At 41.2% G+C, this 115,343-nt stretch carries 113 protein-coding genes and 4 tRNA genes (1 of these 117 only partly in view); 64 read left to right on the forward strand and 53 right to left on the reverse strand.

Going from position 1 to position 115,343, the window contains the following annotated elements:
• Positions 1 to 30: 30 nt before the first annotated feature.
• The 7 genes from LP316_RS12435 to LP316_RS12465 all read right to left on the reverse strand — a co-directional run bounded on the left by LP316_RS12435 (position 31) and on the right by LP316_RS12465 (position 9,933).
• Positions 31 to 1,035 (reverse strand): M20/M25/M40 family metallo-hydrolase, encoded by a 1,005-nt coding sequence (locus tag LP316_RS12435; RefSeq protein ID WP_193021474.1) that lies wholly within the window; start codon positions 1,033 to 1,035, stop codon positions 31 to 33.
• Positions 1,036 to 1,051: 16 nt separating this feature from the next.
• Positions 1,052 to 2,215, reverse strand: a complete 1,164-nt coding sequence (locus tag LP316_RS12440) for a tetratricopeptide repeat protein (protein ID WP_193021475.1) — start codon at positions 2,213 to 2,215, stop codon at positions 1,052 to 1,054.
• 117 nt (positions 2,216 to 2,332) lie between these two features.
• Positions 2,333 to 3,880, reverse strand: coding sequence for a GGDEF domain-containing protein (locus tag LP316_RS12445; protein ID WP_193021476.1), 1,548 nt, complete (start codon positions 3,878 to 3,880; stop codon positions 2,333 to 2,335).
• Between the two features lie 234 nt (positions 3,881 to 4,114).
• Positions 4,115 to 5,176 carry a DcaP family trimeric outer membrane transporter gene (locus LP316_RS12450; RefSeq protein ID WP_193021477.1) on the reverse strand — a complete coding sequence of 354 codons (1,062 nt, stop codon included), beginning with the start codon at positions 5,174 to 5,176 and terminating at the stop codon, positions 4,115 to 4,117.
• A gap of 173 nt (positions 5,177 to 5,349) precedes the next feature.
• Positions 5,350 to 7,248, reverse strand: coding sequence for an acetate--CoA ligase (gene acs / locus LP316_RS12455; protein ID WP_193021478.1), 1,899 nt, complete (start codon positions 7,246 to 7,248; stop codon positions 5,350 to 5,352).
• A gap of 146 nt (positions 7,249 to 7,394) precedes the next feature.
• Complete coding sequence (locus LP316_RS12460; RefSeq protein WP_193021479.1) at positions 7,395 to 8,084, reverse strand: exonuclease domain-containing protein; 690 nt, start codon at positions 8,082 to 8,084, stop codon at positions 7,395 to 7,397.
• Positions 8,085 to 8,088: 4 nt separating this feature from the next.
• The gene (locus LP316_RS12465; protein ID WP_193021480.1) at positions 8,089 to 9,933 is read right to left on the reverse strand and encodes a putative nucleotidyltransferase substrate binding domain-containing protein; all 1,845 of its coding nucleotides are present in this window, start codon (positions 9,931 to 9,933) and stop codon (positions 8,089 to 8,091) included.
• Positions 9,934 to 10,276: 343 nt separating this feature from the next.
• On the opposite strand from LP316_RS12465, the gene LP316_RS12470 reads away from it, so the two are divergent.
• The 6 genes from LP316_RS12470 to LP316_RS12495 all read left to right on the forward strand — a co-directional run bounded on the left by LP316_RS12470 (position 10,277) and on the right by LP316_RS12495 (position 18,731).
• The gene (locus LP316_RS12470) at positions 10,277 to 10,528 is read left to right on the forward strand and encodes a DUF4212 domain-containing protein (protein WP_193021481.1); all 252 of its coding nucleotides are present in this window, start codon (positions 10,277 to 10,279) and stop codon (positions 10,526 to 10,528) included.
• Entirely contained in the window at positions 10,528 to 12,264 is a 1,737-nt protein-coding gene (locus LP316_RS12475) for a sodium:solute symporter family protein (RefSeq protein ID WP_193021482.1), read from the forward strand. The genes LP316_RS12470 and LP316_RS12475 overlap by 1 nt, the downstream gene beginning before the upstream one ends.
• 78 nt (positions 12,265 to 12,342) lie before the next feature.
• A complete protein-coding gene (locus LP316_RS12480; RefSeq protein ID WP_193021483.1) occupies positions 12,343 to 12,783 on the forward strand; it encodes a hypothetical protein in 441 nt (146 codons plus the stop codon).
• 42 nt (positions 12,784 to 12,825) lie between these two features.
• Positions 12,826 to 16,263, forward strand: a complete 3,438-nt coding sequence (locus LP316_RS12485) for a PAS-domain containing protein (RefSeq protein ID WP_193021484.1) — start codon at positions 12,826 to 12,828, stop codon at positions 16,261 to 16,263.
• Positions 16,264 to 16,457: 194 nt separating this feature from the next.
• Entirely contained in the window at positions 16,458 to 17,393 is a 936-nt protein-coding gene (locus LP316_RS12490) for a DUF3369 domain-containing protein (RefSeq protein WP_193021485.1), read from the forward strand.
• Positions 17,394 to 18,731: an ATP-binding protein gene (locus LP316_RS12495; protein WP_193021486.1), complete on the forward strand. Its 1,338-nt coding sequence runs from the start codon at positions 17,394 to 17,396 to the stop codon at positions 18,729 to 18,731.
• Here the strand turns inward: LP316_RS12495 and LP316_RS12500 are convergent.
• The 3 genes from LP316_RS12500 to rpsB form a co-directional block, all read right to left on the reverse strand.
• Positions 18,713 to 19,366, reverse strand: a complete 654-nt coding sequence (locus tag LP316_RS12500; RefSeq protein WP_193021487.1) for a response regulator transcription factor — start codon at positions 19,364 to 19,366, stop codon at positions 18,713 to 18,715. The genes LP316_RS12495 and LP316_RS12500 overlap by 19 nt on opposite strands.
• A gap of 178 nt (positions 19,367 to 19,544) precedes the next feature.
• Positions 19,545 to 20,381 carry a translation elongation factor Ts gene (gene tsf, locus LP316_RS12505; RefSeq protein ID WP_193021488.1) on the reverse strand — a complete coding sequence of 279 codons (837 nt, stop codon included), beginning with the start codon at positions 20,379 to 20,381 and terminating at the stop codon, positions 19,545 to 19,547.
• Positions 20,382 to 20,462: 81 nt separating this feature from the next.
• The gene (rpsB, locus tag LP316_RS12510; RefSeq protein WP_193021489.1) at positions 20,463 to 21,191 is read right to left on the reverse strand and encodes a 30S ribosomal protein S2; all 729 of its coding nucleotides are present in this window, start codon (positions 21,189 to 21,191) and stop codon (positions 20,463 to 20,465) included.
• A 365-nt stretch (positions 21,192 to 21,556) separates the two neighbouring features.
• On the opposite strand from rpsB, the gene LP316_RS12515 reads away from it, so the two are divergent.
• From LP316_RS12515 to LP316_RS12535, 5 genes are all read left to right on the forward strand, one after another.
• Positions 21,557 to 22,162 (forward strand): hypothetical protein, encoded by a 606-nt coding sequence (locus tag LP316_RS12515; protein ID WP_193021490.1) that lies wholly within the window; start codon positions 21,557 to 21,559, stop codon positions 22,160 to 22,162.
• Positions 22,163 to 22,189: 27 nt separating this feature from the next.
• Positions 22,190 to 22,978 carry a type I methionyl aminopeptidase gene (gene map, locus LP316_RS12520; protein WP_193021491.1) on the forward strand — a complete coding sequence of 263 codons (789 nt, stop codon included), beginning with the start codon at positions 22,190 to 22,192 and terminating at the stop codon, positions 22,976 to 22,978.
• Between the two features lie 101 nt (positions 22,979 to 23,079).
• On the forward strand, positions 23,080 to 25,656 hold the full coding sequence (gene glnD, locus LP316_RS12525) for a [protein-PII] uridylyltransferase (RefSeq protein ID WP_413470678.1): 2,577 nt from the start codon (positions 23,080 to 23,082) through the stop codon (positions 25,654 to 25,656).
• 29 nt (positions 25,657 to 25,685) lie between these two features.
• The gene (gene dapD, locus LP316_RS12530; protein ID WP_193021493.1) at positions 25,686 to 26,516 is read left to right on the forward strand and encodes a 2,3,4,5-tetrahydropyridine-2,6-dicarboxylate N-succinyltransferase; all 831 of its coding nucleotides are present in this window, start codon (positions 25,686 to 25,688) and stop codon (positions 26,514 to 26,516) included.
• A 320-nt stretch (positions 26,517 to 26,836) separates the two neighbouring features.
• Complete coding sequence (locus LP316_RS12535) at positions 26,837 to 27,268, forward strand: hypothetical protein (RefSeq protein ID WP_193021494.1); 432 nt, start codon at positions 26,837 to 26,839, stop codon at positions 27,266 to 27,268.
• Here the strand turns inward: LP316_RS12535 and truC are convergent.
• Positions 27,252 to 28,031: a tRNA pseudouridine(65) synthase TruC gene (gene truC / locus LP316_RS12540; RefSeq protein WP_193021495.1), complete on the reverse strand. Its 780-nt coding sequence runs from the start codon at positions 28,029 to 28,031 to the stop codon at positions 27,252 to 27,254. The genes LP316_RS12535 and truC overlap by 17 nt on opposite strands.
• A 96-nt stretch (positions 28,032 to 28,127) precedes the next feature.
• Between truC and LP316_RS12545 the strand changes: the two genes are divergently transcribed.
• From LP316_RS12545 to LP316_RS12555, 3 genes are read left to right on the forward strand one after another with little or no spacing between them, the layout of a single operon-like run.
• The gene (locus tag LP316_RS12545; RefSeq protein WP_193021496.1) at positions 28,128 to 29,180 is read left to right on the forward strand and encodes a DUF3549 family protein; all 1,053 of its coding nucleotides are present in this window, start codon (positions 28,128 to 28,130) and stop codon (positions 29,178 to 29,180) included.
• Between the two features lie 23 nt (positions 29,181 to 29,203).
• On the forward strand, positions 29,204 to 29,506 hold the full coding sequence (locus LP316_RS12550) for a DUF3301 domain-containing protein (protein ID WP_193021497.1): 303 nt from the start codon (positions 29,204 to 29,206) through the stop codon (positions 29,504 to 29,506).
• A gap of 30 nt (positions 29,507 to 29,536) precedes the next feature.
• Positions 29,537 to 30,661, forward strand: a complete 1,125-nt coding sequence (locus tag LP316_RS12555) for a hypothetical protein (protein WP_193021498.1) — start codon at positions 29,537 to 29,539, stop codon at positions 30,659 to 30,661.
• A gap of 60 nt (positions 30,662 to 30,721) precedes the next feature.
• On the opposite strand, the gene LP316_RS12560 is transcribed toward LP316_RS12555, so the two are convergent.
• Positions 30,722 to 32,110 (reverse strand): choice-of-anchor L family PEP-CTERM protein, encoded by a 1,389-nt coding sequence (locus LP316_RS12560; RefSeq protein WP_193021499.1) that lies wholly within the window; start codon positions 32,108 to 32,110, stop codon positions 30,722 to 30,724.
• Between the two features lie 208 nt (positions 32,111 to 32,318).
• Between LP316_RS12560 and LP316_RS12565 the strand changes: the two genes are divergently transcribed.
• A complete protein-coding gene (locus tag LP316_RS12565; RefSeq protein WP_193021500.1) occupies positions 32,319 to 32,918 on the forward strand; it encodes a peptidoglycan-binding domain-containing protein in 600 nt (199 codons plus the stop codon).
• Positions 32,919 to 33,014: 96 nt separating this feature from the next.
• Here the strand turns inward: LP316_RS12565 and LP316_RS12570 are convergent, their stop codons facing one another.
• Both LP316_RS12570 and LP316_RS12575 read right to left on the reverse strand, forming a co-directional pair.
• Positions 33,015 to 33,749, reverse strand: a complete 735-nt coding sequence (locus LP316_RS12570; RefSeq protein ID WP_193021501.1) for an alpha/beta fold hydrolase — start codon at positions 33,747 to 33,749, stop codon at positions 33,015 to 33,017.
• Between the two features lie 17 nt (positions 33,750 to 33,766).
• On the reverse strand, positions 33,767 to 34,822 hold the full coding sequence (locus tag LP316_RS12575; protein WP_193021502.1) for a CNNM domain-containing protein: 1,056 nt from the start codon (positions 34,820 to 34,822) through the stop codon (positions 33,767 to 33,769).
• 175 nt (positions 34,823 to 34,997) lie between these two features.
• Here LP316_RS12575 and LP316_RS12580 point away from each other — a divergent pair, with 175 nt between their 5' ends.
• The 3 genes from LP316_RS12580 to LP316_RS12590 are packed head-to-tail and all read left to right on the forward strand — an operon-like array spanning position 34,998 to position 36,552.
• Positions 34,998 to 35,411 (forward strand): DUF3429 domain-containing protein, encoded by a 414-nt coding sequence (locus LP316_RS12580; RefSeq protein WP_193021503.1) that lies wholly within the window; start codon positions 34,998 to 35,000, stop codon positions 35,409 to 35,411.
• Between the two features lie 12 nt (positions 35,412 to 35,423).
• The gene (locus LP316_RS12585; protein ID WP_193021504.1) at positions 35,424 to 35,855 is read left to right on the forward strand and encodes a thiol-disulfide oxidoreductase DCC family protein; all 432 of its coding nucleotides are present in this window, start codon (positions 35,424 to 35,426) and stop codon (positions 35,853 to 35,855) included.
• Positions 35,818 to 36,552, forward strand: coding sequence for an SDR family NAD(P)-dependent oxidoreductase (locus LP316_RS12590; RefSeq protein ID WP_193021505.1), 735 nt, complete (start codon positions 35,818 to 35,820; stop codon positions 36,550 to 36,552). The genes LP316_RS12585 and LP316_RS12590 overlap by 38 nt, the downstream gene beginning before the upstream one ends.
• Here LP316_RS12590 and LP316_RS12595 read toward each other — a convergent pair.
• Positions 36,549 to 36,803, reverse strand: a complete 255-nt coding sequence (locus tag LP316_RS12595) for a DUF6482 family protein (protein ID WP_193021506.1) — start codon at positions 36,801 to 36,803, stop codon at positions 36,549 to 36,551. The genes LP316_RS12590 and LP316_RS12595 overlap by 4 nt on opposite strands.
• A 242-nt stretch (positions 36,804 to 37,045) precedes the next feature.
• On the opposite strand from LP316_RS12595, the gene LP316_RS12600 reads away from it, so the two are divergent.
• Complete coding sequence (locus tag LP316_RS12600; RefSeq protein WP_193021507.1) at positions 37,046 to 37,702, forward strand: flavin reductase family protein; 657 nt, start codon at positions 37,046 to 37,048, stop codon at positions 37,700 to 37,702.
• A gap of 15 nt (positions 37,703 to 37,717) precedes the next feature.
• Here the strand turns inward: LP316_RS12600 and LP316_RS12605 are convergent, their stop codons facing one another.
• The 3 genes from LP316_RS12605 to LP316_RS12615 are packed head-to-tail and all read right to left on the reverse strand — an operon-like array spanning position 37,718 to position 38,875.
• Positions 37,718 to 37,933: a TIGR02450 family Trp-rich protein gene (locus LP316_RS12605; protein ID WP_193021508.1), complete on the reverse strand. Its 216-nt coding sequence runs from the start codon at positions 37,931 to 37,933 to the stop codon at positions 37,718 to 37,720.
• Entirely contained in the window at positions 37,930 to 38,598 is a 669-nt protein-coding gene (locus LP316_RS12610; RefSeq protein ID WP_193021509.1) for a CIA30 family protein, read from the reverse strand. The genes LP316_RS12605 and LP316_RS12610 overlap by 4 nt, the downstream gene beginning before the upstream one ends.
• A 13-nt stretch (positions 38,599 to 38,611) precedes the next feature.
• Positions 38,612 to 38,875, reverse strand: a complete 264-nt coding sequence (locus LP316_RS12615; RefSeq protein ID WP_193021510.1) for a DUF3081 family protein — start codon at positions 38,873 to 38,875, stop codon at positions 38,612 to 38,614.
• 138 nt (positions 38,876 to 39,013) lie between these two features.
• Here LP316_RS12615 and LP316_RS12620 point away from each other — a divergent pair, with 138 nt between their 5' ends.
• The gene (locus LP316_RS12620; RefSeq protein ID WP_193021511.1) at positions 39,014 to 39,556 is read left to right on the forward strand and encodes a hypothetical protein; all 543 of its coding nucleotides are present in this window, start codon (positions 39,014 to 39,016) and stop codon (positions 39,554 to 39,556) included.
• Positions 39,557 to 40,005: 449 nt separating this feature from the next.
• On the opposite strand, the gene LP316_RS12625 is transcribed toward LP316_RS12620, so the two are convergent.
• From LP316_RS12625 to LP316_RS12640, 4 genes are all read right to left on the reverse strand, one after another.
• Complete coding sequence (locus LP316_RS12625) at positions 40,006 to 40,404, reverse strand: hypothetical protein (RefSeq protein WP_193021512.1); 399 nt, start codon at positions 40,402 to 40,404, stop codon at positions 40,006 to 40,008.
• 132 nt (positions 40,405 to 40,536) lie between these two features.
• The gene (locus LP316_RS12630) at positions 40,537 to 40,848 is read right to left on the reverse strand and encodes a hypothetical protein (RefSeq protein ID WP_193021513.1); all 312 of its coding nucleotides are present in this window, start codon (positions 40,846 to 40,848) and stop codon (positions 40,537 to 40,539) included.
• Positions 40,849 to 41,281: 433 nt separating this feature from the next.
• Positions 41,282 to 42,310, reverse strand: coding sequence for an AraC family transcriptional regulator (locus LP316_RS12635; RefSeq protein ID WP_193021514.1), 1,029 nt, complete (start codon positions 42,308 to 42,310; stop codon positions 41,282 to 41,284).
• Positions 42,311 to 42,419: 109 nt separating this feature from the next.
• Complete coding sequence (locus tag LP316_RS12640) at positions 42,420 to 44,702, reverse strand: TonB-dependent receptor (protein WP_193021515.1); 2,283 nt, start codon at positions 44,700 to 44,702, stop codon at positions 42,420 to 42,422.
• Positions 44,703 to 45,298: 596 nt separating this feature from the next.
• Here LP316_RS12640 and LP316_RS12645 point away from each other — a divergent pair.
• Both LP316_RS12645 and LP316_RS12650 read left to right on the forward strand, forming a co-directional pair.
• Positions 45,299 to 45,562, forward strand: a complete 264-nt coding sequence (locus LP316_RS12645; RefSeq protein WP_226960741.1) for a hypothetical protein — start codon at positions 45,299 to 45,301, stop codon at positions 45,560 to 45,562.
• A 9-nt stretch (positions 45,563 to 45,571) separates the two neighbouring features.
• On the forward strand, positions 45,572 to 45,841 hold the full coding sequence (locus tag LP316_RS12650) for a plasmid stabilization protein (protein WP_193021516.1): 270 nt from the start codon (positions 45,572 to 45,574) through the stop codon (positions 45,839 to 45,841).
• Positions 45,842 to 45,911: 70 nt separating this feature from the next.
• On the opposite strand, the gene LP316_RS12655 is transcribed toward LP316_RS12650, so the two are convergent.
• From LP316_RS12655 to rsuA, 3 genes are all read right to left on the reverse strand, one after another.
• Entirely contained in the window at positions 45,912 to 46,454 is a 543-nt protein-coding gene (locus LP316_RS12655; RefSeq protein WP_193021517.1) for a YqhA family protein, read from the reverse strand.
• A 130-nt stretch (positions 46,455 to 46,584) separates the two neighbouring features.
• Positions 46,585 to 46,977, reverse strand: a complete 393-nt coding sequence (locus tag LP316_RS12660; RefSeq protein WP_193021518.1) for an MmcQ/YjbR family DNA-binding protein — start codon at positions 46,975 to 46,977, stop codon at positions 46,585 to 46,587.
• A 12-nt stretch (positions 46,978 to 46,989) separates the two neighbouring features.
• A complete protein-coding gene (gene rsuA / locus LP316_RS12665) occupies positions 46,990 to 47,682 on the reverse strand; it encodes a 16S rRNA pseudouridine(516) synthase RsuA (protein ID WP_193021519.1) in 693 nt (230 codons plus the stop codon).
• A gap of 190 nt (positions 47,683 to 47,872) precedes the next feature.
• Between rsuA and LP316_RS12670 the strand changes: the two genes are divergently transcribed.
• Both LP316_RS12670 and LP316_RS12675 read left to right on the forward strand, forming a co-directional pair.
• Positions 47,873 to 48,334, forward strand: coding sequence for a hypothetical protein (locus tag LP316_RS12670; protein WP_193021520.1), 462 nt, complete (start codon positions 47,873 to 47,875; stop codon positions 48,332 to 48,334).
• A gap of 2 nt (positions 48,335 to 48,336) precedes the next feature.
• The gene (locus tag LP316_RS12675; protein WP_193021521.1) at positions 48,337 to 48,558 is read left to right on the forward strand and encodes a helix-turn-helix transcriptional regulator; all 222 of its coding nucleotides are present in this window, start codon (positions 48,337 to 48,339) and stop codon (positions 48,556 to 48,558) included.
• A gap of 20 nt (positions 48,559 to 48,578) precedes the next feature.
• Here the strand turns inward: LP316_RS12675 and LP316_RS12680 are convergent, their stop codons facing one another.
• A complete protein-coding gene (locus LP316_RS12680; protein WP_226960742.1) occupies positions 48,579 to 49,409 on the reverse strand; it encodes an ion transporter in 831 nt (276 codons plus the stop codon).
• A complete protein-coding gene (locus LP316_RS12685; protein WP_193023900.1) occupies positions 49,410 to 50,051 on the reverse strand; it encodes an MBL fold metallo-hydrolase in 642 nt (213 codons plus the stop codon).
• Positions 50,052 to 50,366: 315 nt separating this feature from the next.
• Here LP316_RS12685 and LP316_RS12690 point away from each other — a divergent pair, with 315 nt between their 5' ends.
• The 3 genes from LP316_RS12690 to LP316_RS12700 all read left to right on the forward strand — a co-directional run bounded on the left by LP316_RS12690 (position 50,367) and on the right by LP316_RS12700 (position 52,421).
• A complete protein-coding gene (locus LP316_RS12690) occupies positions 50,367 to 50,711 on the forward strand; it encodes a DUF3718 domain-containing protein (protein WP_193021522.1) in 345 nt (114 codons plus the stop codon).
• A 163-nt stretch (positions 50,712 to 50,874) separates the two neighbouring features.
• Positions 50,875 to 52,206, forward strand: coding sequence for a sodium-dependent transporter (locus LP316_RS12695; RefSeq protein ID WP_193021523.1), 1,332 nt, complete (start codon positions 50,875 to 50,877; stop codon positions 52,204 to 52,206).
• A gap of 53 nt (positions 52,207 to 52,259) precedes the next feature.
• A complete protein-coding gene (locus LP316_RS12700; protein ID WP_193021524.1) occupies positions 52,260 to 52,421 on the forward strand; it encodes a YqaE/Pmp3 family membrane protein in 162 nt (53 codons plus the stop codon).
• Positions 52,422 to 52,531: 110 nt separating this feature from the next.
• On the opposite strand, the gene LP316_RS12705 is transcribed toward LP316_RS12700, so the two are convergent.
• From LP316_RS12705 to LP316_RS12720, 4 genes are all read right to left on the reverse strand, one after another.
• Positions 52,532 to 53,725 carry a GGDEF domain-containing protein gene (locus LP316_RS12705; protein WP_193021525.1) on the reverse strand — a complete coding sequence of 398 codons (1,194 nt, stop codon included), beginning with the start codon at positions 53,723 to 53,725 and terminating at the stop codon, positions 52,532 to 52,534.
• Positions 53,726 to 53,835: 110 nt separating this feature from the next.
• The gene (locus LP316_RS12710) at positions 53,836 to 55,104 is read right to left on the reverse strand and encodes a DNA recombination protein RmuC (RefSeq protein ID WP_193021526.1); all 1,269 of its coding nucleotides are present in this window, start codon (positions 55,102 to 55,104) and stop codon (positions 53,836 to 53,838) included.
• A gap of 110 nt (positions 55,105 to 55,214) precedes the next feature.
• A complete protein-coding gene (locus LP316_RS12715; protein WP_193021527.1) occupies positions 55,215 to 57,056 on the reverse strand; it encodes an SLC13 family permease in 1,842 nt (613 codons plus the stop codon).
• 125 nt (positions 57,057 to 57,181) lie between these two features.
• A complete protein-coding gene (locus LP316_RS12720) occupies positions 57,182 to 58,702 on the reverse strand; it encodes a fumarate hydratase (RefSeq protein WP_193021528.1) in 1,521 nt (506 codons plus the stop codon).
• A gap of 150 nt (positions 58,703 to 58,852) precedes the next feature.
• Here LP316_RS12720 and pabB point away from each other — a divergent pair, with 150 nt between their 5' ends.
• The 3 genes from pabB to LP316_RS12735 all read left to right on the forward strand — a co-directional run bounded on the left by pabB (position 58,853) and on the right by LP316_RS12735 (position 62,416).
• Complete coding sequence (gene pabB, locus LP316_RS12725; RefSeq protein WP_226960743.1) at positions 58,853 to 60,253, forward strand: aminodeoxychorismate synthase component I; 1,401 nt, start codon at positions 58,853 to 58,855, stop codon at positions 60,251 to 60,253.
• Positions 60,254 to 60,274: 21 nt separating this feature from the next.
• Positions 60,275 to 60,862: a CoA pyrophosphatase gene (locus LP316_RS12730; protein WP_193021529.1), complete on the forward strand. Its 588-nt coding sequence runs from the start codon at positions 60,275 to 60,277 to the stop codon at positions 60,860 to 60,862.
• A 177-nt stretch (positions 60,863 to 61,039) separates the two neighbouring features.
• Positions 61,040 to 62,416: an L-serine ammonia-lyase gene (locus LP316_RS12735; RefSeq protein WP_193021530.1), complete on the forward strand. Its 1,377-nt coding sequence runs from the start codon at positions 61,040 to 61,042 to the stop codon at positions 62,414 to 62,416.
• Positions 62,417 to 62,513: 97 nt separating this feature from the next.
• Here LP316_RS12735 and cysB read toward each other — a convergent pair whose 3' ends face one another.
• The gene (gene cysB, locus LP316_RS12740) at positions 62,514 to 63,488 is read right to left on the reverse strand and encodes an HTH-type transcriptional regulator CysB (RefSeq protein WP_193021531.1); all 975 of its coding nucleotides are present in this window, start codon (positions 63,486 to 63,488) and stop codon (positions 62,514 to 62,516) included.
• A 249-nt stretch (positions 63,489 to 63,737) separates the two neighbouring features.
• Here cysB and LP316_RS12745 point away from each other — a divergent pair, with 249 nt between their 5' ends.
• From LP316_RS12745 to LP316_RS12760, 4 genes are all read left to right on the forward strand, one after another.
• Positions 63,738 to 64,508 (forward strand): hypothetical protein, encoded by a 771-nt coding sequence (locus LP316_RS12745; RefSeq protein ID WP_193021532.1) that lies wholly within the window; start codon positions 63,738 to 63,740, stop codon positions 64,506 to 64,508.
• A gap of 90 nt (positions 64,509 to 64,598) precedes the next feature.
• Positions 64,599 to 64,967 carry a ribosome recycling factor family protein gene (locus LP316_RS12750; protein ID WP_193021533.1) on the forward strand — a complete coding sequence of 123 codons (369 nt, stop codon included), beginning with the start codon at positions 64,599 to 64,601 and terminating at the stop codon, positions 64,965 to 64,967.
• A 191-nt stretch (positions 64,968 to 65,158) separates the two neighbouring features.
• Complete coding sequence (locus LP316_RS12755; RefSeq protein ID WP_193021534.1) at positions 65,159 to 65,527, forward strand: hypothetical protein; 369 nt, start codon at positions 65,159 to 65,161, stop codon at positions 65,525 to 65,527.
• A gap of 79 nt (positions 65,528 to 65,606) precedes the next feature.
• Positions 65,607 to 66,074 (forward strand): YchJ family protein, encoded by a 468-nt coding sequence (locus tag LP316_RS12760; protein WP_193021535.1) that lies wholly within the window; start codon positions 65,607 to 65,609, stop codon positions 66,072 to 66,074.
• On the opposite strand, the gene LP316_RS12765 is transcribed toward LP316_RS12760, so the two are convergent.
• The 3 genes from LP316_RS12765 to LP316_RS12775 form a co-directional block, all read right to left on the reverse strand.
• Positions 66,037 to 66,567, reverse strand: a complete 531-nt coding sequence (locus tag LP316_RS12765; RefSeq protein WP_193021536.1) for a VC2046/SO_2500 family protein — start codon at positions 66,565 to 66,567, stop codon at positions 66,037 to 66,039. The genes LP316_RS12760 and LP316_RS12765 overlap by 38 nt on opposite strands.
• A 449-nt stretch (positions 66,568 to 67,016) precedes the next feature.
• Positions 67,017 to 68,300 (reverse strand): ATP-binding protein, encoded by a 1,284-nt coding sequence (locus LP316_RS12770; protein ID WP_193021537.1) that lies wholly within the window; start codon positions 68,298 to 68,300, stop codon positions 67,017 to 67,019.
• Positions 68,301 to 68,371: 71 nt separating this feature from the next.
• Complete coding sequence (locus LP316_RS12775; RefSeq protein ID WP_319021001.1) at positions 68,372 to 69,067, reverse strand: response regulator; 696 nt, start codon at positions 69,065 to 69,067, stop codon at positions 68,372 to 68,374.
• Between the two features lie 315 nt (positions 69,068 to 69,382).
• On the opposite strand from LP316_RS12775, the gene LP316_RS12780 reads away from it, so the two are divergent.
• The 3 genes from LP316_RS12780 to rlmA all read left to right on the forward strand — a co-directional run bounded on the left by LP316_RS12780 (position 69,383) and on the right by rlmA (position 72,610).
• Complete coding sequence (locus LP316_RS12780) at positions 69,383 to 70,612, forward strand: MFS transporter (RefSeq protein ID WP_193021539.1); 1,230 nt, start codon at positions 69,383 to 69,385, stop codon at positions 70,610 to 70,612.
• 344 nt (positions 70,613 to 70,956) lie between these two features.
• Complete coding sequence (gene xthA, locus LP316_RS12785; RefSeq protein ID WP_193021540.1) at positions 70,957 to 71,763, forward strand: exodeoxyribonuclease III; 807 nt, start codon at positions 70,957 to 70,959, stop codon at positions 71,761 to 71,763.
• 40 nt (positions 71,764 to 71,803) lie between these two features.
• Complete coding sequence (rlmA, locus tag LP316_RS12790) at positions 71,804 to 72,610, forward strand: 23S rRNA (guanine(745)-N(1))-methyltransferase (RefSeq protein WP_193021541.1); 807 nt, start codon at positions 71,804 to 71,806, stop codon at positions 72,608 to 72,610.
• A 7-nt stretch (positions 72,611 to 72,617) separates the two neighbouring features.
• On the opposite strand, the gene yfbV is transcribed toward rlmA, so the two are convergent.
• Complete coding sequence (gene yfbV, locus LP316_RS12795) at positions 72,618 to 73,037, reverse strand: terminus macrodomain insulation protein YfbV (protein WP_226960744.1); 420 nt, start codon at positions 73,035 to 73,037, stop codon at positions 72,618 to 72,620.
• Positions 73,038 to 73,175: 138 nt separating this feature from the next.
• Between yfbV and LP316_RS12800 the strand changes: the two genes are divergently transcribed.
• The 7 genes from LP316_RS12800 (at position 73,176) to LP316_RS12830 (ending at position 79,741) form a co-directional block, all read left to right on the forward strand.
• Positions 73,176 to 74,375, forward strand: a complete 1,200-nt coding sequence (locus LP316_RS12800; protein WP_193021543.1) for an acetate kinase — start codon at positions 73,176 to 73,178, stop codon at positions 74,373 to 74,375.
• A gap of 12 nt (positions 74,376 to 74,387) precedes the next feature.
• Positions 74,388 to 76,487 carry a phosphate acetyltransferase gene (gene pta / locus LP316_RS12805; protein ID WP_193021544.1) on the forward strand — a complete coding sequence of 700 codons (2,100 nt, stop codon included), beginning with the start codon at positions 74,388 to 74,390 and terminating at the stop codon, positions 76,485 to 76,487.
• Positions 76,488 to 76,965: 478 nt separating this feature from the next.
• Positions 76,966 to 77,346: an ACT domain-containing protein gene (locus tag LP316_RS12810; protein WP_193021545.1), complete on the forward strand. Its 381-nt coding sequence runs from the start codon at positions 76,966 to 76,968 to the stop codon at positions 77,344 to 77,346.
• Positions 77,347 to 77,354: 8 nt separating this feature from the next.
• Positions 77,355 to 77,702 (forward strand): ArsC family reductase, encoded by a 348-nt coding sequence (locus LP316_RS12815; protein WP_193021546.1) that lies wholly within the window; start codon positions 77,355 to 77,357, stop codon positions 77,700 to 77,702.
• Positions 77,699 to 78,829 carry a succinyl-diaminopimelate desuccinylase gene (gene dapE / locus LP316_RS12820; RefSeq protein WP_193021547.1) on the forward strand — a complete coding sequence of 377 codons (1,131 nt, stop codon included), beginning with the start codon at positions 77,699 to 77,701 and terminating at the stop codon, positions 78,827 to 78,829. The genes LP316_RS12815 and dapE overlap by 4 nt, the downstream gene beginning before the upstream one ends.
• 11 nt (positions 78,830 to 78,840) lie before the next feature.
• Positions 78,841 to 79,563 carry a M15 family metallopeptidase gene (locus LP316_RS12825; protein WP_193023902.1) on the forward strand — a complete coding sequence of 241 codons (723 nt, stop codon included), beginning with the start codon at positions 78,841 to 78,843 and terminating at the stop codon, positions 79,561 to 79,563.
• Complete coding sequence (locus LP316_RS12830) at positions 79,556 to 79,741, forward strand: hypothetical protein (protein ID WP_193021548.1); 186 nt, start codon at positions 79,556 to 79,558, stop codon at positions 79,739 to 79,741. The genes LP316_RS12825 and LP316_RS12830 overlap by 8 nt, the downstream gene beginning before the upstream one ends.
• Before the next feature lie 155 nt (positions 79,742 to 79,896).
• Here LP316_RS12830 and LP316_RS12835 read toward each other — a convergent pair whose 3' ends face one another.
• Together LP316_RS12835 and bamC are read right to left on the reverse strand one after the other, a co-directional pair.
• Positions 79,897 to 80,805: a hypothetical protein gene (locus LP316_RS12835; protein ID WP_193021549.1), complete on the reverse strand. Its 909-nt coding sequence runs from the start codon at positions 80,803 to 80,805 to the stop codon at positions 79,897 to 79,899.
• A 257-nt stretch (positions 80,806 to 81,062) separates the two neighbouring features.
• Positions 81,063 to 82,142, reverse strand: coding sequence for an outer membrane protein assembly factor BamC (gene bamC, locus LP316_RS12840; protein WP_193021550.1), 1,080 nt, complete (start codon positions 82,140 to 82,142; stop codon positions 81,063 to 81,065).
• Between the two features lie 261 nt (positions 82,143 to 82,403).
• Between bamC and LP316_RS12845 the strand changes: the two genes are divergently transcribed.
• Positions 82,404 to 82,922, forward strand: coding sequence for a glycine cleavage system protein R (locus LP316_RS12845; protein WP_193021551.1), 519 nt, complete (start codon positions 82,404 to 82,406; stop codon positions 82,920 to 82,922).
• Between the two features lie 11 nt (positions 82,923 to 82,933).
• Entirely contained in the window at positions 82,934 to 83,407 is a 474-nt protein-coding gene (bcp, locus tag LP316_RS12850) for a thioredoxin-dependent thiol peroxidase (RefSeq protein ID WP_193021552.1), read from the forward strand.
• Positions 83,408 to 83,465: 58 nt separating this feature from the next.
• Here bcp and LP316_RS12855 read toward each other — a convergent pair whose 3' ends face one another.
• Complete coding sequence (locus LP316_RS12855) at positions 83,466 to 84,542, reverse strand: AI-2E family transporter (protein ID WP_193021553.1); 1,077 nt, start codon at positions 84,540 to 84,542, stop codon at positions 83,466 to 83,468.
• A 5-nt stretch (positions 84,543 to 84,547) separates the two neighbouring features.
• Positions 84,548 to 84,769: a sulfurtransferase TusA family protein gene (locus tag LP316_RS12860; RefSeq protein ID WP_193021554.1), complete on the reverse strand. Its 222-nt coding sequence runs from the start codon at positions 84,767 to 84,769 to the stop codon at positions 84,548 to 84,550.
• Between the two features lie 112 nt (positions 84,770 to 84,881).
• Here LP316_RS12860 and LP316_RS12865 point away from each other — a divergent pair, with 112 nt between their 5' ends.
• From LP316_RS12865 to LP316_RS12885, 5 genes are read left to right on the forward strand one after another with little or no spacing between them, the layout of a single operon-like run.
• Positions 84,882 to 85,535 (forward strand): hypothetical protein, encoded by a 654-nt coding sequence (locus LP316_RS12865; protein ID WP_193021555.1) that lies wholly within the window; start codon positions 84,882 to 84,884, stop codon positions 85,533 to 85,535.
• A complete protein-coding gene (locus LP316_RS12870; protein ID WP_226960745.1) occupies positions 85,535 to 86,995 on the forward strand; it encodes a M48 family metalloprotease in 1,461 nt (486 codons plus the stop codon). Before LP316_RS12865 ends, LP316_RS12870 begins: the two co-directional genes overlap by 1 nt.
• An 8-nt stretch (positions 86,996 to 87,003) precedes the next feature.
• Positions 87,004 to 87,345, forward strand: coding sequence for an arsenate reductase (glutaredoxin) (gene arsC / locus LP316_RS12875; protein ID WP_193021556.1), 342 nt, complete (start codon positions 87,004 to 87,006; stop codon positions 87,343 to 87,345).
• 1 nt (position 87,346) lies between these two features.
• Positions 87,347 to 87,754: a DUF2069 domain-containing protein gene (locus LP316_RS12880; protein ID WP_193021557.1), complete on the forward strand. Its 408-nt coding sequence runs from the start codon at positions 87,347 to 87,349 to the stop codon at positions 87,752 to 87,754.
• A gap of 10 nt (positions 87,755 to 87,764) precedes the next feature.
• Positions 87,765 to 89,690: a hypothetical protein gene (locus LP316_RS12885; RefSeq protein WP_193021558.1), complete on the forward strand. Its 1,926-nt coding sequence runs from the start codon at positions 87,765 to 87,767 to the stop codon at positions 89,688 to 89,690.
• A gap of 38 nt (positions 89,691 to 89,728) precedes the next feature.
• On the opposite strand, the gene LP316_RS12890 is transcribed toward LP316_RS12885, so the two are convergent.
• Positions 89,729 to 90,091, reverse strand: coding sequence for a DUF1428 domain-containing protein (locus tag LP316_RS12890; protein ID WP_193021559.1), 363 nt, complete (start codon positions 90,089 to 90,091; stop codon positions 89,729 to 89,731).
• A 171-nt stretch (positions 90,092 to 90,262) separates the two neighbouring features.
• On the opposite strand from LP316_RS12890, the gene LP316_RS12895 reads away from it, so the two are divergent.
• The 3 genes from LP316_RS12895 to arsJ all read left to right on the forward strand — a co-directional run bounded on the left by LP316_RS12895 (position 90,263) and on the right by arsJ (position 93,305).
• Positions 90,263 to 91,018, forward strand: a complete 756-nt coding sequence (locus LP316_RS12895; RefSeq protein ID WP_193021560.1) for a metalloregulator ArsR/SmtB family transcription factor — start codon at positions 90,263 to 90,265, stop codon at positions 91,016 to 91,018.
• Positions 91,019 to 91,081: 63 nt separating this feature from the next.
• On the forward strand, positions 91,082 to 92,089 hold the full coding sequence (locus LP316_RS12900) for an ArsJ-associated glyceraldehyde-3-phosphate dehydrogenase (RefSeq protein WP_193021561.1): 1,008 nt from the start codon (positions 91,082 to 91,084) through the stop codon (positions 92,087 to 92,089).
• 16 nt (positions 92,090 to 92,105) lie between these two features.
• On the forward strand, positions 92,106 to 93,305 hold the full coding sequence (gene arsJ, locus LP316_RS12905) for an organoarsenical effux MFS transporter ArsJ (RefSeq protein ID WP_193021562.1): 1,200 nt from the start codon (positions 92,106 to 92,108) through the stop codon (positions 93,303 to 93,305).
• Between the two features lie 133 nt (positions 93,306 to 93,438).
• Here arsJ and hda read toward each other — a convergent pair whose 3' ends face one another.
• Positions 93,439 to 94,143, reverse strand: a complete 705-nt coding sequence (gene hda / locus LP316_RS12910) for a DnaA inactivator Hda (protein WP_193021563.1) — start codon at positions 94,141 to 94,143, stop codon at positions 93,439 to 93,441.
• Positions 94,143 to 95,258, reverse strand: coding sequence for a DUF2066 domain-containing protein (locus LP316_RS12915; RefSeq protein ID WP_193021564.1), 1,116 nt, complete (start codon positions 95,256 to 95,258; stop codon positions 94,143 to 94,145). Before LP316_RS12915 ends, hda begins: the two co-directional genes overlap by 1 nt.
• Positions 95,259 to 95,391: 133 nt before the next feature.
• Between LP316_RS12915 and purM the strand changes: the two genes are divergently transcribed.
• The 3 genes from purM to LP316_RS12930 are packed head-to-tail and all read left to right on the forward strand — an operon-like array spanning position 95,392 to position 97,838.
• Positions 95,392 to 96,438 (forward strand): phosphoribosylformylglycinamidine cyclo-ligase, encoded by a 1,047-nt coding sequence (gene purM, locus LP316_RS12920; protein ID WP_193021565.1) that lies wholly within the window; start codon positions 95,392 to 95,394, stop codon positions 96,436 to 96,438.
• A gap of 4 nt (positions 96,439 to 96,442) precedes the next feature.
• The gene (gene purN, locus LP316_RS12925) at positions 96,443 to 97,087 is read left to right on the forward strand and encodes a phosphoribosylglycinamide formyltransferase (RefSeq protein ID WP_193021566.1); all 645 of its coding nucleotides are present in this window, start codon (positions 96,443 to 96,445) and stop codon (positions 97,085 to 97,087) included.
• A gap of 31 nt (positions 97,088 to 97,118) precedes the next feature.
• Entirely contained in the window at positions 97,119 to 97,838 is a 720-nt protein-coding gene (locus LP316_RS12930) for a DUF3108 domain-containing protein (protein ID WP_193021567.1), read from the forward strand.
• A gap of 29 nt (positions 97,839 to 97,867) precedes the next feature.
• On the opposite strand, the gene LP316_RS12935 is transcribed toward LP316_RS12930, so the two are convergent.
• A complete protein-coding gene (locus LP316_RS12935) occupies positions 97,868 to 98,671 on the reverse strand; it encodes a class II glutamine amidotransferase (RefSeq protein ID WP_193021568.1) in 804 nt (267 codons plus the stop codon).
• 288 nt (positions 98,672 to 98,959) lie between these two features.
• On the opposite strand from LP316_RS12935, the gene fadE reads away from it, so the two are divergent.
• Together fadE and LP316_RS12945 are read left to right on the forward strand one after the other, a co-directional pair.
• Entirely contained in the window at positions 98,960 to 101,422 is a 2,463-nt protein-coding gene (gene fadE, locus LP316_RS12940; protein WP_193021569.1) for an acyl-CoA dehydrogenase FadE, read from the forward strand.
• Positions 101,423 to 101,676: 254 nt separating this feature from the next.
• Entirely contained in the window at positions 101,677 to 102,567 is an 891-nt protein-coding gene (locus LP316_RS12945; RefSeq protein WP_193021570.1) for an acyltransferase, read from the forward strand.
• 495 nt (positions 102,568 to 103,062) lie between these two features.
• Here the strand turns inward: LP316_RS12945 and LP316_RS12950 are convergent, their stop codons facing one another.
• The 7 genes from LP316_RS12950 to dnaQ all read right to left on the reverse strand — a co-directional run bounded on the left by LP316_RS12950 (position 103,063) and on the right by dnaQ (position 106,941).
• Positions 103,063 to 104,103, reverse strand: a complete 1,041-nt coding sequence (locus tag LP316_RS12950; RefSeq protein ID WP_193020570.1) for an IS110 family transposase — start codon at positions 104,101 to 104,103, stop codon at positions 103,063 to 103,065.
• Positions 104,104 to 104,316: 213 nt separating this feature from the next.
• A tRNA-Asp gene (locus LP316_RS12955) sits at positions 104,317 to 104,393 on the reverse strand.
• 28 nt (positions 104,394 to 104,421) lie between these two features.
• Positions 104,422 to 104,498: transfer RNA gene (locus LP316_RS12960), tRNA-Asp, on the reverse strand.
• A gap of 32 nt (positions 104,499 to 104,530) precedes the next feature.
• Positions 104,531 to 104,607, reverse strand: a tRNA-Asp gene (locus LP316_RS12965).
• A 27-nt stretch (positions 104,608 to 104,634) separates the two neighbouring features.
• Positions 104,635 to 104,711: transfer RNA gene (locus LP316_RS12970), tRNA-Asp, on the reverse strand.
• Between the two features lie 170 nt (positions 104,712 to 104,881).
• Complete coding sequence (locus LP316_RS12975; RefSeq protein ID WP_193021571.1) at positions 104,882 to 106,228, reverse strand: TIGR03503 family protein; 1,347 nt, start codon at positions 106,226 to 106,228, stop codon at positions 104,882 to 104,884.
• On the reverse strand, positions 106,207 to 106,941 hold the full coding sequence (gene dnaQ / locus LP316_RS12980; RefSeq protein ID WP_193021572.1) for a DNA polymerase III subunit epsilon: 735 nt from the start codon (positions 106,939 to 106,941) through the stop codon (positions 106,207 to 106,209). The genes LP316_RS12975 and dnaQ overlap by 22 nt, the downstream gene beginning before the upstream one ends.
• Before the next feature lie 110 nt (positions 106,942 to 107,051).
• On the opposite strand from dnaQ, the gene rnhA reads away from it, so the two are divergent.
• Complete coding sequence (gene rnhA, locus LP316_RS12985) at positions 107,052 to 107,513, forward strand: ribonuclease HI (RefSeq protein WP_193021573.1); 462 nt, start codon at positions 107,052 to 107,054, stop codon at positions 107,511 to 107,513.
• A gap of 105 nt (positions 107,514 to 107,618) precedes the next feature.
• Positions 107,619 to 108,482, forward strand: coding sequence for an MBL fold metallo-hydrolase (locus tag LP316_RS12990; protein ID WP_193021574.1), 864 nt, complete (start codon positions 107,619 to 107,621; stop codon positions 108,480 to 108,482).
• Positions 108,483 to 108,504: 22 nt separating this feature from the next.
• Here the strand turns inward: LP316_RS12990 and LP316_RS12995 are convergent, their stop codons facing one another.
• Positions 108,505 to 109,026 (reverse strand): DUF2919 family protein, encoded by a 522-nt coding sequence (locus LP316_RS12995; protein WP_193021575.1) that lies wholly within the window; start codon positions 109,024 to 109,026, stop codon positions 108,505 to 108,507.
• A gap of 28 nt (positions 109,027 to 109,054) precedes the next feature.
• Complete coding sequence (locus tag LP316_RS13000; protein ID WP_193021576.1) at positions 109,055 to 109,765, reverse strand: DUF599 domain-containing protein; 711 nt, start codon at positions 109,763 to 109,765, stop codon at positions 109,055 to 109,057.
• Between the two features lie 234 nt (positions 109,766 to 109,999).
• On the opposite strand from LP316_RS13000, the gene LP316_RS13005 reads away from it, so the two are divergent.
• The 3 genes from LP316_RS13005 to LP316_RS13015 all read left to right on the forward strand — a co-directional run.
• On the forward strand, positions 110,000 to 112,360 hold the full coding sequence (locus tag LP316_RS13005; protein ID WP_193021577.1) for a carbohydrate binding family 9 domain-containing protein: 2,361 nt from the start codon (positions 110,000 to 110,002) through the stop codon (positions 112,358 to 112,360).
• A 146-nt stretch (positions 112,361 to 112,506) separates the two neighbouring features.
• Positions 112,507 to 114,888 (forward strand): carbohydrate binding family 9 domain-containing protein, encoded by a 2,382-nt coding sequence (locus tag LP316_RS13010; protein WP_193021578.1) that lies wholly within the window; start codon positions 112,507 to 112,509, stop codon positions 114,886 to 114,888.
• A gap of 40 nt (positions 114,889 to 114,928) precedes the next feature.
• A protein-coding gene (locus tag LP316_RS13015; protein WP_193021579.1) for a type II secretion system protein crosses the window boundary here: on the forward strand, positions 114,929 to 115,343 show its 5' portion. Its footprint extends 71 nt past the window's final position; the window shows 415 of its 486 coding nt (coding positions 1-415); the start codon lies at positions 114,929 to 114,931; its stop codon lies beyond the right edge, outside the window.

Here is a 115,343-nt window from a genome sequence, read left to right on the forward strand (position 1 = left end):
CGCTAATTATAACCTGAGAATTAAGCCAATTCACTCGATTTGTTGCTCTAACGTGAGTACTTGATCAAATATTGTCTTAACAGCGGCTAAATAAAAATCATGATTGGTATTATCGAAAGTATCTTGTGGTGTGTGATAGTTTTGATGAGTACCAACACCAAAGTACAAAAATGGTACTTTGTAACGATAAAATACACCGTGATCACTGGCACTTCGCCAATTTGTTTTCTTTTTTTGCCCTTGAATGGTTTGGTAAGCTCTAGGTCCCTTGCGCACCGACAACTGGTGTTGCATAGCAAAGTACGCCAATTGACCTTGCCAATATTTGGGCGCAACTTGTTCAACTTTATATGGTAAGTAATACAGGCGCTTGGTGTATTTTGCACCTGAAATCATATCGAGGTTAACATTAAGTGCGGTCGTTGCCATCACCTGTGGGTTTTGCTCAGCAAAAGCACGGGCACCTATTAGATTCTCTTCTTCGGCATCGGTAAATAGATAAATCAATGTATGTTGAGTGGCAACTTGCTCAAATGCTTTAGCAATATGCAGTACAGCGGTGGTGCCAGATGCGTTATCATCGGCGCCTAAATAGTACTGGCCTGACTTTTTACCTATGTGATCAAAGTGTGCACTTATCACAATAATTTGGCCACTGCTGCCTGGTTTTACACCAATAATATTAGTCCCTTGATAAACAGTTAGGCCCCGCTCGTATTCAAATGGGTGCTGATACTCGCCTTTAAATGGCGCTACGCCAGCAGCTTTAAGTTGTGAAACAATAAACTGCTGAGCTAATTCGTTACCCAGCGTACCATATTTTCGACCCGCAAACTCAGGGCTACTCATTGTTTCAAAGTCGGCTAGCAGCGTTTGTTCGTCAATCAAGTTAACGGATGCACTGATATTATTATCAGCATTGCCGACTAAATAATTCACCGGTTTCACCGGCGTGTAGTGGCTACAAGCCGATAAAATAACGACCACCCAGCTTAGTGCCCAAGCTTTGTGCCATAGGTTTACGCCTAATCCCATTCCCCCTCCGTTGACGCTATAGACGCGCGGTATTTAAAAATTGAATTTTCGCATCATATCTAAGCTCGTCATCGTTATATGTCGCGTAGTTTTTTGCCCGTTCAAGTGAGCGCTTAACCTGATCTAACTCGCCTAGCTCAGCATACGCTTTGGCAATGCCAAAATAAAATTCATGTTGCTTATTGTCGAGTCTAATGGCTTTTTTGTAATGATTCACCGCGGCTAAATACTCGCCGTTATAATAAGCCTCAGTGCCAAGTAAAGCGTGATAATATGGATTTTTAAGTCGTTTACTATGGACTGATTCTCTAATGTGTTGCGCCTGAGTAACATTGCCAGACAGTTCATATAAAATCGCCATATTATCTAATACCGTTAAATTATCAGCGTTAATATCTAAGGCGTTCTGATAAACCTTTAACGCTTGCTCAGGTAGGTTATTTTGCCGATATAGCACGCCTAAATTTCCCCAAGCAGAATCGTAAAACGGATCGATTAATGTTGCAGCTTTTAAATAAGCGTACGCTTTGTTGGTATCACCAATAACCATAGCATCGGCACCTTTGTTGGTGTAAAACATTGCCATGATGGTATTTTTATCAACAAACTCACTGGGAAAAGCTTGTTTTCTCATGGTGGGATCAAAGTCAATTGTGTAAACATTTTTGCCATAAACCGTTTGTGCTAGCGGGCGGTCAGCGTCAAAAATCACTAAATTCACATGACCGGTCAACATATTGTAACTACCATTTCTAACCCAATACTCGGGAACATCGACACGTTGGAAATAAGCTGGTAAATCAGCGGCTTTTGCCAAGGCATATGACAGCACAGTTAACGACATGCAATTGGCATTTTGGCTATAGAAAGTTTCACGAGCAGTAAGATTGGCTGAACTATTGTAATTAATGCCGATTTGGTCACTTTCAAACAAAAAGCTGACAAGTTCACTCACTCGGTCTTTCGACGACGGCTCACGACTTATTTCTCTGACCAATTGCTCCATAGGTTCAGATAGGGCAAAGATTTCTTCTTCGGATTCAATAGCGACATTGTGGTGATAGGGAAAGGCTTTATCGGCATAGACAGGATCAACAAAAACTTGTGTATTTGGCTCAGTAACCTGACAACCAACTAACGAGAACGTTACACATAAAGCAAAGAGATGAATTTTACTCATAACCGACCTCCTGTTACTTCTTTAATAGTAGTTAAAGATCGATAGGTTTGTCGCTCAACAACTTAAAATATACATACTTTATTACATTTTAAGTTTTGGATACTCGCAGGGCTAGGTTCAAGAATGATCGACAGGATCCCCGACCTGAACTTGATTTCGACCATTATTCTTTGCTTTATACAGCAGATCATCGGCACGTTTTAGCGCACTATCCATGTTTTCAGCTGGCAATTTCTCCGTTACGCCAAGTGAAATCGTATAGCCTTTAGACATTATCGTTAAAATATTGTCATCCTGCTCAACCGCTCCGCGCAATCGCTCTGCGAGTATTGATGACTGAGCCGTATCATAACCTGGGCAAATAATTAAAAATTCTTCACCGCCAAAACGGTATACATAGTCAGTTTCTCGTGAGTGCTTGAGCATAAGTTGAGATAGGTGGACAATGACCTTATCGCCAACACCGTGGCCATAGGTGTCATTGATTCGCTTAAATTTATCGATATCGATAGAAATGATGCCAACCTTAAACGTACTATTGCGCTTCTGGATCTTCTCCAATTCGCTACTTTTTTCTTTAAAGTGGTTGCGGTTATAAAGTGTCGTTAACGCATCGTGTTTAAGTAAGCCGGCGACGATAAAGTGATAATAGACGATAAAGCCAGTGGCGATAATAATGACTATAGTAAAGGCGATTTTTTTGTAAAAATAACTAAATTTTTCTTTCGTGGCATCAGCAAGTACAGAAGCATCACTTAAAATGATAAACCGCAATTGCAACTCGTCAAAGTAGAAAGAATTATAGTAGTAATCTTTCTTTGGCTGATCGTTAAACTGAATTAGCTTATGACCATATCGCTCAACAAAGGTCAGGTTAATTTCCTCTTCTGGGCGCTTACCATAAAACTGTTCAATAAAGTCCCCGTCATTGTTAACACCAACATCCGGCTCTGTGTTTAATATAACTGGCTTTATTTTTTTACTCTTAACCTTAAGCGGCACAGCTGTCTTGGTGAAGACAAAATAATGATGATTATCATCAAATTTATTACCTATTTGAACGTTTTCATTGAACTCGATAATAACGTCGTAAGTATGGCCAAACTTATCCCTTAGTCGATTGATTCCGTAATAAATAATGTGTTCTGAAGAGTCACTGAGCAAAAAACTCCACAAGTAGTCACCCGATAATTGACTAAGCCACTCATCGTATCTTGCTTGAGTAAGACTATCTTTTGGCTCACCAAAAATGACACTTTGCTGATCTTTCACAACATACTTGATCGCGATGTCGAAGTTTTGCCCTAAATATAGATTCCTTTCGACGATCCACTCAATGGTTTCATTAAATATATCTTCCTCATTGATAGATTCGTTATTGTTTTGGTGATTGCTTTGGGTTCTGCTTTCTTCGATATCGTCTTCTAAATAATCTTTGATCCGAAAACTAATAACATTAGAAACTTGGCGAACACGATCGACTTGAGAGGCAATAATTAATTCCATTTGATCGGCATAATTTTTCCCGTTTAAAAAATTAATGCGCTCTTGCTTATTAATTTCTGAGCGATAGGTTTTACTAAAATCAAAAACTTGCAACACAAGAATAGACAGCGATATTACCGCCCAGCCAATATATGCATACTTTTTTGTTACCAGTTTCAAGCAAGCCTACTTAAGATTGTGTCACAACCTAATTCAGTTAATAAATTATCAGGTTTACAGTAGTTTATAATTTAATAGATGACAAGGTAAGACAAGGGTTAGAGAACAATTTATTACAGTTTCGAACACGTCAAAAGCAAAAAAAACACCTTATAGAACACATGCTATAAGGTGTCGTAAATGCCTCAACATTAGCCTTACACTAACGAGGCGAGGGTTACCCAAAAAGGTTGGCTAGATATCGTATTTCGCTGAAAATTGTGCGTATACCGAATCTGCGTCGCGATCTTGCATATCATACTGACCAACTTCAAAGCCTAGTGATAATTTAGGTGTAAGCGTTTTAAATACGTTAACACCTACGTGTGAGCGCTCGCGATCAGATTCGTCAGTTTCGATATAGCCATAGAATACTGAACTACGTAAGTCCTCTTGCCAAAAATGGCGATAAGCTACCATGTATGACAAGGTATCTTCTGCTTCACCATTGAACACATCTGGCGCAGCCGTAACACCGACATAACGACCCGTTTGTCCTAAGTGTAACTGGAAGCGAATATCATCTTTACCGAAGGTTTTAACTCGACCAGCAACTGAGCCACCAAATGTTGTTTCATCAGAGCCATCGGCAAAATTTAATTGGCGCACTAAACCAGCAAAAGAAACATTACCCCAATCTCCCTTCATTGTATATTTACCAACAAAATCAGGTAATTTATCATTTGCAGGATCGGCGTCAGGAGATGAATCAATGCCATCTACGCCCCAAGATTCCGGGTTTTCAATAGCGAACTCAAAGCCACCACTGGTATACCGAACCATAGTATTACGAGCAAATGCCTCACCGACTAATGGCCCCGCAAAATCGACAGTTTCTGGTAGCGCACTTGTGTTCATAAAAGTCGTCCAAGTTTGACCAATGGTGAAATCGTTGTACTTGATAAACGCGTGACGCAATCGCGGATGTGAAGAGTTTGAGATAATCTGATTACCTCCACCACCGTGAAAGTCCATTTCGATAAAGCCCGTCACATCACCGTGAACATACTTCATGTTAAAACGTGTTTCGTTGGCAAATAGTTTAAGTTGCGATGCATCCTCATCAAGCACGCGCCCGCCACCTGTCCAAAAGTCTTGGTAGGCAACGTTACCATCTACATAACGCGCATCTACCTTAATGTAGCCGCCAAATGTCAAGGTGTCTTCTTCTGTTAGCTTGATCTCATAAGCCGCATTAGCCGCTTGTGAACAGGCCATTAAACCACTGATAAGTAGCATTTTATTTGTTGTTTTCATTGTATACTCCCAGATTCACTCATTAAGACAGAATCAACCGCTCATTCCATCGACTAACTTATTGTTATTTCTTTTTTATAATTTTTAGTTTCAGCAACCACTCGCTCTTTAGATTTATTATTAAAAGTGGTTACTAAAGCTCAAAACAAAGGCGCATAGTTTGCGCCTTGTGCTTATTCTTCTAATGTACTTAAGTCACCTACATCTTGACCTAACGCTTGTGCTTTAAGGACACGGCGCATGATTTTACCTGAGCGTGTTTTTGGTAACGACTCAACAAATTCAACACTTTCTGGTGTTGCAATCTTGCCCATTTCATTACCAACATGCGCTTTGAGCTCCATCGCCAACTCCGTTGTAGCTTCAACACCAGCATTTAAAATAACGTAGGTGTGAATTGCATTACCTTTTAACTCATGCGGTAAACCAACGGCCGCTGCTTCAGTCACTTTAGGGTGGCTAACAAGTGCACTTTCCACTTCTGAAGTACCTAGGCGATAGCCAGACACTTTCAATACCTCATCCATTCGGCCAATAACCCATATGTAGCCATCGTCGTCTTTCTTTGCACTATCGCCCGCTAGATAAATCCACTTACCTTGCTCATCTTGGCTCCAGTAGAGATCTTTGTAGCGCTCGGGATCTTTAAACACCGTTCGCGCCATACCCGGCCATGGGTTTTTAATGATTAACTTGCCTTCTTCATTCGCTGGTACTTCTTTGCCATCGTCATTTACAATGTCAATTTCATTACCGAAAAACGGCTTGGTTGCTGAGCCAGGTTTTAATGGCGTAATAGGCAGTGGACAAACCATAAAACCCCCGGTTTCTGTTTGCCACCAAGTATCAATAATTGGGCACTTACCTTGGCCGATAACACTGTGGTACCAACGCCATGCTTCAGGGTTTATCGGCTCCCCAACACTACCTAATAAACGCAAGCTAGAAAGATCGTGTTTTTGCGGCCAGCGATCGCCGAAGCGCATTAAGCCTCGGATTGCTGTTGGTGAGGTGTAAAGAATATTAATCCCGTACTTTTCAATGATCTGCCACCAACGGTTTGGATATGGATAGTTTGGCGCGCCTTCATATAACATAATGGTGGCACCATTAATTAACGGTCCATAAACAATGTAACTGTGACCTGTGATCCAACCCGGATCAGCAGCACACCACCAGCGATCTTGTGGTTTGATATCGAACGCCATACGATGAGTCGTTGAAGTATAAACTGAATAACCGCCATGAGTGTGAACCATGCCTTTAGGTTTACCCGTTGTACCTGAGGTGTACAAAATAAATAGCGGATCTTCAGCATCTGTCTGTTCAGTTTCACATTTTGGGCTGGCTATCGGTAGCGCAGTCAAATCATGTAACCAAAAATCACGTGCTGGCTCCATTTCAACGTCTAAATTATTGTTTTTAACACAAATGCACACTTCAATTGACGGTGAACGGTTCATCGCATCGTTGGCAATCGACTTTAAGTCAACTTGTTTGCCGCGGCGCCAGCCGCCATCGGCGGTGATCAGTACACGTGATTGCGCGTCATCAATACGCGAAGCTAAAGCTTCCGTGCTAAAGCCTCCGTAAACCACAGAGTGGATAGCGCCAATTTTGGCACACGCGAGCATTGCAAAAACGAGTTCCGGAATCTGTGGCATGTAAATCGTGACGATGTCACCTTTTTCAACACCCATGCTTTTTAACACATTGGCGAACTGACAAACTTCTCTATTCAAGCCATTGTATGAAAAGTTGCGCACTTGACCGTTTTCACCTTCCCAGATAATCGCCATTTTGTTGCGATTAGCATTAGTTAGGTGGCGATCAATCGCATTGTGAACGATGTTCGTTGAACCGCCTTTGAACCACTGATAAAACGGCGCATTAGACTCGTCTAATACTTTATCCCACTTTTTATACCAGCCAAGTGTTTCCGCTTGCTCAGCCCAAAAAGCTTCTCTATTTTCAACCGAGTAATCGTATAGCTTTTGATATTCAGCAACATTGGCTTGCTCGATGACTTCAGTACTAGGGTGAAAAATATCTTGTTGATTCTCGCCAGTCATGGGTAACCTCAATAACGTGTAGACTTTTAATAGTTAATTGCTATCTAGGGTAGAGGTTGACTGTTTTGTTGGGTATTAGACCTAAGTCTAAATCGGTAAATTTTCGCTATAGACTTTAGTCGTAGAAAAGGTAATTACAAATCGGTCTACCAACTTAAAAATTGTTTTAATGGCTTGTCTTGTAGATCATTTTGGTAAACATAAGCTTGGAATAGTTCAGCTGTCGCTACGGCATCACTCAAGGCGTTATGTGCGTGGTAATTGTGTAATTTATATCGGTCACGCAATGCTGACAGTCTAAGTTGAGACGGGTCGTACGGAATGATTTTTTGATCAAAGCACTTTTTGTGTAACGCCAAGGTGTCAACAAATAAAAAAAGGGGTGCTTGACCATAAAGCTCAAGACAGGCCTGTTGTAAAAATGTCCGCTCTACTTTAGCGTAATGTACGAGCAGTACTTTACCTGAAGCCAATTGAAGTAAGCGATCAATTTCGTGTTTAAGCTGCTCGCCCCTAGCCTGCTCTTGATCGGTAATGTGATGGATACCGACATTTTCTGATGCCAAGGCCTGTTGGCAGTTAATAATTTGATGGTGACTAGTTGCAAGGGTAATTTTCAATTGATTAACCTCACAGTACCCGACACTGAGTAATTTGTCTTGCTTGGCGTCTAGTCCTGTGGTTTCAAAATCAAGGGTTAGCAACGGCACATCTTTGATTGGCGTATTTTTATCCGGCAAAGGTATTGCCAAATAGTTTTTTAAAACTTGATGTTGCGCCTTGTTTAGCTGTTTTTTACGCAGCGCTTGATAGCCAAATAGCTGACGATAAATCATCCGACTAATACACCGATTGCCTGTTGTCTTGCAGGGTTTTTATCACCTTAAAGGCATCTTTGACGTGGGCGCGCTCTAAGCGAGATATTTCTTTGGGTGAAATATCATTATCAACGCTCTCGCCTTCGAGTTGCTGCATTACTTGATGTTGTAATTTTAATTGGTGAAGTAGTTGAAAAGCATCAATTAAATTCGCCGCTGACGATTTAGTTAACACCTTACTGCCCGCACACTGCTCTAATCGCTCAATCGTTGAAACGGCTTCTACACCGTGTGAAAGTGCATAGATTCGAGCTAAATCAACAATGGGCGCGATGCCTTGATGTTTAATGTCGAAGGTCTTCTTATTTTTACCATTTTGTTTTAGAACAAAATCGCGAAACATTCCCAACGGTGGCTTAAGCTGTAGTGCATTTTTGGTTAAATGCGCAATAAACAACGTATTTCGCTGACTTTTTTCTAGCATTTTCGCTCGAACTTCCTCGAGTAAGCTTTCATCACCGTAAACCGTGGTTAAGTCAAAAAAGATACTCGAATGCATTAATGCTTTGGGTTCAGGCGTATCAATCCACTGACTAAAGTATTTATGCCAAACCGTTTGTTTTTGCCGCCAGGTACTGTTCATCGCCATGACATTGCCAGGGCAATAAACAAAGCCACACTGATTTAAGCCATGGCAAACAAACTCCGCGAGCTTGGTAAACCATTGCATATCTCGCTCGGTGGCTTCATCACTTATGATCAATGCGTTGTCTTGATCTGAATGTGCATACTGCTCTTTTCTGGCTTGTGAGCCAGCTGCAAGCCAAGCAAAATTGCATGGTGCTTGGCCTATCTCAAGCATCGCTAACTCAATCATTCGTTGAGTCAGTGATTGGCAAATAGCACTAATACTCTTACTAATATTAAGTGCCGTGGTGCCTATTTTACTCATGCGCAATTGTAATTTAGGGATCAGCGTGGCGATTTCTTCTAGCGCCTCAACGGTTTTGGCTTTGCGAATCATATGGGTAATATTGACCGCATTTTGCCCTTCGTAGTGCATTAAATCAGTAATACTAATCATGCCATCGAGTTGGCCACTCTTGGTAACGGGTAAATGATGAATACGACAAGCGTTCATCAGTAGTAAAGCGTCATAAGCACTTGCTTTACAGTCAATGGTTTTAATTGCCGTCGTCATTATATTCGCTATAGGCGCTTGGATATCGACGCCTTTAGCGATACACCGTGAACGCAAATCTTTATCGGTAATAATGCCTACAGGCTTGCCAACATCTTCGACCACCAAGGATGAAAAGCCTTTTTCGGTCATTTTTATCGCCGCCGCTTGAATAGAAGCACTCGCGGTAATGGTTTCAACACCCGCTTGATAGAATTGCTCTAAGCGCGCATTACTCAATGAGGCATTTATCACATCCTCTTGAGCAAGCTGATTAACTTTGACTTGCAAGCGTTGAGCCGCTGATTGCTGTAAAAAATCGACAACGCTTTGCTGTGTTTCAATAACAGGTAAGATATCGGCAAGGGCAAAGCAATATAAAATACAATCCTCTTCCGCTCGCACTTTGACATCGAGCTTATCGTTGGCAAAAGCAAAAACGGTACATAAATCTTGTTCGCCGTATTTATCAATCAAACTATTATCGTTATCAAAATACGCCAACAAGCCTTTTCGGATAATAAATAAGCTAGGCTTGGTTACACTCTCTGGTGGCAACGGCTCGCCGGCCCGAACATAAAGAATTTCGAGGTGTTTAACTAATTGCTCAACTGAATATTGGTCGAGTAAATCAAAAGGAGGTACTTGGCCAATAAATGTTTCAATCTCTGCTAATTCGCTACTCATGTTTTGCTCATTACCTGATACTTTGCTTATTACTAGTAATACTTGCCGATGCACTTTGGCGCAAGTGTTTGACCAAAAACCTAGACTAAAGTTGAATACCTGAGCCCAAATTATCTTGCTAGTTTAACTAGTGTGTATTTCTTTAATGATTGTTTTTGTTTAAAGATAAAAGTCAATTTTCAAAGGACAACACGCCCTTTAGTAAGCGGTTTAATTGCACTTAGGTGCGAAAAAGCGACTTACAAGGCTATGTGATTGATATACAAATTCAACAAAACAACAGGTGTGAATTAACTTTCATAACGTCATCACATATAACGATAAAAAAGTAAGGAGATAGGTTGTGGAAACTACAAAAGGCTATTGGCAGGAAAACCTGCGACTAATCTTAATCTGCCTCTGCATATGGTTTGTTGTTTCATTTGGTTTCGGGTTATTACTGGTCGAGCCGTTAAATGAAATTAGACTTGGCGGATATAAGTTAGGCTTTTGGTTCGCGCAGCAAGGTTCAATTTATACCTTTGTCGCGTTAATTTTTTGGTATACCAAAAAAATGAATGAGTTAGATAAAAAATACAATGTGGAGGAGTCGTAATGGATGAGTTAAAACTCTACACGTGGATCGCCGTTGGCGGTACCTTCGGATTGTATTTTTTCATCGCTTGGTGGGCTCGTGCGGGGTCAACCAGTGAGTTCTATGCAGCTGGTGGTGGTATTACCCCACTACAAAACGGTATGGCGATTGGCGCCGACTGGATGAGTGCGGCATCGTTTATTTCGATGGCGGGCTTAATTGCTTTCTTAGGTTACGGCGGCTCAGTATTTTTGATGGGTTGGACCGGTGGTTACGTATTACTCGCGCTTTGTTTAGCGCCATACATGCGTAAACACGGTAAGTTCACCGTACCAGAGTTTATTGGCGATCGCTTCTATTCAAGAACAGCGCGTATTGTTGCTGTTGTATGTTTGATCATCGCATCTATTACTTACATCATTGGTCAAATGAAAGGTGTTGGGGTTGCCTTCTCTCGCTTCCTAGAAGTTGAGTACGATATGGGACTATACATTGGTATGGCCGTCGTATTCGTCTACGCAACGCTAGGCGGTATGAAAGGTATTACTTACACCCAAATTGCACAGTATGTAGTATTAATTACTGCTTATACTATTCCTGCGATTTTCATTTCACTTCAGTTAACGGGTAACCCAATTCCACAAATAGGGTTAGGGAGTACCTTAGCCGATGGCAGTGGGGTTTACTTGCTCGATAAACTCGATATGGTGGTGTCAGATCTCGGCTTTAAAGAATATACAACGCAAACGCTAGGTGGTGTTGAAATGTTCGCCTATACCTTGTCACTTATGATTGGTACCGCCGGTTTACCGCACGTTATTATGCGCTTCTTCACTGTGCCTTCAGTAAAAGCTGCTCGTCAGTCTGCTGGTTACGCACTCGTATTTATCGCATTACTTTACACGGTTGCTCCAGCTGTTGGTGCGATGGCACGCTTTAACCTGATGAATACTATTGAGCCGGCAGCAGGTCAAAACCTTGATTATGCTGAGCGCCCACAATGGTTTAAAGACTGGGAAAAAACAGGCTTATTACAGTTTGAAGATAAAAATGGCGATGGCAAAATCCAATACACGGCAAATCCAGAAACCAATGAAATGGTTAAAGTTGACCGCGATATCATGGTGTTAGCTAACCCATCTATCGCTAACTTACCAAACTGGGTAATCGCGCTAGTTGCCGCTGGTGGTTTAGCCGCCGCACTATCGACCGCTGCCGGCTTATTACTTGCCATATCCTCGGCAATATCCCATGACTTAATGAAAGGGGTATTGATGCCAGATATGAGTGAGAAAAACGAGCTGATGGCCAGCCGAGTGGTGATGACACTATCGGTACTATTTGCTGGTTATCTCGGGCTTAATCCGCCAGGGTTTGCCGCCGGTACCGTTGCCCTAGCGTTTGGTCTAGCTGCATCGAGTATCTTCCCAGCATTAATGATGGGTATCTTCTCTAAGAAGATGAACTCAAAAGCAGCGATTGCCGGTATGTGCGCAGGTTTAGGTGTAACAATGCTATACGTATTCCAACACAAAGGCATTATGTTTATCCCTGGTACGTCGTTCTTAGGTGGTATGGAGCCTAACTGGTTCTTCGGTATTTCACCTAATGCATTTGGCTCAGTGGGCGCCGCAGTTAACTTTGCTGTTGCATTCATTGTCTTAAAGGCGACAGGTCCTGCACCTGCAGACATTCAAGCTATGGTTGAGAACTTCCGTTCTCCACACGGTAAGATTGCTGCAGCACACGATCACTAGTTAGTTAATTGAAAGCCTAAAGGTGTATGCTAATACCATCGCCTTTAGGTTTTTTTGTTAATACGGAAAACAATAAAAATGAATAAACATATTAAAATCGCTATTTTTGTCGCACCGTTTCTCCTGCTTGGTGGCTATATCGCAACCGATATGTATTTAGAAAATGATGCCAAAGCCAACAAAGTCTTTAAGTTAGAGCAAGATGGTCATTGTGATGTTTACAACAGAAAATGCATTCTTACCACGGGAGAAATGCAAGTCAGCATCGAGCAGCACGAACAACAAACCGTGGTCAATACCACCTACCCGATTGATGAAGCAATACTATTTGTCGTGAACAATGAGCAAGATGTCGATACCCACAAAATGACCATGCGACAAACACCTTATTACTGGCAAACACAAACGACTTTACCGCAAAAGCTGGCAGTAAAAGGCGACAGCGCTAAATTAAGAATTATCGTAAAATACCAAGGGGATCAATATATTGCCCAATTTTATAGCCAAACCGTTCGCTAACAATTAAAGTAATTAAAGCAAAGTTTTTTCGGAAAAGTTTTTATGTTTGCAAACTGGCAATTGGTGACGCTGTGTTTTGTTTATATCGGTTTATTATTTTATATCGCCTATTGGGGTGATAAACATCGCCATTTAATTTCGGATAAATTCCAACCTATCATCTATGCCTTAACCCTTGGGGTTTACTGTACCTCTTGGAGCTTTCTCGGTACTACCGGACAAGCGTCAAATAACTTTCTGTCCCATTTACCCATTTATTTAGGCCCTATTTTACTATTTGTATTTGCTTGGCCTTTATTGCAGCGCATTATCGATGTCAGTATTAAGCTCAATTTGACCTCGATTGCTGATTTACTCGCGGCTCGATTTGGCAAATCACATAATTTAGCGATTGTTGTGACCATAGTTGCCTTAATTGGTACTTTGCCGTATTTGGCCCTACAGCTAAAAGCTATCGTCTACTCGTTTCAACAACTGCAGGTGCAGCCGTATCACAACGATGGTTGGTTTGGCCTGATTGTCGCCTTTGTATTAGCGATTTTTACCATCATGTTTGGTATTCGTCAGATAGACGTAACCGAGCGTCATCCCGGCGCTATGCTCGCCATTGCTTTTGAATCGCTAGTCAAACTAGCGGCGTTTGCAGTACTTGGCATATTCGCGGTATTTTTTCTTTTTGATTCGCCTATGGACTTGTGGGTGCAAACCCAAGCCAATGAGCGGTTAGATCAGCAATTAACCTTTCCTAACCTGACGAGTTTAATCGCTATGCTAATTATTGTTGCGGCGGCATTTTTATCACTGCCACGCCAATTTCAGGTTATGGTTGTCGAATTAAAGGACAAGCGCCACACCAAGCTTAGCCGAAAGGTATTCCCGCTGTATTTAACGGTTTTTGCCCTATTCGCCATACCGCTGGGCTTAGCAGGAAATTTTTATTTAGGCGACAATATATCAAGTGATGCTTATGTCTTGTTTTTACCTAGTGTAACCAACCAATACTGGCTCACGTTGCTTGCGTTTTTAGGTGCTATTTCAGCAGCGAGCTCAATGGTTATCATATCCGCGATTGCACTTTCTACCATGATTTCAAATGAAATTGTTTTTCCTCATTTATTTCGCAAGCAAGATAACCACGCGCAAGAGTTTGAGAGCTTCCAACAAAAGTTGCTAAATATCAGAAAGTCAATTGTTTTAGTGATCATCATGCTCGGCTATAGCGTGTTTTTACTAACAGCACCTGAAACTTTATCGTCATTAGGCGAAATTGCTTTTGGTGCCTTTGCCCAACTCACCCCTGCTCTACTCGCCGCCTTTTATTGGCGAAGTGCCAATTTAATTGGTGTTTATGCCGGTATTATTGTCGGCTTTATGTTGTGGCTTATTTTGAACTTTATGCCGCAAATGGGCGTTTACCCACAACCATTTAGCGAAGTATTCATGCCAGCAACTACTGACGCCACCCTGATCAGTCTAGGCGCAAATGTATTGCTAATGTGGCTTGTTTCACAAATCAGCCGTCAAAGTGTTCAAGAGCGCGTGCAAGCCGCTATTTTTATCAAGTCACAAGACCAAGAAGAGTTTACCGCTTATAACAAACGAGCCATAAATGTTAACGAGCTAGAGGTTTTGGTTTCACGATTTGTTGGCGAGCAAAAAGCAAAGCAAAGCTTTGCCGCCTTTGCTGAGCAACACGGTGAGCTATCAACCAAGTCACACCAGTATTATCAAGCGCTATTACAACATACCGAGCAAACCCTTGCGAGTGTCATGGGAACGCAGTCAGCACAACTGGTGTTGACCTCAGCGATTGAAGGTCGTGATATCGCCCTTGATGAGCTCGCTCAGTTGGTTGAAGATGCGTCGAGCCAACGCCAACAATTTAGTCAGAACCTGGTTCAAAGTGCTATTGAACATGCTAGTGAAGGGATTTCTATTATCGATAATGAACTTAAACTCGTCGCATGGAATAAAAAGTACTTAACCTTGTTCAATTATCCTGAAGCGTTAATTTATGTCGGCTGTGATATCGCGACATTAATTCGCTATAACGTCGAGCGTGGCTTGTGTGGCCCCGGAGAGGTTGAGGAACATGTCACCAAACGTATTAATCACTTGAAAAAAGGGACACAGCACAGCTCCGAGCGAACATACGCCAATGGGCAGGTGATTCGGATTGAAGGTAACCCTCTTCCCAACGGCGGCTTTGTCATGATGTTTTCTGATATTACTGCCTATCGCGAAGCTGAAAGGGTCTTAAAAGATGCCAATACCGACCTTGAGGTGTTAGTTAACGAACGCACGGTAAAACTTGCCCAAACCAATGATGAACTGGCTAAAGCACGCGAAAAAGCAGAGCAAGCCCATCGCAAGAAGAGTTTGTATTTGAAAGCTTGTAGCCATGATTTGATGCAACCATTAGAGGCCGCACGCTTATTTACCGAAGCGCTTTCACATCAAAGTAATTTAACTGCAGCGCAGTATCGACAAGTAAAAAATATCGATGCATCACTGAGAACTGCCAGTGATTTGATATCGGATTTGGCGGAAATTGCCCGAATAGAAAGTGGTAATATTAAACCTAATTTTCAAGCATTTGCCCTTGTTGACTTATTTGAAGAGCTACAAAAAGAATTCTCTATGTTGGCTCAACAGTACTATGTCGCGATTAAAATAGTCAACACAAGCCTGTGGGTTTACAGTGACAAATTTTTATTGCGCCGTATGGTACAGAATCTATTGGGTAACGCTCTGCGTTATGCTAGCCCAGGTCGAGTATTACTAGGTGTGAAACGTCAAGGCCAGCACATTGCTATTCACGTGATCGATAATGGCCCTGGTATTGCGCAAGAGCAACAACAAGCGGTATTTGAACAGTTTACCCAATTGCACGATACCCAAGAATCGGCAAAAGGACTTGGCTTAGGGCTCAATATTACCCAAGGTATTGGCGAAATTATTAAGGCGCCAATAGCACTGCAATCAATTGAAGGCAAAGGCGCCAACTTTTCAATTCTGGTTGAACGAGCAACACCAAGAGTTGTTGCCAATACATCACCTATTACCAGTAAGGCAAATAACTTTAGTGGTGTCACTGTCTTGTGTGTTGACGATGATCACGCCGTACTAAATGGCATGGTTGAGCTATTAACGGCATGGCAGTGTAAAGTTATTGCCTGTCACACCCGTGAACAAGCAGTGGAAGCTTTCGCCAAAAACAGCGACATGATTGATATTGTCCTTGCCGACTACCAACTCTCGCCGATCGACAACGGCTTAAGTGTTATAGCGGAGTTACGCGACAATTATCCACACTATTTACCAGCAATTTTACTAACCGCAGCTAATGAAGATGGCATCGAAGATAAAGCCGATGAAGCTGATGTAGGCTTTATGAGAAAAGTAGTTAAACCGGCGTCATTGAGAGCTATGATGAGTGCAATGCTCGCTAAAAAGTTATCTTCTAATTATGGCAATTAAATGATGCTCTATCCAAAGAGCGAATGATCTTACAAGTTGTTCCATTCGATTGCTATATTGATTCGCCCCTTTAATAAATTCCAATACACTACAGGATATTACGAAGAAAATTTGGCAAACCTAAGCTTTTATTTTAAGGTTATTTGTATCATATTTAAAAATAGCTCCCGCAATATTAGTATTAAGGTATAGCAGTGGATTGGTTAAAAGAAGAACAAGACATACCTACTTTTGTCTCGAACGGCACTTGGAAAGTTTTACTCGTAGACGATGAAGAAAGTGTTTTGTCGTCAACGGCTTTAACCCTTGGTTCATTTACTTTTGAGCATAAAAAACTAGAATTTATCTTAGCGTCTTCAGGTGAAGAAGCTAAACAAATCCTTAGAGAAAGAGACGATATCGCGCTAATTTTCCTTGATGTTGTGATGGAAACGGATGAAGCGGGTTTAGACGTTGTACAGTATTTAAGAAACGATCTTAACAATCATTATAGCCGCGTTGTTTTAAGAACCGGACAACCAGGTTTTGCACCTATAGACGATGTCTACCGAGATTTTGATATTGATGGTTACCTACCTAAAGTCAAAGCGACAAAACAAGTCCTGCAACATGCCCTATATATCGCGCTGCGAAGTTATCGAGATTTAACAAGAATACAAGACTATCAAAAAGGGTTAGAAGCACTCATCAACTCTATTACCAACTTAAATCAATTAGATGATGTGCTGAGTGTTTCTCAGGCCATTATGATGCAGTTAAACAGTGTCCTTTCCGCGATCCAAAGCGGCTTTGTTTTGTCTATTGATAGTATTTTTACTTGCGCTGATTCTAACAAGCCCCTGTGGCGTATTTTTGTCGATAAACACAGCAGTCAAGTTTTAACCAAAAACAGTGGTCCTGACTTAATCAACGAGCAACAAAACTACCTTTCAGAAAAAGCATTAACACTAAAAGAAAGCTTTACTGAGCAAGATTATTACGTCCATTACTACCGCTCGAATAGAGGCACCGAAACAGTATTCATGCTTAAATCTGAGCAAAAGCTAATTGAGCCAACCATAAAATTATTGCACGCTTTTTCGATACAAGTTGTATTGATTTTAGAAAACTTATCGAAGCAGGAGAGCTAGATGCAAAACGTCAATGAGCAAATATCAAATATAATCAGTAACTTAAAATCATCATGGGGTGATGACTTTTATAGCCACTTATTATTACAACTCAACAGTGTAATAAAAGCTGACTATCTTTTTATCGCGAAATTAAATGATGCTCAAGACATGTCGACAACCATATGCTTAGTTGCCGGCAACGAAGTAGTCGATAACTTTTCTTATGACTTACTAGACACGCCATGCGCTGATGTTAGCGATGATTCTGTATGTGTTTATCAATCTGGCGTGTGTAATTTTTACCCTAAAGATCAACTTTTAGTAGATATGGGGATAGATGCTTATATTGGTACGCCTATTCACGAATCTTCTGGAAATACTGTTACCGGAATTATTGTCGCACTGTATAAAAATGAGATAAAAGACACCGACTGGATTGTCAACCTTTTTACGCTATTTTCAGGTCGTATCTCTGCAGAAATGGAGCGACAACAAAAAGAAAAAGAGCTGATTGCACTGAACGAAGAGCTAGAGCATATCGTTGAGGAGCGTACCAAAGCGCTACAGGCATCCGTAGATAATTTAAAGAACACACAAAAACAATTAGTTGAGCAAGAGAAAATGGCGTCTTTAGGTCAGCTTGTTGCCGGTGTCGCACATGAGATAAATACGCCTTTGGGCGTCGCGGTGCTGTGCAATTCGAATATAGGTGAACATGCTCTTGAACTAAAGAAAAAAACGGATGAAGGACAACTAACAAAGCAAGACTTAATAAAAATAACAGATTCAATTATTAAATCACACAATGCCTTGACCACTAATTTAGACAGGGCCGCTGATTTGATTTCGGATTTTAAACTTGTTGCAGTTGAGCGAAGCTCAGACGACATTATTGAAATAGCTCTGAACAAATGGTTTGAGACCATCCTATCCAGTTTAAAAATACTTCTGAGAAAGGCGCATATTGAACTTACCTTTAACAAACTCCCTTCAGATATCGTGATAAAAACAATTCCTTCAAAACTTGGTCAAGTAGTTACTAATATTGTCACGAATGCTATTAACCATGCATTTGAAGAAATAAAGACCCCTCGCCTTGAAGTTAACCTATCAAATACGCCTGAAAAAGTGCTTATTGAAGTTAAAGATAACGGTGTTGGCATGACAGAAGAGATGCTAAAAAATATCTATGAACCCTTTTATACCACCAAAAGAGGCTGTGGCGGTACAGGTTTAGGACTTAATATTGTTTACGGGATTGTAAACGGCGCATTGAACGGTGAAATATCGGTATCATCTTCACCAGGTGAAGGAACATCTTTTGTGATATCCCTTCCTCAAGACTGCTCGAATTGATTGTCAAGCTCTAGCGCATTCATCGCAATGACCGCTTGCGTGCGATTTCTAACATTGAGCTTTTTGAAAATCGCCGTAGCATGGGCTTTGATAGTCGCTTCAGAGACATTGAGATCATAAGCTATTTGCTTATTCAACATTCCCTGAGCAAACATCATTAAAATTTTGTATTGTTGGTTCGTTAAACTCGCAATGCGTTGGGCAATATCTTGATTTGCCATTGGCTCTGGTGCTTTAAAATGTTCAGGCATCCAAACATTACCGGCGAGCACGTCGACAATCGCTTGGCAAATTGTTTCTACCGGTGTTGATTTAGGAATAAACCCTGAGGCACCATACTCGATCGCTTTAGCCATAGTTTCATCGTCTTCATGAGCCGAAATGATCACAACAGGAATTTGCGAAAAATGGCTGCGAATATTAATTAAATTAGTGAAGCCGTGAGCACCAGGGATGTGAAGATCTAGTAGTAGCAAGTCCGCTTCTGGTGATGTTTTTATCTGATTTTCGAGCTCTTCGACATTTTGCGCTTCAAGCCACTGAGTTTGCGTAAACTTAGTTTTTAACGTCTCCAATAAGGCGTGACGAAATAAAGGGTGATCATCAGCTATAATTATTTTTTCTGGCTGAAACATGAGATTCTCTTTTCAATATTCCTACTACAAGTATAACGCGTTTTTAACATAACTTTATTAGACTAAAGTCTAAGTAGATCAAATAACAGATTATTAAAATCTAAAATAATCAGACAAAAAAAGAGCTACCCAAGGGTAGCTCTTTTTCATTCAATCGACTAGTTTTTCAAAAGAAAAATTATGCGCCTTTAGCAGCAGCGATTTGCGCTTCTACTTCAGCAGCGAAGTCTTCTTCTTTCTTCTCGATACCTTCACCAACTTCTAAACGAACGAAAGTTGATACAGTTACGCCTTTCTCTTTTAAGATGTCACCAACAGTGCGCTTTGGCTCCATGATGAAAGGTTGACCAGTTAAAGAAATTTCACCAGTGAATTTCTTCATACGGCCAGTAACCATTTTCTCAGCGATTTCTGCAGGCTTGCCTTCGTTCATCGCGATTTCGATTTGGATAGCTTTTTCTTTTTCTACCACGTCAGCTGGTACGTCTTCAGGGTTAACGAACTCTGGCTTAGACGCAGCTACGTGCATAGCGATGTGCTTTAATGTTTCAGCGTCGCCTTCACCAGCAACTACAACACCAATTTTAGCACCGTGCTTGTAAGATGCTGCAGCACCGTCTACGTAAGCTACACGACGAACATTGATGTTCTCACCGATTTTAGCAACTAATTCGATACGCTCTTCTTCGAACTTAGCTTGTAAGTCTTCGATAGAAAGTTTTTCAGCAGCAGCAACGTCTGCTACTTTGTTAGCGAATGCTAAGAAGTTGCTGTCGCCAGCTACGAAGTCAGTTTGACAGTTAACTTCAACTAATGCGCCATCTTTAATGATGATTTGACCTTCAGCAGCGATGTTACCAGCTTTTTTAGCCGCTTTCGCTTGACCTGATTTGCGCATGTTTTCGATTGCAAGTTCCATGTCACCGTCAACTTCTTGAAGTGCTTTCTTACAATCCATCATACCTGCGCCAGTGCGGTCGCGTAATTCTTTTACTAATGCAGCAGTAATTGCCATGAGTAAATTCCTCAATATAAAAAGAGTTAAATGCGAAGCAACACCTCGCATTTTAGATTAAAAAAGGTTTATTTGGTGAGCTTATTCAGCTTCAACAAAACCGTCTTTTTCAGCAGCAACAGCGATGTTCTGCTCACGACCTTCAATTACTGCGTTAGCAGCTGAGTCAGTGTATAAAGTGATTGCGCGAATCGCATCATCGTTACCTGGAACGATGTAGTCAACACCATCTGGGTTAGAGTTAGTATCAACAACAGCAATTACAGGAATACCTAAGTTGTTTGCTTCTTTAATAGCAATGTGCTCGTGGTCAGCATCGATAACGAAGATAGCATCTGGTAAGCCACCCATGTTTTTGATACCACCTAAGCTCTTCTCAAGCTTTTCCATTTCACGTGTACGCATTAATGCTTCTTTCTTAGTTAAAGCATCGAAAGTACCGTCTGTGCTTTGCGTTTCAAGATCTTTTAAACGCTTGATAGATTGACGAACTGTTTTCCAGTTAGTCAACATACCACCTAACCAACGGTGGTCTACGTAGAATTGATCACATTTGATTGCTGCTTCACGAACTGATTGAGATGCAGCACGCTTTGTACCAACGAATAAGATTTTACCTTTCTTAGCGCTAACGCCTGATAAGAAAGCTAAAGCTTCGTTGAACATAGGAACAGTTTGTTCTAAGTTGATGATATGAACTTTATCACGAGCACCGAAGATGTAAGACTTCATTTTCGGGTTCCAGTAACGAGTTTTGTGACCGAAGTGAACACCCGCTTTAAGCATATCGCGCATAGAAACGTTTGGCATGATTTTTCCTCTTGGGGTTAAGCGTCCATACATCCGATATACACGACTCTTGGCAGCATATTCTCTATGCTTTGAGCACCCCGGTATACCTTTGCAAGATGTATGTGAGTTTAAATATATACTGGCACAACATTATGACAGTACGGTTAAATAGTTTTGCTAAATGCCACACTAAGTGAATGATTAGTGTTTTTAGCGGCGCATTTTATACCATAACTTTGACAAATTAACTAGTCATTTTGCTTGTTTAGCTAAAATAAATGACAAATAAATTGCCAAAATTTACGCTTGTGTGATAGCCAATGTTTTGAGAAACAGATAAAATTGGCGGCTTAACAACTTTTTTAAAAATTTATGGCTGATATATGAACGCTGAATTGATCTTTATTTATGATTCACATTGCCCGTGGAGTTATGCGGCAACACCGCTTGTTGAAGCAATTGCCCAAGCCTACCCTGATATTAAACTCAACCTTTGGCATTGTGGTCACTATCAAGGCGATCAAACCCTAGCCCAAGCGCTAGTAAAAAACGTTGAAGCTGATAGCAATAAACGTTTTGCTAGTAAGTATGTTGAGCCAATGCCATTTGAACCAGATTCAACCATGGCAGCGAATTTAACGGCATGGGCAAATAACAAAGCCAACCATCAAGCACTTGAGTTGCTTAAGCTCATTCAAAAATCTCATTTTGAAGATGCCCTTCCGATGTCGAGTAAAGATGAGCTAATGGCTATTTGTCAGCAATTAAAAATGTCACCACCGGCCAAAGTGTTCAAAGATGACGCATTTTCGAAAGATGCCGAATTTATTATGCAGGATATATTTGATTTACAAGAGGTAATTGGCACGCAGTCAATTCCAGCGTTGTTGTTAGCGTTTGACGATAATTTGGTATTGTTAAACCACAATTTGTATTTGAAAAAGCCTAGCGCCATTGTCGAAGCCGTAAAACTTGAACTTAACGCGTAGAACGCCAGTAAAAACACAGAGAATTCAATGACTATTAACATTAAAACACCTGATGAAATCGAAAAAATGCGCGTAGCTGGCAGATTAGCTGCCGAAGTGTTAGAAATGATCGAGCCACATGTTAAAGCAGGTGTCACCACTGATGAACTCAACACCATTTGTGCTGAGTATACCGAAAAAGTACAAGAAGCGATTTCTGCACCACTTAATTACCACGGTTTCCCAAAATCCATTTGCACTTCGGTAAATCATGTCGTTTGTCACGGTATTCCAAACGATGAACCACTTAAAGATGGCGATATTATCAATATTGATATTACCGTCATCAAAGACGGCTATCACGGCGATACTTCAAAGATGTTTTTAATCGGCGATGTTAGTCCTGAAGATCGTCGCTTATGCCGTATCACCCAAGAAGCGCTATACGTTGGCTTGAAAAAAGTAAAACCTGGTGTCGCTTTTGGCGAGATTGGCGCAGCCATTCAAAAATTTATTAAGAAATCTGGTCGCTTTGGTATTGTTAAAGAGTATTGTGGCCACGGCATTGGCGCAGAATTTCACGAAGAACCACAAATTGTTCACTATAAAAACAATGACCGCACCAAGATGGCTGAAGGTATGTGTTTTACCGTAGAGCCAATGATCAATGCTGGTAAAGCGGGCACCGTGTTAGATAAAGAAGATAATTGGACGGTTTATACCGTTGATGGCAAAAAATCTGCGCAGTGGGAACACACCATTGTTGTCACCAAAACCGGTTGTGAGATTTTAACCCATCGCAGTGACGATACCATTGCAAAGGTACTAGTTAACTAGTACCTTTTTACTTTCTTACCATTAACATAAAGCAATCGATAACAAGAATTATTCATCATATGAGCGCTTATATTCCATCACATTATTTCGATACCTTTTCGATCACCGCGCCTGTGTTGTCGATTAAAGACATCTGTGAGCAAAACCAAGTGTTCTCACAATGGTTGCTAGCCCAGTTCGATTTGCAAGATACTGAAAACTTAGTAAAAGCGCGTGCACAATATGTTGATCTCGTCCTGTCTAAGCTTTGGTGCCAACACCAACTCGATGAATATCAAGTCAGCCTAATCGCGGTAGGTGGTTATGGTCGTGCGGAATTACACCCGCACTCAGACGTCGATATATTATTGTTGACGCAAAAAAAGCTCGATAAAACACTTGAAGACAAAATTGGTCAGTTTATTACCCAGTTATGGGATGTCAGGCTCGATATCGGCCACAGTGTTCGCGATATCAAAGAGTGTATAAGACAAGCGGTCGACGATGTCACTATTGCCACTAATTTGATGGAAATGCGTTTGATTAGTGGTTGTCGCAATTTATATGAGCAATTACAGCCCTTATTACAACAAGACGTATTTTGGCGCTCCGACAAATTTTTCATCGCTAAGCGCGAGGAACAAAAGCAACGCCACGAACAATATCACGGCGCCGCTTATACGCTTGAGCCGAATTTAAAAGCCAACCCCGGCGGGCTAAGAGATATTCAAACCATTGCTTGGGTGGCTAAACGTCACTTCTTAGCTGATTCAATGGAAGAGTTGGTTGAACACGACTATTTAACCCGTAATGAATACTACGAGCTATTAGAGTGTCAAGACTATTTGTGGCGGATGCGCTTTGCCCTCCACTATGTAGCAGGTCGCAGTGAAAACCGCTTACTGTTTGATTACCAAGCTGATGTTGCCAAAATGATGGGCTTTGGCGATCACGGTAAGCAAGCGGTAGAAAAAATGATGAAACGCTTTTTCCGCCTGATTGCTCGTATTGCTGAACTTAATAAAATGCTGCTGCACCGATTTGAGCGCACGTTATTGGGCGCAGAGCACGCACCTAACATTACGGTTATCGATGACGACTTTATTGTTGAAGATGGCTTAATGAAGATCACCCGTAGCCGGTTATTTAGTCGCTCGCCTAAAATCATCGAAATGTTTTTGAAAATAGCCCAAACACCTGAGGTTAAGGATTTGCACCCTGAAACCTTGCGATTACTGCGCAATGCTCGTCGCCGATTGATTTCTCGCCTCAACGACTATCAAGCTTGTCGTACTATGTTTGTCGAGTTAATCAGGCACCCAAGAGGATTAGGGCTCGCCTTTAGCTTAATGCATCGTCATTCAATACTTGGCGCCTATTTACCGCAGTGGCGCGACATTGTTGGTCAGATGCAGTTTGATCTATTCCACGCTTATTCTGTTGATGAGCACAGTTATCGACTGATCAAGAATTTGTACCGTTTCTCTCAACCAGAGCACAATCACGAATTTCCGCTTTGTAGCAAAATTGTCCAACGTACTCGAAAACCTGAACTGCTTTATTTTGCGGGTATCTTCCATGATATCGCGAAAGGCAGAGGTGGTGATCACGCAAAACTTGGTGCCGCAGATGCACTCGAATTTGCTCAAGAGCACGGCCTTAACAAACACGATGGCCGGATGATTTCATGGTTAGTCGAACAACACTTATTGATGTCGGTGACCGCACAACGCAAAGATATTTCAGACGAGACTGTGATCAAAGATTTTGCCGAAATCGTCCGTGATGAAGCGCGATTAGATTTGCTATACTGCTTAACCGTCGCCGATATGCGAGCAACGAATGAAAGCTTGTGGAATAGTTGGAAAGCCAACCTGTTAGAAGAGTTATACAACGCTACTAAACGCGCCTTTAGGCTCGGCTTGGAAAAACCCGTTGATTTACGTGCCAAAATCCGTGAAAACCAAGCACAAGCAATGGAGTTGCTGACAACACAAGAAATAACCGAAGAAGACGTTAAAAAATGTTGGAAGCATTTTAAATCGGATTACTTCCTGCGTTATACCCCAGATCAAATCAAGTGGCACACTCGCAACATCATCAATAAACAAGATGACGGGCCAATGGTACTAATCAGCCCTAAGCCATATCGCGGCGGTACTGAAGTATTTGTTTACACCAAAGAGCAACCTCACATATTTGCTCGCACCGTTGCCCTACTCGGTAACAAAAAGCTATCAATTCACGATGCCAAAATTATTACCAGTAAGAACGGCTATACACTCAATACCTTTGTCATTTTAGATCAGCGCAATAAACCGATCGACGATACCCATCGCGCACAAGAAATCGTCGATTCGATTAAGCGCATTTTGTGTAAAGAGTCGACGGCGCAAATTCCAGTGCAACCAGTACCACAAAAGAACAAGCAATTTGTCGTTAACACTGTCGTAAACTACTCAAAAACCAGTAGTAAAAACCGAACGATGTTAGAAATCATCGCAATGGACAGACCGGGCTTACTGGCAAGTATTGGTCAAGTATTCCAAGACTTAAAAATTCACATTCACTCTGCCAAAATCACGACCTTTGGTGAGCGTGCAGAAGACGTATTTACCGTATCAAATGAGCATGGCACAACCCTAAACGAAGCTGAGCAAGAGCAGCTGCGTCAAAGACTGTGTAATGATTTGGTATAAATTCATTCAACCATTAATTGGACAAATAGATGAGCGAATTACAAACAATTATCGAGGCAGCGTTCGAAGAGCGCATGTCAATTACCCCTAACTCAGTGAGCACAGAAGTTAAAAATGCCGTATTAGATGCATTAGAGATGCTTAATAATGGCTCAGCACGTGTTGCTGAAAAAATTGCTGGTGAATGGGTTGTACACCAATGGCTGAAAAAAGCCGTATTACTGTCGTTCCGGATTTGGGATAACGAAGTGGTTGATGGTGGCGAAAGCAAATACTTCGATAAAGTACCATTAAAATACAACGACTACAGCCAAGCCATGTTTGAAGCTGATGGCGTGCGCATCGTACCACCAGCAACCGTTCGCACGGGCTCTTACGTTGGTAAAAATGTTGTCGTTATGCCTAGTTATGTAAATATTGGCGCATACGTTGATGAAGGCACCATGGTCGATACATGGGCAACTGTGGGTTCATGTGCACAAATAGGTAAAAACGTACACTTATCTGGCGGCGTTGGTATTGGTGGTGTATTAGAGCCCTTACAAGCGGGCCCGACTATTATTGAAGATAACTGTTTTATCGGCGCGCGCTCTGAGATTGTTGAAGGTGTTGTCGTTGAAGAAGGCGCAGTGATCTCAATGGGTGTTTACATTGGCCAAAGCACGCGCATTTTTGATCGCGAAACCGGTGAAGTGCACTATGGCCGTGTTCCAGCTGGCTCTGTAGTTGTCCCGGGTAATCTTCCATCAAAATGCGGTACCTACAGCCTATATGCAGCAATTATCGTCAAAAAAGTTGATGCAAAAACTCGCGCAAAAGTAGGAATTAATGCCCTACTTCGTTCAGTTTCAGAAGAGTAATTGACGAGATACCCGCCTTCGCGGGCATGACGTTATTCTACGTTAAAATTTACGATAAAAAATGCCACATTTACTGTGGCATTTTTTATCGGTGGTACTGAGCTCGGCTATCACTTTTCACGCCAAGATTCTTTCAACCTTTCTAAAATAGAAATAATTGGCGCTATGCTATTTGCTGAGTTATTTTTTTGACAGTCATAAAAATAACTTAGCTAAAACAAAAGGATAAAAAGTAAAATCAGACATGGCATAACATCTGCAGAAGACCAATTATTGGTTTCAATGTGAAGAATTTCACAACGACAAAAAGATGTTTGGTTATGAATACAAGTAAAGTTTTTATCGCAATAATAATGCTAGTTTTGTTATCGGCTTGTCAGTCAACAAACTACGCAAGCTCAGTAAAAAATGAGCAAAACATCAATTATTCAACGCCCCATCACAATGATGCCAACTCAGCAATGACAAAACCCATTGTTTTGGCCTCATTCAAGTCAAGAAACAAGCAAAAAACAAAACGCATCCATAACAGCGATAGTCAATTAGCGTATTCATTAGCTAACCGTCACATCCCAAAAGACCAGCTGATGATGCTAGCATTTGAGCAAAATCGTCAGCAAAGTATCTATGTTCAAACGGGTTTCTTTGTCGATATTCGCGGTAGCCAAGCGCAAGATCCAGGTAATAATAGTGCTCAATTGGCTTGGCAACACAATGATGCCAACGCCAAAACGATTACTGGGCCAAAGTAATCGACCAACCTAATTGCTCAAATACTGTTAGCCACTGACTGTCGAAGTCAGCTTCTATCACCAAGTGTTGGCCTGTTACAGGGTGTGCAAAGCTCAACGTTCTAGCGTGTAACATCAAGCGCTTAAAGCCAAAAAACTGATGAAAAAACGGATTTTGTTTGTTATCGCCGTGATTAATATCGCCAATGATTGGATAGCGCAAATGCGATAAATGTCGGCGAATTTGGTGTTTCCTGCCGGTTTGCGGCATTAACTTAACCAAACTATACCTAACACTCGGATATTTACCTACCGCGATGGGTAGCGTCGCTGTCGCAATCGATTGATAGTGAGTAACTGCACTTTGCGCCGCCTTATCTTGCCTGGCAAACTTATCGGCGATTTTATCATGTTGCTCTTTAAGCGGATAATCAATGATGCCATCACCTAATAGGTGGCCACGCGTTAAGGCGAAATATGTTTTATCAACCTGCCTAGCCGAAAACTTTTCATTCATTTGACGGGCTACGCCTTCAGTTAACGCAAACAGTAAAACCCCCGAAGTAGGCCTGTCTAAACGGTGCACTGGGTAAACATATTGTCCAACCATGTCACGTACCAGTTGCAAGGCAAAGTACTTTTCATGACGATCTAAATAACTACGGTGAACAAACAGCCCAGCAGGTTTATTCACTGCGACTAGATAATCGTCTTGATATAAGATGGTTAGTTGCGGTTTATCGCCATCAATTGATTCAAGATCACAGGTTGGCTTTCCATTCATGGGGCAGTTAGATTGAACCATTTACTCGGTTAATGTCATTTAAAATTGAGGCGATATTATCTATAATGCCGACAAATTTTGATAGCACTAAATTTCATGAGCACTATAGATACTATTTCTGATCTTCTTAACTTCTCAGGCAGCCAATTTCGCGTTTTTGATATCGGTCGCCGAATTGATAAGATTTCAAAAACAGACTTTGAAAAAATAGAAACCTGCCAGTTACCGTACCCATTTCCAATACAAGGTCACGCTCATATCGCAATCGCCTTTTGGCAAAAATCTTCGAAGACGCCTTATTTGTGGTTTATAAAATTACCGCTTGATGAACGAGGCTTATTAAATCAGGGTGCTCGCAACCACTTTATTGCCATTATTGTTGAAGCGCTAGGTAATGACTTAACCGTTGACCCAACCGAGCAGCAAGAAGAGCTATTAAAAAGTAACCCTTATCACTTTACGCCAGCGCAATACAAACTCGCCTCGTTAAATGCCAAGTTAACCGTTGAATTAAAGCAAAAAGCTAGCAGCTACTACGAGCATGCACAGCACTACTTTTCAGGTAATTTAGGTTGGGATGATTGGCAGTCACTTGGGGTGCAAGGTATTGCTGACTTTGCGGCGAGATTATCGAATAACGAAAACGAACAAGCGTTAATTAACGCACTCGCACATATCCCACTTCAAGTGTTTAGCGTGCTCGCAAGTGCGCTTGAAAACGAGGCTTTATCGGCAAAAATGATTGAACGCTTGATTAAGCGGTATCACAGCGCTCAAACCCCTGATGAAAAACAACAAGCATTGCGAGCACTTGCCTCAAACTGCCAGCACCCGCATGTTGTTGCCCTCATTGCTTCATTGCTTAGTGCAGAAAATCGAGCGCAAAGTCAGGTGCTATTACCTGCGGATTTATTGATCATTATCTCGGGAAGATGTTGGCAAGCACTAGCACAGGGCGATATGATGATGCTGTATTTAGAGCAACTGGCGAAACTAAATGATACAAACTTGTTCAGTGCAATATTTAAAGATATGGTATCAATACCACTATTAAGGCACATTGTGCTTGCTGCAATTCGCTCTGAAAATCGCAGTGAACAATTGGCCAAGGCGATTGGTCAGTTATTTAATCAAGCCGGTAGCCATTAGTTGATGATTAAACGAACATAGTCATGGAAAATATCTATTATTTACTCTTCGCATTTTTAATTTTTTGGTATTTTATTTACCTGAGAAAAATCGCGGAAGCAGGTAAAAAGCACGTATTGCTTTATTGCCAGCAAAATCAATTACAGTTTATCGATGTCGCTCGTCGCTCTAGCCGACTGAGCTTTAACAAGCGCGATGGATTGTTCTGGCAAAGTATTTTTGATTTTCATTTTAGTGGTGACGGTGAAGCCGCCTACCAAGGCGTGATGACGTTAAAAGGCTTGAAAGTTCAAGACATTACCACCCCTGCATTTAGAGTACATTAACCTTAGTTTTACGTAATTTTGGAGAGCACCTTGCCGTTAATTCAATCGCTGTTCTGTCTAAAAGGCAAAGACAATAGAACCCGTTTTTTTATCATACAAGTTAGCATCACCATGCTATTTGTTGTCTTCAATACTGTATTAGCTGAAAACCCATTGGTTATGGTAGTCTGCGCACTTTTGTTAAGTGTTATTAGCGGTTTAGCTGCTCTTCGTCGCGCCAATGATGCCAATCAAAGCAATAAACTTCTGTTAGCACCTAGCTTATTGTTTTTTGTCACCTGTTTACTGATTATTTTTACACAAAGCTCTGGCTTCATGTTCGCTCTCATCCTGCCATTTTTGAGTCAGTTATATCTGTTAACCTTTAGCGGACAAAACGCAGAGCTATCGTACCATCTAGGCTACAGCGGCCCTGTTGATTTAACCGCTAACGCAGCTCATTATCAGCAAGCAAGTATTCGTCGAGTAGAGCCTACATTGGCTGGCAACCTCTCAGGAACGATCGACAACACAACGATCGACAACACAACGATTGATAACAATCAATTTACCGAGCCTTCACAGCAGCAAGACGCACATTTTAAAGTGCCAGTTACACATGCTGCACAAGACGATATTGGTGAGCAAATTCGTGAATTTCTCCTTACCCATAAGCAAAAATTAGCCATTTCGCTTGGTGTTTTGATGTTAGGCGTATTAGTCGTCATAGTGACAGCAAACACTGAGCCAGAACAAACAGTAGTTGTTGAGGAAGTAGAAGCTCCAAACTTGAATAGTGACATAATCGAGCAAGCTAATATCGTTGAGTTAAGCGACGGTTTTAGTATCGCTTCTAACCCATATCAAGGCATTGTCATATCTTGGCAAGCGGACGATACCTTGCGCACCGAGCTTTGGAACATTGCAACAGGTAAAGGGGATGAAAGCTGCCAACAGTTAGTTTTCAACAACAATCAAGGGATTAGAACAGCTCAAGTACAGGTAAAAAATAATTCAACTTACTACGCTGTATTTTCACCGCTAGATAGTCATGAATTAGTCAATCAATTAGCAAAACGCGGCAGTTTTAAGCTTTGTGGTTATGACTTTTCTCTTAAAGGTAGCCAAGCAGCACTTGGCAAAGTTAACTATTACGGTAACTTGCTCAGTTATTAATTAACGGAAAAAAAAGGCTAGCGTCAAAGCTAGCCTTTATCTCATCAATCATAGAACACGTTATTTAGCCTTTCGACGAAAGCCCAATAGCATCAACATCGTACCGAACAGAACAACTGTTGAAGGCTCTGGTACAGACACAGAGTCAGTATCGAAAGTAATAGCTGTCATCGAAACATTAGTTGTTTGACCTTGTACGCCACCATAGTTAATACCCGTAACAAAAGCCATGTCGTCGGTAGGATCTAACTCGAGGCTCGGATTAATACCGCGAATCTCAAATTCACTGACCATATCCCCTAAGCTCCAGAAATAACTATCACCAGCCATTAATGTCGCAATAAACGCACCATCTACCCAAAGTTCATAGCCATCAATATCATTGACCGATGCTAACGAAGGCATAGTAACTTCGGTGAAGTAGCCGTCTGAGATTGCATATGCGTAACCTACTGAAACAATTGGGTCAATCCAAATGGTTTGTTCAGGTACTGGTGGTAAATCGAAGTTAAATGCACCGTTTTCATCAGGTTCACCATTATTGGGTAAAATAGGGATAAATTCACTTTGGCCTTCGCCGCCAAACGCCGCTAAAAAGACAGCTGAATCTACTGCGCTATCCCCTGTATCAGCGATAATAATATCAAAGACGTTGTTGGTTGAGCCTGGTACAACGGGTATATCAAAACGCAATAATGGATTGCCATTGGGTTGCAGGAAGCCATTTAGTGGTGCCCCTTCAAGAGGCCCCATATCAGGATGATTAATATTTACCGCTAATGGTGTATCACCTGGCGCCGCCCCCGTTTCTTGGACCGCTGCAAAGTTTTGACCATTTAAATACAGACCAAAACCGTCAATGAAACCTGAACCAACAAAATCAGGAAATTCATTTGAGCCAAACGCGCCTAGAAACGATAAAGTATCTGTGTTCGCGTCAACGTCAAAGGTAATGGTTAATTGTGCAACATCATTGTGTTGAAACCCAGGACTGTTGCCCGAAGTAATAGGATCTAAGAGGTTCTCCTGAGCTTCAGTGGCGGCTGAACCCGGCGAAATAACGATATTCTGCCCTGTTGGACCAGCAGAGAGAATTGATACTGCACCAAATTCACCAAAACATTCTTCGCCTTCACATTCACCTGGACCATCGCCTGGTCCTTCGCCAGGACCTTCTACAGGATAATTCAAATCTAAGACATTACCCGTACTTAATACGATACCAGGGCTTGGTAAACCCGTGACACCTGTATCACCGTCGTAAACACCGGTAGCGATACCTGTCGAACTCAAATCAACATTGGTCACATTAATACCAGTAGTGCCATTGAGTGTAAGAATATTCGACAATGTAATGCCATCACTTTCTGACGTTATTACTTCAGCGTATGTAGGGAGCGCTGCGAACAATCCTGCAGCAATTAGGGGGAGTGTTTTTTTTGTATTCATGTTAACTCTATTCCTTAAGTAAAACCTGCGAATTCAAAGCAAAAGCTGTTCCATATACCAAAACCTCCGTTTTATAAGGGTTTTATTATTACCTTGAGTATTATGTGTAAAAAAATCGAACACTAAAACAACTGAATAACTCAAAGCACTTGCACAGATTAAGTTTTGCCAGATAGACTAGAGTAGTAACATTCAATGGACGATATTTATGCTAAAAAAAATTTTCTTACCCATCAGCCTTAGTCTTATAGCTTTTAGTAGTGCGACTTGGTCGGCTGATAATAATGGACAATTTGCGGTCGATGGTGCTGGTGCTCAACAATGCAGTATTTACACCAACGCATGGGAGCAAAACACCCGTGATTTATATGTTTTTATCGGTTGGCTCGACGGATATATCAGTAGCCAAAACCAATCAACTGAGAACACCTTTGATCTCACGCCGTGGCAAACCAGTGAAACTATGGCGAGTTTAGTTTATAAAGCCTGCAAAAATGCACCTGACGATAGCTTTCTAGTAGCCACCATTAAAGTGTTGCGATTTATTGCTCCGACTAAGCAACTTGCCCAAACGGCGCTAATAAAAGTTGATGTTGGCGAGCAAAGTGTCTACTTATACCAACAAACAATCGATGAAATTCACCTTAAATTGCAGGCCCTTGACTACCTAAAGCCGGGAACGCCATCTAGCTTTGGTAGCCATAGTGAGCAAGCATTAAAACAATTTCAAGATAAAAATGACCTTGCGGCGACAGGCTTTCCTGACCAAAAAACGCTGCTCATGTTATTGCTTGGTAAAGTAAAGTAACCGATAAATTAAAGCGCTTACCAAACAAGCGGTAAACGCTTTACTTTCTAGGCAACGAAACAGCCAACGAACACATTGTCAGACTTAGCTTAAGTGCTACTTAAGTTGCTCAATAATAGCAACATATTCATCAGGCATCGTTCGATGTACATTGTGCCCTGTTTTAAGCTCGTAATATTGCCAGTTGCGTTGTTTTGCTCGCTGAGCAAACATGAGAAAATCATCATCTGACTGGTTTGGCTCTATCGTTAAAAGGTAACTTGATGGGATAGATTTGGCTTTATTAGTTAAGCTTATTGTCTGTTCAAAGGTCGCTATGGGGTGTGGAACATCTTTCCCCCAATCAGGCCAAAACGGTGGTATTGTCCATTCTTGACCTTTGTTATTAGCCGCTAGTTGGCGATATAAAGCGACTTCTTCAACCGAGATCAGACTAAACATAGATTCGCCATCTTCGGGCAGTATGGCGTCGACATATAGCAGGTGTGATATCCGCTCTGGTAGTTTGTCGGCCACGCCGGTTATTACCATACCGCCATAACTGTGGCCAACTAAGATTATATCTTTTAGCCCTTCAACCTTGATCAGATTGATAATATCTAAAATATGGGTATCGAGATTAATACCTGGATGGCTTAAATGCACACGTTCACCTAATCCTGTTAGCGTTGGGCGGTAAACTTGATAGCCTTTTTTCGTGAGCCTATCGCCGAGCGCTTGGTAATCCCAACCGCCGCCCCATGCGCCGTGAACAAAAACAATGGTACCTTGAGTTTTACTGAACGCGATAGATGAATATATGACGCTTAGTAGCACTAAAACAATTTTCATCTTAGCTCCTTGATTGACTAGTCATCGTTCTCAAGTTGAACGCCCTTGTGCTCGGCGCGCTTTCGCCATAGTTTTCTTGCGAGTTTTTGCATATCAACGTCGCGATCTTTCTCATCGACTATTTCAAAACCTAGTAGGGTTTCAATCACATCTTCTAAAGTGATAATACCTTGTACCGTACCGTATTCGCTTACCACTAACATAATATGTGAACGCTCTTCGACTAACTTGTCCATCACTTGGTTTAGCGGCAGTTTATCTGGTACTGCACGAATTGACCGCACGTAATTTGCCAACGGTTGTTTACCATTTTCTCGTGCTTGGGCCATTAATAGATCTGAGCGAAAAACATAGCCAATTATATTGTCGCTATCGCCCCGATATACCGGGATACGCGAAAAGAACACCTTGTCATACTTGTGAAAATACTCTTCAACTAAAAGGGTTTCAGATAGGGTAAACATCACGGTACGAGGTGTCATCGCATCTTTTACTTTGAGGGTTCTTACCAGTAACAAGTTTTGTAACAGTTGAGACTCTTGCTCTTCTAATTGGCCTTCTTCACTACTGACTTGCACCATCGCCGAAAACTCTTCACGGCTAAAACCTGATAAATTTTCGCCATTGTTGAAAAAGGATGTCAGGTATTCAGCCATTTTGATCAATGGGTATAGCGCCCAAACCATATACTTAAGAATATACGCCGATGCAGGTGCTAGTTGACGCCAATAATGTGCACCGATAGTTTTCGGAATAATCTCAGAAAAGACTAATATAAGTAGCGTTAAAATCGCCGAAAAAACACCTAAATAAGCATTGCCAAATACCGCTGCAGCTTGTGCACCTGCGCCAGCAGCGCCTATGGTGTGAGCAATGGTATTTAATGTCAGGATAGCTGATAGTGGTTGACTAACATTATCTTTCCATTTTTTATAAAGATGCCCTGAGGGACGATCGTCGTTAACTAGTGTGGTGATGTATGCTGTATTAACGCTAAGTAAAACCGCTTCTAATACAGAGCAGAGAAATGAAACGCCGATAGCTAAAACAATATATAAAATTAATAAACTCATCGATAACGCTCGAAAAAACACCTTAAGTCAATTGAACTAGTCAAATAATGGGGGTGAATAACCATAATTACAACAACCTTTTACCTTTCATTGCTTTACGAGTACAAAATATGAGTGCAGTGATCGCTTGTCAGCAAGCTTACGTAACGACAATAAAACATCTTAGTGATTTATTATGTTGATTAAACGTATTCTCGGCTACTTAGGTTTACTGCCCTTTCTAATAAGTTTAGCTGTTATTACCCAACAGCCCGACTTTTCATTAATAGACGGCGCGGAAAGTTTTATTATTTACTCAATCGTTATCGCCAGCTTTCTAAGTGGGGTGTTGTGGTTGCCTAACCAAAATTGCCAGCGAATTGACATTACTAGCAACGTCATCACAGTGGCTGCCTTTAGCTGCTTTTTCTTCCCGACATTACTGGCAGCTATAGCCCTAATCATCATTTATATCGCGTTATGGCGATATGAGAGACACCTCGTTGCGAGCGAACAAATAACAAGGCGAGAAAGCTACCTGTCGCTTCGAACACAACTCACCTTTTTTGTCGTTACTCTGCATTTGGTATACATAGCGTTGCTTTTGTAGTTGGTGTTAATTATGACTAAATTACTGATCTTTTATGATGGCCACTGTCCTCTTTGCTGTTATGAAATGACTAAGCTGTGCCAATACGATAACGACAAGCTAATAGCGCTTGTCGATATCCACGCTGATGAATTCAATCAATATGCCAATTTGCTAGATAAAAACACAGCACTAGCGCGGATCCATGCAATCTATCAGGGTGATCTAATTCAAGGGATAGACGTAAATTACTATGCTTGGCAAATAGCAGGTAAACCACATTATGTTTGGCCGTTGAAAGTGCCAGTACTCAGGCAAATAGCGCAAATAGGTTACTTGCTATTCGCACACTTTCGTCGCCCTATCTCTAAGCTTGCTAATAAACTCTTTAAGCTTGAGCAAGCTAATTGCCACCAAGGAGTTTGCTATGACAAACAATCGACAACTGATCATCGGCGCAAATAGTGAGATTGCAAAAGCAATTGCTAATGAAATAAAGAGTGAACAAGGCGACAACTTAATTGTTATCAGTCGCGATCTTAGTTATTACCAAGCATCAGCCTTTACCTTGACACAAAAATTAGCAGTGACATCGTATAATGAGCAAGAGATTGTCAGCGCAGTGGCGCAAATTGCTGATGATGTTTTAGCTAACGTTGATCAGGTGTTTATTTGCCATGGCCTGCTTCACACTGAGACCTTTAGCCCGGAAAAGCAATTGGCTAGCCTTAACGAGCATCAGTTTTGCCAAAGTATGCTATCCAATGCGCTAACGCCAATGCTCTGGTTAAAACATTTATCTGGCAAGTTAACACATAAGCCAACCTGCCAACTTGTGGTTTTTAGTGCTCGAATCGGCAGTATTTCGGATAATCAGCTCGGTGGCTGGTATAGTTATCGCGCGTCAAAAGCTGCGCTAAACATGCTATTAAAATCGGCGAGTGTTGAATTTCAACGCCGCAATAAAAACCTCAAGCTGATTGCCTTTCATCCGGGTACCACAGATACGCCACTGTCAAAGCCTTTTCAACGCAATGTCGCACCAGAAAAGCTGTTCAGCGCCAACTTTGTTGCTCAGCAACTGTTGTCATATTTGCCTGATTATCAAGCCGACGGTGAATTGAGTTACATTGACTGGCAAAACCAGTCAATTAGTTACTAGAGCGATATTTGCTGTTCGATATAACCAGCCCCAGCAGGCATGCCGCACATTTCGTCATAAGCGGTTTGCAGCTGAAACGAGGCAACGTGGTAATCATATAATTTTAACAACGACTTAGCTTCGTTTAATGAGTTACACACAGCAACCTGATCAAGTTGAGGTAAGTGCGTAAAATTACCTTGCTCATCCGTTGAGCCGACTAAGTAATGGGTGGCATCTGCCATACCTAAAATTGTTGCTCCTACCGCCATTTTCTTACCCTCGTGTTGATATAACAAATCGGTGTTATACCAAGCTCTTTAACTCGTTAGCCATTGAGTGACAACTTAAAGAAGCTGGTATTATTTATGGTTACGCATGGTTCCAACAAAACGATGACTTTTTAATCAATAATGGTTAAAAATGACTTGAGTCATTTATTAAACAAAGGTTTACTTTGATCGCTTAAAGCAGACTATGCGTAAGCTAAATGACTTAATTAAGAGAACTTTATATGAAGCATTTTTCTCAAACAGAACTACAGGCATTAGCAAAGCGATATCGCGCACAGCTAATCAATAGTCTATCTGGCTTTAAAAGCGCAAACCTAATAGCGACCAAAGATAACGACGGTCAAACCAACTTAGCAATTTTTAGCTCAGTGGTTCACTTAGGCGCATCACCAGCCCTTGTCGGATTTATCATGCGGCCAGATAGCGTGGAGCGGCATACCCTAGAAAATATCAGGCAAACCGGAAGCTATACGATTAATCATGTCACTGACAAAATACACAAGGCAGCTCATCAAACATCAGCTCGCTACCCAAAACAAGTATGTGAGTTTAAAGCAACAGGTTTAACGCCCCTATACGAGCGTGACATTTGGCCTCCTTTCGTTGAGGAAAGTCCAATTAGATACAGCGTAAGTTTAAGAGATATTTTACCGATAGAGCTTAACAATACCATGATGGTGATTGGAGAAATCACCGATATTTTTGTCTCTGAAAGTGCTATTCAACAAGATGGCTATATCGATATAGAAGGACTTAACACGCTTGCACTTAGCGGCTTAGACAGTTATCACAAAAGCGAACGACTCGCTCGATTAAGTTACGCTAAACCCGACATAACACCAATTGAAATACCTTTGGCTGGCAACGAGCCAAGATAAATCTTTGGCCAGTGCTTATTGCCAACCAATTCGCCACATGGTGGCGTCTTTTAAGTTACGCCAATTGATGGCGTAACTGTTTTTAGTTTTTATCGCTTCAATAATACACGTTTCGACATTTTGCATATCGTCGAACGTCACTTCAGTGATCATAAAGTGCTTTTCCTTATTCACCACTTGCTGCTTAGTCCATTTACTATGTAGTAGTTTTTTGGGATGTACCTGATTCATAAAGATATGCCCTCATCTGCTGCCATGGTTCCGCTCGCCTGCAATAACTTGCTTGAGCTAAAGGTCACAGAAAATATCTGTAAGGCGAACTCACCCGATACTTTTTTGTTGATCAAAAAGCCGACTTCTCGAATACGGCTTGCGCTGACTTTAGGTGCATTACTAATCACGCGGCCATGATATGTAGCGATAAATTTTTCGAGCGGAAAAGCAAGGTGTTGCCTAACACCCACTTGCGTATCAAAGGCTTGTTTGTAGTTAATTCGATAACCGTTAATATTGAGTGCTAAGCGCAACTGATAAGGTTGGCCATCACCCATAAAATCGACAAATACCGTATCTGTGTGCTGACTTAACCGCCCTATTGGTCGGTAAACAGAGGTAAAACCGCCATTATTTTCTGTAGAAACAAAACCGCTAAATACACCGTGATCAGCCTTAAACACTATATCCCCAGAGCTTTTGCCTCCCATAACGCCATCGTTGGTTATACGCCAAAAACCCTGCTCACTGAGCTTTAGGTCTAGCTTCATTGTTTTTTCTATCATCCAGTTTTCACCGTTTGCTTGTTGCGTGAGTGTTTGCTCTGCACTGTTCAAGCTGTAACTAGCAACTAAACCCGACATCACAGCCAAAAACACCAGTAAAATAATTAAGTATTTCATTTGCTTACTCTGCCTACCGATAAGCTGTCAACATGCGGTTAATTTTTTTATTGAGTAAGTCAAAGCTCTCTTCTTTTTCAAAATCTAACTTGTATTTACCGTGAAAGAGTATCGTAATAGTCACGTCTTTGTAGCTGAGCCAACAGGTGTAGCCGTCAAAGTCGTGCCACGCTTTAATGCCATCAAGTTCATAACCTGTCGCTGACTTCTGCCCCTTGGCAGTCACGATATTGAACGCTTCTAGAAAGTGCCTTTTCTCTTGTATTTTTGTCGCCATACTTACTCCGAAATGGCTAGTGTAGTTATGCTTACATTACGCTGACACATGGCGCTGCGATCAATAAACAATTCGAATCTGAACCAAACCGCTTATTTTGGCGTAAACTAGTGTATTAGCTAACAAAAAGGACAAAGCATGCGCTTTTTAATCACAACATTTTTTACCCTGATTATCGCTGGTTGCAGTACGACATATCCGAACAAAGATATCACCGGACAAACCTTTCCAACGGTAAACGGACAATCGCTAGAAGAGCAGCCTTATGTTATTCCGGCAGATTTTGATAACGACTTTACCCTGCTACTCATTGGCTACAAACAAGACTCTCAGTTTGATATCGATCGTTGGTTGATTGCCCTCGATTTTACCGAAACCCAAGTACCTGTGTACGAGCTACCGACGATTCAAGGTATGTTCCCACGTATGTTCAGCACGGTGATCGACAACGGGATGCGTAAAGGAATTCCAAAGCCATTATGGAAAGGCGTGATCACAATTTATAAAGACGGCGACACGGTGCAGCAGTTTACTGGCAACGAAAACCCTAACAATGCGCGTGTGGTGTTAATCGATAGAGCAGGAAAAATTCTTTATTTTTACGATCAAGGGTTTGGCGTAGATGCCCTAAAAGAAATCAGGGCAATTGTGATGCCTGATCGTAATAGTAATAGCAATTGAAACAAACAAAGATTAGACACAGAGCTGGTTGATAATAGTAAGGCAGATTTATTCTGCCTTACTCGAACGGGTTAAAAGATAAAGTTAAAAGCTAAACAAAAAAAGCCTAACAACATCAAAAGAGGCGAGTAATTTGATGTCAACGCTTCACTTCGATCAAACGTTAACTTTAATAACTCCGGAGAAAGATAAACGGCGTAAATAATTAGTATAATATGAATAAGTCTTAACTCGAACTGTCAGACTCGATTAACAGAACTCAATCAAATCTGACAGTCGCAAATGTGCCAACTGCCGCCGTTCGCTTATTAAACTTCAATACATTTTACTTTGCGAAAACAGCCGCTCGGTAACGCCCTGTTAATGGGCGGATTACGCTTGGCTATAATTAGCGAAGAATGAGCGCCAGCCAAGCAGTAAGACGTCCATTTTAAACAGCTTGTTATATTTCAATTGTTTGCCTCAGTCAATTTGACATCATATTTGCGACCTGACTCCGTTTGAATTGTGCAAGTACAATCATAGGTTGGCAGTTCAAAAGCTATTTTTCTTGAAACTGAAAAGTCGTATTTAATTTTGAACTGACTTAGCTGAATAGATTCAAAACCATATTTTACGATTTGCTGGCAAACAAAATCCTTTAGTGGAACTAACAATTCACCTGTTATCCCTGTATTTAAAATTTCAGGAGTGTACTCAAAAGCCAGCAAATCAATTTCGACTATATCTATGCCGTTTGCTTTAGCCACCTTTTCCAAATGGTTTATAGCGTAGTCAGTTTTCCAGTAAAACAAAGTACTCGCAAAATGGTGAGGAATATTATGAGCCAATGATTTGAGTGGCTTCAACGACGGCACTTTCTCTCCTTGAAATATAACGCCCCAATAAGGGGCTGATAAATGCTTGGCTAAACTGTGTAGCGGAGCGGAACTGAGCCAAGCTTTAGCAGTCCCGTACTTAATTGGCTTGTTAGGTTTACTTTACTGAGTAGCAAGCCAATAAACAATATACGCACTTAACAACACAGTAGCATAAGGTATTGAAATTAATATTAACTTTAGCCCTTTGCCTGATGTGTGATGAAGTAACCCCAAATAACGCTCAGCGTGATTAGAAGAATTTAAATAAGCTTTTGTTAAAAGGTAGTTTGTCCATTCGTTGTTTGAATAAGTGGAACAGATCCCTGAGACTTTACTTAGCAAGTAACCTGAATGTCTCGCCAACAGTGCTAAAGGCAATCCAATTATTGCGTAAAAGATCAAAATAAACTTTAAAAGTTCTACTATTTCCATGTAAACCTAACAATTTAATAGTGCGCGATTTGCGCATTTTTCTGATTTGCAATCGCGCACTTTTCTGAATGAGTTAGTTTTAACAAAGTTCATAAGCTGTTGCTAGCGTTATTAAAAATATACATTGTTAATTTTTTAGGAAAGACAAAAGTGCGCAAATTGCTCATTTTCCTGAATATAGGGGGAAGCGACCTGACACTGACTTTATAAACAGTTATTTTTGCCAAATTTATTATTTTGTTAAACATCCGTCCGCTTTGTAGAAGTTGAAGAATAATGTCTTATCTTCATCGTCGTCCGTTGTTCGCTCATAACTGTCTGTCAGATGAAGTCCAAACCTATTTATCGAAACTGTAAGATCAGATATGAGCTACTACATATAATACCCAACACTTCCATGAACATAAGGTTACTCCTTGTTACCTGAGAAATTCTACGACGCCTTGTTTCTTAACTGCTCTCTATATTTAGCGGGCGACATCCCATACCAACGTTTAAAGGTTCGAGAGAAATTATTAACGGCACTAAAGCCAAGTAGATATCCTATTTCCCCCAAACTTAAGTTTTTTTGCACAATATAATAATTGGCTAACTCTTTTTTAGTGTTGTCGAGAACTTCTTTAAAGCCAGTTTCTTTTTGCTTTAACACCCTTTGCAGACTGCGCACACTCATTGCTAATTCGCGAGCAACACTTTCTTGAGTTACCTCTCCTGTCGTTAAGTCCTTAATAACAATCTGTTTAATTTGTGACACTATGTCTTCGCGATCAAATCGAGCGAGATACTGATCTGCTATATTGTCATTCATACCGGCAATTTGTGCATTACCCGCTGGAAAATCAGCGTAATAGGTCTGTTGATCCATAAATATAGCATCATTTTCTGCCGAGAACTTTAACGGGCAAGCAAAGACATCTTGATATTGCTTGAGGTTACTAGGTTCAGGTCGCTTAAAAGTTATGAGCTTAGGCGTAAAGTTATTACCTGATAATTGGCGAAACAATTTTAATAACGCGTAAAACAAGCAATCTAACCCGATATCTGTTACTAGGCTAACACCTTGAGCATTTGTTTTTCTTGTTAAAATAAAACCATAACCATCGGCTCGTTGCTCGATACTCGCACTACCACCATTGTGAAAGATTCGTGAATAACGTACTAAACGCGAAAGCGCATCTGCTAAGTTACAACTGCTCCACAATGCCATACCTAATGCGTGAAAAGTTGTTGGTAGGACAAAATTAGCGGCAGTTAAACCGACATCTGGTGCATTGGTTTCTGATTCGATGCGATACCAGATCTTATTAAATGGTTCTGCAGGAAAACGGTAGTCGGGATCGGAAGTATTTTTTAGCTCTAATCCTTGTTCTCGATAAAGCTTTTCAGGGTCTAAGCCATAATGCAAAATAGTATTTTTCTGAACAAGAGCCCAACCACTGCCTATTGTCGCCTTTTCTTCCATTGCTATAACTGATTTACCTTGAATAAATCGAATATATCACAGCAATATAAGCAAAAAAATTAAAAAGGGCAGTAACTGCCCTTTAGATCAACTTTACTAATTCACTTAATTAAAAGCGATAGGTTCCCTGAACTGTCCACTGCCTAGGCATTTCAAGGTAGCGACGATAAGCATAATCAATGAGAGGGTTATCATTACCCGCACTAGAAATGTATTCGTTAGTCAGGTTTTTACCTATAAGGGCAACTTCCCAAAGATAATCACTAGAGTCAGCAAGAGCGACGTAAAGATTGACTTTAGTAAAGCTGTCCTGGATGAGATTTGGATCTAAGTCTGATTCAGTATTGTATTCGCCAGAATAGTTTAAGCTAAGGTCTGCACGAAACTCCAATGATGAGCTCACTTCGGTAATGTAGTTTAAGTTTGCACTAGCAGTCAGTTTAGGGGTTAATGCGCCGCGCTCACCAGTTAAATCTTGTTGACAGTCACCATCAGATGCCCAAATGGCCTCTTGCGATACCGTGCAAGGTGCATTAGTAAATTCTTTGTATTCAAAATCCAAATATGCGGAGTTAATTGATAAAGTAAGTTCATCATTCATCATCCACATATATTCAGCTTCTATGCCTTGAACAACGGCTTTAGCAGCATTACCAATAACAAAGCCTGCGCCATTATATGTTGACACTTGTAGGTCTTCATATTCTGAGCGGTATAGCGCCCAATTAAACACAGCTTCACCATCTTGTAGTTTAGTTTTACCACCAATTTCAATGGCATTTACTTCTTCTTCTTCAAACTCGAAACTGTCGTCAGGCACTGTTCCCATACTACCGTTCAAGCCAGAAGCATCAAATCCACCACCTTTGAAGCCTTTTGAAAAGCTTGCGTAATACATGGTGTCATCATTTTGTTGCCATTGTATACCAAACATGGGTGAAACATGATTTTCGTTACGAGATTCATCTAGGTTATGATCAGCGCCACCTAGTCGGGCCATAACGAAGCTACCCACAGGGTCTGGTGTTAAATCATATAAACCAGTAACCATGTCAGCAGTAGCCTGTTTGTCTTCGTCAGCCCAACGCAAGCCAAATGTTGCTGTTAAACGATCGGTCAGATGATAATTTAATTGACCAAATAACGCGAGCGTATCACTTGTTTGCCTAAATTGCTCAAAACCACCAGCGGTGATAGGAGCACCTAATAACGTTGCATCTGCTGAAGTATATACATCTATACCTAGATCATTGGTTTGATAATAAGCACCAATGATATAGTCGTACTTGTCATGAAGTGGCGAGAGTAAACGTATTTCCTGACTAAACTGTGAAAAGTCTTCATCTCTATCTTGGTACGCTATTGATAATTTACTAAAATCAGCATCAATCGCGTTGTCCCATGTATACTCACTAAAGCCTGTAATTGAAACGAGCTGGTAATTACCAAAACCGTGTTCAATGCGCAAAGCGATATTATCGAGTTTTGTTTTATTTGCTACTGGACCGCCGCCTAGCAAGCCTTCGTTAGCGATAGCGCTACGCTGATCAAACTCACCTTCACCCATTAACGGTTCAAGTTTGCTTGCCGCAGCTGGATCATAAGTCACTTGATAGTTTGAGCCGACTGTTTTAAACGTGCCCGTTTCCCACTTCAAATTAACTAGAGTTTCATCACTTGGCGTCCATAAAAGCGTGCCTCGACCACCCATTTCTTCACGTTGCTCTTCGTTGCGATCTAACTCAGTATTGTACATGTAGCCATCTAGGTTTCGGCCAAATACCGCTACACGTCCAGCTAAATTTTCAGATAGTGGCCCCGAAAAAATCGCGTGTGCAGTTTGATCGCCGTATTCACCAAACGCCAGTCTTACTTCACCTTCTGGCTCATCAGTTGGATCTTTAGTAACTATACTTAAGGCACCTGCTGTAGCATTCTTGCCAAATAAAATACCTTGTGGCCCCTTTAATACTTCTACGCGCTCAACATCAATAAATGGAAATTTAGATTGTTGGCCTCGCCCCATATAAACGCCGTCATTAAAAATCGCGACAGACTGCTCAAAACCAGCGTTGCTGTCAGTACCTATGCCTCGAATATAAACCCGCGCGTTTGTACTTGACTTGGCTATGGTCACATTCGGCATGTTGTCAGATAGGTCTTGAAAGCGAGTCACATTGTTTTGGGCTAATTCACTGCCGTGAATCGCTTGTATTGAGATTGGTACTGTTTGTAAGCTTTGTACACGTTTTTGAGCCGTAACCTCAATTATCTCAATCTGATTCTTTTTCACTGACTCTGTTTTTTGCTCTTCCCCAAAGCTAAACGGCGCAGCTACCGTCAACGCCAACCCGATAGCAGAATGTAAAGCTAGCTTTTTAGTTTTTATCATGTTGTAACCCGTTTGTTATAGTTTTATTTCCATAACCAATGTAAAGACTGTTTCAATGATATTTAAGCAAAACTCATCGCTCAGGCGTCTATTGATATGCAATTGGCGTAAAACGATAGAAAACGATAAAACGAGAGGAAATAAGAGTAGATTTATTCACTTAATATTAACCAAACTTCAACATAGATACTATGTTAGATAGCATGGTAAAGAAAGGAGTCGAACTGATCCCCAGCAATTTTGCTAGGCAAATTTAAAAAGGCTACTGCAAAACGATACAGGCAATTTTAACGATATTGATAAATCACGATTAAAAGGTGATGACATAACATCTGAGCTTATCTGCTATCTACACTATATATCAACTTTTGATCTTGCTTCGTCATTTTACTCACGACCAACATAAACGAGTTGTCAATCATTCGTTCAATTTCGCCCTGAGGGATTGAGCCATTGAGAATAACGGTATTCCACTGCGCATAAAGCATATAAACATTAACGCTATTCATTTCACATATATTTTTAGCTCAAGCTTCTTTACAGTATTAATTAGAGTACTATAATTAACACTCTATAACTAAAAGAGAGCTATTATCATGATTTCACTCACAGCTAATGAGTTAAAAAAAGGTGGGGTAACTGCCTTAGATAAAGCAATGCAAAATGATACTGATCATAAAGTTGTAATAGATGTCAGAGGAAAGCCAAAATATATGGTTCTAGATATTAGCGAATACAATGCTTACCGAGAATATGAGTTAGACAAAGCAATAGCCGAAGCAAAAGCTGACTACAATGCTGGAAAATATGAAGTTGTCGATAACTTTGATGAACTTGCTAAAGAACTCAATCAACCATAAGAGTTGCCTGTGCTAAAAATAATCCGCCCTCTTAGCTATAAAAAACGAGAAAAGAAGTTTTTTAAAAAACACCCCGAACTGATAAATCAGTACACTAAAGCACTTCAACTCCTAAGTTTAGATATAAAACACCCATCACTTAGACTTCATGAGATAAAAAATAAAGGGGGCCACTCAATTTCAATTAATATGCAATACCGCGTATTGCTCACATTAGAGTTTTTAGAAAATGGTGACGTGATACTCATTGATGTTGGCGATCACGATATTTATAGGTAAATCGCTAATAAATTTTTAGTGAAGTCACTCTTTAATAATCATTCACGTGATTAATGTAACACTTAGTTAGTTATTTGTTCACCTTAGTACTACTGAGCCAGACACTAATCGATACGATTAGCACTACAATGCCTTTGTACAGCCAATCAAGGGGCTCCCTCGACTCCCATATCATGACCTCACCAAAAACATTGACGACTAAAATGGTAATGATTACTTTGCCAAGTTTAGATTTTAACTCATCGAGACTGCTAATATGGAAACCACTTGGGTTTTCCAATTTACTTGTATCGACTTTTCGAATGAATAATTCATAGATACCAAATGAAAAAATCAATAAAATACAAGAAATTAGAAATACATCTAAAATTTTTACGACACCGACAACGAAACTGTTTAACGTTTGTTTGTCTGTGTAACCCTGTATGTTGTAAAGGGTAAAGTTAAAGACTTCAGAAACAAGGTAAGCAACACCGTTGACGCCCAAGAGGGTGAATACCGTAGAAGCCACAATTAAACTAAAAACACCAAGCACAAGGGCTAAGCGAGCGCCTAATAAAAAGACTTCTAAAAGCTGTTCTATTTTATAGGTGAACCTTTCTCCGTTTTTCATTGCCCCTTCCTTTCATGCTGACTTAAACCGTCAGTATTACGTATCCCAGACTAAAACCATCATCCATAACCATAGGAAGTCATCAACCCATTGTTATTAAAAATAAATATAGTACTATTTATCGTAAAAGCTACAGAAGCGGTAGGATAAACTTTTGATCTTTCTTAGTCATTTTACTCAAGACCAACATAAACGAGTTGTCAATCATTCGTTCAATTTCGCCCCGAGGGATTGAGCCATCTAAAATAACGGTATTCCACTGCGCCTTATTTAAATGATAACCGGGAATCACTGCATCAAAGATATCACGTAGCATCATGGCTTCTTCAGGATCACACTTTAGACTAATACAGTAATGCCCAGCCATTTTGCCTTCAGTACCTTTTTCATTACCCTTGCCCAAGGCGAGTATGGCAAACATCTTGCCATTGACTTTATAGACTTCTACGCCCTCTCCAAATGGGTAATCTAGAAGCGTTTGTGGTTTAGCTAATAAATATGCTCTACAAGTGCTTTCGTCCATATCAGCCCTTATTTACTTGAACAGTGCTATTTCGTCTTCAGTTAAATAGCGCCACTGACCAAAATCTAAGGTTGTATCTAAACTGATACTACCAATTTTTTCTCGATGTAATTCAATGACTTTATTGCCAACTGCTGCAAGCATGCGTTTCACCTGATGATATTTCCCTTCGCTGATCGTCAGTAACATTTGGCGACTATCAATCACCTCAACCATTGCTGGCTTGGTCATCGCTTTTTCGTTGTGCAGCTCTACACCTTGCTCAAGTGCGCTTACCATGTCATCGGTAATATCGACACGCGTGATCACACGATATGTTTTCTGGCAGCCTTTATTTGGCGACGTAATATTATGCGACCACTTTCCGTCATCGGTAATGAGTACAAGCCCGGTGGTATCGACATCAAGGCGACCAGCAATGTGTAAATCAAATACCCGTTCAACATCAATTAAATGCAATATCGACGGATAGACTTCATCGGTTGTTGAGCAAATCATCTCTTCAGGTTTGTTTAACATAATATAGCGATGACCAATCAGACTAATCACTTCCTCTTCAATCTTAACGACATCCCCTTCACCGAGTTTACAGGCTGCTGATGTTGTAACTTGGTCATTAACCGTGACTAATTTAGCCTTGAGCAATTTCTTGGCATCATTGCGTGTTAATTCGGTACTTTTGCAAATAAATTTATCTAATCGCATAACTAAAACCTTGATTATCTTGACCGGCATTATCGCATAGCAAACACAATATAGTTAAGTTCAATCCTTACTAAAAACAACACTAAGTAAAATATTTAAGACCCCAAGTAAAAAATATTTGACACGATAAAAAAGTCAAACTAAAGTTACACCATGTCAAATATTTTTAACATGAGTTTAGGAAGAAGTTATGTCGTTTGTTCACAAGAGTGTTTGGGTTCAATTTTTAATTACCCTGTTTATTGGCTACCACTACGCTAGCAGTTTTTATTATTTATTTGATACTAATCAGCTAACTAATGAGCGTTATACCGAGTTACTATTGTTTACTGCTTTTCAATTGGTAGTGCTAAATATCATAGTTCACACCGTTGTCGCTGTATTGAGTAACAAAGATGAAGTTGAACAAGAAAAAGATGAACGCGATGTCTTAATCGGTTTAAAAGGTGGCAATGTAGCCTATAACACATTAAGTGCATGGGTAGTTTTTGTCTTGGTTAGCCTGTGGCTAACATCACTGGAAAATGCGCGATTTTACTTTGATAGTTTAAGTGGTGAATTTAATGTCTTAAACATTTTACTGGTTGGTTTTTTAGTCGCTGAAATATTGCGTTTTTCAACTCAGCTTTACCATTATCAAAAAGGCATCTAACAATGGCAAAAATTCTGGTTAATAACATCCGAGTTTTGCGCTTTAATCAATGTGAAATGACCCAACAAGCATTAGCTCAAGCCGTTGGTGTTTCAAGGCAAACGATTGTTGCTATTGAAAAAGGCAAGTACTCTCCATCATTAGAAGTTGCCTTTAAGATTGCCGACGTGTTTAGCGTTCCTATCGAGCAAGTATTTGCTTATCAAGAACAAGCCGAAGACTAGTCTTCGGCTTGTCTTATACCTTACTCTTGAGCGCGTTGCCTCAATAGCACTTTTATTTCTTCCAGCTCGTGTTCAAGCTTTTCAATTTGTGCTCTACTGGCTGGCTCACCGCCTTCTTTGGATTCACCGTGAGACTCTGCTCTAAAGTTATTATGCTCCTCGCTCATCACTTCCAACACCGTACCGACCATCATATTTAAAAAGATAAAGGCGGTTAAAAAGATAAACGTTAAGTAGAAGATCCAGCTCATCGGGTAAACCGCCATAGTTTCATACATTACGTCAGTCCAGTCTTCAAATGTTGCCACTCGAAACATGGTCAGCATAGCTATTGAGACATCGCCCCACAAGAATTCGTTTATCTCGTGAAATACGATTGAGCCAATTGCCGCGTAGATATAAAAAATCACGAACATCAACAGTGCGATATAGCCCATTCTTGGCAGCGCTTTTAACAACGCATTTATCAATAGTCTCAATTCAGGCACCATGGAGACTAATCGAAGCACTCTAAATACGCGCAGTAGCCTTGCAATCAGCACACCTGAACCACCAGCAGGAATCAAGCTACCGATCACTATAATGGTATCAAAAATGTTCCAACCACTTTTGAAGAACTGTGACTTTTTCGGCGTTGCCAAAAACCTGATGACAATTTCAAAGACGAAAAACAGCGTAACGGCGACATCTAAAACACCAAGCACCTGAATAACTGACGCAGGTAGGTTGTGAGTTTTAGCACCTACGAGTAATGCCGAAAGAATAATAACGGCGATCACTATGCCTTGAAAAATTTTTGAATTATCAACGCGTTTTAAACGGCGTTGAAACTTAAAAACCATCGACGACATTTATCGCACTCCATCACCAACAAACGGATTAGAGCGGCGCTCTTCACCAAACGTACTCATCGGCCCGTGACCCGGAATAAATTTCACATCATCGCCAAGTGGGAATAAATTTTCACGAATCGACTTGATCAAGGTTGGGTGATCGCCACGTGGAAAATCTGTCCGGCCAATAGAGCCTTTAAATAACACATCGCCCACCTGTGCAAGTTTGGTTTTAGGATCAAAAAACACGACGTGGCCGGGGGTATGGCCTGGGCAAAAGTATACTTCTAGTTCAACATTGCCAAATTGAACGGTATCGCCCTGCTCTAACCAACGATCAGTGGTAAAATGTTCCGCATGGGCAAAGCCAAAGCGCTCTTTTTGCATCGGAATCAAATCAATCCAGAACTGATCTTCTTTATGGGGTCCTTCGATATTGACCTTAAAATAGTCGGCGATATCTTTAGTTGCGCCAGCGTGATCGATATGCGCATGGGTGAGCAGAACCTTAGTGACTTTTACCTTATTTTGTTCAACAGCAGCTTTGATTAACTGTGCATCACCACCGGGATCGACAATCGCCCCTTCTAGCGTTTCATCACACCAAAACAAGGTACAATTTTGTTGAAATGGTGTAACGGGAATAATTTGATAGCGCAACATAGCGAACAACCTTTCTCTTTTTTTATCGGCTTAAATAGCGGTTAATGGTCGGTATTATAGATTTATTGGGATGACAAGATAAATAGCCAAGCGCTAGTTAGCAAAAATTTTACTGATGAATGTAAATATCTATGTCTACTGACACATTTCACAGGCAATTTGACGAGATAACAATCAAGTACTTAGCGATGAGTTGCAGAAATATGCGTTAGGTTTATTTACATTCACCCACGCTTTAGAAACACTTTATCGGTTCGAAAGTGCCATGATTACTTTGCCAGTTAGGCATTATCATAAAAACGGAGAGATACCATGGCTAAGTTAATTAAATCAGTAGCAACACTATCAGCAACTATTGGCGCTTTAATGTTTTCATCAATTAGCGCTGCAGACATGCAGCCCCAACTAGAAAGAGCTCTAGTAAAAACCTGTGAAGCAGCAATGAGTGATAAACCGATTAAACTAAAAGTTGCAATGGACGATTACGACTTGAACGAACGCGATGTTGCACTCGGTGTAATGTGTAATAATGTAGACATTATTACCTTTGCCGAACAACACGGAGCTTATCAAACAGCTCAACGCTTACAAAACAGCATAGGTAATGTAAACATCATTGATGTTGCTGCGCTGAGTAAAGTCAACGTTAACTTCTAAGAATTCGTGCTCGCTGTACGTATACTCCCCTATAGAGTTTTGTAGTTATAGGGGGTTCATCACTTAAATTATTGTTCTCATTACAATCTAAAACAATTAATACTTCACTAATGCCTGACAACTGGGTAAGCTTTCCTATAAAAAAACAATAACAAGATTTTCTATGGCATTACGAGATTCATTTCATTCGCGGATCGGCTTTGTGCTAGCCGCAGCAGGTAGCGCAATTGGTTTAGGTAACATCTGGGGGTTTCCTACCAACGCGGCCAATAACGGCGGTGGCGCCTTTCTATTCGTCTACCTTATCGTCACTTTTTTACTAGCTTTACCTGCGCTATATGCAGAAATATACATAGGTAATCAGGCACAAAAAAACCCAGTATCAGCACTTGGTGAAGCCTGCCAGGACAAAATGCCGAAAGTCGGTCGATTTGCCGGTAAAATTGGCCTTGTCGGCGCCATGATGATGCTCAGCTTTTATACCATTGTCGCGGGTTGGATGTTATCACACGCCCTCAGTGGTATTTCAGCTTTAGCCGGCATGAATGAGATATCAGCTTGGTTAGCAAGCGACTCAACCTTGCGCAATATTGTTTTTACGCCCATTTTTATCATTCTAGGTGCTCTAATTATCCATCAGGGCGTTCATAAAGGCATCGAAAAATGGTCAAGCCGATTAATGCCTATCCTACTCGTCATGTTGATATGTTTGATAGGCTACATTCTTCAGCAAGACGGTGCTAGTGAAGGCTTAAAGCAGTATTTAATTCCCGATTTTTCTCGTATTACTGAGCCCAAATTAGTGATTTCCGCTATGGGACAAGCATTTTTCTCGCTAAGTATCGGTGTCGGCGGCATGATGATTTACGGCTCATACATGGAGAAAGATAAAGACCTAGGCAAACTGGTACTTTCTATTGGTGCTCTAGATACGCTCATTGCCTTTCTTGCCGGACTATTAATTATTCCCGCACTTTATGTCGCTAAACACGCAGGTCAAGAAGTATTTGCTGGCGGTGATTTAATAGGTGAAGGTCAGCTTATTTTTAATATTCTTCCGACTTTGTTTAACTCCATGGGTGATATCGGCTTAGTGGTTTCTTCAGCGTTTTTTGCACTGTTGTCAATTGCCGCGCTAACGTCGACTATTTCTTCAACAGAAGTGCCCGTCTCTTATTTAGTAGAAGAAAAGTCCCTCAGTCGCACAAAGGCTACCTGGTTGGTTTCTGCGATTGTGTTGGTTGCAAGTATGACATTAGTGGCATTTTTTGATGTTTTATTTGGCCTAGTTATTAGAGGCTTAACCACTATTTTACAACCATTGAGCTGTTTGTTTTATTTCATTGTTGTTGGCTGGATTTGGCAGCGCGGTAACAAACTTAAAGATCATGCGGTGCTTAACCAGCGTCCTTGGTTAAAATATTGGGGTTACTACTTGCAGTATGTTTGCCCTGTACTTTTGTTGTTAGTTTTCTATAACGTAGCACTAGCTTAGTTGCGGTTTAACTGAAGCGACACTGCTGTAGAATAATGTTTTCGGAGCAATATATGAATAAAGTTGTCCACATTATCATAGCGATACTACTGCCACCTCTCGCAGTATTTTTAAAAAATGGCGCAGGTAAAGATCTATTAATTAATATTTTATTGTGCTGTTTGTTTTGGCTACCAGCGATAATACACGCACTGTGGTTAGTCACAAAAGACTGACGATAAACTTAATATTCAAAGTAAAAGACCCAAGCTATTGCTTGGGTCTTTTGTTTCTGCAACCGTTTGATTGTATTTTTACTACTTACCACTATCAGTGGCAAAATCAATTATTTCGTCACGTTGTTACGACCACGTTTTTTAGCTTTATATAGCAGCTCATCGGCGCTTTTTAATACTTGCTCAAAGCTCTGTCCTGAACTTCGCTGAGCAACGCCGATAGAAATTGTCACGCTAACCATTTTTTCTTGCATGGTAGGTTTGTTCTTCGGATCTCTATCTTTTTTAGTTTTGCGCACACCCTGGCGAATAACCATCTGATAATCGGCAATAGACTGTCGTAAATTATCTAACTCGTCAAATACTTGCTCTGCATTTTTACGAGGAAATACCACGGTGAATTCCTCACCGCCGTATCGAAACACCTTGCCACCGGCTTTTACTTGCTTAAGTTTAGCCGCAACCAGTTTTAAGACCTGATCGCCAATATCATGACCGTAGGTGTCATTAAACTTTTTAAAGTGATCAACGTCCATCATCGCGACACTGTATTTACGCCCTAAAGACAGCGCTAGTTGATTTAACGCACGTCGAGATGGCAGGCCGGTTAACTCGTCGCGATAAGCGAGAAAATAAGAGCTTGCGATAACACTAATTAGGTAATAACAAACCAATAGCGTTAATGATAATTGCCAACTAATCACATTGATATTAGCCTGTGTTAAATACCATAAAACCACGCTAGCAAGGGCTGCGGGGTAAAATAGATGCGTCGTTTTTAAGCTTTTCACTAGATAGATCAAGATAACGCTCATCAGTGGTAACTCAATTGATAAATAAGGCTTTACCACCTGAAAATAAGTATTGTCTTTGGCGATTTCCATTAAGGTATCTACCCCGAGAAGCCAAGCTTGAGCAAATAAATAGGCGACAACAAACAAGGCGATTCGGGAGACAAGGTGAATGGAAAACAAACTTCGATCTTTTAAAAAAGCCAAACCGCCAAAAAAGAAAATAACCGATAAATTGACGATTTCAGGCGTTATCACCCAGTGCTCAGTCAAGTTAACAAGTTTCAGCTCAAGTACTAAAACAAGGGCAAAAAGAGCAATAAGCAACGCAAATCGAGAGTGGTTAAACTGGCTTGCAAATAAAAAGCTGATCAACATCAACAAAGCGAGCTGGTTGACTGAGATATCATTTACCCATTGCGCCACAAACGGAACTTGGCTAACAACAACCAATGACATCAACAAAAAACAGATACTGACGAGACTAGTTTTAACACCAATAAACTTTGTCACATACATCCCCAATTTCGAATTTAACGTGTACTACCAAGTGAATTTCACACTGACATGTTATCACATACACAATACAAAGGCGTTGACTAAGCCTCACCTGATAGTGGAATTTAAGGCTTTATTTTCGCAACTTTATCATGCGCTAAACTCGTATCAACTTGCTCAATTTTTTCAAACCGACTGGCGATTTTATTGGCTGAAGTATTGATTTGTTTAACATCAGTTGCGGCTTGATCAATGTGCTTAGCCAAGTTATCAAAGCGTGTTCTAAAGCGAGCAAAGTCAACCGATAAATGACTCAAGTGTGCTTGAATAATGTGTACTTGCTCCTTAGTCGCTTCATCTTTGATCACCGCTCTTGCTGTCGTCAAAATCGCCATTAGCGTTGTTGGTGAGGCTAGCCATACCCGTTTTTGATTGGCAAGCTCAACTAAATCAGCATGATGAGCATGAATTTCGGCAAATACTGCTTCGGCAGGAATAAACATGACTGCGCCCTGGGCGGTCTCGCGCTCGATTAAATATTTACTGGCTATATCGTTGATATGCTTTTTAATGTCCTGCTTAAATTGACGTTGGGCTTGTTTGCGTTCAATTTCCGGCAAAGAAATATCGGTTAACGTGCGATAGCTCTCTAGCGGAAACTTAGCATCGACCACAACATTACCGGTAGGTTCAGGTAAAAACAAAACACAATCTGCCACTTTACCATTGGACAAGGTATGTTGAATGGCAAAGTGCTCCTCTGGAAGCACGTTGCGGATTAAGCTATTGAGTTGAACCTCGCCGAAGGCACCACGAGAGCGTTTATCCGCTAACACTTCTTGCAAGCTAACCACGTTAGTCGAAAGCTCAGTAATTTTTTGCTGTGCATCATCAATTAACGCTAAGCGCTTGAGGATGTCATTAAATGTTTTCGTCGTTTTTTCAAAACCATCAGCTAAGCGTTTTTCTACTTGCTCACTAATACTTTGCAGGCGTTTATCCGTTGAATCTGTCAGCGCGTTAATATTTTTACTCAGCGTATTTGATAACTCTTCTCGGTTTTCCTTTGCGTGATGAGCAAGCGTTTGATGCAAATTTGCAAATGATTTTATTTGTTGTTCCGAGGTCTGCTGGTGAAATTCAGCTTGTTGGCGCATCAGTTTCATGCGCAAATCGACGAGTTGTTGCTCCGTCGACATTTTCATCTCAACGGGTAATTTTTGTAATAGCGGTAGCGTTTGGGAAAGCTGCTCGTTAAGCAATAATTGCTGACTCGCTAAATCGCGTATCGCTTTGCGCTGTGAGAGCACAACCATAAGTAAAACGACGCTTATCACAACAACACAAACCGCAGTGATAAGCGTTATATTCCAGTGAGCCATTTGTTCGAACATAACAACCTTAATCGCGCTTTTTTTTCGCTATAGTAGCGACAATCGCCAATAAGGTAAATTACCTCTTATCTCTTGTGCTTATTCTCTAGACAAAATCCGAGACAAAGTTTCTAAGCAAAATAAATAAGATTAAGCGTAATCGACAAGGTAACCCACATCAAGCCAATAAGCGGTACGCCAACTTTAACAAAATCAGAAAACTGATAGCCACCGGCGTTCATCACTAATAAATTGGTTTTATAAGCCATCGGGGTTGCGTAACTTAAATTAGCACCAAATAAGACGGCAAGTACAAAAGGCTCAGCCGGTGCCCCAAGCTGTTGCGCGACAGATATCGCAATTGGCGTACCAATAACCGCAGCGGCATTGTTTGACACTATATTGGTCAAAATAGCTAAAAGTAACATCAGTGCAGCTAATACACCGCCAACTGGGAGCGATGACGATAAAGCAACAAAAATCTCCGCCAAATACTGTGCTGCACCGGTGGAAACCATCGCCGCCCCAAGCGCTAATGACGCCGCTACAATCAAAATAACTTGTGTACTGAGCGCCGACGAAATTTCTTGCCAATTTAAGCAGCGCGAGGCAAGTAGAATAAAGACACCACAAATTGCACTGATCACTATCGGCAATATACCGAATACCGGCATTAGCACCACACCAAATAAGACACCTAAAGCTATGGGTGCTTTTTCAGATTGAACCACTTTAGCTGCGCCATCAACCACTAAAATCCCTTGTTGAGATTTGAGCTCTTCAATTTGATCGGCATCGCCTTGTACTAGCAAAATATCACCAACGCGTAGCGGAATACTCCCGATACTTTGTCTTTCGATATCCATCGGTTTACCTTCGCGATGCAGTGCCACAGCACTAATACCGTACTCAGAACTAAAGTTTGCACTTTTTAACGTTTTACCAATTAAACCTGAGCCCAGAATTACAACAATTTCAGCCAACACTTGGTTACCAGGATCTAAAGGATGCTCGGCATCTATTTTGTGTTTACCCGAGTGCAATGTTGCTTTGAGAACACTTTCATATTCCCTCAAACGGTCTGGAGTATCTTTAACATGAATGCGATCGTTTTCCTTGATAAGCGTATCTGGTAATGGCAATAATTTGTGAAAATCTTTACCGCGCTGAATACTTTGAATACGGATCATACCATCGGTTAATTTGATCGCTTTAGAGACCTTTTCACCAATTAACGGACAGTTCTCACCAACGTGTAAATACGCACTAAAGAGTCGAGGTGAGGTATCAGGCATGGTGGCTTCGCGCTGTGGTAATATCTTAGGCGCTACTAACCATAAGTAGAGCATGGCAACAATTGCCCCCGGTAGGACAATCGGTGCAAAGTCAAACATGCCAAAGCGCTCCATACCCATATCGGCAGCAACACTGACGACTAACAAGTTCGTTGAGGTACCAATGGTAGTAAACATACCACCAACAAGTGTCGCAAGCCCCATCGGTAATAACATGCCACTGACATTAGATTGCGTGCGGATCGCTACACTAATTAAAATAGGTAAAAGTAGAACAACGATTGGCGTATTGTTAACGAAAGCACTTAATGTGCCTGCGATAATTAGCGTGGCTAATAGCGAAAAGGATGGGCTGACCTTCCACATTCTTGAAAGCGTTCTACCAATGGGCTCTAATGCGCCGGTAAGTACAATCGCTTGACCGATGATCATCAAGGCACAAACAGTGACAAGCGCTTCGTGACCAAACCCGTGGAAAAATGTCACAGGATCGAGTTCTTCACCACGTACTTCATATGGGAAGATCGCAAAATAGACAGTAAGTACCGCGATAACGGCTAATGACGATGTTTCAAGCGCTATATCATCGCGTTTAAATAAATAAAGCGCGCCTAGCGTCAAACACAATACAAACATTGCATGTGTATTGGGGATTGATGGTAACCCAGCAAATAACATGTAACATCCCTAAAAAAGCTTGTTATTTTTTCATCACATTAGCACTTTTTCACTGAATTGATAGACTTTTATCTACTTTAAATAACAAAAAAGCGCTCATTGAGCGCTTTTGAAATAACACAATATTAACTTAATGCTTTATCGAGCTCTTCAATTTTAGCTTGCCAAATTGCAGGCCCAGTAACATGTGCAGACTCTCCCGTGCTATCAACCGCTACAGTAACAGGCATATCTTCTACTTCAAATTCATAAATAGCTTCCATACCTAAATCTTCAAACGCCACGACTTTCGCTTTCTTGATAGCTTTTGATACCAGATAAGCTGCGCCACCAACGGCCATTAAGTACACTGATTTATTGTTCTTAATCGACTCACATGTCGCCGCGCCACGCTCTGCTTTACCTATAGTACCAAGTAAACCTGTTTGCGAGAGCATCATGTCAGTAAATTTGTCCATGCGCGTTGCCGTTGTTGGGCCGGCAGGGCCAACGGCTTCATCACCAATAGCATCCACTGGGCCAACGTAATAAATAAACTTATCAGTAAAATCAACAGGTAGCGACTCACCTTTGGCAAGCATATCTTGAATGCGTTTATGCGCGGCGTCACGACCGGTTAAGATTTTGCCCGAAAGCAACACGGTTTCACCGGTTTTCCACTCGCTAACATCGGCTTTTTTCAAATCATCAACATTAACGCGACGCACATTTTCACCAACTTCCCATGTAATTTCTGGCCATTCTTCAAGTTTAGGTGGTGTTAGATCAGCAGGACCTGAACCATCAAGATGGAAATGAACATGGCGAGTCGCTGCACAGTTAGGGATCATCACAACGGGCTTAGAAGCCGCATGGGTTGGAGCTGAATTAATTTTTACATCAACGACCGTTGTTAAACCACCAAGGCCTTGAGCACCAATACCTAGTTTGTTGACTCGCTCGTAAATTTCAAGGCGAAGCTCTTCCTCAGCATTTTGCGGTCCGCGCTCAATTAATTCTTGAATATCAACCGGATCCATTAAGCTTTCTTTCGCTAATACACCCGCTTTTTCAGCTGTGCCGCCAATGCCAATACCTAACATGCCTGGTGGACACCAACCTGCGCCCATTTTAGGTAGTGTTTCAACCACCCAATCAGCGATAGAGTCAGACGGGTTAAGCATCACCATTTTGGTTTTATTCTCACTACCGCCACCTTTGGCAGCAATCATCACTTCCACGTGATCGCCAGCCACCATATCAAGGTGAACAACCGAAGGGGTATTGTCTTTGGTGTTTTTACGCGCGCCGGCAGGGTCAGCAACAATTGATGCACGCAATGGGTTATCTGGATTTAAATAAGCTCGGCGAGTACCTTCATCTACCATCTGTTGGATGGTCATGTTAGTTTTATCCCATTTAACATCCATGCCCACTTTAACAAAGCAAGTAACGATACCGGTATCCTGACAAATAGGACGTTTGCCATGAGCCGACATTCTTGAGTTAATCAGAATTTGCGCAATTGCATCTTTTGCTGCCGTACTCTGCTCTTTATGATATGCCTTCTCTAATGCTTGAACGAAATCAATCGGATGGTAGTACGAGATGTACTGCAATGAGTCAGCAATACTCTCGATGAAATCTTCTTGCTTGATAATTGTCATGAGTCTCTCTTTTTTCAATTCTTCAACTTAAGCCCTAAACTTTAGTTGAAAGTTATAATTTTGCCGATATGATACCTTGCTTAAAAGCCTCTCGCTAGCGGTTTTAGTGAGTAGCCTCAAGACAATTTGTTCAATATCATTGGGTTTACGTTGCAAACAATCAATTCTGTGTACGGCTATAGTGCCCTACCCGTTAACAATTATTCACTGGCTCAGGCATATCAAGCTATTTTCCAGCTCGCCAAACAACCTTGGGCTATGTGGTTAGATTCATGTGATAGTCAACACGTGGATAATCAATACGATATATTTGTCTGGCAGCCATTAGTTAAAATCACAACCGACAACGACACCACCCAAATAGCTGATCAACAGGGTGTCCTCAGCAAGCATCAAGTAGATCCACTGAGCATTGTTGAGCAACAGCTAAGCAAGTTATTACCCAAAGAGGATATTGCACCATCGACCTTGCCATTTAGCGGTGGTGCAGTTGGCTACTTTAGTTACGATTTGGGTCGTGCATTTGAACACTTGCCTACGATCGCAGAAAAGGATTTACCTGTACCAGATATGGCGGTTGGTGTTTACGACCAAGCCTTGATCATCGATAAATTCAATAAACAGACTTATTTGTTTTGTTGTGACAGCAAACGCCAACGCCTAGTTGAGCAGCTTACGCAACTTGCTAAATCAAGTGAAGATGCCGATTGTTTTTTACTAACAACACCGTGGCAATCAAATATGAGCCAAGCGCAGTATCGCGACAAGTTCGATAGCATCCAGCAATATTTGCGCTCTGGTGACTGTTATCAAATCAATTTAACTCAGCGTTTTAGCGCCCAATATCAAGGCGATGAATTTTCTGCCTACCTTAAGCTAAGAGCGCAAAACAATGCGCCTTTTTCCGCCTATCTCAACTTAGATGAGATCAAAGTGCTGAGCATTTCGCCTGAGCGATTTATCAAAGTAGATAATCGACAGGTGCAAACCAAACCGATAAAAGGAACAAGGCCTCGCGGCAATACAACAAAACAAGATCAAGCGAATAAGCAAGCGCTGATCAATGCTACCAAGGATAAAGCTGAAAATTTGATGATTGTTGACTTACTGCGCAACGACCTGTCTCGTGCATGTCGTCCTGGTAGCGTTAAAGTTCCCAAGCTGTTTGATATCGAAAGCTTTCCGGCAGTCCACCATTTAGTGAGCACAATTGAAGGTGAATTAGCTGACAACATGTCGGCAATTGATTTACTTCGCGGTGCCTTTCCCGGCGGCTCTATTACCGGGGCACCTAAAATACGAGCAATGGAAATTATCGAAGAGCTTGAACCACACCGCAGAAATATATATTGTGGCTCTATTGGTTATCTTAGCGCCTGCGGTAATATGGATACGAGTATCACCATTCGCACCTTAACCTGTGTTAACAACCAAATTGTTTGTAGTGCAGGTGGTGGCATAGTTGCCGATTCTATATGTGACGAAGAATATCAAGAGACCTTCGATAAAGTGAACAAAATCCTACCTATACTAGGTGAGATCGAACAATAATAGCGAGTTAATAGGTGGTGAATGAATAAATCTCAGTTTATGCGCTTATTTCATTTATCGCCGCTGAGCCAATCAAGTCATCAGTTTCGTTATGAACTCGTGTCAAATAAACCGATCCGACAAGCGGCTGTGCTAATAGCCATTACCCAAAGAAATGACCAGCTAGAGATTTTACTAACAAAACGAGCACGACACTTGAGGCATCACGCAGGCCAAATTGCCTTTCCCGGCGGTAAGCTTGAAGACGGCGATGACAGCCTAATCATAACCGCAATGCGCGAATTTGAAGAAGAAGTTGGCATTCAAGCAAGCCAGTTAGAGCTCCTAGGCTGTTTGCATCCCTATCAAACGATTTCAGGTTTTGAAGTGTTACCTGTGGTTGCCTTTTTACCATCGCCTTACCATGTAGAGATAGATCGGAATGAGGTTGACGAAGTTTTTTATGTTCCGTTAAGTCATTGTTTGGATCAAACAAATCACCTCCACGTAGCTACTGAACTCAAAGGCCAAGCATACAAAGTCACCTTTATCCCCTATCAGCACTACAATATTTGGGGAGCTACTGCGGCTATGCTCAAAGACTTAGCGCACCATTTCAATCGAACGTAACCACAGTTAATCAAAAAGAAGCCTAACTAACCTCAGCGCACGAATCTGCAACTAACCGCTATAATAAATGACAAGTAGGAGCAGTTTTTGTTGTTCAACAAGATAACTTTCAGTTACCATTACCGAAGATAATTCAATATATTTATAATTTTTACAAAATTTATTCAGGTTAAGAGCATGATTAGTGTATTTGATATGTTTTCAATCGGCATTGGCCCTTCGAGTTCACACACCGTCGGTCCTATGCGTGCAGCCAAACTTTTTGTTGATGAACTGGTTCAAACAAACCAATTAACAAACGTTGATCGTGTGAAAACTGAGCTTTTTGGTTCACTTGGTCAAACGGGTATCGGCCACGGTACTGGTAAAGCGGTGATTTTAGGTTTAACCGGTGAAACACCAGAAGAGATCCCAGTAGATAAAATTGACTCAACGCTAGCTACTGTTGAACGTTCACAAACCATTATGCTTAATGGTGAACATGAAGTAGCCTTTCCCAAAGGTGATGCGATTATCTATCACCGACGCAAAACCTTGCCAGCACATGCTAATGCGATGACACTATTCGCCTTTGCTAATGATCAGGTAATTTTAGAAAAAACCTTCTACTCTATTGGTGGTGGTTTTATTGTTGAAGATAGTGAATTTGAAAAAGAAAAAGACAAAGCTTTATCGCTGCACAGCAATATCGAACGCCCTCACAAGTTCTCAACCGCCGACGAGCTTATTCAGCAAGCGACAACTAAAGGTATTAGTATTAGTACCTTGATGATGGACAACGAGAAATGTCTCAACGATGAGCAAACTATTCGCACCAATTTAGTTAAAATTTGGCAAGCCATGTATGATTCAGTACAGCGTGGCATTCGCACCGAAGGTATTCTACCGGGTGGCTTAAAAGTAACAAGACGCGCACCTAAACTGCATAGAACACTATCAGTAGAAAACTCAAATGATCCACTCACGGCAATGGATTGGGTTAACTTATTTGCCTTAGCGGTGAATGAAGAAAACGCAGCGGGTAGCCGAGTGGTAACGGCGCCAACCAACGGTGCAGCTGGTATTATTCCTGCGGTACTATGCTACTACAATAAGTTTATTAAACCTGTTGAAGATGATGATTGCATTCGTTATTTATTAACCGCTGCAGCGATCGGTATTTTATACAAAACCAACGCATCGATATCAGGCGCCGAAGTGGGTTGCCAAGGCGAAGTTGGCGTTGCGTGCTCAATGGCAGCTGGTGCATTAACCGAAATCATGGGCGGTAGCCCACAGCAAGTTGAAAATGCCGCTGAGATTGGTATGGAGCACAACTTAGGATTAACCTGTGATCCTGTTGGAGGTTTAGTACAAGTGCCATGTATCGAAAGAAATGCGATGGGCGCTGTTAAAGCGATCAACGCATCACGCTTAGCATTACGTGGTAACGGCACGCAAAAAGTATCTTTAGATAAAGTTATTAAAACGATGTGGGATACGGGTAACGATATGAAGACTAAGTACAAAGAGACATCTCGTGGTGGTCTAGCGGTAAATATTATTGAGTGTTAGCCCATCGTTAAATATCTGAAAAGAAAAGGGGCAGTTTTTCAACTGCCCCTTTTCTTTATCTGTTACGGTATTCTGTCGCTAGTCACTGACGTTATTTTTACCTAACAGGTAACTCAATATCAGCAAACATTTCATCAATTTCTGCGTTATTTTTTAATAACACCGCTTTGGTGACTAAATCTCTATTGAGATGTGGTGCAAAGCGCTCTATAAAATCAAACATATAGCTTCTCAAAAATGTACCACGTCTAAAGCCAATTTTTGTGGTACTGGCTTTGAACAAGTGGCTAGCATCAATTCGTACTAGGTCTTTATCTAATTCATCATCTAACGCCATGGTTGCGATCACACCCACACCAACGCCTAATCTGACATAGGTTTTAATCACATCGGCATCAGTTGCCGTAAACGCTACCTTCGGCTCACAACCTTCTTCTCTAAACGCAGTGTCTAACTGCGAGCGGCCAGTAAAACCAAAAACATAAGTCACTAATGAATACTGAGCGATATCTGCAATCGTAATATCTTTAACATTCGCAAGTGGGTGGTCTTTTCTGACAATAATACTGCGGTTCCAGTGATAGCAAGGTAACATTATCAAGTCGTTATAAAGGTGCATAGACTCCGTTGCAATCGCGAAATCTGCTTCACCTTTTGAGGCTGCATCGCTAATTTGAGCAGGCGTACCTTGATACATATGCAATGAAACTTTAGGAAACTTTTTGACAAATCCCTGAATAATATCAGGCAATGCGTAACGCGCTTGGGTGTGAGTTGTGGCGATGCGCAATTTACCTTCATCAGGCTGGGTATGCTCACGGGCAACGGCCTTAATCGCTTCCACCTTAGATAATATCTCAGTGGCAATATTAATCACTTCATTACCGGCAGGTGTAACATGGGTTAAATGTTTACCTGAGCGACCAAAGATTTGGATACCTAATTCATCCTCAAGCATCCTCACCTGCTTACTGATGCCAGGTTGTGAGGTATACAAACTTTCTGCCGTTGCAGAAACGTTCAAGTTATTATTGAGGACTTCGACAATGTACCGGAGTTGTTGGAGTTTCATAGCGCGTCTTAATTTTTCTTGCTTATATCAAAAATATATACAAAATCATTCTAATATTCCATATTATTTTTACATGATTGTGAATTTATTTTAATCACCTTCTTATTCATCACCCCAAATTGCCCAACAATCACAGCTCTAGCGCTATGTACCTATCAACAATGAAAAAAAAGATATTTAGGCTATGCTTATAGGAGCATTTTTTGTAGACTGCTAAGAGTCTACACAATAATAATCGAGAAGTGGAATATGGTCGCTATTATCATTGGCTTAATCTTCATACTGATAATAATCGTAGTGGTTGTTAACGCCATTCAGCAACAAAAGCAAAAACAAGAACAAGAAAAGCGCGCTAAACTCGCCAAGCAGAAAGCTATTATCGACGAAAACGAAGAGCTTATCGTAAATTTATCCAATATTCCGGCGTCGCCAAATCTAGCGCTGATTTTGCACCGTCGTAGCCTAACCGCCGCAAAAGAAATGAAGAATTTGTCGCCTGAATCTAAAGCGACATCTGCACGAGTTGATGAGCTTGAAGCTCGATTAAACGCAGCAAAAGATGCTGCGCAATCTGCAGGCTCAAGAGACGAACAGTTTCTTTTACCTGACAACGAGAAGCAGATTATTGCATTACTTCAACTGATCAAAAAATTAAGAGTCGTGCTAAAAAGTGAACTCAACAAAGGCATGGTTGACCCTCAAATTTTCAGCATGGAAGATAAGCGCTTAGATTCAATGCAGCTTAAAATCAATATAGAAAGTTTAGTTAAGCGTGGTAATCAAGCGTATAACAACGAAATGGTTGGCTCTGCTCGTCAGTACTATGAAAAGGCATTACAAACATTAAATGACCACCCTGTTCAATCTGAATATGCGAGCCAAAAGCAAGCAGAGATCACCGAGAAACTCAGTGAAATTTCTTCTCAATTAAAGTCGGCAAATGCAGAAGATCGCAAAAAGAGAGCGAAAGCCGAAGAAGATGAGCTGGATATGCTCTTTCAGCCAAAGAAAAAGTGGTAAGTATCAATTTGTTAAAATCGAAGCCAGCAATTTGCTGGCTTTTTTTTTGATGGTATCATGGCGACTATATTGAATTAACATAACTTTATTGTGGCTACTGAAATATCCATTATTTTACCGTCGTTTTTACGAAAATCGCTCAAAGCTTATGCGCTAAAGGCGTTGATAAGGAGCCGCGGTTGTACCCTCAATAGAATTGGCCGTTCACGCAACTGGCAATTATCAGGGACAACCGAACAGTTAGAACTGGTGATTAATGATATTGCTCATAGTGATGAGCAAAGTTGGCAGTGGCTAATTGGTAAGCTATCGAGCCATGTTGCCTATTCCACCCACGAAAGTTTACTCGCCCTTGCTAAGCGAAACCCTAATATCACCGTCAATGAATTAATGGCAAAAGCCAACTGTACCCTCGCACAAGCACGTCAAGTTATCGATGAATTAGAGTGGCTTGACTAAAAAGCGCCATCATTAAACCTAGTTAACCCGAGTTCAGGTTAGTTAATTAACACTTATCACTCAATAAACAAACAACCTGTTCTGTTTGTTCTCGTAATTATTTGCTTAAAAAAAATTCAATTTTTATCTTGCGATATGGTTAAAATTACAGTACTGTTTATCCATACAGTATCTATACAGGTGGTTTTTCTATGAACGTACACACAATATATAACCGAGAAAATGTCATACTTAACCAGTACACACAAACACTTGCTAATATCTACAGCGCTCATAAAACACAAAACAAATGGATTATGATGATTGACGCAGAAGATAACGCGTTAAAGTCAATCTCAGCTAATAACGATTTAGATGCCAAAAAGATCCTTAAAGTACACAGCAATAAAGTAAAGATTGAAGCTGAGAGTATTCACAAGGCATTAACCAAGGGCAACTGTAGTGCTGTAGTTCTATGCAAACAACTTTTCACACCCAACCAAATTGCATGGTTAAGAGAGCAAGCCCAGCGATATAATACCGACTTCATCGTGTTAGAAAGCACGGCAACGGTTCACTAAATATTAACCCGAACAGTGATACCAATAGTAAAGCCTTTGATTTATAGTATCGGCTCAACCTATCGAGCCGATATCCACTATGAAATGTCCTTGCCAAAGCGGTTACAGTTACGACAATTGTTGTCAAGCGCTACACCTTGATCAAGTCATAGCAAATAGCCCTGAACAATTAATGCGTTCTCGCTACAGCGCCTACGCTCTATCTCTTGGTCAATACCTTTATAATACTTACCACAGCGAAAAACAGACAGGTTTGACTGTAGATGAGCTTGAACAGTGGGCAAGGGCTACTACCTGGTTAAAGCTAGAAATTAATCAAACCACCGAGAGTACAGTAACGTTCACCGCAACTTATACAGAGGCCGGCCAACTATATCAAATTCAAGAACACTCTCGTTTTACACAAGAGCATGGTGCTTGGCGTTATGTCGATGGTGATATTTTAGTCCATCAGCAATTACCAAAACCAAAACGCAATGAGAAATGCCCCTGTGGTTCACTTAAAAAACTTAAGCAATGCTGTGGAGTGCGATCGAATCTGCTTTAACCAGTGAAGTTTTTACGTTTTTGAGCCAATTCGCGACATTAGTATTAGGTGCTTGAGCGATTGACTTTGACTGAGGTTGAGACAAACGTTGTTGCTGACACAAAGACAAATTCGCTTTAATTTGCGAAGGAATAAATGCTTTATCATCTCGAAACGCCAAAGGTTTAGGCGCTAAACACTGCTTTAACCGGATGTCGTCAAAGTGCTGTTCAACAACTTCACCTGCTTGATTAAAGTGTGCAATATCTTCCAGTGACTCCAGCGCTAATGGCTGTGATTTAGGTAAATCAAATAAGCGGCGAAGCTGTACTTCAGGATCAATGATTTGTTCATGAGGGTTATTTTCAGCGCGGTGAAACTCACTAAAATCCCTGACATCTTCACTTAGCATCGCTAACATCAACGAAAAATCGCTGCGACGCTTTTCAACGACACAATGATTTAACTGCGATCCTAACTGGGACTCATTGACTAAAAGAGAATCTATCTGCAAAGCAAGATAACCGATAACTGCAACAACTTCCTTTTGTATCGGACATTAATTAAAAAGCTTTAACGATTTTATCAATTGAAATAAATATTATGTTGTTAAACCTCGCCGACTGGCGAGTAGTATTGGCACTACACAGGATAACAATCGCCTATGGGCCAATTGCGGTAGTAAACTTCCCTTAATGAACTGCTTATTGAAAGGTTTTACTTCATTCAGAGTGATAACAAGCCGTCATTCTCGCGAATTTAAATAGCCAATTTAAAGTAAATAAAGTATAGAGCCCCCCTGTGAAAGCATGATCGCCACGGATACTTAGACGAATGGCGGCACTTAGGTAGTGCTATGCGCAGCTATATACTATTCGGGTTCAGCGTTAACGAACGCTGAACCCGAAATAAAATAAGCCTTTTAATACTCGCTTAGAGCATAAAAACTTGATTCGCTGGCTATTACTGAACTATTGGAAACTTTAAACGGAATTTTGCGCCGCCGAGTTCACTATCATCAACGGCGACCTGCCCTTGATGCCATTGCATAATCCGCTCAACTATCGCTAAGCCTAAGCCAAAGCCACCTTTGTCTTTATTGCGACTTTTATCAGCACGGGTAAAGGCTTCAAAAACAGTCGGCTTAATTTCATCATCAACACCTTTACCGTTGTCTTCAACGTCTATGATAACCTCTTCGCCCTCTTGTGAAAGGTTAATAACGATCTGATCATCACCGTATTTTATCGCATTGTTGATATAGTTTGCCAAGGCTCTATCAATAAAGTGTTTATCGCACTCAACATGTAAATTGCCGACGTGATTATTGACTTCAATACTGCCGTGATACTGTTCATATTTTTCCAGATGGCTGTTTACCACATCTATCAATTTATAGTCAGTAAACTTTAGCTGCGGACGATCTGACTCTAGTGTTGAATAAATCAACAACTCATTGATCAGCTCATCGAGCTCCTTGTTATCACTGTCTATTTGATGAATGTACTTACTGCGTTTTTCTTCGTCTGAGGCACTTTCTAGCATTTGCAACGCAAAACGACTTCTCGCTAACGGCGTTCTAAGTTCATGAGCAACGGCGCTAGTGAGTTCTTTGTGTGCATTAATAAGGTTTTTCAAACGAACCGCCATCATATTGAAGGTTTTCGTTAAAGGCTCGATTGCACTGGTCATCGCTTTTGGCGCTTGAACATCAAAGTTGCTATTGGCGATTTCTCGAGCCGCTTTGTCTAAAGCGTCTAAATCGCGTGACATTGGCCACAGCCAGAAGAAAATCAATAGGCCAAACATTACCAAAATTAATATTCTACCCAAGGTAGCAAGTTCTGGTCGGGTAGGTATTTTCATCGGTCCTAAGATAAGTACTTGCTCGGTTTGGCTAACCAGGTGATGGATCATGACATCGTCACCATTTAAATAAATATAAGTTTTGCCCTTTGCCAAGTTGTCCTGATCATCTTTTGTTAATTTCTTAATCGTTGGCATTAAGCGCATACTTAAATTAACTTGAAATTTTTCATTTAATCGAGCGATTTCGTCAGGCCATTGTTCTTCGGGCAGTTCAAGTAAGCGCTCTTCAACCACTGACAGAGCCACTTTATGGCCGGTATAAGAATCTAAGTCTTGTTCTAAATAGATATGCCAAGCTTGATCTAAGAACCAAATAATGGTGAGAAGTGAAAAAACAATGAGAAGAAATAAGCTAAAAAATGTGCGACCAAGTTTCATAGTAATTAATCACTGTGACAAATAAAAAAATAGGGGGATAGCCCCCCTACCTCAGAAAAATATGTGAGTTGTTATGACCATGCATCAGGAACAAATAGATAGCCTTGTCCCCAGATAGTCTTGATTCTAAACGGTGTTTCATTACTGTCGTGTAATTTTTTACGCAGTCTAGATACGCGAACATCAACAGAGCGATCCAAACCGTCGTATTCACGGCCAACAACAGCTTTGTAGATATAATCTCGGTTTTGTACTTCACCCGCTCGACTTGCTAACAACCACAGAAGATCAAACTCTTGGCTAGTTAGTTCAATATTCTCACCTGCTAAGGTAACCTGGCGAGAGCCTCGAGAAATGAATAACTCGCCAATCGTCAAATCACTCGCTTCATTACTCGACGATGGTAACTGACCACGGCGAAGTAACGCATTAACTCTAGCGAGCAACACTCGAGGCTCAACCGGCTTAATCACGTAATCATCAGCGCCAATCTCCAACCCTAAAACCTGATCGAAATCAGTGCCTTTAGCGGTTAGCATTAAAATAGGCCCTTTAAACGAAGGACGAAGGTCACGGCACACGGCAAAACCATCTTTGCCTGGCAACATGATGTCGAGAACAATTAAATCAGGTGTGAAGGTCTCTACGCGCTTAGCTACGGTATCACCTCTAAACTCTTGCTTTACATGCATACCTTCACTTTCTAAAAACTCTGTAATCAAATTCGATAGCTGGCGATCATCTTCAACTAATAGAATTTTTTTCACTGATTTATTTTCAGCCATTTTTTCTTCTCCTACTAATCATGTATTTTCCATTCCTAGGAAGGTCAACATTTTTACACAAGTGTAATTTTTTTTAATCAAGTCTTACATTGTTATGTAAACACATTTCAAATTGATGCTGCCAGATTAAACCTTTAACATTGCGATAACAACTCTAACTACAAGATGTTACCCTAAAAAAACAAATAATTACATGTTGAGAATAGCAGATAAAACTGGCTCGCGGAAAGAGAACTTTAGCTTTACATTAACAATTGCGAGGATATCATGTAACCAAACCTCGCTATCTTCGGTAACATGCAAAAACAACAAGCGGTAAAAGCTTTAATGACCATGATGTTGGTCGTATTGCTAAGTTGTGCAGGTATTGCCCTCCCTTATCCTATTTTAGCGCCTTTGTTTATTAACGAAGTCTCGCCCTTAACAACTTTTGCTGGTATCCATCCAAAACTGCTGCTGGGCATGCTATTGGCTATTTATCCACTGGGGGTATTAGTGGGTAGCTCGGTTATCGGTGCAGCCTCCGATATCTATGGCCGTAAAAAAGTGCTGATGATCTCTTTAATTTGTGCCATGTTCGGCTATTTATTGTCAGCCTTTGCTATTGTGATAGAGAATTACCCACTATTTTTTGTCATGAGGTTTATCACAGGGCTATGCGAAGGCAACGTTAGTATTGCCAAAGCCGTTGCTTTAGATTTGTCGAAAGTACTCGATAAAACCCGATCATTTAGTTTAATTAATGCAACAACCTATGCCGGTTGGCTAATCGGCCCGCTCGTAGGTGGATTTCTTCAGCCATACGGTACAGAGCTAGCCTTTTACGTCGCTGCTGTCTCACTCGCGCTAGCAAGCTTTTTTGTCTTTATCTTTCTAAACCACCAACATGAAACAAAAGCCCCCGTGTCGTTTAGTTGGTCAAATTTATTGATAAAACAAAACTCCATTGGTCTACTAAAAAACCCTTCAATAAAACGGTTCTTTATGGTTTATTTGTTGGTAACCCTAGGGCTAAATGCGTTTTACGATTTCTACCCGTTGTGGCTTGCAGAATCGTTTTCATTTACGCCGCCTGACATTGGCTCTATTACCGCCTTGCTCACTGCATTCATGGTCACAACTAGCGCCATAGTGGTTACCCCGTTTAAACGGCGTTTTGGCTTGTTGACTGGTATATATATAGGTTTGAGCTTTTTAGCGCTCATGCTCTTTTTGCACCTTATTTACGATGCGAAAACCGTCTGGTTTGGCTACCCGCTTATTGGTGTTGCTATCGCATTGTTCAATGGCTTATTGCCCATATATATTTCAGAGCAACACCAAGACGAACAACAAGGGCGATTGATGGGCTTATTGTCGACGGGCTTCTCTCTATCTAATGTTGTAATTTCAATTTTAGGCAGTTTTATTGCTGTTATCAGCACGTTATGGGCAATTATTTTGGGTGCGATCCTTATCGTATGCTCAGTCATTTTGCTATTTTTCATTACTAAAGCGAATCATGAACCTCTCAATGTGTCCCAATAAAGTGGATTCATAGTCCCTAGCAAAGCTCATACTCGCGCTAGTTTGTTGCTAGCTGCCTGATAAAACCTTTACTAAAACTTAGCGCTAACGTAAGTCATAACCATTGAAAAGCACTCGCAAAAACACTATCTTAGGCGCTATTAATAAATCGATAGCGCTATTACTCGATTTTTCCAGTCGATAGTATTGGTCAAGGTAACGGTTATAGCAATCGCGGTTAATACTAGGCATGTGATAAATAAAGACCTGTCGAAAGCAAGTTTGATCACCCAAAATACTAAAATCCAAGTTTTATCGACCACTCGACTGATTAACGATCCCAATATATCCAAGGTAACATAACGATGAAAATCATCTCTTTTAATATTAATGGCTTACGAGCTCGACTTCACCAACTACAAGCGCTAATTGACAAACACGACCCAGATATTATTGGCTTACAAGAAATCAAAGTACACGATGAAGCCTTTCCGTTAGCCGATGTTGAAGCCATGGGGTATCACGTTTATTTTCACGGTCAAAAGGCGCATTACGGTGTTGCTATGTTATGTAAAAAACCTGCGATGGAAGTGATTAAGGGCTTTCCAACCGACACTGAAGAATCGCAAAAACGCATGATCATGGTAAAAACAACCAATGATGCTGGTGAAGTCGTTACCGTACTCAATGGTTATTTCCCACAAGGTGATAACATTGCCCATGAAACAAAATTTCCATACAAGCGCCAATTTTACAAAGACTTAATGCAGTATTTAAATGATCATCACGACAATAGTGAAAATATTGTTGTGATGGGCGATATCAATATTTCACCTATCGATTTGGATATTGGCATTGGCGAACCGAATCGCAAGCGTTGGTTAAAAACCGGTAAATGTAGCTTCCAACCAGAAGAGCGTGAATGGTTAAAAACATTAATGGACTGGGGATTTGAAGATACGTTCCGTAAACTATCACCTGATGCATGCGACAAATATTCGTGGTTTGACTATCGTTCACGTGGCTTTGACGATAATCGCGGTCTGCGAATTGATGTTGTACTAGCAACGTCTAGTATGGCCCAAAAGTGTATCGAAGCCGAAATTGATTACGAATTACGCGGTATCGACAAACCTTCTGATCACGCGCCAATTTGGTCTACCTTTAAATAAACACTTAACAGTGGCCAACCAATTGTTGGCCTTTTAAATTATGTCATATCAATATAGTTGTCCGCTTTGCCAATCGCAGTTACACGCGCAGGAAAAGTCCCTCGTATGTGTCAACAATCACAGTTTTGATCGCGCTAAAGAAGGTTATTACAACCTACTGCCGGTTCAATATAAACATTCTAAAAACCCCGGTGATAACAAAGCTATGGTCAATGCTAGAAGAGCGTTTTTAGACAAAGGCTACTACCAACAGCTCGTTGATAAAATGCTCGATATCTACCAAAACTTGGGCAACACTGCCGGTGTCGTCTTCGATGCGGGTTGCGGCGAAGGTTTTTACACCCACCAACACAAAACGGACCATAATCAGGTATATGGCATCGACATATCAAAAGAGGCGATAAAAAAAGCGGCCAAACGCTACAAAGCCTGTCACTTTAGTGTAGGCACCTTGTCAAAATTACCATTTTTTGAGCATTCAATTGATTGGATAATTAACGTATACGCCCCCATCATCGAAAGCGAGTACACGCGCGTTTTAACGTCTGGGGGATATCTACTTACGGTTACACCTGCGCGTAACCACTTGCATGAACTAAAACAAAAAATCTATCGCGAAGCACTTCAGCACGATGATGAAAAACTCCCCATCAAAGCATTGCCTCTCATAGAACAACATCAGCTAACCTATAACATGGATATCGAACAAGGTGATGATGCCCTACATTTGTTAGAGATGACCCCATTTGCGTTCAAAGCAACACAAGAAGTAAAAGACTCACTAGCGAACTTAGTTAATTTTCAATGTCAGGCAGACTTTTTAATTAGAGTGTATAAAAAGCCATAGCTAACAATTACTTAATGCTAGATTGGTAGGTGATGTTGAGTAGTTTTGCCAAATCTATATATTTAGGGCGCCCTGTTGATAACTCAAGATTACCGCCTTTTTCATTAAAACGAGCTAAGCCTTCTTTGTACCAAGCTGATAGCCCTGGAGGCAAGTCTTTGTCAGCCTTAACACCTAACACCACCAAGACCTGGACCGGCATAGATAAAGCAAAGATAGTGTAAAAGACAAGTAGCTGTAGATCACTTTGACCCGTTACTAAAGTAAAGAATAAGACAATAAACAGACTAAAGCCCAAAAAATTTCGCCATACAAACCGCGCCAAGGTAATAGCATAATACTCTTGGAAGTATTGGCTTAATTCAGCACGTTCCGGCCAAAGCTTCAAATAGCGATGACCTAACTTAATTAGTTCAATAACACTCATATTCATACTCTAACCTTAGCCTATCCTCAGTTGCTTTGAAAGCCAGCCTTGCGATCAATTACAAATTATTAGATATTTTTTACCTATAAGGCGCTATAGTAACAATCAACGCGCTAACGTCTTAATCTTAATAGTTTTATGGAAAATAAATTCATTCTCGTTATTAATTGTGGTAGCTCTTCAATCAAGTTTTCATTAATTGCACCGCACAATGGCCAAGAGCCGCTATCGGGCATCGCTCAAAACCTGTTGACCGAACAAGCCAATATTACTTTCAAATTAAATGGCGAAAAAATTAAACAAGACTTACCTTCGCCATTTGTTCATCACACCGCGCTGAGCCATATTGTTCATTTTCTCCAACAAAATAAATTTTCAGATCAAGTCGTTGCGGTTGGTCACCGTGTTGTTCACGGCGGTGAACGCTATAGCGAGCCAACGTTAATCAACGATGACGTTATGGCAACGCTTGAACAACTTTCGCACCTTGCGCCTTTGCATAACCCAGCCAATATCACGGGTATTACTGCGGCTCAACAAGCTTTTAGCGCATTACCTCAAGTCGCTGTTTTTGACACCGCCTTTCACCAAACTATGCCAGCAATGGCTTACTTGTATGCCCTGCCCTATGAGCTTTACCAAAAACATGGCATTCGTCGCTACGGATTTCACGGCACTAGCCATTATTACGTCAGCAGACAAGCAACTAGATTACTTAATTTGCCAGAAAGTACGGGCAGCTTTATTAGTGCGCACTTGGGTAATGGCGCAAGTATTTGCGCGATTGAAAACGGTAAAAGTGTCGATACCTCGATGGGCTTAACACCACTATCTGGCGTAGTTATGGGCACGCGCAGCGGCGATGTAGACCCAGGTATTATTTTTCATTTAATTAACTCACTAGGCTATAGCCACCAGCAAGTTAACGATTTGCTCAACAAAGACAGTGGTTTATTAGGTTTGTCTAAATTAAGCAATGATTGCCGCGCTATTGAAGAGGCAATATTAAATGACAATAACCAGCAAGCGAAACTAGCATTAGATATTTTTTGCTATCGCATCGCCAAACAAATCGCAGCCTATACTGCTTCGTTAACGTCTCTCGATGGTATTATTTTCACTGGTGGCATTGGCGAGAACTCAGATTATGTCAGGCAACAGGTTGTCAGTTTTTTGTCAGTGCTAAACCTTGTTATCGACAATACATTAAACATTCAAACAAGATTTGGTAAAGCGGGCAATATTGCAACTGCTGATAGTCGCCCAGTTTTAGTAATACCGACTAACGAAGAGTTGGTTATCGCGCAACAAACCGCAGAAGTCACGCAAACGCTATAAAAGGGGTTCATCATGTCACATCGTATTATGTTAGTACCAGCCGGCTTTGGCGTTGGCTTGAGTTCGATAGCACTTGGCGCTGTTCACGCCTGCCAGCAACGCGGTGTAAAAGTCAGTTATTTCAAACCAATTTCTCAGCCAGCTCGAAATACTCGGACCCCAAAAAAAGAAAGTAAAAACAGTTATTCACTGCCGCTCAGTTATGTTGAAGAAAAGATGGCCGATGGCGACCAAGAAGTTGTACTCGAGCAAATCATTGAAAACATTTCACAGCTCGAAAAAGAGCACGACGTCATTATAATCGAAGGCTTGATCCCTACAACTCGACAACCTTATGCAGGCCGAATTAACCGCGATGTTGCCAAAGCACTATCTGCCGATATTGTTATCGTGGCAAGCCCAGATCAAGACAGCCTTATCGAATTTGAAGATCGCATTGAAGTAAGCGCAGAAACCTATGGTGGGCTTAAAAATAAACGAGTGATCGGTTGTATTATTAATAAAATTAACGCACCAGATAAAGATGAATTTGGTTTACTGCCCAAAGATAGTGTTATCGAATCTCCGTGGGCGCCCGAAGATTTTCAAGAGCTCGCCATTTTCAATAAAAGTCATTTCTCACTCTTAGGTGTGGTACCGTGGGAACTCGATCTCATTGCCCCTCGGGTAGTCGACATTGCTAATTACCTCGACGCTAAAGTTATTCACCAAGGGGATTTGCTCCATCGCCGAATTCGCTCAGTTACGTTCTGTGCACGGACCGTCGCGAATCTTGTCAGCCACCTTATGCCTGGTCGACTCATTGTCACCCCCGGCGATCGCGTCGATATCATCATCGCAACTTGTTTATCTGCGTTAAACGGCACCAAAGTTGGTGCTTTATTGCTCACCAACGGTTTTGAGCCGAATGAACAAGTGAGCAAATTGTGTCAACAAGCGCTAGAGACCGGGCTACCTATTTTGTCTGTGCCTTGGGATACTTGGCAAACCTCAAGACACATCATGAACTTTAACCCTGAGATTCCAGAAGATGATCTTCAACGCCAAGAAAAAGTCAAAGTGTTTGTTGCCGATCACTTAGCTAGCGATTGGCTTGAAAAACTATCGAGTGAAGCAACGAGTATAAACACCCTGTCGCCACCTGCCTTCAGACATAAACTGACGGAAATGGCACGCCAAGCCGACAAATTAATCGTGTTACCTGAAGGTACTGATGTGCGTACAATCAAAGCGGCAGCCATTTGTGCTGAGCGTAAAATCGCTCGTTGCCAACTGCTCGGTAACAAAGAAGAAATTTTGCGCATTGCCGAGCAGCAAGGTATTACCTTACCTGCTGGCATTTTGATCACTGAGCCTGAGCACATTATTGAAAACTACGTAAGTCCTATGGTGGAATTGCGCAAACACAAAGGTTTAACTGATGTTGTCGCTCGTCAGGAACTACAAGACAATGTGGTATTAGGCACTATGATGCTGCAACTTGGCCAAGTTGATGGTCTAGTGTCAGGCGCAGTTAATACAACAGCAAATACCATTCGACCAGCACTTCAATTAATCAAAACCAAACCCGGCAGCTCTTTAGTGTCGTCAGTGTTTTTTATGCTGCTACCTGATCAAGTCTTGGTTTACGGGGATTGTGCGATCAATCCAGATCCAAATGCTGAGCAACTTGCTGATATCGCCATTCAATCGGCTGATTCCGCCATTCGTTTCGGCATTGATGCAAAAGTTGCCATGATCAGTTACTCAACCGGTAGCTCAGGCAGTGGTGCCGATGTTGAAAAGGTCACGAAAGCCACCGAAATAGCCAAAGCAAAACGCCCTGACCTATTGATTGATGGCCCACTGCAATACGACGCAGCTATCATGGAAAATGTTGCTCGTAGTAAAGCGCCGAATAGCCCTGTTGCAGGTAAAGCAACAGTCTTTATCTTTCCTGATTTAAATACGGGTAATACAACCTACAAAGCGGTTCAACGCTCAGCAGATTTGATCAGTATTGGGCCAATGCTGCAAGGCATGAATAAACCGGTTAACGATTTATCTCGTGGGGCTTTGGTTGACGACATCGTCTACACCATAGCCCTTACGGCAATTCAAGCATTAGATTAGCAGTACTTGAATAATTTAATTCAGTTTCTTTCGAGGCTAACCTGCGATATATCGCCTGTTTTTGTTAGGTTTATTGCTAAATATCTATCACTTAGCAATAAACCTAATAATAAGCTCAATTTTCCGTACTGTTGATAACTTGACCAATTCGCACTTGTAGTACGTTTTTCAACCTAACAATTAAAAACAATAAAACCAATCACTTAAAAACATAACCATAAGCTACACACAAAGTTATCCACAACATTTGTGGATATAGCGATAAATCTCCATTAAATTATTTCAACTAAAGAAAGCAACAAATAGAAGTTTTATTGATCTTTTCATTAAAAAGTAGAGATAAAACGACAATACATCTAATTTTAAGAGGTTTACCAGTAATAGGTAAGATTTATTCAACAAGGTTACTCAAGCCTTATCTAGCGCTTTAACGCGCAACTCGGTATAGTGTAAACAACACTGAGTAAGTAAAATAAAAATGAGCAAATTAACCCTTAGACTGACACCTGACGTAATGGCTATCCATTCACTACCAGCAAATAGTGCGATTCCTGAGCAGGTGTTTAGCGCGCCCTTGTATTTTTTAGCAAAAACTCACCAAGAGGTATCGATAGTTTTGCCATCGAATATTGAAATTGATAGCGATGATGTAGAAGACGACTGGCGAATGTTTGAAGTTATCGGGCCACTGGCTTTTAGTTTGACGGGTATTTTGTCAAATATATCAACGGTATTAGCTAACGAGAAAATTAGTATATTTGCCATTTCAACGTTTGATACCGACCACATATTAGTTAAGAGTAATAAAATAGCACAAGCAAAAACGGCATTATTAGCTAACGGCTACGACATTATTTAAGGAACATCATGAACACAATTTACGGTATTTCCAACTGCGACACCGTTAAAAAAGCATTAAAATTTCTCGATAAACATCAAATTAATTATAGTTTTCACGACTTTCGCAAAGACGGAATCGATGCCGATCTCGTTAATAGCTTTCTGGCACAAGTTGATTGGTCTGAATTGATTAATAAACGCAGTACGACATACAGAAACTTAGCTGACGACATTAAAGAAAGTCTATCAGCGGCAACTATCGTTGAATTATTAATTGAGCAGCCAACGCTTATCAAACGCCCTGTGCTAGTAACGCAAAACGAGATCACTATTGGCTTTAAAGAGCCTACTTATAAGCAAGTGTTTGCCTTATGAGTCACCCAACGATAGTCCTTGCGCAAGCACTTATCGCCCGAGAATCTGTAACGCCTGAAGACGCTGGCTGCCAACGGCTGATGCAAGAGCATCTGACACCTTGCGGGTTTAACCATGAAACCATGGTGTTTGAAGATACCACCAATTTTTGGTCTCGACGTGGTAATAGCGCTCCCGTATTTTGTTTTGCCGGTCATACCGATGTCGTGCCGGCTGGTGATTTATCACTTTGGCAAACGCCACCTTTTGAACCAGTAATCAAAAACGGGATGTTATATGGCCGAGGTGCAGCTGACATGAAAGGCAGTTTAGCCGCCATGTTAATTGCTACCGAGCGCTTTGTTAAAGACCACCCTGATCACAAAGGCTCAATAGCCTATTTGATTACAAGTGACGAAGAAGGTCCGTTTATCAATGGCACAACCCGTGTTATCGATACGCTCGAAGCACGCAATGAAAAAATTGATATGTGTATCGTCGGTGAGCCATCGAGTAGCGAACGCTTAGCGGATATTGTCAAAAATGGTCGCCGCGGTTCAATCTCAGCTAAGCTCACCATTCACGGCAAACAAGGCCACGTTGCCTACCCTGAGCATGTCATCAACCCGATTCATCACGCCATGCCTGTACTCGCCGAATTGAGTCAGATTCATTGGGATAAAGGGAATGAATACTTTCCAGAAACGAGCTTTCAACTCACCAATATTGAAGGTGGTACGGGCGCATTGAATGTTGTTCCGCAAACGGTTACGGCTTGGTTTAATCTAAGGTATTCAACACAATTAACCGATCAAGCGATTGTTGAGCGCGTTGAAGGTCTTTTAGCAGAGCATAACATCAGCTACGATATTGAATGGACGTACAACGGTAAACCTTTTATTACCGAACCAGGAAGCTTAGTAAACGCAGTACAACAAGCAATTAGCAAGATCACAGGCCGTGAAGCTCAGCTTTCAACCTCGGGTGGTACTTCAGATGGTCGATTTATCGCGCCTACTGGCGCGCAAGTGATTGAGCTAGGCCCAATTAACAAGACTATTCATCAAGTGAATGAGTGTGTTAGTTGTGACGATCTGATTACGCTGACCGACATTTATTATCAAAGCTTAGTTAACGCCTTAACGTAATCAAGAACATGATGTCGAATGATATAGCACCAACAGCGATTACCGGACTTAGTGACCAGCACATTTGTTACGTCAACGATAAATTTAATCAGACGGCAAAGTCAGACGCGAAGTTTGGTATTCATCACACCGTTGTTGAACCACTGCGTAAATTAGTCGATGCGGCAAAAGATGCCGGATTTAATCTAACGATTGCCAGTGGCTTTCGCAACTTTGACCGACAGCTCTCTATTTTTAATCGCAAAGCAAATGGTCAACTTCCGGTATTTGATAAAAATAATCAACAGCTCGATATCAGTGCGCTAAGTAATCATGAATTGTTGCATGCAATTATGTATTTTTCGGCCTTACCCGGCACGAGCCGACATCATTGGGGAACCGATTTTGATTTCTACGATGCTAGTTTACTCCCTCAAGGGCAATCACTAGCGCTTGCACCATGGGAGTATCAACAAGGCGGTTACTTTTACCACCTTAACCAATGGCTTGACAAGCATGCGCTACAGTACGGGTTTTATCGGCCATACGATAAATATCGCGGTGGGGTCGCTATTGAGCCGTGGCATTTTTCCTATTTCCCGTTAGCTAAACAATATCAAGCACACCTATCAAGCCAACAACTCGCCGAGATTTATCAACATAGTGAGATGTTATTAAAGGCAGAAATAGTAGATAATATCGAACATCTATTCCAACAATACGTAACCAATGTAGCGAAGCCACCTCATGTCTGATTACACCATTGCTTTGATCATTATTGTCGTTGTGATTTTGTTTTTAATCGGCAACTTTTCAACCGTTCAGAAAACAGCAAAAAAGCCATTGCGCAAAAAATCACTAAACGAATTAGAAGAAACCTTACCGCGTTCACAAAAGAAAAAGCACGTAATGCCACCTGTTCACAAAAAATAAAGAGGTTAATTGACATAACTAGATAACCCTCTTGGACTTACCTCAAGAAAGTGCCAATTGCAGACGTTAAATAATTTATACCAATCGGGGTCAGTGTTAGCGAACGCTAGCCACAAAAAAATCTAAGTTTTCAACTTATTTGAAGGCGCTTTTTATTATTCGCCCTTAATTTCTAGACTAACAGTTGAAGTAGGAAATGCTTTATGCCAACGCTCATTGAATCTGGCTTTAAGGTTTTCTGGATACCCTTCAGACTTAAAGGTCAAATCTCTTAGCTTATGATTTAACTCTCTATTTTGTTGAATGCTAGTTAGAGCTGAATCAATTAACTCTGAATATTGCTTACCTAATGGTGTTTTCGAGCACAACATTCTTGAGCTCTTCTCATTTAACAAGCTCATTTCATGAATTTCGTATAGATCGATTTTAGGATTGTTGAATAAGTCTAAGTTTGCGATAGCTCGATAGGAAACGTAACCAAAATCGATACGTTTTCGCTCAAGCATAAGTACCGTATGATCACTTAAATCTTGGTTTATACCACTGACTTTAACTATATCCTTATTTTCAACTCTGTCTATTATTTTTGTCCAAGCGTTTATAACTTTGTCATAAATCACAGTGGTATAGTCATCGTTTAGCAATTTTGTTACTTCTATAGCACCATTTGAGGTATAGTCCGTCAATTCATTTTTTCTGACGGCCACCATGTAAGGCAAGGTAATAGCAGCAGGCTGGGTAAAAATCCCCCAGCTTTCTCTCTCTTTATGGTAGTCAGCACCCCAAAAGCAATAAACCTTATCAACACTTAATTCCCTTTGAATTAAGTACCAGCTTCTCTTGACAGGGTAAGCATGGAATTCATGTTCAACGTTATCAATTTGTGAAGCGACAAATTGCATCAAGTCTAGTGCAGCACCACTAGTAATACGACTACCTTCCATTGTCAGATCTGATTCAATTGGCTTTAACCAAATAAGCTTTTGAGCAGAGGCTGTGAATGAAAAGCTTAACAAAATTAATGTTAGCCAATTTATAGTCTTGAGTTGAGTATACTGTTTCAATTTATCTATTTAAGATTTTCTCACTTGTAAAATACTATAACTTACACAAAGACTTATAGCTATTTACAAATGAACGGCAACTGCATTAAAAAGACTTTTTCAGGTTTACTTATTTTGGCGAATAAAATATAACGATAAGTCTTTTATAGGCTTGATTAGTATTCAACTAATTGACTTAGTTAAACATTCCTTTGCACTAAAGAAAAAGGGCAAAGTCATTAGCAGACTTTGCCCTTTGGTTTTGCTATTCGCTATATTTAGAAAATATTTCTAAATGACAGCCCTGGCTCAACAACTGGGAAGATTTTCTCAAGTACTTCCATCGGCACAGGCTCACCTGCTTCATTGTATATGGTTAATGCCGTTTTTGTCGGTGTCTCGGTGTTGTACAACCTAAACTGATATTTGGCATTTTCTATTTCAACAATTGGTGTATCACTGCCCCATAAAGTATCCCACAAGCCAATTTCAGGCTTTTCAAAGGTTACGTAATAAATACGGCGCGTTTCGTTTAAGTCATTTACGGTAAAGCCATAGTCATTGAAGAACAGCGGTAAATTTTGCCACAATAAATCTTCTTGAAGTTCAACAAAGAAGCTCGGCTCTTGTTTATCGTTAAATCCAGTCGATAATAGTTTTTGATTAGCGATCATCAAGCGATGTTCGCGCTGTATTTCACGGTATTTATAATCAACATGACCAATAACCGTATTAACCATTGCAACTTCTGCACGGTGCTTATCAATTGGCGTTAATTTACCTTTCAAAACATTGGCTTTGTAATCCACCAACTCGACTTTCAATAACAAGCTTCGACCATGTGGTTTTACATCAAAGCTATAGCGGTATTTTTCTGACGTTGAGTCAATCTTAGATCTAAAGAAACCACCCTCTTCTGATTCATTGTTGATCCACGATGATTCATAGACGTGATTGGCCGCATCAACAACCGTTAACTGAGCATTGTTCTCAATTAACATATCGGCAATCGTTTGTTGGACAAAGTCACTCAGTTTGACATCATCAATTTCTTGGTCAAACCAAACAACAGCATCATTCGAGCCTGGCTCTAACCGTGTCGATGTAGCGACAGGTAACACCAAAGAAGGTGCTCTGATATCCATATTTTTACCAACAGGACCACTTGTATTAATGTCTGTGGTAATAAAATACGTTGTTTCTTGCTTCGGTGTTTGTAATCCTTCCGGCATGGTTAAAGGCTTACCTTCATCGACTTTCATATACTCAAAGCCACCATCAGCCGTTCTTTTGTCGTTACTTGAACAGGCAACAATAGCCGCACTGAGTAACGATACATAAAGCAATTGACGATTCATTAACACTCCCAAAGAATAACGTCTTTTGACTAAGCATCGCGCTTAGTTCTATCAAAGCCTACTGGCTTTATTTTTATTGTTCAACACAGCAACATAAAAGCTGCAAATTTCGTGAGCCTCATGGTACTTGGCTGATCTAACAAACACAAGTGGCTAGGCGATAAATTAACTGATTTATTTAAATAACAAGATTGAGACTTAAATAATGGTGAAAAGTTGCGTTACAATAGTGTTTTATTAAAAATAATTAACGGTTAATTGATGTCTCAGTATTTAGTATTAACGGCAATGGGCCCTGACCGCACAGGTATTGTAAGTGAACTAATCAAGCTTGCTAGTGAATGTGGTTGTAACATACTCGACAGCAAAATGGCGATTTTCGGTGAAGAATTTGCCTTTATCATGATGCTCAAAGGAGACAATGCAAGCATCAACCAGCTAGAAGTCAAGTTGCCAGCAAGGGCAATGGAACTTGAACTATTAACCATGATGAAACGTACTTCAGGTTATAAGCCACTTGATCACTCCCAACAGTATCAAGCGCAATATTCAGGCATTGACCAACCAGGGGTATTAAAGGCGGTTACCGCATTTTTTGCTCACCGCAATATCGATTTATCGTCATTGCGCTCTGAGATCAACCCAGAAACGGATATCATGAGTGCCACGCTTATGTTTACGATGAACGGTGATTCGTGTATCAATGCACTAGAAAATGAATTTCTTCAACTTTGCGAACAATTTAACGTTCAAGGTTGTATTAAAAAAACTAACTATTAAAAAGGCAGGTTATGAATACCTTAACTGTAGGTGATAAAGCACCACTTTTTTCATTACTCGACGAAAACGAAAACACAGTAAACTTAAATGATTTCATTGGTAAAAAACGCGTATTAGTGTACTTCTACCCAAAAGCCATGACACCCGGCTGTACTACACAAGCACAAAATCTACGCGATGCCAAAACCGCACTTGACGATCACAACACTGTGGTCTTTGGTATTAGCCCTGATGAGCCGAAGCGTTTAGCTAAATTTTGTCAACGCGATGAATTAAACTTTACGTTATTGTCGGATGTCGATCACAAAGTGGCAGACGAGTTTGGCGTATGGGGATTAAAGAAGTTCATGGGTAGAGAATATGATGGTATTCACCGCATCAGCTTTTTAATTGGCTTAGATGGCAACATTGAACACGTATTTAACAAGTTCAAAACTAAGGACCATCATCAAGTGGTATTAGACGTTTTAGCCCAATTAGGCTAAACACATTATATGTAAAAATAAAGGGAGCTATTGCTCCCTTTATTTTTACTCTGGGTTTTTATTCGCTTTGTTGCTGCGGTGCGTCAATCACTTGTGTTGACCAAGCGTTGATAACGGCTTTAACTAGCGTCGCGAGTGGAATTGCGAAAAATACCCCCCAAAATCCCCACAAACCACCGAAAAATATTACGGCAACAATAATCGTCACCGGATGTAAATTTACCGCTTCGGAAAACAATAATGGCACTAATAGATTACCATCGAGTGCTTGAATAATGCCGTATGCGAGCATCACATAACCAAATTCAGGTGAAATACCAAATTGAAATAAGGCGACGAGTAACACGGGAATTGTTACGATAGTTGCGCCAACATAGGGTACGAGTACCGATAAGCCAACTAATACGCCCAATAGCACGGCATAGCGCAAGTCTAAAAATAAAAATGCCAAGGTTGATGCCGCGCCGATAATCAAGATTTCAATAATTTTACCGCGCACGTAATTAAGGATTTGCTGATTCATTTCATCACCGACTTGTGACGCTAAACGGCGCTCTTTCGGCAAAAAACGAGTAACTTGTGATATTAACGCCTGCTTGTCTTTTAAAAAGAAAAACACCATTAACGGCACTAAAATGAGGTAAACCAATAAAGCGACAATGTTCGACAACGAATTAAGTGACCCTTCTAAGATGAGCTCTCCCCACTGCAGTACCTTCTGCTTAGTTAAGCTAATCAAGGTTTGAAGTTGTTCAACGCTGATCAGCTCAGGATAACGTTCGGGCAAGGTAAACAAGTACTGCTGAGCAGAAGAAATCATCGCGGGTGCTTCATTGATTAAATTAGCCCCTTGTTGCCAAACTATTGGCATTAAACCGAGGATGGCTAGCATTGAAATACCAACAAACAAAGTGACGATTACCGTCGTTGAAATGCTCCGGCCAAGGCCTAATCGGCTCAACCGATTTACCGGTTTATCGAGTAAAAATGCAATCGCCAGCGCAACAAACACGGGCATCAAGATATTATTGAAAAAATAAAATAAAACAAACAGTGCAAGTAAAATAACGATTAATGCAACAGCATTAGGATCGGAGAACTTCTGTTTGTACCAATCGGTAAGCATTCTAACCATATAAGTTAACCTGTCGTAATATCAATTTGGGTGGTGGCGGTGCTAATTTGCTTGAGATTAAATTGAAATCCTTGCTCCTTGAGCAATTTAGGAATATCTTTTATCGAACCTTTATCAGATATTTGAATCATACAAGTATCACTAGGTTGCATTTTTTTTAAAATTACACGCAATTTCACTAAAGGTAGCGGACATTTTTCTTTAGTGGCATCGTATTCAAAGTGCATAAATTTTTCTTAACAATACCTTTTGTTTGATTATCTATTTTGCGACAATTGATTACAATGACTTGTTGAGATAATTCGCTTATTTTTTGATTTTAGGAGTCTTTTCCACGTTATGCAAAGTTTACCAGAGCACCCAAACCTCAAAGAAATTAATGCGTACAAACGCAAATTAAACTGGGGCGAGGTGCCGGCGATTTATCACATGGTAGCGAGCTCTATCGGTGAAGTAGATGGTATTTTAACCCATGGATTTGATAGTGCTTATAAACAAATCCTCAATAAAAACACGTGGAATTTAAAACTGCTTGGTGGTGAGCGTTTGCCTACAGGTGAAATTGTTGTGCAGAACAAACCACAAATCGCGCTGCGCCACACCTACAACAAAATGGGCTACGAGTTGCACTGCTTTCCAATCGCGTTAAACGAAAAAGTGAATCGCACCCTAGTAAAAAGTCCTCATTGCCCGTTTAAAGAGTGGCACCCTGAAACCATGCGCATGCTTTTTCGCGTCAACAGCTTACCCTCGTATCTATTCTTCACCCACGAAAACGGTGACGAAGCAGACGTAGAGCTAGTTAAATACGCGTTTCGCACGGTAAGTCGGTTAATAAAAATATTAGAAGAAGATTTTGAAATCGTTGAAATTCGAGGCTATAGCATTGCCGAATTCTACAAGGAAGTCGATCACCGTATTCGCAATAACTCAGGTTACCACGATGTCACCTCAGGGTTAATTGAGAGCCCTGACGATACTACGGATTTTTAATGACTAAATTCAAACATATCCTGTGCTCTGCGTTATTAACTTTCGCTGTAGCAGGTACAGGTAATGCCATGGCGAGCAAGCAAAACGACAAAAACGCCCTGCCTGAAATAGGCTCGGCGGGCACCAGCGTTTTATCAATCGACAAAGAACGTCAAATCGGCCTCGCGTTGATGAGACAGTTGCGCGCGAGCCAACCACTTTTACAAGATCCTGTGTTGATCGAATACATCAATGACTTAGGCAATCGACTAGTGCGCAACGCGAATGATGTAAACTATCCGTTTGAGTTTTTTATTGTTAATAATAATGAACTTAACGCCTTTGCCTTCTTTGGTGGCCATATTGGTATTCACAGCGGTCTAATTACAACCGCAGATACCGAAAGTGAACTCGCTTCAGTTGTTGCCCACGAAATTTCGCACGTCACCCAACGCCATTTGGCACGCCGCCTAGAAGAGCAATCTCGAACGCAATCACTATCGATAGCCGGTATGGTAACAGGCGTATTACTTACGCTAATTAATCCGCAAGTGGGTATGGCAGCATTATCAACCTCAATGGCGGCCACGCAACAAGCATCGATTAATTATACCCGTGGTAATGAGAAAGAAGCGGATCGCGTTGGTATTGCACTTTTAGCCTACAGTGGTTTCGATCCAAACGGCGCGCCGAGCTTCTTTGGCAAAATGTCAGAAGAGTTTCGCTATAAAAGTAAGCCACCAGCAATGCTACTGACTCACCCATTGCCAGATTCACGTATTTCAGATGCCCGCTTACGTGCACAAACCTATCCGCGTGTGCAGTTACCCCCCTCTTTGCCGTTTGAGTTAACCAAGGCAAGAATTCAGGCGCGTTATCAAAAGAATGACGAGCACAACATCACCTACTTTCAAAATCAACTTGATAAAAAGCGTTACCGCTTAGAAGAAGCCGCGCGCTATGGCTTAGCCTTGAGTTATTTTGAAGCTAAAGACTACCAACAAGCAAAAACAAACTTAGAATCGTTATATCAAGCTGATACTCACAACTTGTTTTATATCGATGCCTTAAGTGATACCTATATTGCCCTAAAAGACTTTGACACGGCATTAGCCATGTTAGAAAAAGCGCATAAGTTTATGCCGAATAACCAAGTAGTCAGTTTAAACTACGCCAATGTATTGCAAGAAGCTGGTAAGCTAGATAAAGCCGAACAACTACTCAAAGACTTCCTGATCGTTAGTCCAGAAAATTACATTGGTTACGATTTACTAACGGGTGTCTACCGCAAGCAAAATGATAAGGGCAACATGCACGCAACCCAAGCAGAGGTCTACGCATTGCTTGGCGGATACAGTCGAGCAGTAGATGAACTGCAAACCGCCTATAATTATTTTGGTGACAAACCCTTGGTTCAAAAGCGTATCAAAGCTAGAATTTTGCAATTCCAAAATGAAGAAAATAAATTAAAACGTTTATAGAGAGAGTTATGTTAACGATTTACCACAACCCAAGATGTTCTAAAAGCCGTCAAACGTTACAACTAATTGAAGAAAACAACGCCGATGTCACTGTTGTTGAGTACTTAAAAACGCCGTTAACTCGAGCCCAGTTAACTGAGCTACAAGCGCAATTAGGTGTTAGTGTTATCGACATGATGCGCACCAAAGAAGCGGAATTTAAAGAGCAAAACTTAAAAGGTGCCGACGACGCTACGTTACTCGAAGCTATGGTTAATACCCCAAAATTGGTTGAGCGCCCAATCGTTTCGAACGGTGAGAAAGCGGTTATTGGCCGCCCTCCTGAAAACGTCTTAGCATTGATCAAATAACATGGCTAAAGTACAGAAATACAGCACGCAAACCTATCGAAAAATAGCCTTAATAGGCTATTTTTCGCTGTTGGTTTATATGCCATTGTGGCTAATCGTGTTAGCGCCGTCACAATCACTTTCTCCGACGCTGTCATTAATTATGTTCACTTTGCCGTTAGTTTTTCCATTAAAAGGCATTTTACAAGGCAAGCCGTATACCTATGCCTGGGCAAACTTCATTGTCATGATTTATTTTCTGCATAGTTTGACAACCTTATGGGTTGCGCCTGAAGAGCGTATTTTTGCCGCACTGGAATTGCTTTTTGCTAGCTTGATGTTTTATGGTGGCACCTATTACGCGAAATACCGCGGCCAAGAACTCGGTCTAAGTATTAGAGAAAAGAAGGCTGACAAAAACGAGAAATAAAAGGATGACTATGAAAAGTTCACTCTCATCAATCATGAGTTTATCCAGTATGTTACTGCTAACTGCATGCGGTGGCGGCGGTGGTAGCGATAATAACAGTGGTGAATCACCCTCACCCGGAACACCATCAACTATCGTCACTGAAATTGGCATGTTAGATGACAGTATTATGCAAAATCAGAGTGTTGAGCTTTTCATCTTACCGCCCTCAGCAAATAGCAACCCAACCAATATTCAATGGCGACAAACATCTGGGCCGAGCTTAGAAATATTATCAGCGACAGCAAAAACGATTTCGCTATTACCTCAAGAAAGTGCCAGCTACACGTTTGAAGTGAGCTTTAGCCAGCAAGGTCAAAATTACCAATTGTCAAAAAGTTTTGACGTTGACAGCCAAGCAGCACTAGTCAGTATTCATTCAGGCCACAGTGTTGTTGAAGGTAATAAGGTCTCGCTTAGGGCAGTAATTGATAACGGTGTTAATGAAGCAAATATCAGTTGGCAACAAACCCAAGGCCCTGCCGTTACACTTGAGCAAGGTGATAGCCAGACCAATTTAGTCCTTTATTTTGATGCCCCCATGGTGACAAAAGACACCATTATTAGCTTTGAAGCAACAGACAGCGAATCAGGCCAAAGCGATGTTGTCGCTGTATTAGTTGAAAATAAACCGCCAGTTAACCCAAACGATCCGTATTTTGATGAACCTGTAGCGACGGTATTTACATACCAGAGCAATTCACCCTACGCTGATGATATTGTCGGCTGTGTTTATTCAAATCAACTCAATAGCTCGTGTACATTAGCCACCTTGCCTCTTATCGCTCAAGAGACAACATCGCCAACGGTTGATGACATCATGAATCGAGTTGTCGTCTCACACCAATGGATGGGCGATCGCTTCAAAAGCTTTTTGGAAAATCACGACCCTCATAACGATTTTAAAAATCTATTAAGAGCGACTACGGCTGTTGTTTTATCCTACGATGTTAGGCCATCTTTTTATTGGGCTGCCACCGGCGCCATTTATCTCGATCCGGAAAATTTATGGCAAACTGCACTCGAGCGCGACACCATAAATGAAGCCCCTGATTACCGCTCGTCATTTGGTAACGATCTACAGTTTGTTATGCCGTGGCGCTACGTTAACAATAATGATTATGCTTATGTCAGACAATCGAGAGCGAACCGAACTGATCGCGACATCCAAGATAATCTGCACCGGTTAACCTCTTTGCTTTATCACGAACTTGCGCATGCAAATGATTTTTTCCCACCGGCAGAATGGCAGAGCCACGCGTCAAGTGCGCGTATCTTAGATGCAGCAACAGCGACGAATTGGGAGTCAGATAAGCTCGATGCGACTTATCCACTGAGTAGCCAAGTGATGAAAAATTTAGCTGATGTTAGCTTTCGAGGGAATAACGCAAGTACCACTCAGCGCAATTATACACCCAATGATATCGCCAGCTTTTTTACGGGTGATAATGCCAGCGACTACTACGCCTATTTAACACCGCGTGAAGACTTAGCTATGTTGTTTGAAGAATTGATGATGCAAAGCCGCTACGGTATCAGACGTGATGTTGCCGTCACCAACCTTCCGCAAGGCAATAATATCTCAATTACCGATTATATTGTAGCCTGGGGCCAACGAGGCCGTATCGCCGAGCCTAATGTGTCAGTGCGAGCAGACTATGTAACCACGCGAATATTACCTGAATTTGACGTTGATACGGCGATTAATGCACTACCGACGCCAATAGCAATGACAGCAGGCAATGATTGGCTTGAAAATTTAGCGATTTCTCCTGCTCCTATGCCTGTCTCGACCCTCAAGCTTGGAAATCAAAGCCTTAAAATCAAGCAAAACACTGAACTTTCTGGTGCCATAGAAACCCTGCCCTATGGCTTCAAGCCCTTACCCAAGAAGTAATCTATTGGAAAGCCTGCGTCGCAGGCTTTTTTATTAACTCATGAAGCGCCAAGCCGCAATATTGTATCAAAGCCACCATAGATTAAACGTTTACCATCAAATGGCATTGGATTATGCTCTGGAGACATTCTTGAATCAGCCATGATTGCACTCCAGCCCTTGTCTCTAATTTCTTTTGATGGCCAAACGACCCATGAAAAGACTACCGCTTCATCAGCATTTGCTTTTACGGCCATAGGGAGAGAAGTCAATTCGCCATCAGGGACATCATCCCCCCAGTTTTCAACCAACTCTATTGCGCCAAATTCAATAAATAGCTCGCCTGTCGCCTTGGCATGCGCCAGATAGCTTGCTTTATTTTTAATTGGCACAGCGGCAACAAAACAATCAACATATGACATTATTTTTTCCTTAATAGAAAGTAGCAACCCTCTAAGCATTTAACTATTTTTAATAAAAAACAAATGTAAAGCATGAGAATCCTTCAGTAATTAATACATATAACAAACTTGTTATATACGTTTTTTATTATATAATGCGTTTGATATTTATATGTGAGGTCGACAAGCGTTGTGAAAGTTCTATTTTTGTGCACCGAAAACTCTGCGCGCTCACTCATGGCTGAAGCCATGCTGCGACATCATGCGCATGGCCAAGTAGAGGTTTATAGCGCTGGCACCCAGCCAAACTCACCTAGCCCTATTGCCTTATCACTGCTAGCTGAACTCAATGTTGAGCACGACTTTCTCTATTCAAAATCAATAGAAACAGTTAACACTGTTGATTTTGATTTAGTGGTTACCTTATGTGAAAGTGCAGCGCATGAATGCCAACAACTAAGCCACGGCAAAAATTATCAGCACTGGGCGATTGCTGATCCAAAAACTGAAAACACCAAGGCCTCATTTGCTCAAGCATTAAACCAGATCAATCGCCACATCCAAGTGCTATTAGCTGAGGTTGGCGACTTTAACAAGTTCACCATTACGCCGAAGCAGTTCTATCAATGCTTAGCTGACGATATTCGCTTGCAATCCCTGTTACTTATCATACTTGAGGGGGAATTGTGCGTTTGTGAATTGATGACCGCGTTAGCCCAAGACAGTCAGCCTAAAGTTTCACGCCATTTAGCACAGTTGAAAAAGCAAGGCTTATTGGTCGATAGAAAGCACCAACAATGGGTGTTTTACCGACTCAACGCAACACTGCCAAGCTGGATGAAGTTAACCCTGACAAACACGCTTATTCACCAACCAGACTATACCGCAGAGAGCATTGAGCGATTAAAAGCAATGAGAGAGCGGCCAAATAAAGGCCTAGTCTGCTAAGCTGTACCGAAATTAGTTAAGCGACAATCAAGATTTTATTTAAATTAACACTAGGAAGATAACATGACGATTAAAGTGGGAATTAACGGCTTTGGCCGGATGGGCAGACTAGCATTACGCGCTGCTTTTGATTGGCCTGAAATGGAGTTTATTCAAATCAACGATCTAGCAGGTAATGCCGAAACGCTAGCCCATTTACTTAAATACGATTCAGTTCACGGTACCTGGAACAAAGACGTTAGCAGTAATGGCGAAAACATCCTTATTGGCGATAGCAAAATATCGTGTAGCCAAAATGCCACAATCAGTGAAACCGATTGGTCAGGCTGCGATCTCGTCATTGAAGCATCGGGCGTGATGAAATCCAAAGCCAAACTGCAAGCTTACCTTGATCAGGGTGTCAAACGCGTTGTTGTAACAGCGCCAGTAAAAGAAGATGGCGTTTTAAATATCGTCATGGGTGTTAATGACGATCTATACGACAAAGACAAATACCCTATTGTTACTGCAGCGTCATGCACGACAAACTGCTTAGCGCCGGTCGTTAAAGTATTACAAGACAATATCGGCATTAAACACGGTAGCATGACCACCATCCACGACATTACTAACACGCAAACCATTTTAGATGCGCCTCATAAAGATTTGCGCCGTGCTCGCGCTTGCGGTATGAGTTTAATTCCAACGACTACCGGCTCTGCTACGGCAATTACCCATATTTTTCCTGAGTTAAAGGGCAAACTAAACGGCCACGCGGTGCGAGTTCCACTGGCAAATGCATCAATTACCGACTGTGTTTTTGAGATTAATCGCCCAACAACCGAAGCTGAAATCAATGCCATGATGGAAAAAGCCGCTAACGGTGAGCTTAAAGGTATTTTGGGCTATGAGGAAAAGCCGCTAGTGTCTATCGATTACAAAACTGATCCGCGTTCTACGATTGTTGATGCCTTGTCAACCATGGTGGTCAATGGCACCCAAGTTAAAATGTACTTGTGGTACGACAATGAATGGGGCTATGCCAACCGCACGGCAGAGCTTGCTTTAAAAGTTGGTCTATCTGACAAATAATAACGAAATTAATGACATGGCAACCTTATCTAACGAAATAAAACAATACCTAATTGTTACTGGTAATTATTGGGCGTTTACCCTAACCGATGGCGCACTGCGCATGTTAGTGGTGTTGTTTTTCCACCAACTTGGCTATTCGCCACTAGAAGTTGCCATGTTATTTTTGTTTTATGAGCTCTTTGGCGTATTTACCAACTTATTTGGCGGTTATTTAGGGGCAAGGCTTGGTTTAAATAAAACCATGAATATTGGCTTGGCATTACAAATTATCGCCTTAGGTATGCTGGCAATGCCAACAGGTTACCTGTCAATGTTTTATGTGATGGTGGCGCAAGCACTTTCTGGCATTGCCAAAGATCTCAATAAAATGAGTGCTAAAAGCTCGATAAAAATGCTCGTTGCGCAAGGTCAAGAAGGTACGTTATTTAAGTGGGTAGCCATTCTAACAGGCTCTAAAAATGCCCTAAAAGGTGTTGGCTTTTTCTTGGGTGGGCTATTGCTGAGCTTATTTTCATTTCAAGGCGCTATGCTGATCATGGCTGGCGCTCTGTGCTTGGTTTGGTTATTTAGCATAGTCTCATTAAAGCAAGATTTAGGCAAAGCGAAAAACAAGCCTAAATTTCGTGAAATACTATCAAAAAGCCGTGCAATAAATATACTATCCGCTGCCCGAATGTTTTTATTTGGCGCGCGAGATGTTTGGTTTGTTGTCGCCTTGCCAGTATTTTTATCTCAGGCTTTTGGCTGGGATCATTATTATGTTGGTGGCTTTCTCGCGCTTTGGATCATCGGTTACGGGCTAGTTCAATCATTCGCACCAAAGCTGATCAATCGCAAAGGACACCAAGCGCAACCGCGTGATGCGGTATTTTGGGCATTTAGCTTAGCCATTATCCCGGTTGTCATTGCCACTTGCCTTTATGTTGATTTTGCCATGCCGATAGCGCTATTGATTGGCCTATTAGTTTTTGGTGTGCTGTTTGCAATTAATTCATCGTTACACAGTTATTTGATCGTTAGCATGGCAGACGCTGATGGTGTCTCACTTGATGTCGGCTTTTATTACATGGCAAATGCGCTTGGCAGATTAATTGGCACAGTGCTCTCTGGTTGGGTATTTCAAAGCTATGGTTTGATTGCTTGTCTTATTGTATCGAGTTTATTTATTTTAGCCGCAGCAATTATTTCCACTAAACTGCCTGAGAAAGCGTGAATGTTTGAATGTTGGAAAGTAGGAAGGTTGGAAGGTTGGAAGGTAGCTAAAACCTTATAACCTTTAAACCTTTAACAAGAGATTCCCGATTAAAACACCTCGGGAATGACGTATTGTTTTGACCTTACAACCTTTACAGCAGTACTTCTTTGATGAAAGGAATGGTGATCTTGCGCTTATCGCGAATCGACGCTTTATCCAATTCATCTAAGCTAGACACCAAGCTCTTCATATCGCGCTCGACGCGATTAAATAAAAACTTGGCAACATCGAGGTGCAAAATTAATCCTCGCTGATGCGCGCGCAATTGAATGGCGCTGACTTTGTCGTCGTCTGACAACGCCTTGATTGATTCGACATACCCCCACCCGAGGCGAGAGACTAAATCTGGCAGGCTAATATTTAATTGCTTGACCGATTGCTGACCACAGATAATCAATTTGTGTTGTTGTTCAATCACGCGATTAAACAAATCAAATACCGCTTGTTCCCAGTCTTTTTTTCCAGCGATCAAATCGATATCGTCAAGGCAAATGACATCATAAAATTCTAAACCATCGAGCACTTCTGGGGTAAAACTCATTAACTCACTAAACGACATACAAATCGACGATTGCTGCTGTGCTTCGGCAAATGCACAACTGGCGTGCAGCAAATGAGATTTACCGACAGAGGTTGGGCCAAATAAGTACATGGCTTGGGTTTGGTATTGGCTATTGCCCTCAATAAAGGATCGCAGTTCATTGACTACACTTTGGTTTTCACCAACTTGGAAACTTGCAAAGGTTTCGTCGTCGGGAAGTTGTACCTTTAATGTTAATTGAGAACGTGATTTCATTATTGCTGCCAATAAAATACCGGAATTGCCTGTTCATCTACTTGAGCTAACGGATCAACAAACTGTTGTAGCTTGTCGATTAACTTAATCGACGCCATAAATGCTTGTTTTGAACCAAGTAAGGCGATATCAAAACGGCGAACACTGCCTTGAGCATAACTCAAGGTAACGTTACTCACCGCCGATAAATCGGTTAAAAACTTGGATATTTCAACATAAGTATTTAAGGAGTCAACGTTTGCTACTTCGATGGTAAAAATATTTCTGGTGTTAGTACTTAGCGCATATTGTTGGTGAATATGTTCACTGATCGAGACAAGTGCTTGCTCTAATAACAGCTCAGGGTTGCTACCTTGGAGTCGCTCACCAAATTGCTGATAGCTTTCTAGAATACTCCAATCTAGGGCATAAAAGGTTTGCTGACAAGGTAGCTGACAATCTTGCACAGCCAAATCTTGTTCAATTAAGGTGTTATTAGATACGCGAATAATTACCGAAGTTTCTGCTAGGTATCGCTCAGATGCTGCCTTCACAGGTTCCGCGAAACGCCCCCAAATGTCAGAGACTTGGATGCGGTTGATATCTTCTAAATCCATTAACGGTAGCATCATAGGAACCGCGCGTTGTTGTGAAAAATCTTTCACTTTGCGCGCTAACACATGTTCACTTGAGTGATTGATAATCCGACGGCTTAAGTCTTGTTCTTCGACTAACCAAACAGCAATCAAAGGCCTGATGTTGCCTAGGATCGGCAGCTCTGCCTGATAAAACAATTGATTGATCTTGTTTTCATCAAACTCCGCAACAAGCAGCGTTTTCTGATCAACCCGATCATAATAAAACTGCGCAACAAAACGCGATGGTGCTTTGAGGGCATCAAGGATGACTTGCTGCGCTAAAAAGTCATTATTACCCCCTACTTTGAGTAATATTTGCTCCATCGCTTGCGCTAAAGCGATATCACGCGAGGTATTGTCTTGACCTTGAACCTCAACTTTTCCTGTATATAACTGTGTAACTTCAACAGCTTGGGCTGATAAAAAAACACAAGACATCAACAAAATTAACGTAAAAACCAGTGACTTTGCCATTTTTTGAATACGAATCGGTTGCATAATCAGGATCTTAACACACAAATTACCAATTTCTTTAGTATAAAAAAATAATTTAGCTTTATGTTTCAACCAAGGCGTTGCGCTGATAGAATATGCGCCACTAACGACAGAGAGTAACAATTAGAGGTTCCACGTGAGTGATCAGAAGCAGTCGCTAAGTTATAAAGATGCAGGTGTAGACATTGATGCAGGTAATGCACTTGTAGAGAATATTAAAGGTGCGGTAAAGCGCACAACTCGCCCTGAAGTTATGGGTGGTTTAGGCGGGTTTGGCTCTGTTTGCCAATTGCCGACTAACTACAAAGAGCCCGTATTAGTTGCAGGCACCGACGGTGTAGGCACAAAACTTCGCTTAGCAATTGATCTTAAAAAACACGACACTGTCGGTATCGACCTTGTTGCGATGTGTGTTAACGATTTAATCGTTCAAGGCGCCGAGCCACTATTCTTCCTCGACTATTACGCAACGGCAAAACTAGACGTTGATGTAGCATCAGATGTTGTATCAGGTATTGCCGATGGCTGTGTGTTAGCTGGTTGTGCTTTAGTTGGTGGTGAAACGGCCGAAATGCCAGGCATGTACCACGCTGGCGATTACGATATTGCTGGCTTCTGTGTTGGTGTTGCTGAAAAGTCACGCTTACTCGATGGTAGCGCAGTAAAAGCAGGCGACCAACTTATCGCCTTAGGCTCATCGGGCCCTCATTCAAACGGTTACTCGTTAATTCGCAAGGTGTTAGAAGTTAACAACACTGATACGAGTGAAGACTTAAACGGCAAGCCATTAAGCGAACACTTATTAGCGCCAACTAAAATCTACGTTAAGTCTATTCTAGCGTTATTAAAACACGTTGATGTTAGCGCACTATCACACATTACTGGTGGTGGTTTCTGGGAAAATATTCCTCGTGTTTTACCTGAATCAGCGCAAGCTGTGATCAAAGGTGATTCATGGCAATGGCCTGAAATTTTCAACTGGTTACAAGAAAAAGGTAACATTACAACTCACGAGATGTACCGTACCTTCAACTGTGGTGTGGGTATGATCATCGCTGTTCCAGCTGATAAAGTTGAAGAGAGCTTAGCTATTTTATCTGAGCACGGCGAAAACGCTTGGCATATCGGTGAGATTAGCGATAAAGCCGACGGTGAAGAGCAAGTTGTGATCAACCAAGGCTAATTCAATGAAGCCTAATATTGTAGTACTTATATCAGGCAGCGGTTCTAATTTGCAGGCGATAATTGACGCCTGCAAAGCAGAACAAATTGATGCAACCATTACTGGCGTTATTTCAAATAAAGCCGATGCTTATGGCCTCACTCGCGCAGCCAATGCCGGAATAGCAAATCGCGTATTGAGTCACAAAGATTACGAGACTCGCGAAGCCTACGATCTTGCCTTAATTGACGCTATCGATGCTTATAATCCTGACGTTATTGTGCTTGCAGGCTTTATGCGTATTTTAACGCCAGCCTTCGTTGATAAATTTTCTGGAAAATTATTGAACATTCATCCATCTTTGTTGCCTAAGTACCAAGGATTGCATACGCACCAGCGCGCAATCGATGCAGGCGACACAGTACACGGTGTTAGTGTTCACTTTGTCACTGAAGAATTAGATGGTGGCCCAGTTATATTGCAAGCAAAGGTACCTGTTTTCCCTGAGGACACAGCAGAAGACTTAGCAATGCGAGTACACGAGCAAGAACATCGAATCTACCCCTTGGTAGTAAAATGGTTTTGCCAAGGCCGCCTAAAAATGGTAGAAAATCAAGCGTTACTCGATAATCAAGCATTACCGGCATCGGGGTACGCAAGCGAAGAATAAAGATAATAAAAGCATATTAAGGTGGTAATAGATGGTAAAATTGGTAGCACTATTAACTTCATTAGCGGTTTCGCTAACAGCAATTGCAAATCCTTCACAACTCCCTATTACCCCTTATAAAGCCACTTTTAATATCTTGCATAAAGGCGATCCTGTCGGTAAAGGATATCGCGAACTAACACTGCTAGATGACGGCCGTATAGAATATAGTTATTACACTGATCTCAAGTGGATGATTTTTTCTCAAAAACGCAAAGAAACATCTTATGTTAAATTGCATAACTACCAGCTTGAACTGAACGAATACACCTTTGAACGCTCTGGTACAGGCAAAGATAAAACCTACCGATGGCAGTTTTTCCCCAACCAAAATAAAGCGTTAAATTTAGTTAAGAAAACCGAGTTTGATATCGACTTTAGCGAAGGCTTGCAAGATAAGTTGAGTTATCACCTCCAGCAGCGACTGTCTTTTCTTGAGCAGCCAGAGCAAAGCTCATTCAATTACGACGTTATCACGACATCAGGCAAAATTAAAAACTACCGTTATGAATACGTTGGCGTTGAAGAGCTCATGTTGCCTTATGGCCTTATCAAAGCGTTGAAATATAAACGCGAAGTCGCCGACAAAGAGCGAGTAACCTACGCTTGGTTTGCCCCAGAGCTAGATTACTTAATGGTCCGCTTGTACCAAATTAAAGACGGTGTTGACCAGTTTGAAGCGCAACTTGATAAGTTAGACCTAAAACAATAGTTAACCTGAACTCGGGATACTCGGGATAGTTAATCCTGCAACACTTGCTCTTGCCCTTGTTCGACTAGCTCACCGTGGTGAAAAACCAGCCATTGTCCGGGATTAAGCTTATGCCAAGATTCATCGTCGGTGAGTGGCTGCGTTGCGATCACGGTGACAATATCATGCTCTGTTGTTTCTTGCTGAAAATCGACAACCACTTCCGCATCAATTAAGCTCGCCTTGCCAAATGGCGCTCGCCTAGTAATGTAATGCAAGTTATTGGCGCAATAACACAGCAAATAATCACCATCGCTAAGAAGCAAATTAAACACACCTAATCGGTTGATCTCACTGGCTCGCTGAGCAATAAAGCTCGCTAAATCCTTTAAGCATAATGGTTTGCCGTCTGCTTGCTGCTTTTCTTCTAGTTGATCGAGCAGCCAACAATAAGCGTGTTCACTATCGGTTGTGCCAATCGGCCAATTGTGTTTTAGCACGAGCTTTTCTTTAAAGTTGGCGAGTTGACCATTGTGAGCATAAGTCCAATTTTTACCTGAAATGGGGCGAATAAATGGATGCGTATTTTCTAAACACACAGCACCTGAATTAGCTTGACGAATGTGACACACCACCAGTTCACTTTTTATTGGATATTCAGTGACTAGTTTAGCAATAGGAGAATTCGCGCTAGGCAATGGATCTTTAAAGCTGCGACACCCTTTACCTTCGTAAAAGGTAATCCCCCAACCATCTTTATGAGGCCCAGTATTACCACCACGTTGCATTAAACCACTAAAACTAAAACAGATATCAGTTGGTACATTGGCGCTCATCGCCAGTAATTCGCACATCTCAAAAACTCTTAAATCTATTTGAACTGTTGATAAGCGATATTGTATACCTTAACAGAGCATGGTGATATTAAATAACACCACTTATTATCTCGGCTAGAATGCTTGTAAATCGCTATTAACCAGAACAAGTTTCAACCAATAGATTCTGCTTTTCAAGCGCTTACCCCTCCATTAACCCTACACCGGCGAATAAATCGATTTTTAGCTAAAATTATGTTTGAAATTGTCGTAATTTAGTTATAACCTTTAGTGGTCAGACCTCTTATTTGTGAATAAGGAATAAAAGTGGAAACATTAATTTGGATTTTAAGCGCAATCGCGCTATCAGGTTTTATGGCCTATTCCCGAGCTAAGCTCTCTACATTTACCCTACTTTTTACTGTATTAATGGTAATTGGTAGTTTCTACCAAGTCGTTTCATGGCTTGGTTGGGTTATCTTTGGCATTATCGCTGTGCCACTGAATATCACCAATATTCGCCAACAGTATATCTCTAAGCCATTACTGAAAGCTTTCCAAAGCATCATGCCAGAAATGTCACGTACCGAAAAAGAAGCAATCGATGCCGGTACAACATGGTTTGAAGCAGATCTTTTCCGTGGTGCGCCAGATTGGCAAAAACTTCACAACTACCCTGCTCCGCGTTTAAGCGCCGAAGAGCAAGCGTTCTTAGACGGTCCGGTGGAAGAAGTTTGTCGCATGGTTGATGACTGGGATACAACACACACACGTGCCGATCTTGCGCCAGAAATCTGGCAATACCTAAAAGACAACAAATTCTTCGCCATGATCATCAAAAAAGAATACGGCGGTTTAGAATTTAGTGCCTACGCACAATCACGTGTGTTACAAAAGCTAACGGGTGCAAGCTCAGTATTAGCAAGTACCGTTGGTGTACCTAACTCTTTAGGGCCAGGTGAATTATTGCAACACTACGGCACGAAAGAGCAGCAAGATTACTACTTACCGCGCTTAGCTCGCGGTGAAGAAATTCCATGTTTTGCCTTAACTAGCCCAGAAGCGGGTTCAGACGCAGGCGCTATTCCAGATTTCGGTATCGTTTGTAAAGGCGAATTCGAAGGTAAAGAAGTATTAGGTATGCGCCTAACATGGGATAAGCGTTACATTACCCTTGCACCAGTGGCTACTGTGCTTGGTTTAGCGTTTAAATTACAAGATCCAGACGGTTTATTAGGTGATGAGAAAGACTTAGGTATTACTTGTGCCCTGATCCCAACTGACCTAGAAGGTGTTGATGTTGGTCGTCGTCACTTCCCGTTAAACGTGCCATTCCAAAATGGTCCAACTAAGGGTAAAGATATTTTCGTACCACTTGATTTCATCATTGGTGGACCAGAAATGGCCGGTCAAGGCTGGCGCATGCTAGTTGAGTGTTTATCTGTGGGTCGCGCAATTACCCTACCTTCAAACTCAACCGGTGGCGTAAAATCTATCGCTTTAGCAACAGGTGCTTACAGCCGTATTCGCCGTCAGTTCAAACTACCTATCGGTAAAATGGAAGGTGTTGAAGAAGCATTAGCACGTATCGGTGGTAACGCGTACTTAATGGACTCTGTGACCACTTTATCTACGGGTGCTATCGATTTAGGTGAAAAACCGTCAGTGATTTCAGCGATTGCTAAATACCACTTAACCGAGAAAATGCGTGACTCTATTTCAGATTCAATGGATATTCACGGTGGTAAAGGTATTTGTATGGGCCCGAATAACTACCTAGCGCGTGGTTATCAAGGTGCACCAGTAGCGATTACCGTAGAAGGTGCCAATATCTTAACGCGTAGCATGATCATCTATGGTCAAGGTGCTATTCGTTGTCATCCTTACGTTTTGGCAGAATTAGAAGCGGCAGGTAACCAAGACTTTAACCAAGCATTACGCGATTTCGACCACGCATTATTCGGTCACATCGGTTTTGCTATGAGCAATGTATTCCGTAGCATTTGGTTCTCTGTAACAGGTAGCCGTTTAGTTTCTGCGCCATACAGCGATGTTACTAAGCGTTACTATCAATTACTAACACGCTACAGTACAAACTTAGCCATGTTATCTGACATCGCGATGTTAACACTTGGTGGTGATTTAAAACGTCGTGAGCGTATCTCTGCGCGTTTAGGTGATGTACTAAGTCATTTATACATGGCGTCTGCAACGTTAAAACGCTTCAACGATGAAGGCCGTTTAGCTGAAGATGCACCATTAATGCAATGGGCTGTTGAAGATAGCTTATACAAAATCCAAGTAGCTATTGACGAGTTGATCTCTAACTTCCCGAATAAGTTAGTGGGTGGCTTCTTACGCATGACTATCTTGCCATTTGGTACTAGCTTAACGCGTCCATCTGACAAGTTAGATCACAAAGTAGCACGTATCTTACAAACGCCAAGTGCAACTCGCGACCGTATTGGTCAAGGCCAATACTTAACACGTGAGCCAGAAAACTCAATCGGTATGCTTGAGCAAACGCTAGAAGATATTTTAGCGTGTGAGCCAATCTTCGATAAAGTATGTCGTGCCATTGGTGAAAAACTGCCATTCTTCCGCTTAGATTTAGTGGCAGAGAAAGGCTTAGCAGCTAACGCTATCACGGAAGTTGAAGCGGAACTACTGCGCAAGACAGAAGTAGCGCGCAAAGCAGCAATTGATGTGGATGATTTTGATCCGATTGATTTACCTGCGGATAAATCACTTTATCAAGAGCAAGTAAAGCAAACGAATAACGCTGCCTAAATAGCAAATATTTGACCGAAAAAAGCCTGACTAGCTTAGCTAATCAGGCTTTTTTATTTGCTATATCAAAGTGATAGATTTTTACCCTGCGCCACACAAAGCTGACTACCAGCCTACGTCGATAAACTTACACTAAAATCAACAATTTGAGTGAACACGTGTAACAAACAAAGCATTACCCATTTCGCGATAAACTCGCTAGAATATCGGCTTGTTTTAATTTTTGACAACGGAAATTGCTAGGTTAGTTGTACATGTTTTCATTCTTACCCCGTTTTATTTGTTTCCCAATTACCTTTACATTATTTTGTTTAAATCTAGCACTGTGCGGTTTCTTGGTATTTCTAGGTGGCTTTTTAAAGTTCATTATTCCGTTTAAGCCCTTTCACGCGATATTGTATAAGCCGATGCATATGTTTTATCGTATGTGGTCGTTAAATAACTATTTGATTATTACCTTATTCAATAAAGTTGAATGGCGGATCATTGGCGATCAAGATCTCAACAAAAACTCTTGGTATTTATTAATTGCTAATCACCAAAGCTGGCTCGATATTTTTGTCGTGACTCACTTTGCTCGCACGCGTATTCCTGAGCCCAAGTTCTTTCTCAAAGAATCACTGCGCTATATTCCGTTTTTAGGTATGGCGTGTTGGGCCTTAGATATGCCGTTTATGCGTCGTTATAAAAAATCGTTTATCGCGAAAAACCCTCACCTCAAAGGCAAAGATATAGAAACCACTAAGGCGTCATGTCAGCGCTTTAAAAACACGCCAACGACCATCGTTAACTTTGTTGAAGGTACTCGGTTCACTCAAGAAAAGCACGAACGTCAGCGAAGCCGCTTTAAGCACTTACTATCGCCTAAAGCCGGTGGCATTGCCTTTACCTTGGCAGCAATGGGCGAGCAGTTTGATAAAGTACTAAATATTACCCTCGCCTATCCTGATAACCGCGGTCATATTATGATGGATATGCTATGTGGCGAACTAAAAACCATTATAGTTTACGTTGACACACTTGAGGTCAATGAAGATGTGATTGGCGATTATTACAATGATAAAAGCTATCGCGTTCGCTTTCAGGCGTGGTTAAACGACACTTGGTCGACAAAAGATAAGCTATTAGCTAAATACCTAACGTAGCCAATACTAGGCTGCAAAGGCTCGAAGCTTGTAAGGTTAAAAGGCTGGAAAGTTTTAAGGTTGGAAGGTATAACGAGTCCAAAATACATCGTCTTTCCCGAGATGTTTTAGTCGGGAATCTCATAACGTTTTCACTAAAGCTTTAAGGTTCAATGCTTTAAGGCTTTAAAGAGTCCTAAAAACACTGTCATTCCAGAGCTCAAAAAATATCGTCATTCCTGATGTCCAAACACACCGTCATTCCCGTATATGGACTCCCGGATAATTACAACCTATTTTTTGCAATGTTAAGTAGGAAAGGTGCGTCCGTATATTCGGGCTCTATTTGAGTAGCGAACTCTGGCCCCTGATGTATTCGCACCTCCATGCCTCATCGAGGTGACGGTATTTTATACCGAGGGAATGAGCAGGCTCTTGGAGGTCGGTCTTACCTATTTTTTAATCGCATTAAATAAAGATGTAATTTCCTATAACTTAATTGATGGGTTGTCTAATTTAGTGGTGTAGCTCAGCTGGTTTTTGATATTGACTATCATGGCTTAACATCGCCCAAGCGGTTCGAACCGTTTTGTTGGCTAATGCTACCGCCGCTTTTTTAAGACTACCTTTTGCTATCAACTGTTTAATCCATATTTCTTTGTTGTTTTTAGGTTGCCGTTTATCCACGACTTTCACATAAGCCAAAGCACCTTGGATTAACGTTGAGCGTAGCCGTTTGTTACCACACTTTTTACCTATGGTACCGAGTACAATATTTCCTCCGGTACTATATTGCTTCGGTGTAAGGCCTATACAAGCCGAGGCTTCTCGCCCATTTTTAAAACTACTACCTTGATTTCCAAGGGCAATATAAAGGCCAAGCGCATTAACCGGCCCGACACCTTCTAGTGCCATTAGAGACTGGCATTGCGCTTGCTGTTTAATCAGTAAGCCTAGTTGTTTTTCAATGTGTTGCTCTTGCGCTTCGATAACTAAATACAGTTGATACATATTGCTTATTTGCTCTCGAAAAGCAAAAGGCAGCTCGTTTTCTCCATCCTCGAGTATTTCAGGAATGCGCTTTTTAAATGCCGAAATACCTTTGGGGATGGTGATGCCAAATTCAGATATTAACGCCCTAAGCATATTACTCATTGCTGTTAACTGGTCACTCAGATGTTGACGCATTCTTTCTATCGACTGTAAACCTTGTTGCTCAACGGTTTTGATGGCTACAGACTTTACTCTCGGTTGTTTTGAAGCTACGCCTATTGCCAAGGCGTCGTTCTTATCGGTTTTATGGCCCTGGCGAAAGGGGGTAACGGATTTGGTCGGGATGATTTTTGCCTTGTGACCGTGTTGCTCTGCAAATCTAGCCCAGTAATGTGAAGAGCCACAGGCTTCCATGACAACGGTCGCTGGTTTCTGCTTAATTAACCAATTAGTTAATGATGCCCTAGTAAAACTTCTATCTGTGAGCACTTTGTTTTTATCTGTTATAACACAGGCATGAAAAGAAGACTTTGCTAAATCGATGGCAATAACGTTATTATTCATTTGTATGGACTCCAAGGTAAAAGTTTAGGCACTTATTACGTTACTCCCCCAGAGGGAGGGAGTCCATACATCGAGGTGTTTTAATCGGGAATCTCATCACATTTTCAGTAAAACATCAGAACAGCAAAAAACTAGCGCGTTAGCACTCGGTAAATGTCTGATATATAGGATATTTGAATGATAAAGGTATAGGAAAGATAAGATAAACAATCGTGGCGGAGTGGACGGGACTCGAACCCGCGACCCCCGGCGTGACAGGCCGGTATTCTAACCAACTGAACTACCACTCCGCAGCAAATTGTTTATTGAGAATGTAAGTGGCGGAGTGGACGGGACTCGAACCCGCGACCCCCGGCGTGACAGGCCGGTATTCTAACCAACTGAACTACCACTCCGCAGTATACATATCAATAAGGCGTTATATCGTTGGCGGAGTGGACGGGACTCGAACCCGCGACCCCCGGCGTGACAGGCCGGTATTCTAACCAACTGAACTACCACTCCACAAGGATATAACTAGCGAGATTAAATTGGCGGAGTGGACGGGACTCGAACCCGCGACCCCCGGCGTGACAGGCCGGTATTCTAACCAACTGAACTACCACTCCGCGTAAAATCTCGTTTCAACAGCAAGCCGTTGAAAGCGAGGAGGATAATACGGTTCTGAACCCTCCCCGTCAACACTTTTTTTTACTTTATTTGTTAGTTGGACATTTGCTAACCAAAAAGCAGAAATAAACGTCAAAATAACAACTTTTCTGCGCAAATCAACGACAAGTTAAGTTGTTAAATCCGAGTCTGTGTTTTGATTTTTCTTCTTTTTCTTTCGCAAATAAATCAATAGACCGACAATAGCACCGACCACAATTACAATATTACCACCAATAATGATGATCATCTGGAGCCGCTCTTGTGCTGCTTGCTCAGCTTTTATCTGGGCAATTTGAGCAGCTAACTCAGCTTCTCGTTGCTTGGCGAGCTCAGCTCGACGTCGCTCCTGTGCTAACTCCATGCTTGTTGCGCTATCTTCACCTAAAGTAGACATATCAGGTAACAAGCTATTTTCTGTATGCTCAACGTTAAAACTGTATTCTGGTAATACTAAGCGAAACTCTCGGCCATTTTTTGTTTCACCGAATGCGCTAACTTTTACCCGATGCACACCTGACTCAGTATAAGGTACTTCAGCTGTTCTGCGCTTGCCACTACCTTCAAGTACCGAAAATGGTACCGCTTGTTTGTCTGGATAGGTAATTTTCCCCTGAAAAATCAAACTATCGGGCTTGACGTATTGATCAGAAATATCGAAGTGAAGCTTATGCGCAACTTCTTCACTAGATGATGTTTCCACTAAGGTGGTAATAGGACTGCGCTGCAAAATTACCGGCTTTTGTTGTAATTCACGCGCCGCCATGGGTAAAAATAGCTTGTATACGGGCACCCATTCGCCAGGGGCTATTGTCAGTTCAAACTCTCCGGTAAAAACACTATCTCGGGCATATTCATCAAGTTCACGGCCATCATCGCGAAAAGTTGTCAGGCGAACAAGATCAGCACCAAAATTGTCGTAGTCTTGGTTGTTAGTACTAAAGAAATCGACATCGATTGACACGACATCACTAAAATTAGGCGTGTCGATAGCAAACTCACCGTTGTACAACTTAGCTGTCACTTTTACCGTTTCACCAGCAAGTAATATCTCAGGTAACGGCTCGACCTCAATGCGCACATCAGACACCACCATAATTTGACTCTTAGGTTCGATATTACCTAATGCCTGCCAAGGCCCTGGCATCGGATTCTTGATTTTGATCATGTCGAAGGTGCGATCGTCATACCACTCAACTTGCTCTTTATCGTGCGACTCTACCTTAATTTTAGTGCCATCGGGTTGAACTAAAATAATCGGTGCAGAGCCATGGGTACGATAAAACAAGAGTGTAATTTCTTCGATATTGGCATCAATGCGAAAGCGATTATCAAAATAAGGGATTTGATTAGTCACGTTATCCACGCGATAAAAATCAATTTTATCCGTCACTTCTTGACTATTTACGGCCGAAGTAGCTAATGCTGCAGCCAAAACGCTCGCGCAAAGCGCTTTTATTGTTCTCTTTTGCGCCATATAGGCTCGCTCCCTTTATCTGCAACTATATCTAACCTGGCTTGGTGCTCAGTTAATTCATCGGCAGAAGCCCTAACAACCTTTAGTGGTTTTCTATCCAGCGACAACCGAATAATGGCATTTTTATCACCTGATTGCTCTGCGCCAGAACTTAAATTCAAAGTTTCTTGCCTTCGGGTCATTTCGATATAAACGAAAGCCAACAATTGAGCATCGATCAAAGCGCCGTGATAAGTACGGTCAATTAAGCCATCAACGCGATAATGCTTTGCCAAAAAGTCTAAGGTTTTAGGCGAGCCAAACTCGTCTTTTGACGTCATCAAGGTATCGGTGATTTTGCAAATATCCGCTGTATTCGGCAAGCCTCGGCCAACCATATTAAACTCGTGATCCATAAAGCCAACGTCGAATTTGGCGTTGTGAATAACCAGTTCAGCGCCGTGAATAAAATCAATAAAATCTTGAGCGACATCAGCAAACAACGGTTTATCCGCTAAAAATTCATTGGTTAAACCGTGAACGTCGATAACCTCCTGTTCCATTTCAAATTGCGGATTGATATAAACGTGATAATTGCGCCCAGTTAATTGGCGGTTGATCATTTCAACACAGCCAATTTCGACAATTCTGTGACCTTCTCTTGGGTTAATACCCGTTGTTTCGGTATCTAGAATAACGAGTCTTTCTTGTTGTTTTTCTGTCGGGTGTCCCACGCAGTACTCTCTTTATTGAAAACAATTAGTGCCATTATACGGACAGATTTGAATAAATAAAAAGTTTCAAATAATCGTGTTACCATAGCCCCAAAAAATAGAGTTATATTATGAAAGAAGTAAAGATATTCACCGATGGCTCATGTTTGGGCAACCCCGGTCCCGGTGGCTATGGCGCCGTTCTCATTTATAAAGGCCATCAAAAAGAGTTAGCCCAAGGGTATCAGCTCACTACCAACAACCGTATGGAAATGTTAGCAACTGTCAAGGCGCTTGCCTCACTAAAAGAGCCTTGTAAGGTCACATTAACCACAGATAGCCAATACGTAAAACAAGGGATCACCTCGTGGATCAGTAAATGGCAAAAAAACAATTGGAAAACGGCGGCAAAACAACCGGTGAAAAATGTCGATTTATGGCAAGCACTTTTTGAGCAAACTAAGCGCCATGACATTAAATGGCATTGGGTTAAAGGTCATTCTGGCCATCCAGAAAACGAGCGTTGTGATGAACTTGCCCGCAATGCAGCAATGGCAAAAGACTTACTCAAAGACGAAGGTTACATTAGTTAAACAACCATAGTAAATCTGCTGAGAACTCAATTTATCGTTGGCAAAGCTAGCTATCTCGTTTAGTATTCCCAAGCAATATAAATTATAACGTTTGGGAATATTAAAATGCATCATCCCACTATCAAAGCATTCTTTCATCAAGATTCTTCCACTTTGACTTATGTCGTTCACTGCCCTGTAACCCTAAAGTGCTGTGTTATCGATCCACCACTTGATTACGATATTTTTTCTGGCAACTTAACTTCAAACTGTTTAACACCGATTATTGAGTACATTAAGCGTGAAACCCTTAGTGTCCAGTGGTTGTTAGAAACCCATGCCCATGCTGATCACGTGACGGGGAGTAAAGTATTAAAAGCTAAAGTTGGTGGTCAAATCGCGGTTAGCCACGGTATTGAAGATGTTCAAAATAGCGTTAAAAAGATGCTGCAATTATCAGATGAGGTCTTAACTACCCAAGTTTTTGATAAGTTATTTGAAGACGGTGAACGTCTTGAGTTGGGCGAGTTAACGATTGAGATATTAGCAACGCCAGGCCATACACCAGATAGTGTCACTTTCGTGATTGGTGAACACGCCTTTGTTGGTGATACTTTATTTATGCCTGACTCGGGCTCAGCTCGCTGTGATTTTCCCAATGGTAGCGCCGCTCAGTTATACCAATCAATACAAAAAATCTATCAATTGGGCGACAACACTAAGTTATACATGTGCCATGATTATCGGCCAAACAATCGCGAGCTTGCCTATATTACGACCGTTGCAGAACAAAAGAAAAGTAACGTCCAAATTAACGAAACCGTTAGCCAAGCGCAATATGTTGAAGTTCGAGAAGGTCGCGATGCTAAATTAGCTATCCCACGACTACTCTACCCTGCGCTGCAAGTAAATATTCGCGGCGGTAATCTACCTCAAGCCGATAGCAATGGCCAAGCCTATATTCGAATGCCAATGCAACTGGCTGATTAAACTTCTAACTATAAGCCACACATTAGGGGTGTGGCTTTCTTCGCTCTTTCGGCTTGACATACTCAGGCAAAGGCTCAGGAAACTCAGCTAAATTAAGTGCTAAACGTTTACTCGTCAGGCTTTTATATATCAAATACAAGGTCAATAGGCTTTGCCCGACTAACCAAGTTACCGACGTTAAGTCCCAATAAAAATAAGCAATGACATTAACGATTAAATCAAATAGCAATGCGGCAACCATTAACTGGCGATAACGCGGCCAAATACTTTTGATCCAAGCACTCGCCTCTGGGCGCCTCAAACTCATCACTACAATCAGTAAAATCCCCACTAATCCTGAGATCAAATTTAAATAAAACACCTGTTTTTCTGGGTAGACAAAGGCAATAAAGCTGGTTCGATCTTGAAAGTTAGTCAGCGATATTAGCCAGACAATATAGGCTCGCATAACAAATAAAATCACGACATAGCAAAGACGAGAGATCTTCAAGCAATCAAATTTGTCGAAGTCATTAACACTGTAGTTGGCGTACTGCTTACTCATACCAAATCAACTCTCTTGGTGAAACGGATCAAATATCCCGCTCTTGGTTTAGAATCTCCTGCCCTGCGGTAATTGCTTTGACCGCCTTTGACTGGAATTCACGAATATACAAGGTATAAACAACAAAGGCGCTAGCAAACATAAATAGCAAAGGATGATAAAACCATGACAGCGCGGCTAACGAGAAGTAGTACGCGCGCAAACCATAGTTATATGAGTGTGCTGCTTGGTCTTGAACAATCGCCATTTGCCGAGCGTAGCGTTTTAAGTTTTCATTTTCACGCTGGCCATCCACCGGCATAGCCCCAACCATGACATTCAAAAAGCCATATTGGCGCATTGACCAGGTAAAATTAAAAAACGCCAAGACAAAAATAAAAACCAGCAAGCTAATCTTCATTTGAATTTTTCCTTCTGTTGCAAAAGCAGCATAAGGTAGCGAGTTGATTACTGTGGCAACGTGTTCAACTTTAGCAAACAACGCCAACAAACCGGCTAACACTAACAACGTGCTCGAAGCAAAAAAGGCGATATTGCGCTCTAAATTAGCCAATAATGATGCATCGGAAACCCTAATTTCGTGACCAATTAACTCATGCATCCAGTGTATTCTATGTTGATGCAAGCAACGGGCAATACAGTCGGTTGTTTTCGCTTTCTTACGGGCAAAGGTTGTATAACCGTACCAACAACAGACAAAAAATGCGGCGGCGATAAGATCAAGAAAAGAAAGCATCATAAGGTGAAAATACACTCATCATTAAAACTTTGAATATGATAACCAGATTTATCTTAATAATTAATCTATTACTAGTATTTTTGTTAACAAACTAGATCACCGTCTAAATAACAATAAATTAACAATTGCAAATTAACGTAAATTTCATACCGCCAAACGTAAAGCTTTTGCCTCAAAATGTAATTTTTTGCGACACTATGTAAAGAAAATAATAATCCAATGTTCAGGAAAACCATGCGTCCAATATGGCAAGCACTCGTTGCATCTTTTACTGCTTTATCTCTCCACGCGTTTGCTGCTGACAAGCAGCCTCCAACGATAGCTATTCCAAAAGTTTCCGGTGAAATTACCATTGATGCCAAACTTGACGAACCACAATGGCAAAACGCTCGTAAAGTATTGGTAAATAACGTAACTCGCCCGTATGACAACATTCCTAGCCCCGTTAATACCGAAGCCTTACTCATGGAAGATGGTGAAACCTTCTATATTGCGTTTATCGCTCAAGATCCCGATCCTAGCCAGATACGCGCATTCTTGCGCGATCGCGACCGCTCATGGGGCGATGACATTGTCGGAATAAAAATAGATGCCTACAACGATCAACGCCGTGCCTATCGCTTTTTAGCTAACGCCTTAGGTGTGCAAATCGACGGTATAGAAAACGCTGTAACAGGTCGAGAAAGCGACTCATGGGATGGTATTTGGCAGAGTAAAGGTGAAATAAACGAACAAGGCTATATTGTAGAAATGGCATTACCCCTGCGTATGCTTAATTTCAAAGAAGGACTTGATATACAGCAATGGGGAATTGAGCTTGTTAGGTTCTACCCACGCCAAGAGCGCCTGCGCCTCTCGAATATTTATCTCGATCGCGACAATAATTGTGAGTTATGTCAGCTGGCAGTTGCTCAGGGGTTTAGCGGTGCTAAACAAGGCAATAATTTAACGATAACGCCATCGGCTGTGATCGGCCGCCTCCAAACACGTGAAGACGATGGCGAATGGCAAGATGAAGATACACAAGAGTTGAGCCTCAATGTCCGCTGGGGAATTACGCCAGATATTTTATTAAACGCAACCATCAACCCAGACTTTTCAACCGTTGAAACCGATAATGCGCAATTGAGTATCAACAATACTTTCGCCTTATTCTTCGATGAAAAGCGCCCTTTTTTCCTTGATAACGCAGATTATTTTGAATCTGATTATAATTTGGTTTACACCCGAAATATTAACGCGCCAAATTACGGAGCGAAATTAACGGGCCGCCATGGTGAGCACTCACTGGGCTTGTTTATTACCGATGATGAAACCACCAACATTTTAATTCCAGGTAATCGCTCATCTTCAGTCGGTACTATCGAAGACTCATCACAAGCGATGGCAATGCGCTATCGCTACAATATCAATCAAGATATTACCCTTGGCTGGATCAGTACCATGCGCAACGGCAACGACTATAAAAACCAAGTACACGGTATCGATGGCAATATTCGCTTTAGTGAATCTGACACTGTTAAATTTCAAACCGTCTACTCCAATACCCTATATCCTGAAGACTTCTATCAGCAATTTTGCGATGCCGATGACCCTTTGGTTTGTCAAGATGCTGAGAATTCGCCTGAGTGCTCAATCGAAGAAGGCTGCGCGGTTAATGAATTAGTATTGCGCACGCAAAAAGATGGGGATTTTAGCGGTAATGCTTTTAAAGCAGAGTATCGTCACAGTGATAGAGATTGGTTCTACCGAGCGTTTTACAATCAACAAAACGCTGGCTTTCGCGGTGACTTAGGCTTTATGTCTCGTGTTGATCACCAACGAGCTGGCGTTGCTTTAGAGCGTAAATGGTACGCTGACCCTGGGAATTGGTGGAACCGTTTTAACATCTATAGTGATTACGATATTACGCACAACGATAACGGTGAACTCATAGAAGAAGAATACGATATCAATGCCAATATAAGTGCTAAGTATGAAAGCTATATTCGCGTTGGTTATACATACCGCGACGTTGTGGGTAGCCGTATTGACAAGAGTGACTTAGCGATAACAGGTAACACCACGTTATTCCACCAAAACGTGTTCTCTATTTTTGGTGAAATCAAACCCATTTCTGGTTTATATCTCAATACTCGCGTTAATTGGGGTGACGGTATCGATTACGCAAATAATAGAGCAGGTAAAAAGCTCGAAGTACGACCAACGATTAACTGGAGTGTTAATCAGCATTTAGAGTTCAAACTTCGTCATACATACCGCGAGCTCGACGCCGATAATGCCAATGTTTTTATCGCTCGGTTAACCGATTTAAGAACCACTTATCAATTTAATGTCCAGAGTTATTTGCGCTTTTCATTGATATATAACAACACCAGCAGAAACCCGTTTAACGCTCCGTTTACGTCGCCAGAAGACATAGAAGCTAAAACCAGAAACGTATCGACTGAATTGTTATACGCCTATAAGATCAACCCTCAAACGGTATTTTATACGGGGTATTCAGATAATCACTACACTGTTGGTGATTTCAGCGAGTTAGAGCAGGATGAGCGCGGCGTGTTTATGAAATTCAGTTACGCTTGGTTGAAGTAATACTAAGGGAATGCTCTCTAACAGCTAAAGCCGCGCTACTTAGTGCGGCTTTTTATTATAGGTAATTCATATAAGTAGTTGAGTTAATGTTTATATTTTGTAACAATCTTGGCAAAAATATGAGCATCAGCAATCAGGGAGTATGTGTGAGCGCTTCATTAATGAGAAAAATAATAAAGCTTGTCGCGACGACAACAGTACTATCAACTACTTTTTTATTGACGACGTCAGCTTTTGCTCAGCAACGATCTTTGATTGCCAACAATCAGCAAATAGATATACCGAGTACCCAGCATCCGATTGTTATCGATGGTGAATTAACCGATCGCGCATGGCAAGACGCTGTCACGATCGAGTTAGACATAGTTAACTACCCTTGGAATAACCGTCAATCTCCCGTTAAAACCACAGCAAAAATGGTTGAAGATGGCGAGCAACTCTATATTTCCTTTGTTGCTGAAGATCCTGAGCCAGAAAATATTCAAGCGATATTATCTGATCGCGACACCACTTGGTATGACGATATTGTTGGCATAAAAATAGACCCGCAAAATAACCGCAGAACCAGCTACGATTTTTTCGTAAATCCTTATGGCGTGCAAAACGATCAAGTGAGCAATGAAATTACCGGCAACCAAAGTACGCTTTGGGATGGTATATGGGATGCTTACGGTAAAATTACTGACCAAGGCTATCAAGTTGAAATGGCGATCCCATTTAGCATCCTCAAATTTGAAGAGTCTAGTGGCAAAAAATATTGGGCCTTTGAGCTCTCTCGCCAATACCCAAGAGATACGCGACTTCGAATTTCGCATGTGCCTCTGGATAGAAATAATGCCTGTTGGCTCTGCCAATACCCCGTTGCCGTTGGTTTTGAAAATGCAAAAGTTAAAAACGATTTAACTATCACCCCTGCCATTGTTGCAGGTTTTAATCAACAACGCGACGTGTATAGCCCAGGTAGTGACTGGCAAGATGACCAAGATTTTAATGCCGGTGTCGATATTCGTTGGGGCATTGATGCCAACACCCTGATCAATGCAACGATTAACCCTGACTTTTCAACGGTTGAAGCAGATGCTGGTCAATTAAATGTCAATACCACCTATTCTTTGTTTTACGATGAAAAACGACCGTTTTTCTTAGAAAATGCCGACTATTTTGATTCCCAGCTAGATTTGGTTTACACGCGAAATATCGCCGATCCCGATTATGGTGCGAAATTAACTGGCACAAAAGATACTCACACTTATGGTGCTTTCTTCGTTCAAGATACCCAAACCAACTTTTTAATGCCCGGCAATTTAAGTAGTGAATTAGCCATTCTCGATCAAGAAAGTCACTCAGGTGTATTGCGTTATCGCTACGATTATCAACAGTCATTGTCGATTGGTGCCATTTCAACCCTGCGAAAAAGCGACGGCTACCACAATTACGTTGCAGGCTTTGACGCAAAATACCGACTAGACGACAACAATACCTTCAAGGCTACGTGGCTCGGTTCAAGTACACAATACCCAAATGAGCTCTATCAAGATTTCTGTTATAGTGATGATTGTTCAGATAAGCCAACGGATTGTAGTTTTGGTAACTGTGGCTATTCTGAGCAAGTTATTCGCGCTAAAAAAGACGGTGAATTTAGTGACGATGCACTTACTCTAGAATATACCTACACGTCAGAGTTTTGGGATCTGAGCGTAGAGCATGAAAATATCGGCGTAGATTTTCGTGCTGATCTTGGCTTTATCAACCAAGTTGACCATAAAACGAATGAAATTGAGCTCGCTAGAAAATTCTTTGGCACTGAAAACACAGCATGGCAAGAAGCAAAAATAGTTGGTGAGTGGAAAAAACAAACTAACCAAAATGGTGAATTGATAGCTCAAGTTTACGATTTAGGCTTTGAAATCGACGGCCCAATGCAATCTTTGTTTGAATTTAAGTATCAGCACGCTGACAGAGTTGGCTTACGCATGGATGATGCTTCATTAGCTATCGACGGTAATACCGAGTTATTTACCGAGAAACTTTGGTCAGCTTTTGCAAGTGTCCAAGTTACATCTAACATCTACCTTGACGCCGATATCACCTTTGGTGACAAAATTGATTACACCAATAACCGTTTAGGTGAATTAGTTGAACTTGGTGCAAGCTTTGAGTGGTACGCTAATGATCACCTCAAAGCAACTATTAGTTATTACAATAGCGCCTTAGATGCTGACAATAGCGACGTTTACGATGCCCAACTTTTCGACACTCGCCTTACCTATCAATTTGATGTCTATAGTTACTTGCGCTTGAGTACTGTCTATGAAGATGTCAAGCGCAACCAAGCTAACTACTTGTTTGATAGTGTTAACAAGCAAGAGAAAAACCTAGTGACCCAATTGATTTATGCCTATAAACTCAACCCTCAAACGGTATTCTTTTTAGGCTATTCCGACAATAGCTTCGAAGATGATGAGTTATCATCGTTAGAGCGCGATGAACGCACCTTGTTTACTAAAATAAGTTATGCGTGGCGCTAAAGTCATTAACCAATTAACTGATGAGATTAAAGAAATAAATATGACAACACAACGTGGTTTTACCCTTATCGAACTAGTCGTCGTTATTGTTATTTTAGGTATTTTAAGTGCGACCGCCCTACCTAAGTTTGTCGACTTATCCGGTGATGCTCGCACAGCTGCCTTAACCCAGATAAAAGCCAGTGTAAAAGCAGCTAACGATTTAATTTTTATGAAGTCACAAATGCCAAGTTATGATACTCAGCCGGTGCCTGGTCGTGATGACTTACTTGATATTGATTTAAATGGCGATGGCAATTACGACCTGCGCTTAAAATACAATCATTTAGATAATACAGATATCGAAAAGCGCATTGATATTTCAGATGAATTTGTCGTTGAAGAAGAAGGTATTGATTACACCTACATTGGCTATGATCTCAACCAAGACGGCACAGTTAAAGACGACCAGTGTT

The organism is Thalassotalea sp. LPB0316 (assembly GCF_014898095.1).
Lineage (GTDB): Bacteria > Pseudomonadota > Gammaproteobacteria > Enterobacterales > Alteromonadaceae > Thalassotalea_G.

Coding starts and splice junctions, on each gene's coding strand:
- LP316_RS12575 (WP_193021502.1), bottom strand. CDS start 34,822: ATGAGTTTATTAATTTTATATATTGTTTTAGCTATCGGCGTTTCATTT.
- LP316_RS12865 (WP_193021555.1), top strand. CDS start 84,882: ATGCAAAGTTTACCAGAGCACCCAAACCTCAAAGAAATTAATGCGTAC.
- LP316_RS12655 (WP_193021517.1), bottom strand. CDS start 46,454: ATGAAAAACGGAGAAAGGTTCACCTATAAAATAGAACAGCTTTTAGAA.
- LP316_RS12870 (WP_226960745.1), top strand. CDS start 85,535: ATGACTAAATTCAAACATATCCTGTGCTCTGCGTTATTAACTTTCGCT.
- LP316_RS12460 (WP_193021479.1), bottom strand. CDS start 8,084: ATGATTTATCGTCAGCTATTTGGCTATCAAGCGCTGCGTAAAAAACAG.
- LP316_RS12880 (WP_193021557.1), top strand. CDS start 87,347: ATGGCTAAAGTACAGAAATACAGCACGCAAACCTATCGAAAAATAGCC.
- LP316_RS12885 (WP_193021558.1), top strand. CDS start 87,765: ATGAAAAGTTCACTCTCATCAATCATGAGTTTATCCAGTATGTTACTG.
- LP316_RS12610 (WP_193021509.1), bottom strand. CDS start 38,598: ATGAAATACTTAATTATTTTACTGGTGTTTTTGGCTGTGATGTCGGGT.
- LP316_RS12975 (WP_193021571.1), bottom strand. CDS start 106,228: ATGGCGCAAAAGAGAACAATAAAAGCGCTTTGCGCGAGCGTTTTGGCT.
- LP316_RS12860 (WP_193021554.1), bottom strand. CDS start 84,769: ATGCACTTTGAATACGATGCCACTAAAGAAAAATGTCCGCTACCTTTA.
- LP316_RS12810 (WP_193021545.1), top strand. CDS start 76,966: ATGAGCAAATTAACCCTTAGACTGACACCTGACGTAATGGCTATCCAT.
- LP316_RS12830 (WP_193021548.1), top strand. CDS start 79,556: ATGTCTGATTACACCATTGCTTTGATCATTATTGTCGTTGTGATTTTG.
- LP316_RS12580 (WP_193021503.1), top strand. CDS start 34,998: ATGTTGATTAAACGTATTCTCGGCTACTTAGGTTTACTGCCCTTTCTA.
- dapE (WP_193021547.1), top strand. CDS start 77,699: ATGAGTCACCCAACGATAGTCCTTGCGCAAGCACTTATCGCCCGAGAA.
- LP316_RS12670 (WP_193021520.1), top strand. CDS start 47,873: ATGTCGTTTGTTCACAAGAGTGTTTGGGTTCAATTTTTAATTACCCTG.
- LP316_RS12475 (WP_193021482.1), top strand. CDS start 10,528: ATGGATGAGTTAAAACTCTACACGTGGATCGCCGTTGGCGGTACCTTC.
- LP316_RS12535 (WP_193021494.1), top strand. CDS start 26,837: ATGAATACAAGTAAAGTTTTTATCGCAATAATAATGCTAGTTTTGTTA.
- LP316_RS13000 (WP_193021576.1), bottom strand. CDS start 109,765: ATGATGCTTTCTTTTCTTGATCTTATCGCCGCCGCATTTTTTGTCTGT.
- LP316_RS12615 (WP_193021510.1), bottom strand. CDS start 38,875: ATGGCGACAAAAATACAAGAGAAAAGGCACTTTCTAGAAGCGTTCAAT.
- LP316_RS12730 (WP_193021529.1), top strand. CDS start 60,275: ATGAATAAATCTCAGTTTATGCGCTTATTTCATTTATCGCCGCTGAGC.
- LP316_RS12780 (WP_193021539.1), top strand. CDS start 69,383: ATGCAAAAACAACAAGCGGTAAAAGCTTTAATGACCATGATGTTGGTC.
- bamC (WP_193021550.1), bottom strand. CDS start 82,142: ATGAATCGTCAATTGCTTTATGTATCGTTACTCAGTGCGGCTATTGTT.
- LP316_RS12935 (WP_193021568.1), bottom strand. CDS start 98,671: ATGTGCGAATTACTGGCGATGAGCGCCAATGTACCAACTGATATCTGT.
- LP316_RS12715 (WP_193021527.1), bottom strand. CDS start 57,056: ATGTTATTTGCTGGGTTACCATCAATCCCCAATACACATGCAATGTTT.
- LP316_RS12950 (WP_193020570.1), bottom strand. CDS start 104,103: ATGAATAATAACGTTATTGCCATCGATTTAGCAAAGTCTTCTTTTCAT.
- LP316_RS12480 (WP_193021483.1), top strand. CDS start 12,343: ATGAATAAACATATTAAAATCGCTATTTTTGTCGCACCGTTTCTCCTG.
- arsJ (WP_193021562.1), top strand. CDS start 92,106: ATGGCAACCTTATCTAACGAAATAAAACAATACCTAATTGTTACTGGT.
- dapD (WP_193021493.1), top strand. CDS start 25,686: ATGAGCGAATTACAAACAATTATCGAGGCAGCGTTCGAAGAGCGCATG.
- map (WP_193021491.1), top strand. CDS start 22,190: ATGACTATTAACATTAAAACACCTGATGAAATCGAAAAAATGCGCGTA.
- LP316_RS12680 (WP_226960742.1), bottom strand. CDS start 49,409: ATGTCGTCGATGGTTTTTAAGTTTCAACGCCGTTTAAAACGCGTTGAT.
- LP316_RS12800 (WP_193021543.1), top strand. CDS start 73,176: ATGGAAAATAAATTCATTCTCGTTATTAATTGTGGTAGCTCTTCAATC.
- LP316_RS12825 (WP_193023902.1), top strand. CDS start 78,841: ATGTCGAATGATATAGCACCAACAGCGATTACCGGACTTAGTGACCAG.
- rsuA (WP_193021519.1), bottom strand. CDS start 47,682: ATGCGATTAGATAAATTTATTTGCAAAAGTACCGAATTAACACGCAAT.
- LP316_RS12770 (WP_193021537.1), bottom strand. CDS start 68,300: ATGAAACTTGGTCGCACATTTTTTAGCTTATTTCTTCTCATTGTTTTT.
- LP316_RS12585 (WP_193021504.1), top strand. CDS start 35,424: ATGACTAAATTACTGATCTTTTATGATGGCCACTGTCCTCTTTGCTGT.
- rnhA (WP_193021573.1), top strand. CDS start 107,052: ATGAAAGAAGTAAAGATATTCACCGATGGCTCATGTTTGGGCAACCCC.
- LP316_RS12620 (WP_193021511.1), top strand. CDS start 39,014: ATGCGCTTTTTAATCACAACATTTTTTACCCTGATTATCGCTGGTTGC.
- LP316_RS12930 (WP_193021567.1), top strand. CDS start 97,119: ATGGTAAAATTGGTAGCACTATTAACTTCATTAGCGGTTTCGCTAACA.
- LP316_RS12815 (WP_193021546.1), top strand. CDS start 77,355: ATGAACACAATTTACGGTATTTCCAACTGCGACACCGTTAAAAAAGCA.
- LP316_RS12745 (WP_193021532.1), top strand. CDS start 63,738: ATGGTCGCTATTATCATTGGCTTAATCTTCATACTGATAATAATCGTA.
- pta (WP_193021544.1), top strand. CDS start 74,388: ATGTCACATCGTATTATGTTAGTACCAGCCGGCTTTGGCGTTGGCTTG.
- LP316_RS12600 (WP_193021507.1), top strand. CDS start 37,046: ATGAAGCATTTTTCTCAAACAGAACTACAGGCATTAGCAAAGCGATAT.
- LP316_RS12890 (WP_193021559.1), bottom strand. CDS start 90,091: ATGTCATATGTTGATTGTTTTGTTGCCGCTGTGCCAATTAAAAATAAA.
- LP316_RS12845 (WP_193021551.1), top strand. CDS start 82,404: ATGTCTCAGTATTTAGTATTAACGGCAATGGGCCCTGACCGCACAGGT.
- LP316_RS12675 (WP_193021521.1), top strand. CDS start 48,337: ATGGCAAAAATTCTGGTTAATAACATCCGAGTTTTGCGCTTTAATCAA.
- LP316_RS12590 (WP_193021505.1), top strand. CDS start 35,818: ATGACAAACAATCGACAACTGATCATCGGCGCAAATAGTGAGATTGCA.
- LP316_RS12990 (WP_193021574.1), top strand. CDS start 107,619: ATGCATCATCCCACTATCAAAGCATTCTTTCATCAAGATTCTTCCACT.
- LP316_RS12435 (WP_193021474.1), bottom strand. CDS start 1,035: ATGGGATTAGGCGTAAACCTATGGCACAAAGCTTGGGCACTAAGCTGG.
- LP316_RS12515 (WP_193021490.1), top strand. CDS start 21,557: ATGAACGCTGAATTGATCTTTATTTATGATTCACATTGCCCGTGGAGT.
- rlmA (WP_193021541.1), top strand. CDS start 71,804: ATGTCATATCAATATAGTTGTCCGCTTTGCCAATCGCAGTTACACGCG.
- LP316_RS12690 (WP_193021522.1), top strand. CDS start 50,367: ATGGCTAAGTTAATTAAATCAGTAGCAACACTATCAGCAACTATTGGC.
- LP316_RS12710 (WP_193021526.1), bottom strand. CDS start 55,104: ATGTTCGAACAAATGGCTCACTGGAATATAACGCTTATCACTGCGGTT.
- purN (WP_193021566.1), top strand. CDS start 96,443: ATGAAGCCTAATATTGTAGTACTTATATCAGGCAGCGGTTCTAATTTG.
- LP316_RS12640 (WP_193021515.1), bottom strand. CDS start 44,702: ATGATAAAAACTAAAAAGCTAGCTTTACATTCTGCTATCGGGTTGGCG.
- LP316_RS12465 (WP_193021480.1), bottom strand. CDS start 9,933: ATGAGTAGCGAATTAGCAGAGATTGAAACATTTATTGGCCAAGTACCT.
- LP316_RS12735 (WP_193021530.1), top strand. CDS start 61,040: ATGATTAGTGTATTTGATATGTTTTCAATCGGCATTGGCCCTTCGAGT.
- yfbV (WP_226960744.1), bottom strand. CDS start 73,037: ATGAGTGTTATTGAACTAATTAAGTTAGGTCATCGCTATTTGAAGCTT.
- acs (WP_193021478.1), bottom strand. CDS start 7,248: ATGACTGGCGAGAATCAACAAGATATTTTTCACCCTAGTACTGAAGTC.
- LP316_RS12560 (WP_193021499.1), bottom strand. CDS start 32,110: ATGAATACAAAAAAAACACTCCCCCTAATTGCTGCAGGATTGTTCGCA.
- LP316_RS12695 (WP_193021523.1), top strand. CDS start 50,875: ATGGCATTACGAGATTCATTTCATTCGCGGATCGGCTTTGTGCTAGCC.
- LP316_RS12630 (WP_193021513.1), bottom strand. CDS start 40,848: ATGGAAATAGTAGAACTTTTAAAGTTTATTTTGATCTTTTACGCAATA.
- LP316_RS12645 (WP_226960741.1), top strand. CDS start 45,299: ATGATTTCACTCACAGCTAATGAGTTAAAAAAAGGTGGGGTAACTGCC.
- hda (WP_193021563.1), bottom strand. CDS start 94,143: ATGAAATCACGTTCTCAATTAACATTAAAGGTACAACTTCCCGACGAC.
- bcp (WP_193021552.1), top strand. CDS start 82,934: ATGAATACCTTAACTGTAGGTGATAAAGCACCACTTTTTTCATTACTC.
- LP316_RS12570 (WP_193021501.1), bottom strand. CDS start 33,749: ATGAAAATTGTTTTAGTGCTACTAAGCGTCATATATTCATCTATCGCG.
- LP316_RS12755 (WP_193021534.1), top strand. CDS start 65,159: ATGAACGTACACACAATATATAACCGAGAAAATGTCATACTTAACCAG.
- LP316_RS12605 (WP_193021508.1), bottom strand. CDS start 37,933: ATGAATCAGGTACATCCCAAAAAACTACTACATAGTAAATGGACTAAG.
- LP316_RS12495 (WP_193021486.1), top strand. CDS start 17,394: ATGCAAAACGTCAATGAGCAAATATCAAATATAATCAGTAACTTAAAA.
- LP316_RS12900 (WP_193021561.1), top strand. CDS start 91,082: ATGACGATTAAAGTGGGAATTAACGGCTTTGGCCGGATGGGCAGACTA.
- LP316_RS12700 (WP_193021524.1), top strand. CDS start 52,260: ATGAATAAAGTTGTCCACATTATCATAGCGATACTACTGCCACCTCTC.
- LP316_RS12660 (WP_193021518.1), bottom strand. CDS start 46,977: ATGGACGAAAGCACTTGTAGAGCATATTTATTAGCTAAACCACAAACG.
- arsC (WP_193021556.1), top strand. CDS start 87,004: ATGTTAACGATTTACCACAACCCAAGATGTTCTAAAAGCCGTCAAACG.
- LP316_RS13005 (WP_193021577.1), top strand. CDS start 110,000: ATGCGTCCAATATGGCAAGCACTCGTTGCATCTTTTACTGCTTTATCT.
- LP316_RS12565 (WP_193021500.1), top strand. CDS start 32,319: ATGCTAAAAAAAATTTTCTTACCCATCAGCCTTAGTCTTATAGCTTTT.
- LP316_RS12500 (WP_193021487.1), bottom strand. CDS start 19,366: ATGTTTCAGCCAGAAAAAATAATTATAGCTGATGATCACCCTTTATTT.
- LP316_RS12635 (WP_193021514.1), bottom strand. CDS start 42,310: ATGGAAGAAAAGGCGACAATAGGCAGTGGTTGGGCTCTTGTTCAGAAA.
- truC (WP_193021495.1), bottom strand. CDS start 28,031: ATGAATGGAAAGCCAACCTGTGATCTTGAATCAATTGATGGCGATAAA.
- LP316_RS12595 (WP_193021506.1), bottom strand. CDS start 36,803: ATGGCGGTAGGAGCAACAATTTTAGGTATGGCAGATGCCACCCATTAC.
- LP316_RS12485 (WP_193021484.1), top strand. CDS start 12,826: ATGTTTGCAAACTGGCAATTGGTGACGCTGTGTTTTGTTTATATCGGT.
- LP316_RS12915 (WP_193021564.1), bottom strand. CDS start 95,258: ATGCAACCGATTCGTATTCAAAAAATGGCAAAGTCACTGGTTTTTACG.
- LP316_RS12545 (WP_193021496.1), top strand. CDS start 28,128: ATGAGCACTATAGATACTATTTCTGATCTTCTTAACTTCTCAGGCAGC.
- tsf (WP_193021488.1), bottom strand. CDS start 20,381: ATGGCAATTACTGCTGCATTAGTAAAAGAATTACGCGACCGCACTGGC.
- xthA (WP_193021540.1), top strand. CDS start 70,957: ATGAAAATCATCTCTTTTAATATTAATGGCTTACGAGCTCGACTTCAC.
- LP316_RS12760 (WP_193021535.1), top strand. CDS start 65,607: ATGAAATGTCCTTGCCAAAGCGGTTACAGTTACGACAATTGTTGTCAA.
- LP316_RS12550 (WP_193021497.1), top strand. CDS start 29,204: ATGGAAAATATCTATTATTTACTCTTCGCATTTTTAATTTTTTGGTAT.
- LP316_RS12855 (WP_193021553.1), bottom strand. CDS start 84,542: ATGGTTAGAATGCTTACCGATTGGTACAAACAGAAGTTCTCCGATCCT.
- cysB (WP_193021531.1), bottom strand. CDS start 63,488: ATGAAACTCCAACAACTCCGGTACATTGTCGAAGTCCTCAATAATAAC.
- LP316_RS12945 (WP_193021570.1), top strand. CDS start 101,677: ATGTTTTCATTCTTACCCCGTTTTATTTGTTTCCCAATTACCTTTACA.
- LP316_RS12995 (WP_193021575.1), bottom strand. CDS start 109,026: ATGAGTAAGCAGTACGCCAACTACAGTGTTAATGACTTCGACAAATTT.
- LP316_RS12440 (WP_193021475.1), bottom strand. CDS start 2,215: ATGAGTAAAATTCATCTCTTTGCTTTATGTGTAACGTTCTCGTTAGTT.
- LP316_RS12720 (WP_193021528.1), bottom strand. CDS start 58,702: ATGACAATTATCAAGCAAGAAGATTTCATCGAGAGTATTGCTGACTCA.
- LP316_RS12450 (WP_193021477.1), bottom strand. CDS start 5,176: ATGAAAACAACAAATAAAATGCTACTTATCAGTGGTTTAATGGCCTGT.
- rpsB (WP_193021489.1), bottom strand. CDS start 21,191: ATGCCAAACGTTTCTATGCGCGATATGCTTAAAGCGGGTGTTCACTTC.